The sequence below is a fragment of the Bradyrhizobium sp. cir1 genome, assembly GCF_014198245.1.
Lineage (GTDB): Bacteria > Pseudomonadota > Alphaproteobacteria > Rhizobiales > Xanthobacteraceae > Bradyrhizobium.
Genome location: NZ_JACIHE010000002.1, coordinates 447,093 through 554,819 on the forward strand (window position 1 = coordinate 447,093; position 107,727 = coordinate 554,819).

The following is a 107,727-nucleotide window of genomic DNA, read 5'->3' on the forward strand; positions in this document are numbered from 1 at the left end:
ATCGCCTCGCAGTTCGCGCCGGCGCCTGCGGCGGCGGCCGACGCGGCCTGAGCGCTCCGGGATGAGCACCGGCGCATCCCGTCTGGCAGACATCGAGCGGGCGTCCGAGGGCGGCTCGCGCTATCGCTTGCGCGATCTCTTCACCCCGCTCGACACGCTGCTGGTCTCCGGCGGCGATCCGCGCCTGACGCTCGATCCGGACCACCGCGTCAACGCCTATGGCTGCGCGGCCTCGCCGGAGCCGGAGATCTGGAATCTTGCCTCCTCGACCGCGTCCACAATCTCGCAGGGAGCTTACGACCGCGCCGCGCTGGCGCGCGAAGAGTTGATGCACAAGTGCCTGTTCGACGAGGTCGAGGTCGCCTTCGACGCGCGCTGCGAGGACATGCGCGAGGAGCTGCGCGGGTATCTCCAGCTATCGCCGCGCGTCGATATCGTGTTCTCGCCGTCAGGCACCGACTCCCAGCTCCATGCCCTGTTCCTGGCGCGCGCGGTGCTCGGCGCGCCGCCGGTGACGATCGTGGTCGGCGCCGATCAGACCGGAAGCGGGACGAGCCATACCGCGGCCGGCCGCCATTTCAGCACCATGACGGCGAGCGGTCTTGGGGTGCGCAAGGACGGCGCGGTGGCGGGGCTTGCCGGCGACAGCATCGCGGTGCCGCTGCTTGACGCGGCGCCCGACATCGCGATGCGCGCGGATGCGGATGCCGCGGTCATGCGTGCAATCGAGAACAGCTTCGCGCAAGGCCGGTGCGTTCTTTTGCACATCATGGATTCGTCAAAACTCGGCTGGCGCGCGCCGAGTGCTGCCTGCCTCGATGAGATCGCGCGGCGCTGGCCGCGCAAGGTTCAGGTGGTCGTCGATGCCTGCCAGGCGCGTCTGGGCCGCCACCGGCTGCGTTCCTATCTCGATCGCGGTTTCATGGTGCTGATGACAGGCTCGAAATTCTTCGGCGGCCCCGCCTTCAGCGGCGCGCTGCTGGTGCCGAAGGGCCTGGCGCGGTCGATCGACAGGACTGGCGCGATCACGCCCGGCATCCTCGACTATGCCGGCCGCTGCGACTGGCCGATGGCCTGGACGGCACTGCGCTCGCGCTTCGAGCGCCGGCCGAATTTCGGTCAATGGCTGCGCTGGGAGGCGGCGCTTGCGGAGATCGGCAGCTACTATGCCGTGCCCGGCGCATTCCGCGCCGGGGCGATGGCCGAACTCGCTTCCGGCATCGACAGCATGATCGCGCTGTCGCCCTCGCTTCGCCCCGTTCAGAACCCATCCGAGACGGACGGCGTCGACGACGAGGAATTCGCGCGAAGCACGATCTTTCCGTTCACGTTGCAGCGTGGCGGCGAGCCGGTCTCCATCGCCGAGACCAGCGCAGTGCATCGCGCTCTGGCGCGCGACATGAACGATGAGATCGGCGGCAGTGCGGCAGACCGGCAGGTGGCCGCACAGCGCTCTCTCGTCGGCCAGCCGGTGCGGCTGGAGCGGGACGGAAAGCCGCAAGGATTGCTGCGGCTGTGCGTCGGCGCGCGGCTCGTCACCGAAGCCTGGTCGGCTGACGCCGCTCAAGCGCAAAAGAATTTGCAGCATACACTCGATCGCATCGCCCATGTGCTGGTGAAGATCGAGCTGCTGCTCGACCGTGCGGCGACTGCGCCGGGAAAGCCTGTGCTCGAGACCTAAGATGCTGACTCCTGTTTCCGCGCCGAACGGCATGACCACACCGAACTATTCCGACCGCATCGGCTTTGCGCAATTGACGCGCCGGGCCTTCGAGGGCGGCGATCTGCATCCGCTGCGCGAGAAGCTCCTGGCGCGGATCGCAGAGGGGACCGCGGAGGCGGGCGAGGGCCTAGATCTGTCGCTGATTGCCCAGCTTCTCGGCGAGAAGGAGGCCGGGCTGGTGATCCAGACCGAGGTGCTCGCCTTCCATCAATTGTTTCGCACGCCTTGCGCGGCTGCCAAGCCACGCATGCGCGTGCTCGCGCTCGCGGCGGACATCGACATGGGCGGCAATACGCCGATCGAATTCCTGCTCGAAGGCTCCGACATCGAGCTCTTGACGCTCTACGTGGTCAAGGGCGTCGGCCTGCCCAAGACATTGCCCGAGCACGACGTCGCCATCGTGGTCGCCTCCGATTCCGAGGAATGCCGCGAGGCGCTCGCCGTCATCGAACAGGCCGCGCCGCGCTGGCCGCGGCCACTGCTCAATCGCCCCGAGCTCATCGGCAATCTCGATCGCGACAAGCTCTATCGGTTGCTGGCTGATATCCCCGGTCTCGAGATTCCCGTGACCGCCCACGCGACGCGCGCGCAATTGTCGGAGCTTTCGGAAGGCGAGATCGCCTGCGCGGAGATTACGAGCGAATTGCACTTTCCGATGATCGTGCGGCCGCGCGGCACGCACGCCGGCGTCGGGCTCGCGAAGATCGACGATGCTGCGGCGCTCAAAGCCTATCTGGCCGAGCGGCAGGAGCAGAACTTCTTCGTCGCGCGTTTCGTCAACTACGCGAGCCTCGACGGGCTCTTTCGCAAGATCCGGCTCACCATGGTCGACGGCAAGCCTTATGCCTGTCACATGGCGATCGCCGATCGTTGGGACATCTGGTACCTCAACGCCTACATGGCGTTCAGCGAGGAGAAGCGCGCTGAAGAGGCCGTCTTCATGCAAGATTTCGATCACGCTTTCGCGGCGCGCCACAAGAATGCGCTCGACGAGATGAGCCGGCGCATCGGCCTCGACTATTTCATCGTCGACTGCGCCGAGAACCGGAACGGCGAGCTGCTGGTGTTCGAGGCCGACAACACCGCCGTCGTGCACAACATGGATCCGCCGGCCGTGTTTCCATACAAGCCGCCGCAGATGCGCAAGATCTTCGCTGCGTTCACGGCGATGCTGTCGCGGCATGCAAGAGCGGGCGAGGGAACTGCAGCATGAACGAGATCATCCGCAACACGCAAGCCTCCGTCACGCACACCTCGCTCGATCCGCAGGACTGGAGCGAATTCCGCGCGCTCGCCCATCGCATGCTCGACGAGGCGATCGACGGCATCGCCAACGTCCGCGCGCGCCCGGTGTGGCAGCCGATCCCCGATGAGGTCCGCGCGGCCATCAAGTCCGACGTGCCGCGCGAGGCAAGCGATCTCGCCGGGGTCTATCGCGAGTTCGCCGCGCATGTCGCGCCTTACGCGACCGGCAACGTTCATCCGGGCTTCCTGGGCTGGGTGCACGGCGGCGGCACGGCTGTGGGCATGGTCGCGGAGATGCTCGCGGCAGGTCTCAACGCCAATCTCGGCGGGCGCGACCACATGCCGATCGAGGTCGAACGCCAGATCGTCGACTGGATGCGCCGTCTGTTCGGTTTCCCGGAGGAAGCGAGCGGCATCTTCGTCACGGGCACGTCGATGGCCAATCTGATGGCGGTGCTGGTGGCGCGCAACGCTGCGCTCGGCACGCTGGCGCGGCAGCACGGCATCGGCAATGACGGTGCGCTGCTCACGGCCTACACGTCGCGGGCCGCGCATGGCTGTGTCTCCAGGGCGATGGACATCGCCGGGCTCGGCACCGATGCGCTGCGTAAGATCGACGTCGACGCCGATCATCGCATCGACGTCGCCGCGCTGCGAGCGCAGATCGCCGCCGACCGGGAGGTCGGCTTCAAGCCGTTCCTCGTCGTCGCCTCCGCGGGCACGGTCGATATCGGCGCGATCGACGATCTCAAGGCCATCGCCGCGCTGTGCCGCGAGGAGGGCATCTGGTTTCACGTCGACGGCGCTTTCGGCGCGCTGGCAATTCTCTCGCCCGAACTCGCGCCATTGCTCGGCGGCATCGAGCTTGCCGATTCCATTGCGCTCGACTTCCACAAATGGGGACAAGTGCCCTACGACGCCGGCTTCCTGCTGGTGCGCGACGGCGAGCAGCACCGGCAGGCCTTTGCCCAGCCGGCGGCGTATCTGAGCCGCGAGGCGAGGGGGCTTGCGGCGGGCGCGGTCTGGCCCTGCGATCTCGGCCCCGATCTGTCGCGCGGCTTCCGGGCGCTGAAGACCTGGTTCACGCTCAAGACGTTTGGCACCGACCGGCTGGGTGCGGTGATCGCGCGAAGCTGCGCGCTCGCCAAATATCTGGAGGCGCGCGTGCTGGCCGAACCGCGGCTGGAATTGCTGGCGCCGGTGAATCTCAACATCGTCTGCTTCCGCTACCGTAGCGGCGATGCGGTCAATCGCGAGATCGTTGCCGACATCCAGGAGTCCGGCATCGCCGCGCCCTCGGGCACGATGCTGGACGGCAAGTTCGCGATCCGTGCGGCGATCGTCAATCACCGCACCGAGGAGACGGATATCGATGCGCTTGTTGCGGCCGTGCTGGAGTTCGGCGGACGGCGGAGCGGCGGAATGATCGAGGTCGAGGCGCCGCCGCTCGCGGCGCATTAGCATCGCTGCATGGCTGAAACGACAACGGCCCCGGAGGCGATCCGGGGCCGTTGTCGTTCGTGCGGCTTGGTCGTTCGTGCGAACGCCTGTATCAGGCGGCGGTGCTGACGTCGTCCTTGTCCGTTGCCGCCTTGGGATGCGTTGCCTCGAACTGGCTGCGCAGCTTCTCCTCATAGGCGATCAGCTTGCGGGCATCCTTCAGCGCGCGATAGAGATCGCCGTTCATGATGTTGTTGTTGATGTCTTCGATGATCGGCCAGGCGCTCGGCACCGCGGTAACGATGTCGCGCACCAGGCTGAAATAGGTGCCGTGCTGGGTCTGCGGGTCCGGCGAGATGTACATGAGCTGGACCGCCAGATAGACGAGCTTGGCCGGCGTGTCGGCGGTCTCGGGCGTGAGGATGTCGCGCTCGCGCAGGATCGGCACGTTCTCGCCATCGATCAGGAGGCGCGCACGCTGGTCCGTGTTGGTGATCACGGAGTTGCCGACGATGATGCGCTCGTGCGGTTTGAGCTCGACCTTGAGAGCCATGCCTGTTCTCCATCAATCCTTTTGCAGCAAGCGGTCGGTGCGCCCCTTCTATATGGCGACGATCGGCGGCGATTTGGGGCGATCGTCGCGCAACATGGTTAACGGGGGGTAAACGAATGCGCGTGCGGCCGAAAGTTCAGTGATTTGAGCGTGGTAGCGGCATTTTGCTCGCCTCCGCGGTTGCTTTGGGAGGAGGCTCGCGTGCCAACGCAGAGAAAGCGGGGGTTTCATTTCACGGATTGTTAGAGGCTTGGACGCAGGTTCCGGCGGTCGTCTGATCAATCATGGTCAGATGGGACGCGTAGCTACCAGAAAGGTAACAGTATGTCCGTCGTTCTCTCCGCATCGGTTCGCCAGAACCTGCTCTCCCTCCAGTCCACCGCCGACCTGCTCGCCACCACCCAGTCCCGTCTTTCGACTGGCCGCAAGGTGAACTCGGCTCTCGACAATCCCACCAACTTCTTCACCGCGCAGGGCCTCGACAACCGCGCCAGCGACATCGGCAACCTGCTCGATGGCATCGGCAACGGCGTTCAGGTGCTGCAGGCCGCCAACACTGGTATCACCTCGCTGCAGAAGCTGGTCGACAGCGCCAAGTCGATTGCCAACCAGGTGCTGCAGAGCCCGACGGGCTATTCCGCCAAGTCGAGCGTGACGTCGGCTGCGATCACCGGTGCGACTGCCGACAATCTGATCGGTACGGGCTACACCAACGCCACGGTCACCGGCACCACCGTCGTCAACGACAACACCGCAACCGCCGCCAACATCACGGCCGCCACCAAGCTGGTCGGTACGGCCGGCACTGCTTCCGACAACCTCGGCACGGCCATTACCAACGGTTCGGTTCTGACCGTCAACGGCAAGACCATCACCTTCTCGACCGCGCAGACCACCTCGACCACCGACGCTTCCGGCAATGTCACGATCGGCATCGGCTCGGGCAGCACCTTGGCGGTGAGCGATGTGCTCTCGGCCATCGACGGCATCACGGGTGCGGGGACTGCATCTTCGGTTTCCGCTGGTAAGCTCGTGCTCAGCACCGGCACTGCCTCGGACCTGACGATCGCGGGAAGCGGTAACGTGCTCACCGCCCTCGGCTTGACGGCCGGCACCACCGCCCGTACTCCGCCCGCCATCTCGGGCAAGACCTTGACGATCGCCGCGACCGGTGGCGGTACTGCGACCAACATCACGTTCGGCACCGGTGCCGGTCAGATCTCGACCCTGAACGGGCTGAACTCGGCGCTGGCGGCCAACAATCTGCAGGCCTCTATCGACTCGGCCGGCAAGATCACCATCACGACGACGAACGATGCGGCTTCCGCGACGATCGGCACGATCGGCGGCACTGCGGCAGGCTCCGGCCTGGCCTTCAACGGCCTGACTGCGGCGGCTCCGGTTGCTGACCCGACCTCGCAGGCCCAGCGTTCCAGCCTGGTTGCGCAGTACAACAACGTGCTCGCGCAGATCAACACGACCGCCCAGGATGCGTCGTTCAATGGCGTCAACCTGCTGAACGGCGACACGCTGAAGCTGACGTTCAACGAAACCGGCAAGTCGACGCTGAGCATCACCGGTGTGACGTTCAACACCGCCGGTCTCGGCATCTCGTCCCTGACCTCGGGCACCGACTTCCTGGACAACGCTTCGGCCAACAAGGTTCTGACCACGCTCAATGCCGCCAGCAGCACGCTGCGGTCGGAAGCGTCGACGCTGGGTTCGAACCTCTCGGTCGTGCAGATCCGCCAGGACTTCAACAAGAACCTGATCAACGTTCTGCAGACCGGCTCGTCCAGCCTGACGCTGGCCGACACCAACGAGGAAGCGGCCAACAGCCAGGCGCTGTCGACCCGCCAGTCGATCGCGGTCTCGGCGCTGTCGCTGGCCAACCAGTCGCAGCAGAGCGTGTTGCAGCTTCTGCGCTGATACGCGACGAAAATCGCCACTCAAGGCATCGCGGCGGGGCTTTTGCCCCGCCGCTTTTTTTGTTGCGCGCTCGCACGAGGCCGGGGGAACCGGCGCGGGTTAACGCCTCGTTAACCTTGCTGCTTAAGCCGCCATTAACCTTAATTTAAAGGAGACCCCCTAAGACTGGACGAAAGTGCATTCCCCGATCGGCGAGCACCGATTCGTACAGCGTCGCGCAAGAGGAAGATCCGCCAATGTCCAACATCGTTCTCTCGGCATCAGTTCGCCAGAACCTGTTGTCGCTGCAGTCGACAGCCGACCTGCTCGCCACCACGCAGCAGCGCCTCGCGAGCGGCAAGAAGGTCAATACGGCGCTGGACAACCCGACCAACTTCTTCACCGCCCAGGGTCTCGACAATCGCGCCAACGACATCAGCAATCTTCTCGACGGCATCAGCAACGGCGTGCAGGTTCTGCAGGCCGCCAATACCGGCATCACCTCGTTGCAGAAGCTGGTCGACAGCGCCAAGTCGATCGCCAGCCAGGTGCTGCAAAGCCCGACGGGTTATTCGCCCAAGTCCAACGTGACGGCGGCCGCGATCACCGGTGCAACCGCCAACAACCTGCTGGGCACCGCATACACCAACAACACCGTCACCGGCAGCACCGTTACCAACGACAACACCGCCACTGCCGCCAACATCACGGCCGCGACCAAGTTGGTTGGCACGGCGGGCACGTCGTCCGACAACCTCGGCACGACCATCACCAACGGTTCGGTTCTGACCGTCAACGGCAAGACGATCACATTCTCGACCGCGCAAACCACCTCGACCACAGATTCATTCGGCAACGTCACGATCGGCATCGGCACCGGCAGCGCTCTCACGGTGCAGACCGTGTTGAACGCGATCGATGGCATCACGGGGACGGGTACGGCGTCGACCGTCAACGGTAGCGGTCAGCTCGTGCTCAGCACCGGCACGAGCCAGGATCTGGTGATCTCCGGTTCAGGCAACGTGCTCACGGCGCTCGGCCTCACCGCCGGCACCACCGCCCGCGTCCAGCCTCCGCTCAGCGGCAAGACGTTGACGATCGGCGCGACCGGCAGCGGCACCCCCGTCAGCATCACCTTCGGCGCCGGCACCGGGCAGATTTCCACGCTCAATCAGCTCAATGCCGCGCTGGCGCCGAACAATCTGCAGGCAACGATCGACCCGACGGGGCGTCTCAACATCGTAACCAGCAACGATGCTGCTTCGTTGACGATCGGCGCAATCGGCGGCACGGCCGCGGCGAGCGGTCAACCCTTCTATGGTCTGATCGCGCAAGCGCCCGTCGCGGACGCGAATTCGCAGGCGACACGCGCCAACCTCGTCGCGCAGTACAACAACGTGCTCGCACAGATCAACACCACCGCGCAAGACTCCTCGTTCAACGGCGTCAACCTGCTGAACGGCGATACGCTCAAGCTCGTGTTCAATGAGACGGGGCGTTCGACGTTGACCATTCAGGGCGTGACTCTCAACGACGCCGGTCTCAGCCTTGCGCCCTTGAACCAGGGCGTCGATTTCCTGGACTCGAATTCGGCGAACGCCATTCTGACTTCGCTCAACGCGGCCAGCACCACTCTGCGCGCGGAAGCGTCGACGCTCGGTTCGAACCTGTCGATCGTGCAGATCCGACAGGACTTCAGCAAGAACCTGATCAATGTGCTGCAGACCGGCTCCTCGAGCCTGACGCTTGCTGACACCAACGAGGAAGCGGCCAACAGCCAGGCGCTCTCGACCCGACAGTCGATCGCCGTGTCCGCGCTGTCGCTCGCCAACCAGTCGCAGCAGAGCGTGCTTCAGCTCCTGCGCTAAAGGTGGGGTCGACGAAAACGACCGATGATGCAACGGCGAAGCTGAAAGCTTCGCCGTTTGTTTTGAGCGAGTTCGCTAACGCTCGATTAGTCGAGATCGGCGCAGGCTCCGATGCATCGTTTACAGTGCGCGCTCTCGGATTTATCCTTGAAGCGACGATGAGCTCCGGGCCCCGTAATTGTTCGGAGACTGTCTGCACTCTCACGTAAGCAAATCTTAAACGGTGCTGCCTAGTGTCGGAATGAATCCTTAAGCCTGCATAACGGGCAAGGAAACTTCCAGGGTGATAAATGTCGAGTTCTGCTGCTTCGGCTTATGCGCGCGTCGCAACGACCACTGCGTCCCCCCGCGACATCGAGGCGCAAACGCTGCTGAAGGCCGCCAACAAGCTGCAAGATGCGATCAACAGCGACGACCCCTTCGGGGAGCAGACGATGCAGGCCCTGATGTTCAACCGCAAGCTCTGGACCATTTTCCTGAGCGAGGCGATGCGAGACACCAATCCGCAGCCGATCGATGTGCGGCAGAAGATCGCAAATATCAGCGTGTTCGTGCTGAGTCAGACCGCTGCGCTCCAGGCTAGCCCGCAGCTCGATCATTTCCGTCCGTTGATCGAGATCAACAGGAATATTGCCGCCGGTCTGTCCGGGCGGCCGTAGACGGAGATCTGTCGTGGCCGACGTCATGAGCATCCTGTCGAGCTCGTACAAGTCGGCCGGCATGTCGATTCCAAGCCATACCAAATACGTTCCGGTCGATGCCTCGCTCTATCAGGGCACATGGACGGGCAAATATCCCGACGGAAAGACGTTCTCGCTCAGCATCTCGCAGATCGATGGCTTCCGCGCGCAGGTCCACTATCAAAGTGGCAGCACGTCTCAGTATCAGCAGGTGCTGATCAAGGACTCGGCGTTTCGGTTCGGCAACACCAAGTTCTTTCTGACGGGTAACGGCAAGGCCCAGATCAAGAACGTCGTTACCGACCCCGCGACCGGGTCGACCTACATCGACACCGCGCAAGCGACGCGGACCACTTGATCAGGCGCTGAGGTCCGTGTTGAGCGGACGCGTGGGTTCGGACTTCAAGTCCAGTGCATGGAAATAAGCACGCCGTCGCAGCATGGCCTCGTCGGGAAACTGATTGACCACCGCGTCCGTCCTGTCATTGACGACCTGAAAGACGAAGGATGCGGCTGCCTGGTCGAACACGACCTGGCGCGAGACGTTGTCGCTGCTGTGCAGATCATTGCGCACGATCGCGCTCGCATCGCTCGCGGCGACCGTCTGGCTCACCGGAAGATCGGTTTGCACGGCTTCATTCGCCGCCGCATTCGACGTCGTTATGATCTGCACGGGGGCCGGGATCCCCACCGGCCTGATGCTGAAATCTGTACTCATGGCAGCCTCCTGGTTGCCTTACTTGAGTCAAATCCCAACCCCTCTAATAACGCAACCTTGGAACACCAGGACTGAAGACCCGGTAAGCAAACGTGCCTAATTGCGCGACGATATCGCCGCGCGGTTTTTCGTAAAATTGTCGTTTGTTTTGCGCGCTCAGAGCGAGCGGCTGACCGCGAGCGGGGTGATGTGGCGCGGGCCGGGAGCAGCGCGACGCCCGGCGGCGGTATAGGTGTTTGGCACGTTGCGCTTCTGGATCTCGGCATTGACGCCGCGCACGACGCTCTCGGAGACCGCATGCGCGGTCGCCAGCACCGTGAGGTTGACCTGGAGCATCGCGCGGAACGCGTCGTGGTGGCGATGCAGCGTTGAGAGCAGCTCGGGCGCGGATTTCGCGAGCTGGGCCTGGTTCGCCTTGAGCTGGCTGACGGCGCCGACGTAGTTGCGTGACAGATCCTGCTTCCTGCTCTCGAGGGTCATGGCCTCGCGGACCTTTCCGGCGCGCACCAGCTCGGTCTCGCGCTCGATCAGGCTGAGCAGGGCGCTCATCGCGTCCATCAGGTCTTCGGCGAGCTTGCGCGCCTCGGCATTGCCGGGCGCGGAGTGCGGGCGCTGCGCTTGCATCGGCCGACGTGAGGCGTTGAACTGGTTCATCTCGTTGGACCTTATGCCGTACGAAGCGTGGTTTTCGCCTGCTGGATGATGAGGGTGCGATAGACGTCGCGGGCGACACCGACGCCGCCGGCATTGGCGAAGTTCTTGGAATATTGCTCGGTCAGCATCGAGCGCCACACGCCGGTGCCGGGCGTGCTGCCGAACGGGCCATCGCCCTTCAGGCCCGAGGTCATCTGCGAGAACATGCTGTTGAGGAACATCGCTTCGAAGTCGGTGGCGGTCTTCTGCGCCTTGGCCTGTTGCTGCGGCGCGACCTTTTGCAGCGCGGCCGCGAGCTCGAAGTCGGGCCGGCCGTTGCGGCTCTCGACCGAGAAGGTCGGGGAGTACGTCGTGAGGTGCGGGGTGTTGATTGCGCTCGTCTGCATCACATCACCTCGATGTCGGCTTCGATCGCGCCGGCGGCCTTGATCGCCTGCAGGATGCTGATCATGTCGCGGGGGCCGATGCCGAGGCCGTTGAGGCCATCGACGAGTTGCTGGAGCGAGACGCCGTTCTTGACGAGGGCCAGCTTCTTGCCGTCCTCGGTGACGGTGACGCTGCTGCGCGGCGCGACCACGGTGCGGCCGCGCGACAGCGGGTTGGGCTGGCTGACCTGTGGGCTCTCGGAGATCGTGACGGTGAGGTTGCCCTGCGCAACCGCGACGGTGGCAACGCGGACGTCGCGGCCCATCACGATGATGCCGCTGCGTTCGTCGATGATGATCTTGGCGGCGAGATCGGGATCGACCTGGAGCTGCTCGATCTCGGTGAGGAAGGCGACGACGTTGCCCTTGAACTCCGGCGGGACCGAGAGCTGCACCGTCGAGGGATCGATCGGCTCGGCAGTCTTGACGCCGAGATAGTCGTTGACCGCCGCCGCGATGCGTTTGGCGGTGGTGAAGTCGGCGTTGCGCAGCGCCAGGCGGACGTTCGGCAGGCGGTTGAGCGCGAACTCGATCTCGCGCTCGATGATGGCGCCGTTGGCGATGCGGCCGACGGTCGGCACGCCGCGCACGATCTTGGCCGCCTCGCCCTCGGCCTGGAAGCCCGAGATCGCGAGTGAGCCTTGTGCGACCGCGTAGACGTTGCCGTCGGCGCCGAGGAGGGGGGTGACGAGCAGGGTGCCGCCCTGCAGGTTCTTGGCGTCGCCGAGCGCGGACACGGTGACGTCCATGCGCGTGCCCTGGGTGGCGAAGGCCGGCAGGTTGCCCGTCACCATCACGGCAGCAACGTTGCCGGTGCGGATGGTGGCGCCGCGGATGTTGACGCCCATGCGCTCGAGCATCGCCTGCAGCGACTGCTTGGTGAAGGGGATGTTGTTGAGCGTGTCGCCGGTGCCGTTGAGGCCGACGACGAGGCCGTAGCCGATGAGCTGGTTCTGCCGCACGCCTTCGATATTGGCGAGGTCCTTGATGCGCGAGGTCGCAGCCGCCGACGTGACCGACAACGCCAGCGCTGACAGCGCGGCGCAGGCCACCCCAACAATCCTCACCCAACGAACGCTTGGCATCCTCTGCTCCCCAAGGCTTCCAAAAGAGCCTCCTCAAATCGACAAGACCTGCACGACACTCCCATGACGAGCTGGTCCGGCGCTTTCCTTGCGAGTGCTGTGCCAACGTGGAGCAGAGGGGTAGGCGGTTGAATAGGTTGAATAAATCTGTTTCGACCGGTGTCAGCGGCCGTTCGCCTTCAGGAGCGAAACTGCCGCCTGTCGGCAGATTTTGCCGGGCCGTTTACGGGCCGTTAACCATAAAACAGCGAAGGTTGGGCATCGATCACCCGGATTGCTTCCGATGCGCATCTACGGACCGAACGGCACCACGCTTGGAACGCCGGCCAGCCAGGCCAGGCGGACCGGCTCCGGCACCTTCGTGCTGCCCGACACCTCGTCGGCGCAGGAGACGCGCAGCGCTGCCGCACCGAAGGCCGCCGCCAACATCGACGCACTGCTCGCGCTGCAAGGCGTCGAGGAGGATCCCGTCGAGCGCCGCAAGCGCTCGGTCGCCCGCGGCAAGACCGCGCTCGACGTGCTCGACGAGCTCAAGATGGGGCTGTTGTCCGGCAACCTCGATGCATCGACCGTGATGCGACTGCGCGATGCTGCGGCGAACCTGAAATCGTCCTCGGGCGATCCCGGACTGGACTCTGTGCTCTCGGAAATCGAGCTGCGCGTCGAGGTCGAACTGGCGAAGGCCGGGCAGGCGTAGTCAGGCATCGCGCGCTGTCATCGCCCGCTTGGTGCGCAATTGCGCACAGGGGCGGGCGATCCAGTATTCCAGAGACAGTTGTTGTTGAAGCGATGGGCCGCGGCGTACTGGATGCCCCGCCTTCGCGGGGCATGACACCAACGTTGGGTTGGCAAGCTACGCTCTCGCTTTTGCCTACGCCGCTTCCTCCTTCTGTTGCGCGTCGTAGCGGCGCTGGGCGGCGAGCACGTCTTTCAGATTCTGTTCGGCCCAATCGCGCAGGGGATCGACGGCGGCGGCGAGCGTCAAGCCGAGCTGCGTGATCGAATACTCCACCGTCACAGGTACGGTTGCGATGGCGCGGCGCTTGATCAGCCCGTCGCGTTCGAGCGACTTGAGAACCTGGCTCAGCATCTTCTGCGAAATGCCTTCAATCGTGCGGCGCAACTGATTGAAGCGCATCGGCTCTCCGCGCAGCAGCAACAGGATCAGCACCGCCCATTTGTCGCCGACGCGGTCGAGGATCTGGCGCGTGGGGCAATTCGCTGCATAGACGTCGGGCTTCATCTTGGGGTCCTCGATCCATTCCGGTCGCCTGCGCGCCGGTTCGTTGTGCCGGTTACTCCAGCGTAATCAGGTAAGCACAAAGTGCTCTCTTAACACCAGCATCCTTTGCGATATCTAGTCACCGTTAGTTACCACATAAGCAAAGGAGCCTTCCAATGAAAATCGCAGTCGCCGGCGCCTCGGGCCGGGCCGGGTCGGAGATCACCAAGGAACTGTCGCGCCGCGGCCATAGCGTGACCGCCATCGCCCGGAACCCGGAGAAGATCGCGGCCCTGTCGAACGTCACACCGACCAAGGGGGACGTGCTCGACCAGGCGGGCCTTGCCAAGCTGTGGGCTGGGCATGACGTCGCCGTGAGTTCCGTCCACTTCCTGGCCAGCGATCCGCAGAAGCTGATCGGCGCGGCCAAGGCGTCCGGGGTGGGCCGTTACCTCGTCGTCGGCGGCGCCGGCAGCCTCGAAGTCGCCCCCGGCGTGAAGCTGGTCACAACTCCCGGTTTTCCGGCCCAATACAAGGCCGAGGCGGAGGCGGGCTCCGCCTTTCTCGACCTGCTGCGGCAGGAAAAGGACCTGAACTGGACCTTCATCTCGCCGTCGGCGCTGTTCATCGAGGGGGAACGCACGGGCAAGTTCCGGCTCGGCACCGACCAGCTTCTCGCAGATGCGAACGGCAAGAGCTGGATCAGTTTCGCCGACTACGCCATTGCGCTGGCCGATGAGATCGAGAAGCCGGCCCATCTGAAGCAGCGTTTTACGGTCGGTTACTAGGCCTTCGGCTGCCCCCGGGCTCTTGCGGATAAACCTTCCTGTGCAAGGGTTTGGGGGCGGTAACCGAGTGATTAAGGAAATATTGTCTGTCACAGGAGGCCGCTATATAACGCCCCGCTCAACGGACCCCGTTCCGTTTGCGAGTCGTTGCTTAGACAGATAGGCCGCCCTTGGAAAAGTTGAAAAACTACCGACCGACCGAAAAAGAGCCTTTCATGAACGACCGGCAGAAGGAGTACTTCCGTTTGAAGCTCCTTGCCTGGAAGGATGAGATCCTCAAAGAGTCCAAGCTCACCCTGCAGGCTCTGCAGGAGGAGAACGTGAACCACCCCGATCTCGCCGATCGGGCATCGTCCGAAACCGACCGCGCCATCGAACTCCGCGCCCGCGACCGCCAGCGCAAGTTGATCGCCAAGATCGACGCCGCGCTCCAGCGTATCGAGGACAACACCTACGGCTATTGCGAGGATACCGGCGAGCCAATTTCGTTGAAGCGGCTCGAAGCCCGGCCCATCGCGACGCTCTCGGTGGAAGCGCAGGAGCGCCACGAGAAACGCGAGAAGGTTTATCGCGACGAATAAGGTCCGAGCCGCAGCGATGCGGCTCTTTGTTTTTGGACGCAAGGCGCCATTTCGCGCCGTACTCGGTATTTTGCCTGTCGCTTGCCACCGCGGCCATCGACGCGCGAGCGCAATCGCGAAAAGTGAATCGCGATCAATGGGCTAGACTCGATTCCTCCGAGCTCACGTGAGTTCGGATGAGAAACAGCCTTCACTTCAGGTGCGGGAGATTTTGCGAGTCGCATCAACGAGATCGACTCGGGAGCTGAGACGCTGATCCAGATGCATCAAGCATCGCAGCAATCAGGCTTCTCGCGACGCCACGCGGCGCGCGTCCCCATAAAGCCTCGACCAGCTCAATATTTCCTTAAACGCCGGGAGCAGGCCGTAGGCCGCATCCGTCAGCTCGTACTCGACCCTCAAGGGTTTCTCCGCGAAGACGGTGCGTGACACCAATCCGTCCTGCTCGAGCTCGCGCAGTTGCGTGGTCAGCATGTGCTGGGTGATGCCACCGATCGACCGCCGCAACGCGCCGAAGCGAACCGCGCCGTTCATCAGGGCGAACAGGATCTCCAGCTTCCACTTGCCGCCGAGGGCATGGATGGCCCGCTTGAAGTCGGCGAGCAAAGTGGGGTCGGGGCTGCAATCGCAATCGCCGTCGCAAGGGTTGGTCAGGTTTTCCATACCGGTCTCGAAATTCATTCTACTTGTCCGCAAGCACATAGTGACCAGATGCGGCCTTGAGCAGGGCCTTTGTGGAACCAATTTGCCGGCCCATGCAGCGAGGGGAATTTGGCAATGAGCACTGTTCTGGTCACCGGCGGGTCGGGCTTCGTCGGCATCCATGTCATCCTGCAACTTCTGGCCGCCGGCCACGCGGTGCGGACGACGGTGCGCCGGCCGGACCGGCGTGACGACGTGCTGGCCATGCTGCGCGAGGGTGGGGCGGCTTCGCCCGAGAGCGTATCCTTCCTCACGGCCGACCTCGTCCGGGATGAGGGGTGGCGCGAGGCGGCTGCGGGTTGCGACTACGTGCTCCATGTCGCCTCGCCCCTGTCGACCAGTGTTCCCAAGGATGAGAACGAGATGATCATCCCGGCCCGGGACGGAACGCTCCGGGTGCTCCGGGCCGCGCGCGAGGCCGGCGTCAAACGGGTGGTCATCACCTCGTCGCTGGGCGCGATCGGCTACGGCCATCCGCCGCGCGAGCAACCGTTCGACGAGACCGACTGGACCAATCTCGGCGGCGTCGACGTGCAGCCCTACATCAAGTCCAAGACGTTGGCCGAGCGGGCGGCCTGGGATTTCGTCGCGCGCGAGGGCGGCGGGCTGGAATTGTCGGTGGTCAATCCCGCCGGTATCTTCGGCCCCGTGCTGGGGCCGGACTTCTCCGGCTCGATCGAGATCGTCAAATCGCTGCTCGACGGTGCGATGCCGGCGGTGCCGCGGGTCTATTTCGGCGTGGTCGACGTGCGCGACGTGGCCGATCTCCATCTGCGGGCGATGACGGCGCCGCGGGCCAAAGGCGAGCGCTTCATCGCCGTCTCCGGGCAGACGATGTCGATCCTCGACATCGGCAGGGTGCTGCGGCGGGAACTGGGGCCGGCCGCCCGCCGGGTTCCGCGGCTCCAGGCTCCGGACTGGCTGGTGCGGCTCGCCGCGAACCGGATTCCGCTGCTGCGCGCGGTCGTGCCGATGCTCGGACGTGTCAGGTATTCCACCAGCGCCAAGGCGCGCTCGCTGCTTGGCTGGCAGCCCCGCTCCAACGATGAGGCGATCCTCGTGACTGCCGAGAGCCTGATCCGGCTTGGCCTCGTCAAGCCGTGAGGCCGCCCGACGCCCGCGCTTGTCAGGCCGGAGCGGGGATGCTGAAGTGCTGTCCTCGATTTGCGTAGCGTGGGAGGCGGCGCCGATGGACAAGATTCTCGAAGCCGCAAAGGCGATCGCGCTGGCGCGCCGTAACCATGCGCCGCTTGCCGCGCTCGAGGTTCCACCGGCCGACGAGGCCGAGGGCTACCAGGTGCAGCGCGCATTGCACGATCTGCTGCTGCCGCATGTCGGGGCGCTCGTCGGCTACAAGATCGGCTGCACCAGCCAGGTGATGCAGGAGTACATCGGCATCCCTCATCCGTGCGGTGGGGGTGTGTTCCAGAAGGGCGTGCATGAGAGCGGTGCGAAGCTCCTGGCCTCCAAATATGTCCGCGTCGGCGTCGAATGCGAGATCGCGGTGCGGCTCAAGCGTGAGCTCGCCGCCGGCGAGGCGCCGTTCACGGCCGAATGGGTCGGGGAGGCGGTCGAGTCCTACCATCCCGCGATCGAGATCGTCGACGACCGCTACGTAAAATGGGAGACGATGGGCGCGCCGACGCTGATCGCCGACGACTTCTTCGCCGCCGGCTGCGTGCTGGGGCCGTCCGTGCCGCGCTCATCGGTGCCGGACCTGAAAGCGGTCAAGGGCCGCGCCATCATCAATGGCGAGGAGGTCAGCCACGGCACCGGCGCCGACGTGCTCGGCCATCCCCACAACGCCCTCGCCTGGCTCGCCAATCATCTCGCCGCGGAGGGCAAGGCGCTGCATGCGGGGCAGCTGGTTCTCACCGGAAGCCTCGTGAAGACGCTGTGGCTGAAGGCCGGCGACAAGGTGCGGATGGAGCTGGACGGGCTGGGCGTGGTGGAGGCGGAGTTTAAGTGATCTCCCTCCGTCGTCATTGCGAGGAGCACTTGCGACGAAGCAATCCAGGCTGCCACTACGGAAAGATTCTGGATTGAGATTGCTTCGCTGCGCTGACGGAGATTGGGGCAAGGGCGTCGCTCCTTCAATGAACATCCCCGATCGCGGACACGATTGCGCATGCTCGCGGCATCTTCCGCCCGAGTTTTGCAATCGTCGCGCCATCCTGAAGATCAAGAAGGCGCAGGGAAGGCCGGGCGCCGGCTGGCACCCGCAATCCCGTGTGCGGATAAAACGCGCACGGGTGGACCACAGGTGACGCCGGGACATCCCGGCCTTCCCTGCGCGGATGGTTTTAACGGTGTCCTTCGTGCTCTCCCCGGGGAGCGATGCACTATTGCCCCCGTCGCCTTGCGGATGATCGATGCGCGTGCCGGTTGGCCGCACATCACCACATGACTTGACGCACAGACCCCGGGCGTCAGGACCACACGACTTCTCCGTCCGCGCGCATCCTCGCTGGGCCCTCCACGGCTGGCGTGCGCTCACCGTCGAGGCCATGCGAAGACGCTGTCAGCGCCGTGTCGTATCGCGCCTGTCGCCGCTCACGGTTTCCCGCCCTGCAGCCAACCTCGCGCGCCGACGCCGTCGCGGCCACCGCATTCCATTCCGCGTTCCGTGACGATCGCGATACGCCCCTCTTGTGGAATGGAACAAAACAGGAACATAATGAGATGGCCGGAGCCTGTCAACAGAAATTTCTGAAATCCGAAAATTCTGAAATTGAAAATTGGTAACTAATATGGTACCAAAAATCGAAATAGCTGAGTATCGTATCGGCGACCGCAGCCCGTTTCGGGATTGGCATGACGGGCTCGACGCGCAGGCGGCCGCTGCCGTTTCCGTTGCAATTGGACGGCTTGCCGATGGAAACACCTCGAACGTGAAGCCGATCGGCGAGGGCGCTGCTGAATTGAAGATCAATCGTGGCCCCGGTTACCGGGTCTATTTCGGATGGGACGGCAGCGTGCTGGTGATCCTGCTGGGTGGCGGCACCAAGCAGCGGCAGCAGACCGATATCAGTGTCGCGCTTCGCCGGTGGCGCGATTACAAGGTGCGCAAGCGGAAATGAGGGAAGGCGGATGCCATTGACCCATAGTTTTCAAGAGACCATTCGCGCGCGGGCCGGGCGCGATCCCGCCTTTCGCGAGGCCTTGTTTCAGGAGGCGATGCAGGGGCTTTTGCAGGGGGATGTCGACTACGGCCGCACCGCGCTGAGGACCTACATCAACGCCACCATCGGTTTCGAGCGCTTGAGCGAAGTGCTTGACCGTCCGCCAAAGAGCCTGATGCGGATGTTCGGACCGCGCGGCAATCCGACGGCCGAGAACCTGATGGCGGTGATCCATGCGCTTCAAAAGGAGACCGGCGTGCATCTGGAGATACGCGCCGTCGCGGATGCGGCGTGATGAGACAGCCACTCTCTCCACCGTCATTGCGAGGAGCTCTTCGCGACGAAGCAATCCAGAGTCGTTCCGCGGAGAGATCCTGGATTGCTTCGCTTCCGCCTTCGTTCTTCGAGCTTCGGCGGACAAGGCGCTCGCAATGACGGAGTGTGAGACAACAGCGTTGCTAAAATGTCGCGAGCCTCTCTCGCGATGTGCAATTTCTGAGTTTCAGACGGGACGCATCTTGCGCCCGCCGGCGATCGGGTATATGAGCCCCGTCCCATTCAACCTGCGCGTTCAACAATGAGGAGACCAGCTGTGAGTACTTTGTGGCGATCGACACGTTCCGTGCCGACGCTCTCAGTGCGTCCGGCTGACAGTCATCCAATCATGTTGAACGACAATGGCACATTCGTTGATTCAGCGCCGGCAGGAGGCCGAGCGCGCGCGGGTTGAAGCCTACGAGCTTTCGCTGCGGCACGTGTCGCAGCGGACGCGCCCTCCACCGGATTTCGAGACCGCGATCTACGAGGCCAGGCGTGGCTTCGAGGCCGACGTTGTGCGCGACGCCCAGGCCTGGAAGCCGCAGATGAAGACTCGCGATGCCGCGCGTCTTCGTCTTGCCGCGGCTCGCTATCTCTTCGCGCGCTATCCTGTTGCGGAACATCTGGAGCAGATCTGGATCGACGCCGCGGGACTGGACGCCGACGAGATCGCGTTGCGCAAGCGCTGGTACGTGGTGGCGGCCGGTGGCGGTTCGCTGCACGGCGCAGGTGCGAACGCGTGGCTGTCCCGCAAGGAACTCCATGCGTTCCTCAATCCGCTGGGACGTCTCGGCTTCGAGGCTGCGATCTGGCAGGCGATCGCGCGATCCTACGCGAACGATCCCGGCGTTGCGCTGCGGATCGCGCGCACCAGGATCACACAGACGCCCCGCGCCGAGCACGGCTTCTGGCGCGAGGTGGTGCGCTTCTTCTGCGCGCATCCCACCACGGTCGAGGAGATGGACGACCTCCACGATTACCTCGCCGCTTGCTACCGGCGGGATCCAGCGTTCAGCCTCAAGGGGCGCACGCTGACTTCGCTTGGTCGGCAGATGCGCGAGTGGCATCGCGATCTCGAAGCGGTCGCTCGCATTGAGGCTGCACGCCGTCGTGCCGAGGCTGCGCGGAACCGTGCGCGTGGGCTGGTGGCGGTCCCCGTCGACGACGCGTGGCGAGGTGCTGCGATCGCCGACTGGTCGTGGACCTTGTCGTTCAAGGATCGTAGCAGGCGCGAGGAGTATGTCGTCATCCAGCTGCGGACCGCCGCCGATCTTGTGGCTGAGACGCGCGCTATGCGCCACTGCGTCGCGACCTACGCAGCAAAGTGCATCGCGGGCCACGCGTCGATCTGGTCGCTACGCCGCCGCGCCAGCGGTCGTACCGAGCGGCTGCTGACCATCGAACTCGATCCTCGTTGTCGGGCGGTTCAGGTTCGCGGGTTTGCAAACCGCGCGCCGCACGCCGGGGAGCGCAAGGTCCTGGAGCGGTGGGGGCAAGCCCGCGGGATCGCGCTCCTCTAACAGAGACCTGCGCCGCTACCGCGGCGCAGGCAAAACACATGCGGCCCTTGCCAGGGGAGCTAGCAAGGGCCGCGTAGTACACCGTCGTTCGCGCCTAGGTTCGCGAACACGATGTGGGAGCTCTTAAAGAAGCTTAGAAGGGCAGCAGCACGTCCATGACCTGCTGGCCGTAGCGCGGCTGCTGCACGTCCATGATCTGGCCGCGGCCGCCGTAAGCGATGCGGGCCTGCGCGATCTTGGAGGAATCGATGGTGTTGTCGCTCTGGATGTCCTCGGGGCGGACGATGCCGGCGACCACGAGCTCGCGGATCTCGTAGTTGACGCGGATCTCCTGCTTGCCCTCGACCACGAGGTTGCCGTTCGGCAGCACCTGGGTCACGACAGCCGCGACGTTAGTCTGCAAGGCTTCCGTACGGTTGACCGAGCCCTTGCCGTCGGCTGACGAGGACGAGTCGGTGGTGAGAAGGCGACCGGGCAGGATCTTCAGCGGCTGCGTGACCGTCTTGCTGCCGATAAAATCGGTAATCCCCGAATCTTCCGAGGCGGTGCGGCTGCGCTGGGTCTCGTTGGAGAGGTTGGCCTTGTCGGTGATGTTCACGGTCACGGTGAGGAGATCGCCGATCTGGTGGGCGCGCTGGTCCTTGAAGAAGGCGCGGCTGCCGTTGCGCCACAGCGAGTTCGGATTGTAGGAGGCGACTTCCGGCTTCGGCATCGGCATCTGCACCGGTTTGTAGCCGGGCTGCGTCGTCGGATTGTCGATCGCGGACAATTTCGGTTGCTCGCCGATCTGCGACAGGCGGTCGATCGAGGAGCAGCCGCCCAGCGCGCAAGAGGCCAGCAGCAGGGCAGAGATCGCGATGCGACGGAGACGGGAAGCCGAACTGAACGGGGACATGACTTACTCTGACTTGGCTGGAGCTTGCGAGACGCGGGCTTGCGGGATCTGGGCTTGTGCGACCTGAGCTTGAGTCGCTTGGGCCGGCGACGCGGGGGCCTGGACCAGGCTCCGGACGAGGGCTGCCGTGTCGACGGGCGCGGGCGCTTCGTCGCGCTTGAGCGAGGAGGTCTGCTCGACCGCCGGCGCCATCGGCGCGGACTGGCTGGCGCCCTGAATCGTCACTTGGCCGCGGCCGGTGACGACACCGGTCAGCGTGCGCTTGGATTGCAGGTTGAGCACGGAGACGGTGTCGCCCTCGGCGCCGCTCTCGATCGCCTTGCCGCGCGTGGTGAGGTAGAGGCCCGGCACCTCGTAGATGATGGTGACGCTCTGGTCGCGCTGCACGAAGTCGGGCTTGACGATGTCGGCGACGCGGATCGGCGTGCCCGCCCGCATCGGCCGGCGCAGCTGCATGCCGATGGTGCGATCGCGCGAGGCGGGCTCGCCGGTGACCTCGGCCTTGGGTCGGCGCTCGAGTGAGATGTCCGAGGCTTTCAGCATGTCGGAGCGGTCGATGTCGCGGGTCAGCACGGCGACTTCCACGGTCTCGATTGCGGTGCCGGTAAAGCGCAGCTTGGTCGGCGTCGGGTTGCTGTCGTTGGTGATCTCGAAGGCGACGTCGAAACGGCTGCTGCGTGCATCGTAGCGGGTTGCGACCGGCTGCAGCGCACCGGTGTTGGAGGCGTCGAGCCGCATGTCGGAGACGCCGCGGTCGAAGGTGACGGTGATGTTGGCGGCATCGCCAAGGCCGAAGCGGCGCTCGAGCGCGGACGCCACCGCGTTTTCGAGGTCCTTGTTGGCGAGGGTGCGGGCAAGGCGGGTGACCTGGACTTCCTTGATGTCGCCGGTCATCACGCCGATCACTTGCTTTGCGCGCAGCACGCCCAGGACCTGCGCGACCGGCAGCGCACCGGTGGTGCCGAGGTCGGGCGAGCGGTAGACCGGAATCAGCGCGGCCGAACCGGCATTGTCGATGAGGTCGCCGACCCGAACCACATCCGAAGTCACGGTGACGTTCGCGCGCAGCGTCGGCGCGGCGATGCCGTCGTCGGCGGCCTCTGCCGGCATTGCCAGCAGCAGGAGAGCTGAGATCGTGGCAAGGGTGGTGCGGATCATCGTCATCACCTCAGCGGAACAGCGCCGTGGTCGATTGCATCATCTGGTCGGCGGCGCTGATGACCTTGGCGTTCATCTCGTAGGCGCGCTGGGCTGCGATCAGGTCGCTCATCTCCGAGACGACGTCGACATTGGCCTGCTCCAGGCTGCCTTGCGTGACCTTGCCGTAGCCTTCGGTGTTGGCGGTGCCGTCCTGCGGCGGGCCCGAGGACGGCGTCTCGGTGAACTGGTTGCTGCCGACCGGCTGCAGGCCGGCCTTGTTGATGAAGCGGGTCACGTTGATCGTGCCGATGATCGAGGAGGTCGACGAGCCCGGCAACGTGACCGAGACCTGGCCCTGCTCGTTCACGGTGATGCCCGAGGCGTTTTGCGGGATGGTGATGGTCGGCTGCACCGGGTTGCCCTGGGCGGTGACGACACGGCCCTGATTGTCCATCTGGAAGGTGCCGTCGCGGGTGTACTGATAGGTGCCGTCCGGCATCAGGATCTTGAAGAAGCCTTCGCCCGAGATCGCGAGGTCGAGGTCGTTGCCGGTCTGCGACAGCGTGCCCTGCGTCATGCTGCGCGGGGTGCCGACGGTCTTGACGCCGCCGCCGATGTCGACGCCAACAGGCAGGATGGTGCCCTGGTCCGAGGCCTGCGCGCCGACGCGGCGCACGTGCTCGTAGATCAGGTCCTGGAACGCTGCGGTCTGCTTCTTGAAGCCGGTGGTGCGGAGGTTGGCGATGTTGTTGGAGATCACCTGAACGTTGAGTTCCTGTGCCGCCATTCCGGTCGCTGCGGTGTGAAGCGCCTGCATGTCAGTTCTCTCCTAATCAGGCCGGAACGTCGGCGAGCTTCTCGATCGCCGATTTGTGGAGATCGCTTTGCTGCTGCAGCAGGTTGGCGATGGCGGTATAGCTGCGCATGACTTCGACCATGCGGGTCATCTCGCCGACCGAGTTCACGTTCGACTTCTCGATGTAGCCCTGGCGCACGGTCGACTTGGTGTCGGCCTGCTGGTTCGCGGAGCCTGCGGCATAGAGGTTGGCGCCGAGCCTGGTCAGGTTGGCCGGATCGTCGAACGAGGCCATGCGGATCTTGCCGCGGATCGAGTCGGTCCTGGCCGTGCCCTCGAGCACCGTGATGGTGCCGTCGGGCGCGATGTTGACGTCGTGGTCGGTCGGCTGGAAGGTGATCGGGCCGCCGGTGCCCAGCACCAGGTTGCCGTCGGAGGTGACGAGCTGGCCGGTGCTGTTGAGCGAGAACTTGCCGTCGCGGGTGTAGCGCTCGGCGCCGTTGGCCTGCACCGCGAAGAACGCGTTGCCGTCGATCGCCATGTCGAGCGGGTTGTTGGTCGGCTCCATCGGCCCCTGGCCGACGTCGCGGAAGGTGCCGCGGTCCTGCACATAGGAGACCCGGCGGTCGGAGCCGACGAAATTGTCCTCACGCGCGTTCGAGTTGAGGTACTCCTCGAACAGCGAATGGTCGGCCTTGAAGCCGTTGGTGTTGGCATTGGCGACGTTGTTGGCGATGACATCCATCTGCCGTTCCAGCGTCATTTGCCGTGACAAGCCGATCAGAAGCGCGTTCTGCATCGGAGGATCTCCCCTGAGTGAGATCTGCCACCTCGCTCTCCCAAGCGCCTTGGCGGACCCCGTGAACGAGACCGCCTGGTTCTCCCAAACCGTTCGGTCTCGGCCCTCTCTCAGCGAAAGCCATGCCAACCTGAAAAATTATGAAATTTCAATGTGTTGTGTATTTTTCGAGGGCGCGGGGAGGCGGCAGAAAGGTTCTGTTAGCCATGTTTGCCCGGCAGATTTTTCCTAGCTGGGGCCCAATCGAAAGAAACCGTTAACCATTATTACCGTAGCGTTTGCGTGCAAGGGGAGCGCATTGCGCTGGGACATTCGTATCGCGTCACTGTCTGCCAGGGGGCTTCGCTCTTTCGATTCCTTTAAGAGATGAGCGAGCCTAAGCGACCATGGCAGAGAATGAAGCGGAAGGCGGCGCAGGCGCTGAGGGCGCAGAAGCCGCTCCCCCGAGGAACAAGCTCAAGCTCATCATCATGGCCGTCGGCCTGCTCGCCATCCTCGGCGCCGGTGCCGCGACCTGGTTCTTCTTCTTCCGTCACGGCGACGACGAGCATCATGCCGAGGTGGCGCCTCCGCCGAAGCCGCCGGCCTTCGTCGACGTGCCCGACATCATGGTCAACCTCGCCGGCGCGCCGGGCGAGCGCGTGCAATATCTGAAGCTGAAGATCGTGCTGGAGCTGAAGGAAGAGAAGCAGGTCGAGGCGATCAAGCCGACCATGCCGCGCGTCACCGACATCTTCCAGACCTATGTGCGCGAACTGCGCTCCTCCGACCTCAACGGCTCCGCCGGCATCTTCCGTCTCAAGGAAGAGCTGACCAAGCGCGTCAACGCGGCGGTCGCGCCGATCCAGGTCAGCGCAGTGCTGTTCAAGGAAGTCGTGATCCAGTGATGATGCTGCGGAAGGCAACAGGCTAGCGTCATGGCCGGCAACGAGCAAATGGACCAGGATGCGATTGCCGCCCAATGGGAGGCATCGCTCGATTCCGAGGATCCCGCGGAGGCCGCGAAGGCCGCTGCCGAAAACGAACTATCGGAGACCATGGCCCTGCAATGGGCGGCCATGGTCGAGGACGGCAGCCGCGACCTCGGCAACGGCAAGAATTCCGGCGAGCGGGTGCTGTCGCAGGAGGAGATCGACAATCTCCTCGGCTTCACCGTCGGCGACGTCACGCTCGACGATCATTCCGGCATTCGCGCGATCATCGATTCGGCGATGGTCTCCTACGAGCGTCTGCCGATGCTCGAAATCGTCTTCGACCGCCTGGTGCGGCTGTTGACGACGTCCTTGCGCAATTTCACCTCCGACAACGTCGAAGTCTCGCTCGACCGCATCACCTCGGTGCGCTTCGGCGACTACATGAACTCGATCCCGCTGCCCGCCGTGCTCTCGGTGTTCAAGGCCGAGGAGTGGGAAAACTTCGGCATGGCGACGGTCGATTCCAACCTGATCTACTCGATGATCGATGTGCTGCTCGGCGGCCGCCGCGGCACCAGCCAGCTCCGCATCGAGGGCCGGCCCTACACCACGATCGAGACCGAGCTGGTCAAGCGCCTGGTCGAGGTGGTGCTGGCCGATGCCGAGCAGGCGTTCCGGCCGCTGTCGCCGGTGACCTTCACGATCGACCGGCTCGAGACCAATCCGCGTTTCGCCGCGATCAGCCGTCCCGCCAACGCCGCGATCCTGGTGCGCCTGCGCATCGACATGGAAGACCGCGGCGGTAACATCGAGCTCTTGCTGCCTTACGCGACCATCGAACCCATCAGGGGCGTGCTGCTCCAGATGTTCATGGGCGAAAAGTTCGGCCGCGACCCCATCTGGGAAGGCCATTTCGCCACCGAGATCGTGCAGGCCGAGATCGCCGTCGATGCCGTGCTCTACGAGGCCGACATTCCGCTCAAGCAGCTGATGCGGCTCAAGGTCGGCGACACGCTGCCGCTCGACATGCGCGCCGACGCCAACGTGACCGTGCGCTGCGGCGACGTCACGCTGACCGAGGGGCGGATGGGCCGGGTCGGCGACCGTGTCGCGATCCGCGTGACGAAACCCCTGCGCAAGCCAAGTACGACACTTGCGATGTTCGAGAAGGTTGACGAGCAGAACAAGATGATGGAGGCCCCATGAACCACTCCCTGGGAATGGCGATCGAGACGCTGGTGGCTATCCTGCTGATGCTCACGATCGGCTACTGTATCCTGCTGAACAAGCGGCTGACGCGGCTGAAGGCGGACGAGCATTCGCTCAAGGCGGTCATCGCCGAGCTGATTACCGCGACCGAGATCGCCGAGCGCGCGATCGGCGGGCTGAAGCTCGCCGTGCGCGACGTCAACGAGAACCTCGGCAGCCAGCTCGCGGCGGCGACCCAGATGTCGGACCAGCTCTACAAGCAGCTCGGCGAAGCCGACAACGTGGTGCGGCGCCTGTCCAAGATCGCGATCGCCGCGCGCCCCGTGACCAATCCGGAAACCGCTGCCGCACCCGTCGCAAAACCCTCGTCGGCGAAGGCGGTGGCGGCTGCGGCCGAAGCCTTCTCCGAGCGCCGTCGATCCAACGGCCTTGCCGCATGAAGTCAGGGTATGAAGTCCTTTCGTAACATCCGCGTCATTCCGGTCGTCCTGATCGCCGTCGCAGGTCTCGCCACGCTCAAGGTCGCGGGCCTCGTGATCAATGGGGGCTATGTCTTCGACTATCAGCCGAAACAGGTCAAAAAGTCCTGGGCACAGGAGAATCTGAACTTCCCGACCGGTCGCGAGGACCCTGATATCACCGGCTCGACCCATGGCGCGCCGAAGGAGGCGCCCAAGCCCACCGCGCCCGAGACCAAGCCCGAAGGTCCCGTGGTCAAGGTCGAGGAAGGCCAGCCGCAGGTCTCGGCATCGGAGCGCGCGATCCTCGAGCGCCTGCAGGCGCGCCGCCAGGAGATCGAGGCCCGCCAGCGCGAGATCGACATTCGCGAGAGCCTGCTCAAATCCGCCGAGAAGCGCATCGAGAACAAGGTCGAGGAGATGAAGGCGGTGGAAACCCGCATCTCGGCGACCCAGGCCGAGCAGAAGGCCGCCGAAGCCCAGCGCATGAAGGGCCTCGTCACCATGTATGAGGGCATGAAGCCGAAGGACGCCGCGCGGGTGTTCGACCGGCTGGAGATGGGTGTGCTGATCGAGATCGCCTCGGCGATTGCGCCGCGAAAGATGTCGGACATCCTCGGACTGATGTCGCCGGAGGCCGCCGAGCGCCTCACGGTCGAGATGGCCCGCCGCGCCAATGGCGGTGGCGACCAATCCGCGTCGGCCGGCGATCTGCCCAAGATCGACGGCAAGCCGACGCAAAAGCCGAATTGAGGGCTCATACTTAAGAAGTCCTTAATTGGCAAAACCTACATTCGAGGGCATCGGCCGGCACCAGTTGCCGGCGTGAACCGCCGAACCGGAAGACATGCCGCAAATGGCGCGAGAGGCTGCCGCTGGATTTGTGTCGCGAGCCCGCGCCTTGGCGCTGGGGCTATCGCAGCATGTCCGTAAGGCGCCGGTGCTGGCAACCTGCCTGCTGATCGGCCTCGCGGCGCCCGGCCGGGCGGCCGAAGCTGTCAGGGGTGAGGCGAGTTTTTCGGTCGGCGGCGGCTTTGCCCGCCTCGTCATCAAGCTCGGCGAGGATGTTCCGTCCGAGGTGACGACGGCCGGCTCCATCCTCATCATCCGCTTCGACCGTCCCGTCGAGGTTCCCGTCGACCGCGTGCCGGAAGGCGCGCCCGATTACGTCAACTCCGCCCGCCGCGATCCTGACGGAAACGCCATCCGCCTGTCGCTGGCGCGGCGCGTCACCGTCAACACCATGAATGCCGGCGAGCGCACCTTCATCGACCTCCTGCCGGAGGGCTGGAAGGGGCCGCCGCCGAGCCTGCCCATGGACGTGGTCAAGGAGCTCGCTGAGCGCGCGCGTATCGCGGAGCGGGCGCTGCGCGCCCAGCGCGCCGCGGCCGAGACCAAGAAGCGACCGCAGATCCGCGTCCGCGCCTCGGTGCAGCCGACCTTCGTGCGCTTCGTGTTCGAGATGCCTGACGGCGTCGGCGTGTCGTCCGTGCTCAATGAGCAGAAGCTCACGCTGATGTTCAACGCCAACCTCAATTTCGATCTCGCGGACGCGGTCGTCGCCGCGCCGCCGAACGTCGCCTCGATCAAGCAGAAGGCCGACATCGACCAGACCAGCGTCGAGATCGCGCTGATCGGCGATTCCGACGTGCACTCCTTCCGCGACGACAAGAACTACGTCGTCGACGTCTCCTTCCAGCCGGACAAGGGCAAGACGGCCATGACGCCGGAGGCGGCGATCGCGCAGGCCAGGCCTGCGGGCCACGCACCGGCGCCTGCGCCTGAAAAGCCGGCGGCCGAGACGCCGAAGGAGGTCCGTCGCGAGATTACGCCGCCGACATCGGAGACGATCGCGCGCGAAGCCAAGATCGACGTGAAGCCCGAGGTGAAGCCGGAAGCGCCCGCCGGGGAAGCGCCGAAACCGGCGCCGGCGGTCGAAGCTGCGCACGCGGCGGAAGCGCCCAAGGAAGCCGCGAAGCCGGCGCCCGTTGCCGAAGCTCCGGCTACGCCTGCCAAGCCCGCAATGGCCGAGGCGCCCAAGGAGGCCGTGACGGAAGCTGCGAAGGAGCCGGTCAAGGAAGCCACGAAGGCTGCGCCTGCCGAGGTGCCGGCAGCGCCGCAGCCCACTGTCGCCAGCGTCGATGCGCGCCGCGACAGCGACGGCCTGCGTGTCACGTTCCCGCTTCAGGTCTCGACCCCTGCGGCGGCGTTCCGCCGCGGCGACACCATCTGGCTGGTGTTCGATACACCGAAGCCGATCGACGTCGAGGCGATCCGCACCAAGGGCGGCGCGATGATCGGGGAGGTCGGCCGCATTCCGCTCGACAAGGGACAGGCGGTGCGCATCCGTCTCACCCGGCCGCTGGTCTACTCGCTGACGAGCGAGGAGGTCGGCAAGGAGACCAACTGGCTGCTGACGCTCGCCGACAAGATCCAGGCGACGCCGCTGCCGCTGATGATGTCGCGCAACATCACCGATCCCGCCCTCGCCAACATCGCGATCCCCTTTGCAAATCCGGGCCAGCTGCACAAGCTGACCGATCCCGATGCCGGCGACACGCTCTATGTCGTCACCGCGCAGCGGCCGGTCCGCGGCTTCATCAAGCGGCAGGATCTCGTCGATCTCTCGCTGCTGGAATCCGCGCACGGCATCGCGATCCGGCCGAACTCGGACGAGGTCGGCGTCGAGGTCGGGGCCGACAAGGTCATTCTCGGCAAGAAGGGCGGGCTGACGCTATCGCCGGTCGACATCTCCGCCGAACGCGCGCCGACCGCGGTGCGCCCGATCTTCAGCCCCGAAGGCTGGCGCAAGGGTCAGTCGGAGAATTTCTGGACGCGGCAGAGCGATCTTGTGATGGCGATTTCCGCCGTCGATCCGGCGATGCGCTCGCTGCCGCGGCTCGACCTCGCGCAGTTCTACATGTCGCGCGCGATGTATCACGAAGCCAAGGCCGTGACTGAATTGATGCTGGCCGATCCTCTCAACAAGGAGGAGAGCGGCGCTCTGATCATGCATGCGATCGCGAGCATCCTGATCGGCCGGCCGGCGCAGGGCCTGAAGGACCTCGCCAATCCCGTGATCGGCAACAGCCATGACTCCCAGCTCTGGAAGGCGCTCGCCTATGCGCGCCAGGGCAAATGGGCGGACGCGCGCGAGAAGTTCAAGAACGTCGAATTCGCCATCGCCTCGCTGCCGCTCGACATCCAGCGCATCGTGACCATGGACGCGATGCGGGCTTCGCTCGAAGTGAAGGACTATGCCGGCGCCTCCAAGCGCCGCAGCGAGCTCGAGGTCGTCGGCGTCTCGCCCGAGGCGGAGCCCGGCTTTGCGGTGTTGCGCGGCCGGCTCGCCGAGGCGCTCGGCCACGACAAGGATGCGCTCGACGACTACAAATTTGCGGTCGCCTCGAACGATCGCCTGGCTGCGGCCGAGGCCAAGCAGCTCGAGGTCGCGCTGCGCCAGAAGCGCGACGAGATCGGCAAGGAAGACGCGCTGCGCGAGCTCGAGACGCTGTCGATGACCTGGCGCGGCGATGCGATCGAGGTCAAGACGCTGCAGATGCTGTCGCAGCTGTACGCCGCGAACGGACGCTACCGTGACGCGCTCACGGCGGCACGCACCGCGACGAGGCTGCAGCCGAACGCCGAGGCCTCGCGCCAGGCGCAGGACCTCGCCTCCGAGCTGTTCACGCAGATCTTCTTAGGTCCCAAGGGCGACGAGCTGCCGGTGGTCGAGGCGCTCGGCATGTTCTACGAGTTTCGCGAGCTGACGCCGATCGGCCGGCGCGGCGACGAGCTGATCCGGCGTCTGGCCGACCGTCTCGCCTCGATCGACCTGCTCGACCAGGCCGCCGAGCTCTTGCAGTACCAGGTCGACCACCGCCTTGAAGGCGCCGCCCGCGCCCAGGTTGCCGCGCGCCTGTCCATGATCTATCTCGCCAACCGCAGGCCCGACAAGGCGATCTCGGCGCTGCGCGCGAGCCGCATCAGCGATCTCTCCGGTGAGCTCAGGCAGCAGCGCCTGCTGCTGGAAGCGCGCGCGCAGAGCGACGTCGGCCGTCACGATCTCGCGCTCGACATCATCTCCAACGTCTCCGGGCGCGAGGTGCTCCGCCTGCGCTCCGACATCTTCTGGGCGGCGCGGCGCTGGCGCGAGTCCGCCGAGCAGATCGAGCTGTATTACGGCGAGCGCTTCCGCGACTTCAAGCCGCTCAACGCGGTGGAGAAGAGCGACATCATCCGCGCCGCCGTCGGCTACGCGCTCGCCGACGACTCGATCGGCCTGTCGCGCTTCCGCGAGAAATACGCGCCGCTGATGAGCGAGGGCGCCGACCGTCTGGCCTTCGACATCGCCAGCAAGCCGGCCGCAGCCTCCAGCGCCGAATTCGCCGAGATTGCGAAGCTCGCCGCCAGCGTCGACACGCTCGACGGCTTCCTGCGCGAGATGAAGCAGCGCTTCCCCGACGCCACGGCCCGTGCGCCGGCCTCGCCGCAGGCCAGGGACGACAGCGACCACACCGGCTCGCTGCCCACGATCCCGGCCGTGCGGCAAATCAAGATGACGCGCTAGGAACCCTGCTACCTCTGGACTTCTCGACAGGCGCCGCGCGAGGCGGCAACCTGAAGCATCTTCATGCCGGGAGAGGGACGATATGAGCAAGCCTGCCAAGACCGAAGCCGAACTCATCGCCATGGCGCGGGCCGAATTGAAGGCCCATGTCGACGGGCCCGACGGTCTGGTCATCTCAATCGTCCGTGATGGCGACAGCTGGGAGTTCCGCGCCGACGCCGATCAGGCGACGCGGGACAAGCCGGGCTTCCCCGAAAGCGTCGCCATGCTGGTCCAGATCGGCGACCACCTCAGCAAGCAGTATGACGTGAAGGGGTAGGGGCGCTCTGCGTGGTCCCATCGTGGGTGCCACGTTCATAGTGTCATCGCCCGGCTTGACCGGGCGATCCAGTACTCCGTGACGGCCGTAATTGAATCGAGAAGCCGCGGCGTACTGGATGCCCCGCCTTCGCGGGGCATGACGGAGGTGGCCACTACCCCCCGTAGCTCTGCACCAAACTTCCCGCCACCAGCGACCAGCCGTCGACCAGCACGAAGAAGATCAGCTTGAACGGCAGCGAGATCGTCGCGGGCGGCAGCATCATCATGCCCATCGACATCAGCACCGAGGCGACGACGAGGTCGATGATCAGGAAGGGCAGGAACAGCAGGAAGCCGATCTCGAAGGCGCGCTTCAGCTCGGAGATCATGAAGGCGGGGATGAGGATGCGCAGTGCGAGGTCGTCGGGGGTGGCGGGCGGCGGCTCGCCCGAGAGGTCCAGGAACAGCTTGAGGTCCTTCTCGCGCACGTTCTTCTGCATGAAGCCGCGCAAGGGGACGGAGGCGCGCTGGAGCGCGTCCTCGACACTGACCTGGTTGGCGACGAGCGGACGGATGCCGTCGTCGTAGGATTTCTGCAGCACCGGGCCCATCACGAAGAAGGTGAGGAACATTGCGAGCGCAATGATCACCGAATTTGGCGGCGCGGTCGCCGTGCCCATCGCGGTGCGCAGCAGCGACAGCACGACCACGATGCGCGTGAACGATGTCATCATGATCAGGATCGACGGCGCGATCGAGAGCACCGTGAGCAGCGCAATCAGCTGGATCGCGCGCTCGGTGACGCCGCCGCCCTGGCCGCCGAGATTGATGCTGATGTCCTGCGCGTGCGCAGGCATCGCGAGCGAAGCCGCACCGAACAGGACAGAAAGGAAAAGAACTCTACGCGGGAGGGCCGGCAGCCTCACGAAGACGGCTTCGGACGGCCGAGCAGCGAGGCCATCTCGTCTTCGAGATTTTCAAAGCTGGTCTTCTCCGCGGCAGGTTTTGCGGGCGGGGCCGGGGGCGCCGGCGGCTCGCTGCGTGCAACGCGCGGAGGAGCGACCGGCGGCTCCGGCGCAACCGGAGGGGCGACCGGTTCGCCGGCCGGGCGGCGCAGGGCAGCCTCCAGCCGCTGCGCCATTTCGGCGAGATTCTGTTCGGCGCTCGAGGGCGCAGCGGCGGCGGGCGCCGGCGGCGGAACGGGCGGGGCCTGCGGCACCGGCGGAGGCGGCGGTGCGGCTGCGCGCTCGGCGCGCACCGGTGGCATCTTCGCCGGTTCGCTCTGGCGCGGCGGACGCGGCATCAGCGGCGGCTCGCTGCGGGCAATGCGCGGCGGCAGCGGTTCGGGCCGAGGCTCGCGCTCGGGACGCGGCGCCAGCGGCTCCGGCGGAAAGCCGGGCAGGGCCGGCTCGCCGCGGCGTTCGGCCAAGGCGGGCGCGGGCCGGCGCACTTCGTCGGCGAACGACGGCCGCGCGGGCCGCGGCGGCGGTTCGGGCATTTGCGGCTCGGGATGATCGAGCAGTTCGGGCCGTGGTGCTTCATCGGCCCAAGCGCCGGCATCGGGCATGGGGGCAAGGCGCGGCGGTTCGGCGGCGTTGGGACGCTGCGGGAGTTGGTCGCGGCCGGGCGCGGCGCGCACGATGTTGGGCTCGACGACGATGTCGGTCGGGCCGCCGATCATCAGGAGATGCTCGACATTGTCGCGCCGGACCAGCACCAGGCGGCGCCGGCCATCGACCGCGGCGGCATCGATCACCGCGAGCCGCGGCATCCGGCCGCGCTGGGTGTTGGCGCCGATCCGGTTGCCGGCGAATCGGCGAACCAGCCATGCAGCGACGCCGATCAACGCCAGAACGACGATGAACGCGACGATGAAGGTGATAGGGCTGCCTTGCATACTTGTCCCCGACAAATGGCGCTTTTCTCGCGCCCGTGGTCAGCTGCGCCAACCACCGGCGTACGATGCCCCAAACTGCGATCTCTTAACGTTCCACGGCAAGTTTTGCCGTCCCCAACTCTTAATAACCTATGAATCGCTCGATCCAAAACGACTTCTTGGCCCGTGCGTGTGCCGCCAAGCGGTTGGGTTAATGCCGCTTTTTGATGCGTAGAATCACGGGATCGCAAGGTCGTGTCCCGCCCGGGGACATGTCCCGGCGGTACTCTTAACCACCTGTTAACCATACAGGCGGCAAATTCTGCCTAGCTTCGGACACAAGTCCGACGGCGGAAGGAGCCGCAACGATGTCCATCAACGACCTCCCGGTGCTGTCGGCGCTTCGCACCAAGATGCAGTGGCATCAGGAGCGCCAGCGCGTCCTGTCCGAGAACGTCTCCAACTCCGATACACCCAAATTCCGGCCGCGCGACCTGGTCGAGCCGAAGCTCGACAAATCAGGCACGGTCACGGGCTCGATGGGCCCGCTGGCCATGACCGTTACCAGCGCCTCGCACATGAAACCATCAGGCGCGGCCTCCGGGTTCGACCAGAACAGGAATGCCGGCTTTGAGACACGCCCGGCGGGCAATGCCGTCAATCTCGAAGAGGAGATGATGAAGGCGGCCAGCAACCAGATGGACTATGCGGCGGCGACCTCGCTCTATTCGAAGAGCCTGCATCTGCTCAAGACCGCGATCGGCAAGGGCTAGGGCATGATCCGGGAACAGCAGAGCTAGCGGAGGCCGATCATGGCGAATGACAGCAGCGACTTTGCCCGTTCGATGGCGATCGCGACCTCCGGCCTGCGCGCGCAGGCCGGGCGCATGCGGGTGATCTCGGAAAACATCGCGAACGCGGATTCGACCTCGCAGAGCGCCGGCGGCGATCCCTACCGGCGCAAGGTTCCGACCTTCTCCTCCGCGCTCGACCGCACGCTCGACGCGCAGGTCGTCACCCTCGGCAAGATCAAGCCCGACCAGTCCGATTTCCGCGTCAGACACGAGCCGAACAATCCGGCGGCGGATGCAACCGGCAACGTCAAATATCCCAACGTGAACTCGGTGGTCGAGATGACCGACATGCGCGATGCGCAGCGGTCCTACGAGGCCAATCTCAACATCATCAGTGCGACGCGCCGGATGATCCAGCGCACGCTCGACATCCTCAAGAGCTGAACAGGACATTTGAGCCATGGCATCACCGACAATCGCCGCCAACGCCTATGCCAACCTTGCCCGGGTGCTGGAGAACAGCGGTGCCGGCAAGGGCAGCGAGCCGAGCGGGCAGTCCTTCGCCTCGCTGCTGAAAGACGCCGTCGGCAGCGTGATGGAGTCCGGCCGCAAGTCCGACGCACAGACGGTGGCGATGGCCGCCGGCAAGGCCAATGTGATGGACGTGGTGACGGCGGTCGCCGACACCGACGTCGCCGTCTCAACGCTGGTCTCGGTCCGCGACCGCGTGATCTCGGCGTACGAAGACATCATGAAGATGCAGATCTGATTTTTCGCGCTGGCGCTCGCCCCGATCGTCATTGCGAGCGCAGCGAAGCAATCCAGAATTTCTCCGCGGCGGCAGTCTGGATTGCTTCGCTTCGCTCGCAATGACGGGGGAGAGGGCGTTCGTTCCTCGCCGCGGTGGCGAGGATGAAGATTGAATAGGGAATTCTGCAAATGACCGGACCCGAGACCCTCGACGTCGCGCGTGACGCGATCTGGACCATCGTGATCGTGTCCTCGCCGCTGATGGTGGTCGGGCTCGTGGTCGGCGTGATCGTGTCGCTGTTCCAGGCACTGACGCAGATCCAGGAGCAGACGTTGATCTACGTGCCGAAGATCCTCGCCATCTTCGCCACGATGCTATTGGCGCTGCCATTCATGGCCGACTCGCTCCATGCCCACATGATGCGGATCTCGTCGCGAATCATCGGTGGCTGAGGCACTATGCGTCGTGCGGTGGATTTGACATTCGCCCTGGGGGCTCCGCGAGTCGCGTTGGCGAATGTCAAATCCAATAGCCGCACGACTATTGATATTTGCGAATGCCTCTTTGGCTCCAACATTCGCAAAAGTGCTTGCCGCGATGGCATGCGAATGTTGGAGCCGAGGCATTCGGCTATGCGCATCGACGTCTCGCTGCTGCCGGCGCTCGCCGCCTCCTTCATGCTCGCCTTCGCCCGGGTCGGTGCGATGGTGATGCTGCTGCCAGGGCTCGGCGAGACCAACATCCCGACACGGATCAAGCTGTCGATCGCACTGCTGCTCACGCTGATCATCCTGCCGCTGCATCGCAATGCCTACCAGGTCGACATGGGCTCGCTGGCGCCGCTGCTGGTGCTGATGCTGCATGAGATCGTGATCGGCATCGTGCTGGGCGCGACTGCGCGCGTGACGCTGGCGGCGCTGCAGGTCGCGGGTTCCGTCATCGCGCAGCAGATGGGGCTCGGCTTCGTCACCTCGGTCGATCCGACGCAGGGCCAGCAGGGCGTGCTGGTCGGCAACTTCCTGACCATGCTCGGGGCGACGCTGCTGTTCGCCACCGACAGCCACCACCTGGTTATCGCGGCGCTGAACGACAGCTATGCGATCTTCTCGCCGGGGGAGACGGTGTCGAGCGGAGATGTCGCTTCCCTCGCGACGCGTGCCTTCGCCGCCGCGTTTCGGCTTGGCCTGCAACTCTCGGGGCCGTTTTTGGTGTTTGGCCTCGTCTTCAACATCGGGCTAGGCGTGCTGGCGCGGCTGATGCCGCAGATGCAGGTCTATTTTGTCGGCGTGCCGCTCTCGATCTTCGCGGGCTTCCTGGTGCTCGCCGTGGTGCTCACAGCGATGATGGGTACGTTTCTCGATTATTTCATCGGTGTGATGCACCAGATGATGCCGCTCAAGTGAGGGATCGATGGCGGAAGACAACGATCCAGAAAGTCAAACAGAAGACCCGACACAAAAACGTCTCGACGATGCGCTCGAACGCGGCGACGTTGCGAAAAGCCAGGAGATCAACACCTGGTTCATGATCGCGGGCGCCACGCTCGTGGTCTCGACCTTCTCGGGCTCGGTCGGCAGCGGGCTGGTGACGCCGATGCGCAACCTGCTGGCCAATTCCTGGATGATCAAGATCGACGGCGGGAATCTGCTCAAGTTGATGCAGCAGATCGAATTCGCCGTGCTTGCTGCGATCGGCGTGCCTCTCCTGATGCTGGTGCTGGCGGCGATCGCCGGCAACATGCTGCAGCACCGCCTGGTGTGGTCGACCGAATCCCTGAAACCCAAATTCAGCAAGATCTCGCCCGGCGCCGGCTTCAAGCGCATCTTCGGCAAGCAGGCGGCGGCGAACTTCCTCAAGGGCCTCGGCAAGCTGATCGCGCTCGGCGTGGTCATGACCATGATCCTGTGGCCGGAACGGCACCGCATGGAGGCGATGGTCAGGCTCGATCCGGCCGCCATGCTCGGCGCCAGCACCAGCATGACCGTCCACCTGCTCGGCGCGGTGGTCGCGGCGCTCGCGATCGTCGCCATCGCCGACTATTTCTTCCAGTACCGCAGCTGGTTCCAGCGGCAGAAGATGTCGCTCCAGGAGATCAAGGAAGAGTTCAAGCAGTCCGAAGGCGACCCGCACATCAAGGGCAAGATCAGGCAACTGCGGCAGCAGCGCGCCAAGAAGCGCATGATGGCGGCGGTTCCCAAGGCCTCGGTGATCATCACCAACCCGACCCACTATTCGGTGGCGCTGTCCTACGAGCGCGGCATGTCGGCGCCGATCTGCGTCGCCAAGGGCGTCGACAACCTCGCTTTCAAGATCCGGGAGATCGCGCGCGAGCACGACATCCCGATCGTCGAGAACGTGCCGCTGGCCCGTGCGCTCTATGCCACCGTCGACATCGACCAGGAAATCCCGACCGAGCATTACCATGCGGTCGCCGAGGTGATCGGCTACGTCATGCGGCTGAAGCGCGGATTCGGCGCCGGACGGGGATAAAATGCCCGGAAAGTACCGGAAATGGCCGTAATCTGGGAATCAGCGTACCTTTCGCCCTTGCTGCCCTTGCACCTCAGGGTCCGATTCAGGCAGGGAGGACCCGGCGCGCGCCTCAGCGCGTTGATTCTCTGCCGACAGGCTGCGCCAGCTCGAGATGACTGCTGAGACCGACCACGACCTCACACGCGAGCCCGTTGCGGCGCACGAGCCGTCGCCGCGCTCGGGCAGCATTGCGCTGGTGCTGCTGGTGGCCGCGGCCCTGGTCGCGGTCGCCGTCGGGCTGATGACGCTCGGGCGCGCGCAGGCGCAGCCCTATATCCTCGGCATCCTCGCCGTGCTGGCGATGGTCGGTCTGTTCAACCTGTTCGCCTTCGCCGCCGGCATCATCCGCTTCGCCGACCGTAATCTCGATGATCCCATCATTGGCCGCATCTCCGATCACGCCTTCGACGGGCTCGCCGTCACCGATGCGCGCGGGCACGTGGTCTATTCCAACGCGGCCTATCTGACGCTGACCGGCGCGAGCGGCCCGCAGGACGTGCGCCCCGTGGAGCGCGTCTTCATCGGCAATCCCGACGTCTCCGAAGCCGTGTTCCGCCTGCTCAAGGCCGCCCGCGAGGGCAAGCGCCAGCAGGAGGAGGTGCGCATCTCCGGGCATGACGGCAGCCAGGGCCGCTGGCTGCGCATGCGCGTGCGCCCGCTCGGCACCGGCAAGCGCGAGGCGAAATACGCGGTGTGGTCGATCGCCGACATCACCCGCGACCGCGAGCGCCAGGAGGACGTGTTCCAGGAGCTCCAGCACGCGATCGAATATCTCGACCACGCGCCGTGCGGCTTCTTCTCGGTCAATCCGGCCGGCGAGCTCGCTTATGTCAACGCGACGCTGGCGAACTGGCTCGACTATGACCTCGCCGAGATCGGCTCGGGCGGCCTGAAGCTGACCGACATCGTCTCCGGCGACGGCGCCTCGCTTTTGACCGCGATCGTGGCGGTGCCGGGCGAGGTCAAGACCGAGGTCTTCGACATCGACCTGCGCATGCGCACCGGCAAGACCATGCCGGTGCGGCTCTATCACAAGCTCGCCTTCGGCGCCGACGGCGCGCCGGGGCCGTCGCGTACCCTCGTCATCAGCCGCGCCCGCGACGAGCGCAGCGATCCCGACCGCGCCGCCGAAGTCCGCTTCATGCGCTTCTTCGACCACACGCCGATGGCGATCGCGACCGTGGACCGCGCCGGCAACGTCGTGCGCGCCAATGCGCGCTATGCCAAGCTCGGGCAGGCGCTCGGGCTCGACAGCGCCTCCAAGTCGATCTTCCGCGCGGTCAATTCGCGCGACCGCCACCTCCTGATCGCGGCCATCAATCAGGCCGCTGAAGGTCAGGCCGACATCGCCCCGGTCGAGGTGGCGCTGGAAGGAACCAAGGAACGCTGGGGCCAGTTCTTCGTCACGCCGGTGGATGCAGCCGAGAACGAGGCGGAAGCCGCCATCGTGCACATGCTCGAGACAACCGAGCGGCGCGCGCTGGAGAACCAGATCAACCAGTCGCAGAAGATGGAGACGGTCGGCCAGCTCGCCGGCGGCATCGCCCACGACTTCAACAACGTGCTTTCCGCCATCATGATGGCGAACGATTTCCTACTGAACGCGCACAAGCCGACCGATCCGTCGTTCCAGGACATCATGCAGATCAAGCAGAACGCAACGCGCGCCGCGACCCTGGTGCGGCAGCTGCTGGCGTTCTCGCGGCGTCAGACGCTGCGGCCGCAGGTGCTCGATCTCGGCGATGCGCTCTCCGATCTCACCATGCTGCTGCGCCGGCTGATCGGCGAGAAGGTCAAGCTCGACCTGATCCACGGCCGCGACCTCTGGCCGGTCAAGGTCGACGTCTCCCAGTTCGAGCAGGTGATCGTCAACCTCGCGGTGAATGCGCGCGACGCCATGCCCGACGGCGGCAAGCTGATCATCCGCACCGCCAACGTCACCACGGAAGACGCGGGCAAGCTCGCCTACAAGGGCATGCCGGCGGCGGACTATGTCCGGATCGAGGTCGCCGACACCGGCACCGGCATTCCCGCCGACATCCGCGACAAGATTTTCGAACCGTTTTTCTCGACGAAAGAGGTGGGCAAGGGCACCGGCCTCGGGCTCTCCACCGTCTACGGCATCGTCAAGCAGACCGGCGGCTTCATCTACGTCGATTCCGAGCAGGGACAGGGCACCTCGTTCCACATCTTCCTGCCGCGCCACCATGCCGAGCCGGAGGTGCAGGTCGAGCAGCCCGCAGCGGTGGTCAGCGCGACCAATGGCGCCGCGAAGGAAGCCGCGCCGGCAGAGGCGAAGCCGCGCACCGATCTCACCGGGCAGGGCACCATCCTGCTGGTCGAGGACGAGGAGGGCCTGCGCGCCCTCAACGCCCGCGGCCTGCGCTCGCGCGGCTATACCGTGGTCGAGGCCGAGAACGGCGTCGAGGCGATGGAGGTGCTGGAGGAGCAGAGCGGGGCGATCGATCTCGTCGTCTCCGACGTCGTGATGCCGGAGATGGACGGCCCGACGCTGCTCAAGGCGATGCGCGAGCAGAACCCCGACATCAAGTTCATCTTCGTCTCCGGCTACGCCGAGGACGCTTTCGAGAAGAGCCTGCCCGAGGGCCAGCAGTTCGACTTCCTGCCAAAGCCGTTCACCCTCAGCCAGCTCGTGGCGGCGGTGAAGGAGACGATGACGAAGCAGGGGTGAGGGTTGTGCCCTCGCCACGTTCTCCGTCATTGCGAGCGTAGCGAAGCAATCCAGACTGCCTCCGCCGAAAGACCTCTGGATTGCTTCGTCGCAAGGGCTCCCCGCAATGACAGTGGATGAGGGAAAAAGCTGAAATCCCGCCTTTAACCCGCCGGTAACCGGCGACCACGGTTCCCCGGCGCCCCCCGGCCAAACCCCCGTCAAATATGGGCTTTTGCCACATCCCCGCGACTGAGGGCCGCAGCCATGGGGTCCGAAACCGGCTTCACTTTTCGGGAAGTCTGCCCATCTTAGGGGGCACGTCCCCATGCCGGGGATTTGGGAAACGCACATGAATTTCTCGCAACGATCCCGCACTTTCTTCAAGACGATCGCCGTGGTGCTGGCGCTTGCGCTGCCGACTGCGCTGGCGATCTCGTCCGCCGACGCGCGTGTCGGCGGCGGCATGTCGTCGGGTTCGCGCGGCTCGCGCACCTATTCGGCTCCGCCGTCGACCACGACCGCGCCGGGCTCGACCTCGCAGTTCAACCGGACCTACACCCAGCCGGGTGCGGGCATGAACTCGGCTGCGACCGCGCCGGCGCGCGGCGGCCTGTTCGGCCGCGCCGGTGGCTTCATGGGCGGCCTTGCGGCCGGCTTCCTCGGCGCAGGCCTGCTCGGCATGCTGTTCGGCGGCGGTCTGTTCGGCGGCCTCGGCGGCCTGTCGTCGATCATTGGCCTGATCATCCAGATCGCGCTCGTGGTGTTGGTGGTGCGGCTCGCGATGTCCTGGTGGCAGCGCCGCCATACCCCGCAGACGGCCTATGCCAATGCTGATGCCGGTCCGGGACCGCAGACGAACTATCGCAGCGGCCTCGGCGGCGGTCTTGGTGGTGGCCTCGGCGGCTTCGGCTTCGGCGCCAACAACACTCCGCTCGAGATCAAGCCTGATGACTATGAGGCGTTCGAGCGCCTGCTCGGCGAGATCCAGACCGCCTGGTCGAACGAAGACGTGGCCAAGCTGCACACGCTCGCGACACCGGAAATGGTCTCCTATTTCGAGCAGGACCTGGCCCAGAACCGCGCGCGCAACGCCGTCAACAAGGTCACCAACGTCAAGCTGCTGCAGGGCGACCTCGCCGAAGCCTGGCGCGAAGGCGAGACCGACTACGCCACGGTGGCGCTGCGCTTCGCCCTCACCGACAAGACGGTGGACCGCAACACCGGCGCGATCGTTGCCGGCAGCGACCAGCCGGGCGAGGCCACCGAGGTCTGGACCTTCGCCCGTCGCCCGAACGGCGGCTGGGAATTGTCGGCGATCCAGCAGACCAACTGATCGCAGACGAGATGAGAAACCAGGGCGTCGTGCTTCGGCACGGCGCCCTTTTCTTTTGGGCGTCTCGCAGCGCGGCATCGGAATAAGCGGGCGCGCCTCGGGTTGAAGTCAGGCGGAACGAAAAACACTCCTGGGAGGACAAGATGATCCGTATCGAGAGATCCGTGACGATTTCAGGGCTCGCGCTCACGCTGGCCTTGCTCGCGGCGCCATCCGTGCACGCTCAGTCAACTGACATGACGTTCTTCGTGACCTCCAGCGGCCCGGGCAAGGGCGCCGATCTCGGCGGCCTGGAGGGAGCCGATGCGCAGTGCGCGAGGCTCGCCCAGGCCGCCGGCGCCGGTACCAAGACCTGGCGCGCCTATCTGTCGACGCAGGCTGCCGACGGCAAGCCGGCCGTCAACGCCCGCGATCGCATCGGCAAGGGACCGTGGCAGAACGCCAAGGGCGCGGTCATCGCCAAGGACGTTGCCGACCTGCATAGTTCCGCCAACAACCTCACCAAGCAGACGGCGCTGAGCGAGAAGGGCGAAGGGATCAATGGTATTGGCGACTCGCCGAACCGGCATGACGTCCTGACGGGATCGCAGGCAGATGGTACCGCCTTTGCTGGTCCGGACGATCGAACTTGCAAGAACTGGACGTCGAGCACACAAGGCGCCGCGATGGTCGGTCATCTCGATCGCCGTGGCCTGCGCGACGACGAGCCGTCCAAGTCCTGGAACAGCTCCCACCCCTCGCGCGGTCCCGACGGTGGTTGCTCGCAGGCCGATCTGAAGAGCACCGGCGGCGACGGCCTGCTGTATTGTTTCGCGGCGAATTGAATAAGCGCGCGAAGCTCTCTCCACTCGTCATTGCGAGCGTAGCGAAGCAATCCAGTATCCCTCCTCGGAAACACTCTGGATTGCTTCCGCCTTCGCCAAGGCTTCGGCGGACAAGTCGCTGCGCTCGCAATGACGGAGTGTTTGGCGAGAGCCGTTCCGTCCAACCCTCACGGAACCTTCGGGCGCATGCTACATTGGTCCGATCGCCCCCACATTCACGGACCCCTCCCCCCCATGAAATACGAGCTCTACTACTGGCCCGAGATCCAGGGCCGCGGCGAATATGTGCGGCTGGCGCTGGAGGAGGCGGGGGCGGCTTATGTCGACGTCGCGCGGGGCGCACGCGGCACGGCTGCGATGATGAAGATGATGGAAGCGCAGAAGGGCACGCCGCCCTTTGCGCCGCCGTTCCTCAAAGCCGGCAAGCTGGTGATCGGCCAGACCGCCAACATCCTGTTCTATCTCGGCGCCCGCCACGCGCTTGCGCCGAAGACGGAAGCAGGACGGCTCTGGGTGCACCAGCTCCAGCTCACGATCACCGATCTCGTGGTCGAGATCCACGACACCCATCATCCGCTCGGGCCTTCGATGTACTACGAGGACCAGAAGGCGCCGGCGAAGAAGCGCACGGCCGAGTTCTGGGACGAGCGCGTGCCGAAATATCTCGGCTATTTCGAGCAGCTGCTCGCCGGCAATGGCGGCGCTTACGTCACCGGCCGCCGGCTCACTTACGTCGATCTCTCGCTGTTCCAGATCGTCGATGGCCTCCGCTACGCCTTCCCCAGGCGCATGAAGGCGTTCGAGAAGGATGTCCCGGGTCTCGTCGGCCTGCATGATCGGATTGCCGCGCGGCCGAACATCAAGGCTTATCTTGCCAGCGAGCGCCGGATTCCATTCAACGAGCAGGGCATCTTTCGTCGCTATCGCGAACTGGACAATTAGCCGGTCCGGAAAACGTCCGCCTGTCGCACGGGCGCGTATGTGCGCTCACCACACGCCGGGCACCAGGCGATAGCGCACCCGCGCGGCATAGTCGGTATAGCCCGGCAGGCCCTCGCGCAGCGTGCGCTCCTCGATGCCGATGCGGACAGCGAACAGGGCGAGGAACAGCGGCGCCATCGCCAGTCCCCACCACGAGCCCAGCGCCAGCGGCAGGCCGGCGAAGAACAGGATCATGCCGCTGTACATGGGGTGGCGCACATGCGCGTAGGGCCCGGTCGAGATCACGTGCTGCGCACGCTCGGCTTGCAGCTTCACCACGGGCGCTGCGAACGAGTTCTCCCGGAATACCCACATCGTGAACAGCATGCAGAGCAGGAACAGCACGAAGCCGAGAACCAGCAAGGCAAGCGGCATGTCAGAGGCAAGCCAGCGCCGGTCCAGTCCCATCACGACCAGCCAGACCAGCATCGCCGCCATGAGGGCGGCGACGAAGGCCTTGTCGGCCGGCGGCTGGTCTTTCTGGATGACCGGACGCAGACGCTCCGCCAGCAGTGCCGGATCGAGCCGGTAGAGCCACCAGCCGCAGAGCGGACCGAGCAGGGCGGAGCTGATGAGGAACATCCAGGCCGACGGCCAATGCAGCGTGCCGGCAGCCGCGAACAGCAGCGCGCCCATCGCGACGGTGAAGATCATGTTCTGCAGCAAGAGGCGGACGATCATGCGCAACTCTCAGACCCGAGCGCGCACGAGTGTGATCCCGCTATCCGGCGAAGATGCGGCCGGATACGCAGAAAGCCCGATCGACCGGATCGGGCGATTTATCTCCGAGAGGGCTGATCAGGCGAGCTGATCGATCCGTGTGCCCTGACCCGGCGGCAGCGGCGCGGGCGGCTGCGGCTTGTAGGTCGGATCAGTGTCCTCGGTCTTGGTCTGGTCGTCCTGCTGCTTGGTCGTGTCGTAGTTGGGTACCACGATCGCGATCGGCGGCGGCGCCACGGTGGAAACCTTCATCCACAAATCCTCACGCATGGAAACAATTCAGCCTGCCCCGACAGGAGCGAAATTTCCTTCAAGGCAATCGTTAAAATGCGAGAGGTTGGGGGCGGTAGAGGAGGCGCTTTAGTGAGACGCGGGTCTCTCCTCGTCATTGCGAGGAGCCCTTGCGACGAAGCAATCCAGACTATCACCGCGGAGGGATTCTGGATTGCTTCGCTACGCTCGCAATGACGGAGGGTGTGGCAGACGGAGTCGCGATGCATTGCGCCGCGGAGCGCGTGGCTAGAGTGACGGCGCAGTGCCCGCCTATTCGTCCTTGCCGCGCGTGATCGCGATCGACGCATCCGTCTTGGTGCGGGTGCATTCCATGTTGAGGCGGCGGTAGCGCATGCTGATCTTGTCGCCGCGCAAGAGACCCATCCGCTTCAGGCAGCGTGTCGCGCCCGTCGAGGTGTCGTCCTTGGTCACGGTGAAGACGATCGCCGCCATCGATCCCACCAGCGCATAGAACTCCGGCGTCGGCTTGCGATCGCCCTTGGCATAGAGCTCGATCGAATATTTGTCGCCGCGGCACCCCACCGACAGCTCCCTGGCGGCCGGGTGCGTCAGGTACACGATATTGGCGGCCCGGAAATTCACCTTGAGGCGGTCGATCTGGTTCGCCAACTCCTTGGCGCTGTCGTCACAGCGGTCGGCGCGCGCAGGCGAGGCGAGAGCCACAAGTCCGTTGATGGCGGCGGCGACCAGGATCGCGCCGCGGACGTTCAGTTTGAAAATCATGATGAAAAGCCCCTGAGGGCGCGCATTCAACCTTCGTCGCGCGCGGAGTGCAAGGGGTGCATCCAGGCCTTTCGGGGACAATGATGGCCCACGCATCTCCGCGGAAAAGGGCCGTCTTGTCGCCGATTCGAGATACCCCGGCCGCGCCAGAACGCCTTCCCTTTGCGGCAAAAAAGCTTAGAACGCTTCTATGCTAGAGGCCCGCCAGGGCTCCAAAACCCCGAGATTCGCCCCATGAACGCTCCCACCGCCTTTCCCGACCAGTCAAAACCCGTTCCGCCCTACAAGCACACCCCGCTGTTCCCGCTGGGCAAGGACGAGACGCCCTACAAGAAGATCTCGTCCGAGGGTATCAGGGTCGAGAAGGTCCTCGGCAAGGACATGCTGGTGGTGTCGCGCGAGGCGCTGCGGGCGCTGTCGGAGGCGGCTTTTGGCGACATCAACCATTATCTCCGCCCCGGCCATCTGAGGCAGCTCCGCTCGATCCTGGAGGACAGTGAGGCGAGCCCGAACGACAAGTTCGTGGCGCTGGACTTTTTGAAGAACGCCAACATCGCCGCCGGCGGCGTGCTGCCGATGTGCCAGGACACCGGCACCGCGATCATCATGGGCAAGAAGGGCTGCAACGTCATCACCGACGGCGACGACGAGGCAGCGCTGTCGGAAGGCGCGCGTGATGCTTACTTGCGCCGCAATCTGCGCTACTCGCAGGTCGCGCCGCTCTCGATGTATGAAGAGAAGAACACCGCCAACAACATGCCGGCGCAGTGCGAGATCTACGCCGAGGGCGACGACGCCTACAAATTCATGTTCATGGCGAAGGGCGGCGGCTCCGCCAACAAGAGCTTTCTGTTCCAGGCCACGCCCTCGGTGCTGACCAAGGACCGGCTGCTCGCCTTCCTGAAGGAGAAGATCCTCACGCTCGGCACGGCGGCGTGTCCGCCTTACCACCTCGCCATCGTGATCGGCGGCACCTCGGCTGAGCTCTGCATGAAGACGGTGAAGCTCGCCTCCGCGCGCTATCTCGATGCGCTGCCGACCCACGGCTCGCCCGACGGCAACGCCTTCCGCGACGTCGAGATGGAGAAGGAAATCCACAAGATGACGCAGTCGCTCGGCGTCGGCGCGCAGTTCGGCGGGAAATATTTCTGCCACGACGTGCGCGTGATCCGCATGCCGCGTCACGGCGCTTCGCTCCCGATCGGGCTTGGCGTGTCCTGCTCGGCCGACCGCCAGGTGCTCGGCAAGATCACCAAGGACGGCGTCTATATCGAGGAGCTCGAGCACAATCCGGCGCAGTACCTGCCGCAGGTCGAGCAGTCGCTTGGCGGCGAGGTCGTCAAGATCGACCTCAACCAGCCGATGAAGGACATCCTGGCGACGTTCTCGAAATATCCCATCAAGACGCGCGTCTCGATGACGGGCACCATGATCGTCGCGCGCGATAGCGCGCATGCCAAGTTGCGCGAGCGGCTGGAGAAGGGTGAGCCGCTGCCTGACTATTTCACGAACCATCCGGTTTATTACGCCGGTCCCGCCAAGACGCCCGAGGGCTATGCCTCCGGCGCGTTCGGTCCGACCACCGCGGGCCGCATGGATTCCTTCGTCGATCAGTTCCAGGCCGCCGGCGGCTCGATGGTGATGGTGGCCAAGGGCAATCGCGCGCCGGCCGTGCGCGAGGCCTGCAAGAAATACGGCGGCTTCTATCTCGGCTCGATCGGCGGCGCCGCGGCGAACCTCGCCGAGCATTGCATCAAGAAGGTCGAGGTGCTCGAATATCCCGAGCTCGGCATGGAAGCGATCTGGCGCATCGAAGTCGTCGACTTCCCGGCGTTCATCATCATCGACGACAAGGGCAACGACTTCTTCAAGGAGTTGAATCTGGGCTAGCTCTTCACCTCTCCCCGCTTGCGGCGGGGTGATCGCCTTTGAAGCAGTCGCTCCGCGGCGCATCCTTCGAGACGCCCGCCGTCGGCGGGCCCTCAGGATGAGGGCAGAGTACGCGGTTGCGGTTTCTTGGCGACGCCGACGTAGCTCAGCCTCATCCTGAGGAGACCGCGACGCGGTCGTCTCGAAGGACGAGGCGCTTGCTCAGCCGTAGCCCAGGAAGCATCTGCGATGCCCTGCCGCTTGCGGGGCGAGGGGATCAGACGGCTAACTGCAATTCGTGACTTGGTTGGAGCACAGCGAGCGCCACCAGCCGCGCACGCCGTCATGGCTCTCGACGAGGCCCCAGAAGCCGCTGCACGCGAGCACGCGCCTCGGTCCGCCGTCGCCGTCGATCGGGCCGCCGAGCTCGCGCTGGGCCGGCATCCATTTCGCGTCGACGAAGGGCGCCTGAAACAGCCCGCCTGCGCGCGTGGCGCCATTGGCGAAGTTCGCACCGACCTTGTTGGAAGCGACCCAGCCGCGTCCGGCATAGGGCTTTGGCGCGCTGCGCGGATACCGCTTCTCGTCCTCGTAATCCTTGCCCGGCGGCTTGGCGCCCTCGATCAGGAACCAGCCGTCCCTGAAGCCGATGATGCGGAATTCAGTGAGCCAGCCGCCGTCCGGTGTGTTCTCGGCGCCGCCTAACTTCAACCGGTAGGGCGGCGGCAGCGTGCCGAGCACGCGCGCTTTCACTGACGGTTCAGCGCGCACATTGAGGCCGTTCGGATCCTTGTCGATGGACCAGGCGCCGAGATCGCAGGGCTCGGTGCCATCAGGGAGGCCGGCGCGCTTTGCGGCGAGATCGGCGTGCAGCTTGGCGAAATCGGTGTCGTCGTTGTCAGCATCCGGCTCGGTGCGCGGCTTCAACTCGGCCGAGATCGCGCGCGTCGCATCCGCCGTCAGCGTGACGACGAGGGCTTGGCGTGCGGCGAACACGCTCGCCGGTGTCTTCTGATCGTTCGAGGTCGCCAGATAGACGGCGAGATATCCCGTCGAACCATCGGTTCGATAGGCGAGGCCTGCGACATAGCCCGCCGGCACCATGGCGAGCGCGCTTGCGCGCCACGCCGGTTCGGTGTCATCCGCGCGCGCAGCCTGAGTTGCGACACACAGGATCGTTGCCGCGATGAGACGGAGCGCGCGCATGGATGCAGCGCGCGCTTATGCCCGCGCGCCCGAGAACGGGAAGCTGCCCATCGGGCCGATGCCCATCTCGCCGCTGATGCTGTCGCCGGAGACCGTGCCGGTGAATTCGAGCGTGAGCGGCATCGGTTTGTCGATCGAAACTTTCCAGGAGACGTTATCGCCAGAGACGGTGCCATCGAAAATTTCGGTGGTATTACCTTCCGCACTCTGCGTACCCGTGAGCGTGCCGCCCGCGGCCTTCAGGCTCAGCGTCGTCTGGCGCTCGCCCATCGGTGTCGTCGTGGTCAGAGTCCAGTTGCCGTCCACGGCCATTCGCGTCTCCCAAATTTCTGGCGGGCCGCGACGATCCGCAACCCGTCCCGCACGAGCCTATAGCCCAACTCGCAGTTCCTGCCTAACGCTCCGATAGGGCATTTAGGCGCGGGCGGCAGCGCGCCGGCGGCTGGTGACGATGAGCCTGAGAACCACATACTGCACGGCAAAAGCCAGGATCTTGGCGCCGCCCGCGACCACCGTGATGTAGAACGCCCACAGCTTCAGATCGCCTGTGGAGGCGACCACGATCATGCCGGCACCGATCACGAACATCAGTACCGCCCAGGCATAACCCGCAGCTGTCACATATTCCGGAACGGTCTCGACGACGATCGGCGGCATGTAGCGCAGCATCCAGCCACGCTTGAGCATGATGGCGCCGATCGCGAAATGCGCGATCGACGGCTTTGCCAGCATGAAGCGGGGATCGTTGGTCAGCAGCGTGACCGTGCCCAGCACGATGACGAGCGCAAGGCTCGCATAGGTCATGTAGTTGAGCTGCTGTCCCTTGACGCGGGCATAGATCACTTGCGCGATCGCGCCGGCAATCGCCACCGACGTTGCCAGCACGACATTGTCGGTGACGAGATAGATGACCAGGAAGACGATGGCGGAGAGGAAGTCGGAGGCGAGGCGGGCGAATACGTCCTTCATCGTCGATTCCTGTTCAGCGAGCGTTGGGCAGAGCGCGGGCCGGCGCAACGTACTTGATCTGGCGATATTCTGGATACCATTTTGTGAAGTAGATCGCGCAGTTGCGGGCGGCGAAGGCGACCGCGAGGCTCGACCAGAGCGGCAGGCCGGGGATGTAGAGCAGCACGAGATTGGCTGCCGCCATTAACAGCGCGGCTGCGGTCCATGCGGCGGTGATGATGTAATTGGCGCGGAGAAAGCCGGGCATCGCCGCGGTCTCGGCCGGGACTGACTCAAGCGCATATTGCAGCGTGAAGGGATGGCGAACCAGCATCGAGCCCAGCGAGATGACGAAGATGCCGACATCGACCGACAGCTTGACGCCGAGCGTGCCGAGCTGCGGATCGATCAGCGCGAGGTAAAGGCCGATTGCGGCGAACACGATCGCCGAGCCTGCGGCCAGGACCTTCACCGAACGGCCGCGTGCGACATCGATCGCGACGGTGGCGAGGCAGATGGCCGAGGCCGCAAACACGCTGATCACGGCCGACGTCACCAGCATCAGGAAGGTGTAGGCGCCGTAGGGCGCGAGGATCAGGAAAATCGCCATGGGCCGTCTCGGTCGAATCGATCTTTACAATGGAAAGATTGCTACTTCCGGACGGGGCCCAGGTCAAGCGAAATCTTTACAGTGTCAAAATGACGTAGGCGACCTCCAAAACATGAAGGGCCGCAACGACTTGGTCCAATGCCTCCTCGGCCAGCTCCGCCCAGGGGAGGAGCGGCAGCGCGGCGGTCAACAGACCGAGGCAGAGCAAGATGCCGCCGTTGAACACGGTATGGCGGCTTCGCCGCAGCCGGATCATCTGGAATGCGAGCGCAACACCGATCAGCGCGAGGAGGGCCAGGCAAACTGCGGTGATCGAGGGCGTGTGCATGGAAGACTCCTTTTTCGTCATTTCGGGTTCGCGCCAAGTGGCGCGCCCCGGAATGACGAGAGCTACGCCGCGCCCACCCAATTGCCGTGGAAGCCGTCCGGTACGCGGTGGCCGAGCTGCACCAATGCGGCGGGGCCGGCTTCGATGTCGGTGGCATTGAACACGGCGAGGTCGCTGCGGTTCTCGCGCGCGCGCCAGACCACCGCGAGCAGCCAGCCGTCGCCTTCGACTGCGTCCTTGGATCGCTCGACGAAGACAGGCTCAGAGATGGTGTCGCCGGCCGGCAGCAGATAATGGCCGAGCCGCCTGCCGTTGCCGTCGACATGGACGATGCCGGACAGCGCGCCGAACATCGGCAGTTTCGGATTGGCGCAGGCGTACCAGCCGTGACGGCTCTTCAGCCCGGCGCGGCGATCGTCGATGCGCGGGAATTCGCCGGTGAGGTCGTCCAGATACGTCTGCTGGAAGCGGTCGGTATTCCCTGAGAGATCGAACGTCCAGCGGCAATGGCGGGCGCGCGACTTCTCCGGATCCGTCGGCCGGCCGTCCGGATGCGGAAACAGCGGCGCTTCCTCGAATTGCATGACGTCGGCGACGATGCTGTCGCCGTCCTCCCACGCATTCATGACGTGGAAAACGTAGCAGGCCTCGGCACGAAACCAGACGATGTCCTTCGCCGTGCCGCTGCGCTTCATCACCCCGACATAGGCGCCCTTGTCCGGCTCCCAGGCATAGGGCGGCCGTCCGCTCATCGCGCGCTCCATGCTGCCGGTGATGGGCAGGATCGGAAACAGCACATGGTTCGCGGTAACGATGAAGTCGTGCACCATGCTGGCATAGGGCGCCTCGAAGCGCTCGAAGCGCGTCGTCCTACCTGACGCATCGATCGATCCGTAGGAGAGGGCAGGCGTCAGCGGCCCGGCGGCGTTGTAGCCGAAGAACACGAGCTCGCCAGTCAGGGGATCGATCTTCGGATGCGCGGTAAAACTGCCGGCAACGCGGCCCTGATAGTTGTGATAGCCGAGCGTGGCGAGTGAGCCCGGCTCGATCTCGGTCGGCAGATGCGCTTCTTCCAGCGCCAGCAGCTTGCCGGCATGGAAGATGATGTTGGTGTTGGCGACGCCGCCGTCGGTCAGGTTTGCCGGCGCATCCGCCAGCTTGCGGCCGAAGCCGCCGAACAGCGCGCGGCCGGCATCGTGCTCGGCCAGCCATTTCGGCGTACGGATCCAGCGGTTGCGGTAGCTGGCGCGGCCGTTATCGAGATGAAAGGCGTGCAGCATGCCGTCGCCGACGAACCAGTGTGAGCCGGGCGAATCGAACTGCGGATTGGGGCCGTTGCGATAGAGCGTGCCGTTCAGCTCGCGCGGCAATTCGCCGACGATCTTGAGGAAAGGCGCGTCCGCTTCGAAGGGGATCGGCGCGATGTTGTTGCGGCGCTCGGTGATGGCGTTTTGCTGCACAGCCTATCCCTCCCTATCTTTACATCGTAAAGATCGGATAGAGCCAATCGCGGCTTTCGTCAAGTGAAATCTTTACACTGTCAATATTGCGTCATATAGCTTGCAAATGGCCAAGACCGACACCAAGGGCGAAACGGCGCGAAGCTCGCGTGCCTCCAGCAGAACGACATCCACCGCGGCGTCGCGTCCGGCGCGCCGCGCGACGAGCGCGAAGACCGAGACGCCGTACCATCACGGCGCCCTGCGCGAAGCGCTGCTCCAGGCCGCCGAACGCGTGCTCGAGCGCGACGGGCTCGCCGGCCTGACCTTGCGCGCAGTGGCGCGCGAGGCGGGCGTCTCGCATGCCGCGCCCACCCATCATTTCGGCGATCTTACCGGTCTTCTCAGCGAGCTTGCGGCCGTCGGCTTCCGCCAGTTCAATGCGGCGATGGCGTCAGCCTGTGACACCGCCACCACGCCGCTCGAACGCGCGCTGGCGCGGCCGAAGGCCTATGTCGCCTATGCGCAGGTCCATCCCGGCATGTACGGCATCATGTTCCGCACCGAACGGCTGGATTATTCCAGACCGTCGCTGCACGAGGCGGCGGAGGCCTCCTTCGCAGGGCTTGCCAACGCCATCGGCATGATGCGGCAGGAGCAGATCAGCGGCGATGCGCTGACGCTCAACCAGGGCGCCGCGATCGCGCGGGCCTGGTCGATGGTGCACGGCTTCACCACGCTGCTGCTCGACGGGCGGCTGAAGGATATTTTGGAGCGGCTGCCCGAGGGAACGACGGCCGAGCGGCTGCTCGAGGCGATGCTGACGGCTCCCATCACCACGAAACTTCCTATGTAGCGGCCATCTGCGCAAAAGCGCGATGAGATTTGGATGAATCGTCATCGCGCTTTAGGTTGTTGTGATTTTTTCGGAAAACCGCTTCGCACTTTTCCGGATCATGCTTTAGCGCATCGTCGCGAGCTCGACGGCGCGGCCGCGCGTGCCGACGATCTTCACCTCGTCCTTGCCGCAGGTGAAACTGCGCGCGTCATCTTCCGCGGCCCTGCGTGCGAGCTCGTTGGCGTTCGGGTTGGCGACGGCATCGACATAGGCGACGTGGCAGACCGGGCCCGGCGGCAGCCGGGTCACGACCAGCATGTCCTTGGTGTTCGGCCGTCCCTGCTGGTCGGGATCGGCGCTGTCGGCGATGTGCCAGCGCTGGATGATCGCGAACGGCTTTGTGCCGGCAGCGCGCCATTCCACGGTGGTCTCCGACGAATTGAACGGAGCGAACCACATTTTGGCTGCCGGTTCCTCCGCTGCGGCCTTGCGATTGCGCCCGACCGAGACGATCTCGCGAAGATCGTCCTCGGCAATCAGCACCATGAGGCCGTCCTTGCCCGGACAGATGCGTGTCGTGCTGCCATCGAGCTCGCTGGGCTTGCCGACCTGCCGGCAGTTCTTCGGCGCCGTGGAGCTATAGGTGCTGCCCACGGATTGGGCGTTCGCACCATCGAGGACGGCGTCCATCAGCAATACGGCGAGGCACGCGGAGGTGATGCGGATCATGATGAGGCCTCGATGCAGCGGGAACTCCGTACCATCAGACGTCTTCATTGTGGGCAAGGTTCAAACAGGTCCGCGAGAGACCTGACAGCGGCGCGGAATCGTTCTAGAAGAGCGACTTCGCTTGGGCTCTTCCGGCCTCGTTCGCGTCCTCGTTTTCCTGATCATGCCAGCCACCTCGAACAAACCCTATCGCGTCGGCCGCTCCAAGACCGGACTCGGCCTCTTCGCCACCAAACCGATCAAGAAGGGAACCCGGATCATCCGTTATTTCGGACCGATCCTGGATTCGCGGATTCCCGAGCAGGACGAGATCGAGAACAAATACCTGTTCGAGCTCAACGGCCGCTGGACCATCGACGGCTCGGTACGCAAGAACCTCGCACGCTACATCAACCATTCCTGCCGGCCCAATGCGGAATCGGACGTCCGCCCGCGTGAGCGCAAGGTCTTCATCCGCGCCATCAGGAACATCGAGCCGGGCGACGAGATCAACTACGATTACGGCACCGACTATTTCAAAGCCTACCTGAAGCCGATCGGCTGCAAATGCGTCTCCTGCGAGGCCAAGCGCAAGAAGCTGCGTGCCGAGGCCCGGGCCGAACGCACCAAGGTGAAGGCGCGTGGCGAGCGCAAGGCAGCCAAGAAGGCAGGCCCCAAGGCCGCCAAAAAGAAAAAGCTGAACGGCCACGCGTTCGGCAAGGCGAACGGCCGCGCGCGGGCGTAACGAAGCTCACTCGTCTAGCTCAGGTGTCATGCCCCGGCTTGACCGGGGCATCCCAGTACGCCGCAGCACCTCCGCATACGACTACGGCCTCCGGAATACTGGGTCGCCCGGCTGAACCGGGCGACGACAGCAAGTATGCGGCCTCACGCCGCCACTACACGCCCGCTCTTCCGCAATCCCAGAAATTGCAGCTCGGCAAACACGCCGGTGGCGATCGCCTGCGCGACGACCATAAGCTCGCCGGCGAGGTTCGGCGACACCGCGCCCGAAAGCAGCAGCGCGATGCTGCCGACCGTCCAGGTCGCGTTGCCGATCACGACCAGCAGGATGAGCGGTTTCGCCACCGTGGGCCGCGAGGCGAGCCAGCCGACCAGGGCGGTGTAGGCGATCAGGAACAGGCCGGTCTCGCGCAGCAGCGCTTCGGGCAGGTTGAACAGCGTCGCGAATGTGCCGGCGCCGAAGGTGAAGCCGAGAGCGGCGACGCCGCTGAAGATGGCATCGGCGAGCAGCGCGCGGCGCAGAAAGGTGGAAGCATCGATCATCAGGGCTCTCCATGGTAGGGGTGGGCTCGGGGTGGAAGCTCAGTGCCGTCCGCGCCACCAGGCGCGGAGCAGGCGGGCGAGGCGGAACGGACAGAGGCTGCTGCCGACGCCGCGCTCAAAGGCCGTGACCTGTGCGACCACGTAATCGCCGGTCGAATGCACCAGCGGCTCCGGCATGTTGAGGCTGCGCGCCAGCATCCGCGTTGCGAAGGCCATGGCCCAGGGAACAAGGTGGTCTGCGACGGTCCGGTAGAGCAGCAGCGCGATCATGGTCATCTCCTGTTGCAGCCGAAGATGCGCCGGCCCGCGGGCCAATTCGATTACCTTGCTGGTAATGGAAGGGCCGAAATCTGCGTGATAGGTTTCTGGTCATGAACGCACATGCATCCACGGCACAGGCCGAACGCAGCCAGCCGGTCCATATCGGCGACCATCTGCGCGAATGGCGGCAGCGCCGCCGCATGAGCCAGCTCGATCTCGCAGGCGAGGCCGAGATCTCGGCACGGCATCTGAGTTTTGTCGAAACCGGCCGCGCGGCGCCCTCGCGCGACATGGTGCTGAGGCTCGCCGAGCGTCTCGACGTACCCTTGCGCGAACGCAACGTGCTGCTGGTCGCCGCCGGCTACGCGCCGGCGTTCCCACAGCGTCCGCTGGAGGATCCCGCCTTGAAATCAGCCCGCCAGGCGATCGACCTCGTTCTCAAAGCACACGAGCCCAATCCGGCGCTTGCGGTGGACAGGCACTGGAACCTGGTCTCCGCCAACCGTATGGTGGCGCCGTTGCTCGACGGCATCCCGCAGCATCTGCTCGGCCAGCCCTTCAACGTGCTCAGGCTCGCGTTCCATCCGGAGGCGCTGGCGCCGCGTACGGTCAATCTCGCGGAATGGTGCGGGCATCTCCTGGAGCGGCTGCATCGGCAATGCGAGGCGACGGCCGACCCTGAGCTGATCAAGCTCTACAACGACCTCAAGAGCTATCCTATCCCTGCGCGCGCGGCCCCGCTGTCGAGCGACAATGTCGCGATCCCCTTCAAGCTGCGCCATGGCGGAGAGATACTAAGTTTCTTCTCCACCACCATGGTGTTCGGCACGCCCGTGGATATCACGCTGTCGGAGCTGGCGCTGGAGACGTTCTTCCCGGCCGACGAGCGTACTGCGGATCGGCTGAAGCAGATCGCGGCAGCCATGACGTAGCCCATCATCTGGCGCCCTTGCCTCGGGGCGGGTTCGGCTTATCTTTGGACGAACCTTGCACCGCCCGAAGGAGGCGCCTGACATGAGCACGCTCAAACCGCTCCAGATCGACGTCGTCTCCGACGTGGTGTGTCCCTGGTGCTATATCGGCAAGCACCGGATCGAGAGCGCGCTGGCGCTGGTGCCCGACGTGCCCGTGAAGCTCAATTTCCGTCCCTTCTTCCTCAATCCCTGGGTGCCGCGCGAGGGCATCAGCCGCGAGGCCTATCTCACCCAGAAGTTCGGCTCGGTCGAGGCTTATAAAGGCATTGCCGGGCGCGTCGTCGCGGCCGCGAGCGAGGAGGGGCTCGTCTACAAGCCGGAGCTCGTGGCGCGCCAGCCCAACACGACCGACTGCCATCGCCTGATCCTGTGGGCCGAGGCGATCGGCAAGGCGCCCGAAATGAAGCAGCGCCTGATGGAGCTGTATTTCCGTGACGGCGGCGATCTCACCGATGTGAACGTGCTGGTGCAGGCGGCCGCCGATGTCGGCCTCGATGCCGACGACGTGCGCAAGCGCCTTGCCACCGACGAGGACGTCGCGCGCGTCTCGGCGGACGCGCAGGAGGCGGCCGAGAAGGGCATCTCCGGCGTGCCGACTTACGTGTTCGCGCAGAAATACGCCGTCTCCGGCGCGCAGGATCCGAACCTGCTCGCCCGCGCCATCCGTCAGGTCTCCGCGGAGATCAACGCGCAGGCGGCGGAGTAGCTTCTTATTTTCGAAGCAGACGGACTGCGCGGCGTGCCGCCGCGTAGGCGGCGCCATGCGCCGCGAGCGCCCCGTGAATGAGTACCACGACGGGATCGTGCCGCCGCAGCGGGATCAGCACGTCACCGATCGCGAAGCGTCCGCGCCAGATCGGGTTGATCATGGGATGGTCGGCGCTTGCCGTGGAATCCGCGCTGGCGATGGCGGGATCGGCGCAGAGGTGGCGGGTGAGATCGAGCGTGAGCTGGACGCCCGGCGAATATTTCGCGAAGCGCTCGTCGATGCCGAGCTTGAAGAAGAAGGCGCGGTCCTGGTGCCGCAGCACGATGCCGGCGGCGACCGGCGTCATGCCGGCGCGAAGCGTGACGATCTCGCACTGCGCGGTCTCTGCCAGCGCCGGTACGGCGCGGCGGATGAAGGTCGCATCGCCCGCGTGCTGAACCAGCGCGGTGCCGCGCTTGCCTTTCCAGCCGCTGGCTTCGAGCTGCAGGAATGCTTCGAGCGCCGGCCCGATCTCGTGGGGGCTGCGCGCAACCTCGAACACGACGGGGCCGTGCTCTTCGAGACGATGGCGCTGGCGGCGCAGCTCCTTGAGCCTTTTGGCGCCGAGCGCGTCGCGCAACAGAGTTTCGCCATCCTGCGTCGCATCGAGGCTGGCGCGGATGTAGGAGGAGAGGATTCGCGGCTTCAGGCCGTCGCGCGTCAAGATCTGGTTGAGAGATGCCATCGCCGCGCCGTCGAGCGCGACGTCATTCAGCACGAGCGCATGCGCGCCGGCCTCGTGCGCCTGCTGCAACAGACGCGTGGCGGCCTCGAGCGGAGCGTCGCGGTCGAGCAGCGGGCTGCACAGCGTGCCATAGGGATGTGCGCTCACCAGCGCGGGCAGGGGAATCTTCCAGGCGCACCAGAGCGAGATCACCGGCATCAACCCGATCAGCCGGGTCGAAGATCCGTCGAATGCGGCCAGCGCCGAGGCATCCGTGCGGCCGCGCGCGGTTGCGCTGACGGCCTGCTCCCAGGCGGGCAGGTAATATCCGTTGGGCTCGATCGCGCGCTGCGCGAGCGCGCGCCATTGGCCGGTGTCGACCGCCGCAAGCGGGACGCGCGCGCGCGCCGTCGCGACATCCCTTGCCGATGCCGGATTGATCGCAGCCTGATGCGCGATGTCGACCACGTCCCGTCGTCCCCGTTCACGCGAGCTGAGCCCGTGTTATCGGTCATGCTTAGCGCAAAGATTGGAAAATACCGTTGGGACGCCGCTTCAATTCGAGCGATAGCGTTAACACCTCATTCAGCATCCTGCCGCCTTCATGGAATGCCGGCTAATCCCCCGGCACGAAGTGATCGTGGGCGCTCGCGCGTTCGCCGCTGGCGGTGTCGGTGATGGCGATTTCGATGTCGCGGGAGGTCTTCGGCAGGTCGCTGGAACCGACCTGCACCGACAGCCTGACCTCGCGCGTCTGATCCTGCCCGACCTCGATGACGGGCTTGGCGCCGGGGCCGGCCTCGATGCCGGCGACGCGAACGGTCGCGCCCGGAAGACCGGAGACTTGAAGCGCAAACGATCGCTGCGCGCCCTTGTTGAGGAGGCGGACGGTGTAATCGTTGCGCACCCCGCCATCCGAGAGCTGGACAAACAGCGGATTGCGCTCGTGCAGCACGTTGACGTCCATCGTCGCGCGGGTGGCGAGGGTGTAGAGCATGAAGCTGCCGACGATGGCGATGGCTGCGGCATAGATCAGCGTGCGTGGACGGATGATGCGGTAGATCGGTGCCTTGCCCTCGCGCCGGCGCTGCATGTTGAAGTCGGTGTCGTAGCCGATCAGGCCTTTGGGCCGGCCGATCTCGCGCATCACGTTGTCGCAGGCGTCGATGCAGAGGCCGCATTGGATGCAGCCGAGCTGGATGCCGTTGCGGATGTCGACGCCGGTCGGGCAAACATTGATACATTGGTGGCAATCGACGCAGTCCCCGGCGGGATCACCGTGGGCACGCGCCGCATCCGCCTTCTTCACCGACATGCGCGGCTCGCCGCGGTCGCGGCGATAGGTGACGTTGAGCGCCCATTCGTCGGTCAGCGCCGCCTGGATGCGCGGCCACGGACACATGTAGATGCACATCTGCTCGCGGGCGTGACCGGCAAAGACATAGGTCGTGGCAGTGAGGATGCCGATCCAGAGATAGGCGATGAACGGGGCCTGGAAGGTGGCGAGCTCCTTCACCAGCGTCGGCGCGTCGGAAAAATAGAGCACCCAGGCACCGCCGGTCCACCAGGCGATCATGATCCAGAGAAAGTGTTTCAGCGCGACTTTTCGGATGTGGTCGAAGGTCCAGTAGCGCTTGTCGCCCTGCATGCGCTCGCGCCGGTCGCCCTCGACCCAGCGCTCCACCGCGTAGAACAGGTCGGTCCACACCGTCTGCGGGCACATGTAGCCGCACCACAGCCGGCCGGCGACCGCATTCATCAGGAACAGCGTCATGGCCGCGATGATCAGCAGGCCGGTGAAGTAGTAGACCTCCTGCGGCCACAGCTCGATGAAGAAGAAGTAGAAGCGCCGATGCGGAAGATCGACCAGCACGGCCTGGTCAGGCAGGCCGGGCCCGCGGTTCCAACGCACGAACGGCAGGAGATAGTAGGTTCCGAGCGTGACGCACAGGATCGCCCATTTGATGCGGCGAAACGGGCCGTGGACGGATTGTGGATAGACCTTCCTGCGTTTCTCGTAGAGAGGTCCCTCGATATAGGTGTCGTCGGTCATCCCGCGCGTCCCCGCGTTTGCGTCTGCGATGTCCTATGCCGGTGCGCAGAAGAGCCGGTACAAGGTCTCCAGCACCGAGCGGACCTCCTGGCTTGCGATGCTGTAGTATATGGTCTGGCCCTCCCGCCTGGGTTTGACCAGGCTCAATGCGCGCATCTTTCCGAGATGCTGCGATAGCGCGGCTGACGACAGGCCCGCGATGTCGGCGAGTTCGCCGACGGACTTTTCGCCGTCCAGCATGTTGCAGAGAACCAGGAGCCGTTTGGGATTGCCCATGGCCGTGAGGAGGCGGGAGGCCTCTTCGGCCTTCTCCTCCAGAGCGAGCAATTCCTGATTCCGGGGCTTGCGCTTCATAAAGATATATTAGTATATTCGAAAATAAGAAACAACTGAAATAGTGCATTCGGCGCCCGCGAGGGTGTTCTCGATCAGGAGAGGCTGATGGTCTCGACATCATTTACGCCGATCGCTTCCCTCGTTGGCGGTGCGATGATCGGCGCCGCCGCCGTTCTGCTGATGTGGGCTACGGGGCGGATTGCCGGCGTCAGCGGCATCGCGGCGCGGCTGTTTCCGCCCTATGAGGACCGCGAATTCGCCGGGCGCCTCGCCTTCGTCGCCGGTCTCGTCGTCGCGCCCGTGCTGGTGCGGCTCGTCACCGGAAGCCTGCCGGCGCAGACGATCGCGGCAGGGCCGGTTGTCCTGGTCGTCGGCGGATTGCTCACGGGTTTCGGTTCGGTGTGGGGCAGTGGCTGCACCTCCGGCCACGGCGTTTGCGGCTTGTCGCGGCTGTCCGTGCGCTCGCTGGTCGCGACTATGACCTTCATGGCGGCCGGCATGGCGACCGTCTTCGTGATGCGGCACTGGAGTTGATGTGATGTCAATCCTGGTTCAATTCGCGATCGGCCTGATCTTCGGCATCGGCCTCATCGTCTCCGGCATGTCGAACCCGGCCAAGGTGCTGAACTTCCTGGATGTCGGCGGCATTCCGGCGGGGACATGGGATGCGAGCCTCGCCTTCGTGATGGCGGGCGCGGTGGCCGTGACCTTCATCGGCTTCAGCCGCGTCCTGAAGCTCGCGCGTCCGTTCTTCGCCGATCGATTTTATCTGCCGACACGACGCGACATCGATCCCAGGATCGTCGCAGGGCCCGCGATCTTCGGCATCGGTTGGGGACTGGCGGGCTTCTGTCCGGGTCCGGCGCTGACCGCGCTCGGATTCGGCTCGGTCTCCGCCGTTATCTTCGTTGCGGCGATGTGCGCCGGCATGGTGCTTGCCCGCTTCGTCGCTCACCTGCCGTCATTGTCTCGCTTCGTCACGCCGGCCGATCCGCTCGAAACTTGAAGTCACCGTAGAGAGTAAGTCATGGACAAGAACTATCCTGAGATCACCAGGCAAATCTCCGCCAACATGAAGAAGCTGCGGAGCGACATCCCCGACACCATGAAGGGATTTGCCACGCTGGCCCAGGCCGCCACGCGCGACGGAGCGCTGGACAAGAAGACCAAGGAGCTGATCGCGCTGGCGCTCGGGGTCACCGCGCATTGCGACGGCTGCATCGGCTTTCACACCGAGGCGCTCGTCAAACTCGGCGCAACACGCGAGGAGGTCGAGGAGACGCTCGGCATGGCCGTCTATATGGGAGGCGGGCCGTCGCTGATGTACGCCGCCGATGCAATCGCGGCCTACGAGCAGTTCCAGCACCAATCCGTCGCCGCCTGACGGCGCGTGGCCTCATAGAAATGGGACCGGACGAGCATGCTCGTCCGGTCCGATCTGTCATAGCTTCATCGACTACCAGCGGTCGTCGACACCGACGCCAACGCTGACGCCGGGCGCGCGAATGCCCACGCCGGCACGCGGACCATCGTCCCAGTCGCGATAGATGCGGCGCTCATAGTAGCGATCGCGCGGCATCCTGGCGTAGGAGTCGCGCACGATCACGCGCGCGCCGCCGCGGGTGCGATAGCAATTGCCGGCGTCATCGCATACGAGCCGGACCTCCTGAATGAGATCGGGGCTGGCGTATTCGCCGGTCGTGTAGATGTCGGCGGCCTTCGCGCCGCCCGCAGCAGCGAGAGCCCCGATGCCGGCCAGCAGTGCAATCGTAAACGTCCTCATCCTGTCCTCCTCGGATACTGCCCTCGGCGGTAACAAGAAGGGGAGGCGGGGATCGTTCCGGCCGAAATGCGGGATTTTCCCGGAACTGGCCTTGGTTTGCCGCAATGTTCCCCGCGTGGAGACCCCATCGATCCGGCGCTGCAATGCTGACTGCTTCGAGTTGGTTGCTGAATGTTCCGATGTCACGCCGGAAAGATGAGGCACGTCGTCGTACCGTGGGCGAGCAGCCGGCCCTTGGCATCTGTCACGCGTCCATCGGCTGTCCCAACGCGGCGGCCGCAGTTCAGGACCTTGCCTTCAACCCTGATCTGGCCGGTTTCCGGTGTGATGGGCCGCAGCAGCGAGATCTTGAATTCGAGCGTCGTCTGGCTGATCCCCTTGTCGAGCATCGACTGGACGGCCAGTCCCATGCTGCTGTCGAGCAGGGTGGCGGTCAGTCCGCCATGCACCGTTCCAGCCGGGTTGAGATGTGCATCGGTTGGCGTCAGTGTGATGACGACGCGGCCGCTCTCTGCCTCCACCACGTCATAGCCGAGCGTCTTTGCAATCGTGTTGAGAGGCAGCGTCCCGTCCGCAAGGCCCTGGACAAATTCGAGCCCGCTCATCTGCTTCTGCCGTTCGGAGCTGACCGTCCCGTAAGTCCTGGCTGTCATGCTGTTCCCCTTGCTCAACGTTTCCCAAACGGCAGCGCGGCGGCTTTCCTCCGGAATGCCGACGGTGGTCGACCATAAAGCCGTGTGAATGCCGTGCTCATCCGCCGCGTGCTCGAGAAGCCGGATCGCTCTGCCACCGAGGCGATCGGAAGATCGCCCGCATCGAGCAGACGTTTGGCGCGCTGCACGCGTAGCGACTGCGCCACTTGCAGCGGCGATGCATCGAGATGCTGGGCGAACAAGCGCGCCAGGTGACGCGGGCCGAGTCCCAATCGTTCGGCCAGACTTTCCACGCTGCCCCGATCGAGCTCGCCGTCCTCGATGAGAGACAGCGCACGTTCGACGGTCGTCCGGGTGCCCTTCCATGCGGGACAGAATGGAGCCGTTTCGGGGCGGCATCGCAGACAGGGGCGAAAGCCAGCATGTTCGGCCGCGGCTGCACTGCGATAGAAGACGACATTGCGGGCGAGCGGCGTCCGCGCCGGGCAGACCGGACGACAATAGACGCCAGTGGTCTTGACCGCGACGAAGACCAAGCCGTCAACCGTTGCATCTCGGCGGCGAAGGGCTTCGTAATGTGCGTCGAAGTCGAGCATGAAGTCGCTATAGCGGCCGCACTTTCGCAACGCGAGTCCGATGCGAGGACCATGTCTGAAAACGACCGAAGCAGCCGCGCGCACATCGTGTGGATTTGCGAACCTTACAGCGGACGCGTCGTCGATGACCCGTCAGATCGGCTCGTAAGTCTCGGTCCCACAAATATCGTCGGCTTCGGCGCGCCGGCGATCGACGACCTTTCCGCCATTGATGGTCACGATATAGGTCTGCGCGCCGAGCGGCGTGCCGGCTGCGGAGGTGAGCTGCGCGCGGACGCAGGCTGTCCAGCCAGGTCCTCGCACCTCGTGATGGGGCGGGGCGACATGAACCTCACGTGGATAGGATGTGGTGAGAAACACCACGTCGATCTGCTCGCGCACCACGCGCTTGACGTCGGGGGGCGGCTCCGGTGGAGGCTGCTCGGCTTCCTTGATGCGCATAAATTCGGGCACCGGCGCCCGGCTGTCGGCAAAGCCGCAGGCACCGAGCGCGAGCGCGCCGGCCAGCAGCGCCGCATTGGCAATGATCCGCAACATCCGTGAAGGTCCCCCGCGGCCCAACAGATAGGCACGAATGCGATCCGGCGAAGTCCGCCCTGATCAAGATTTGCTGAAGGGGCGGAACACGCGGGATTTGCTATTACGGGATTGCAGGCTAGTTTGTATCCCAGGCGAGGGGGATTGCACCAATGAGGATTTTGGTCATAGCGGCTGCGGTGTTGGCGCTGGCGTGCGGCTCGGCTGAGGCGCAGGGTCGGCGCCAGCCCAATGACGGCGCCAAGCCGGCGGACAACAAGCCGAAGGTCGACGAGAAAGCCTACAAGGCCGCGCTCGAGCGAATTCCCGAGCCGAAGGAAAAGTACGATCCGTGGGGCGGGGCCCGCCCGAGCGAACCTGCCAAGAAGCCGAAATAGGGGGAGGCGGGCGTTTGCGGACCTGCCTGAGCGTTTCGGCCGGGCTTGTCGCACTCCTGTTGCTTGCAGTGCGGCCGTGCTCGGCCTGGGAGAGTTGGGGCGGCGATGCCGGCGGCTCGCGCTTCTCGCCATTGCGAGAGATCACGCCCGACAATGTCGGCCAACTCGTTCGTGCCTTCGAATATCACACCGGCGATCTCACTGTGCGCCCGCCCGAATTGATGCGGCGAACAAAATTCCAGGCGACACCGCTGTTCGTCGAGGACAGTCTGATCTTCTGCACGCCTTTCAACGAGGTGATCGCGCTCGATCCCGGCACGGGTGCGCAGAAATGGCGCTTTGATCCGAAGATCGCGACCAATCAGCGTCCCGCCAATCGCTATGTCTGCCGCGGTGTCACGTACTGGGTCGATGACCAGGCGCCTGCGAATGCCGCTTGCCGATCGCGGATATTCATGGGCACGAACGACGTCCGCCTGATTGCGCTCGACGCGAGGACCGGCATTCCCTGTGCCGGTTTCGGCAAGGGCGGCGAGGTGAGGCTCGATATCGGAACAGTGCTGGAATGGCTCGGCGAGTTCCAGATCACCTCGCCACCAGCGGTCGGCCGCGGTGTCGTAGTGGTCGGCTCCGCGATCGGCGACAACCGCCGTGTCGACGCGCCGAGCGGCATGGTGCGCGCATTCGATGCGCGTAGCGGCGAGCCGCGCTGGACCTTCGAGCCGCTCAAGCGCGACGGAATCGAGGCCGGCCACGCCAATGTCTGGGCGCCGATGTCGGTCGACGAGACGCGCGGGCTCGTGTTCCTGCCCACGACCTCGCCGTCACCGGACTTTTGGGGCGGCAAACGACCGGGCAACAACGAGCACGCCAATTCGGTGGTCGCGCTGCGCGTCGAGACCGGCGAGCTCGCATGGGCATTCCAGACGGTGCATCACGACGTCTGGGATTACGATCTTCCGGCGCAGCCGACCCTCGCACGTATCGACACTGGTGACGGGCAGCGCGATGTCGTGATCCAGCCGACCAAGCAAGGTTTTGTCTTCGTGCTCGACCGCGACACCGGCAAGCCGGTGTGGCCGGTCGAGGAACGCGCGGTGCCGCAAGGCGGTGCGGAAGGTGAGAAGCTATCGCCGACGCAGCCGTTTCCGACCCATGTGCCGGCGCTGACGTCGCAAACCATCTCGACCGATGATGCGCTCTCGCTGTTACCCGGCTTCTTGCGCCGTTCGTCGTGCGAGCGGCAGTTCGCAGAGGCGCGCAACGAGGGCCTGTTCACACCGCCTTCCGTGCAGGGCACATTGGAGTTTCCCTTCACCGGCGGGGGCGTAAGCTGGGGCAGCGCGGCCTTCGATCCGGTCCACCAGATCCTCTACGCCAACACCAGCCGCGCCGTGCATCTCATCAAGCTGATCCCGCGCGCGGAAGCCGCCGGTTTCAATCCACCGCCCGGTCATGATTTCGGCCAGCAGCGCGGCGCGCCGTTCGCGATGTCGCGCGCGATGGTGACGTCGCCGCTCGGCTTTCTCTGCAACAAGCCGCCCTGGGGCGAGATGGTCGCGGTCGATCTGAGGGGCGGAAAAATCCTCTGGCGCTCGACGGTCGGCACCACCGAGGATCTGGCGCCGCTCGGCGTGCCACTGCCCTGGGGCACACCGCTCGTCAACGGGCTCGCGGTCACCGCGGGCGGCTTGGTCTTCACCGGCGCGATGGATGCCTATTTGCGTGCGTTCGATGGGCGCAGTGGACGAGAGCTGTGGCAGGGTCGGCTGCCGGTGCCGGGCGTCGCCAATCCCATGACCTATCTCTGGAAGGGCGAGCAATATGTCGCGATCGGCGCCGGCGGCCATTCCGAGGCCGGCACATCGATCGGCGACAGCGTCGTTGCGTTCCGCCTGGCGCGGCCGGGCGAGGCGCCTTCGCTCCGGTCGCGCACGGTCGATCGTCCGGGCGGACGATTTCTTGCGGCTGCGTCGGCGATCACGCTTGCGACCTTCACGCTCGTGATCGTCGGCATGCGCTGGCGTCGCCGCCATCGTAGCAGGCAATCATGATCGTGTTGTGCATGTGATGCGAACACTCGTTCACATCGCATGTGCTATTGCACGAAAGCGAGGCCGATGCGTTTGTCGCTGCGCCACACGGGGCGGCAATTCCGCACGAAATTGTCGCATGCGATCGAGAGTCTGAACGATTGCGGCAATGTGACGGGGCTATCGAGGTCGATTGCCGCGCCGCTTGCCGACATGTTTCGCACCGTGCACGCGATGCCGCCGTCTTCGAAGGTGATCGTTCCGCCCTTGAAAACACGGTAACGCTGTGCTGCGCGCTTTTCGATCATGGCGTTATTCCATAGTGACGATTGTGAAATAGTGCATAGAAATTACGTTGAACTAAACTCAATAGTGGCGCTACTTGCATGGCGCTTCAGACTTCGTTTACGACGTTGAAGCGGTGAGTCACGTCCCGCCGACTTTCCTCACGATCCTTTCCTTTATGGCGTTACGCGCCGATGGAGATACTGATGAAGACCTCGCTTTCGATTCTATTCGCCGCAGCGCTCTCGCTGACTTCCATGCCCGCCCACGCCGTCAAGTGGGACCTCTCGACCATGAGCTGCAAGCAGTTCCTCGAAAGCGGCGAAGACAATATCGCGGTCGTGCTGACCTGGATGGACGGCTGGTACAAGGGCGACGAAGACAATGCGATCATCGACACCGACGTGTTCATCGCGAACGCCAAGAAGTTCGGTGCCTATTGCGGAAAGAATCCGACCGTCAGCGTCGTCACCGCGGCTGACGAAATTCTCGGCAAATAATTCTTGAAAGTGGTCCGACTGAAGCGCGGATGAAATCGCGCTTCGGCGTCTCGCTTCGATGCGATCGTGATGGAGGGCCGCGCTGCGCCTTGCGCTCACGCGGCTCTCTTCTTTTGGGACGATCTCAGCCCGGCAGCATCGCGAACGCGCTCGACACCATCGCCACCGGCTTGTTGTCGGCGGCCGACAGCAGCGTGACGCGACCGAAGCTCATGGTGCGTCCGAGCCGCACCACGCGGGCGTCCGCGAGCACGTCCGACGACGAGGCCGCGCGCATGAAATGCGTGGTCTGGTCGACCGTGGTCATCGGACGGTAGCCGCGATTGGCGGCAAGGATGGCGATCACCATCGCGGTGTCGGCGAGGGCCATCAGCGCCTGGCCGCAGACCACCCCGCCGCTCCGGCACAACCGCTCCGAGAACGCCATGCGCAGCAGTGCGCCCGGCTGCCAGTCGGGCTCATCCGCCGGCGGCACATGCTCGATGCGCTCGACCGAGAGGTTGAGATCCTGGACCCAGGGCGCGAAGACCTCGCCGAGGATGCGTCGGGCATCGTTGATGCCGAACTCGGCTTCTGGCTGCGATGGCATTGCTGTCGTGTCCTCCATTGTTGCCGGATGTTTCGGCCATTCTGCCCGCATCGGCGCGGCAAAGTCACCAGGCTGGTACCGATCCCGTCGGCTTGAAAATGCCCGACTTCGCCCGATATGATGCCGTGGTTGGGTTACGGGTGGGCGATGTTGCGTCGGTATGTCCTTGTCTTTTGTCTGGTTGCGCTCGGTCTTGCGCTGAACGGGTGCACCCGGTGCGGCCCGATCTGGGACGACTGGCTGCACGCGCCGAAATCGTGCCGATCGTAGCGGTCCCTGCGGCCCCCAGCGGCCGCACTGGGATGACAAGGCACGGCGATCCGCGCCTCCATGAAATGATCTGAGGAGTCCAAGATGAAGCTTTTCCGTTTGGCCGCGGTGCTGGCCGTGCTGGCGGGACCGGCCTATGCGCAAATGCCCAATCTCAATTTGCTGCAGGACGGTCCGGGCAAGACCCCGGAGGAGAAGGCCGCGGAAGCCGAGCGTGACAAGGCCTACAAGGAAACGCTGAAGAAGATTCCGGACGCCAAGGCGTCCAACGATCCCTGGGGCGGCATGCGCTCCGATCCGCCAAAGCAGCAGCCGGCGGCGCCGAAGGCGGCCGCCACCGGCGCGCCGAAGAAGACCAAGACCGGCACGGCTGCGAACTGAGCCTTTCGGCCGGGGGGCGGCGGGCGCCTTCCGGCCGGGACTCCTCCTTGCCTGGCCACTCCCTACATTGAGCGCAGGTATTGCGTAGAGGAGGACAGGTCATGGCCGATCGTCCGCGGGATCTCGCCGAGCGGATGGCGCGCCGGCGCAAGGCCGGTGACGACAAGCCGGGCGGGCGCTCCGGCGACGGCTATCTGCGCGAGACCTTCACGCTGCCGCGTGCGGCGGCGCGGGCGAGGGCGGAGGCCTTCTTCGCCCGCTATCCCAAGGCCGGCTATATGAGCGCGGTCGAGACCTGGCGCGAGCTGCCCGGCGGCGACATCGAATTCACCATGCGGCGGCTGCCCAGCGCCGATTGAGGAACACGCGTCCCGCGTCTAATCGAGCGTCTCGGCGACGATGCGGATGCGGAACACCGGCTCCTTGGCCTCGTCCAGGAGCTCCATGTGCCATTCGGAATTTTCCTGGAGCTTGCGGGCGATCCCGGCGGCCATGTCGGCGCAGACGCTGGTCATCTCCTTCCAGGCAGAATCGCGATCGGAAAATTCCGTCGCCTGGTCCGCACAGCCGGAATAGCAGCCGTTGCGAATTCGGAAGAAGTAGAGCGGCATGGCTGACACCGGTCGCCTGACGGCCCCGCCCCCAAGGCCGTGGCCGGTCAGTGCAATCCCAAACTCCCGGCAGATCAATTCCGGACGTCTACGGGTATATGCGGCTCCGTTCAGGGGATGCCGCGCCGCACAAGGATGCCCGGCTCGATCAGGCCGTCTTGCGCCCGATGGCCTTCAGTTCCCGATCGATGCGCAGCTGCACCCGCCGGATCGCCAACAGGTCGATCTTGGTCTCGGTCTTGCCGGACTTGACCTGCTCCCCGATGCGGAACTGCCACTGCCAGACCCCGGGAATCGCCGTCTTGGCGACGGTGAACTCGACGCCCCTGTGATTCATGGCCACCTCCCACGATTCACCATCCACTGCACAATATGTTCGCCGTCATGATATTCCAGACACAAGCAAAATCGGCGGTAAGCCTTGGAGGGGTCACGGAAATCTCGAAAGCGCACGCCATCGGCCGGCCCAGGAACTCTGTTCATGGCCGGAGAACCACGGAGCCAGTTCAATACCGAGCTAGTTCAATGCTGATGCTGCCGAAGACTCTTGATCCAGATCAGCCTCCGGATTCGAAAAAGCGCGGCGCTGAACGGCAAGCGATCAGGCGCATCTCGGTGCGCGGGGCGGCACGTGCATTGCTTGGCCGCATGACGGCAAGCAACAAGGGCGCATCATGCTCGGCATTCCCCGCCGCTACAGTCATTTCGTCTTCGGCGTCATCCAGTCCGGATTGACCTCGCTGATCGCGGCGGGAATCGCCAGCTTTCCCGCTGACGGCGCCATGCTGTTCGTTCGGCACTGGATAGTGTCGTGGCTGATCGCATGGGCCGCGATGCTGCCCATGGTGCTGCTGGCAGCGCCCGCGATCCGTGCCTTCTCGCTGCGCTTGACGCGGGAGGAGCGCGGCGCGTGAACGGCCGGCCCGCATGAAAAAACCCCGCTTGGGGAGAGCCAAGCGGGGAGAAGGTTATTGGAGGCTGAGGTGCTGGGCTGCAACACCATAAGCCTGATAACCCTATCCGGCTGAGCTTACGGCAGCCTGACAGGCTCGCGATTAGGATCCGCACCCGACATCGCGGCGCACAGGGCCCGCAAACAGAAAACCCCGCTCGGGGAGAGCGGGGTCGTCGACTGGGTATGGAGGCCCGGTGTTGGTCCACCGGGCTCATCGACACTAGGCGCGTTGGCTTACAGAGGCCTGACGGCGAAAGCGAAAGCAGCGCTGAGCAGGCCGCAGACTGGCCCCGCACCGGTCCCAATTTGGCCACCCGATCGCACAACTCAGGCCACAGCCGCAGGCAAGATTCCGCGTGGTCCGGTGCTGCCATGGGGGAACGTGGCACGCCGGCAACGGGGTGGCATCATGGATAACGTAGAGCGGTCTTTCGCCGCCGCGACAGCGGCTGGCTTCGTCGTGTTGGTGATCGGCATCGCGCTGCTGGCGCTGCTGTAGGGGATCACGGAGCGCAAGGCAGACGGTGGCCGGCTCGGGGCCAGCATGGTCCCGCGCGCGGGGCGAGGGCGCCATGATCGCCCCCAGGTTCTGCAAAAGCTGCAAAACAACCCCATGCACAGTAGGCGGCCGTGCGATTCTTTCGCGTAATCAATGCCTTAATGGTAGTATTTAAATACCTCTAGCGCAACCTCTGGGGCCGCTATCCTCGCCGAAACTGAAGCGGTGTTTCAGCCGGCGCGCGATCGTTCCGCCTGCATGACCTTCGCCTTCCAGTCGGCAGCCGGTCCTGGGCGCTTACTGAACCTTGATCGCGTCCAGCGGGAGGCGGAGCTCGGCGGCCCGCTCTTCGCGATCCTTCTTGCGGAACTCGTTTTCCTTGCGCTCGAACTTGATCATCTCTTCATGCGCCGCTTCCAGCAGATGGTTGCGCCTGGTGGCATCGTGCTGCGTGTTTTCCGTCATGACCGAGCTCCCCATTGTTGCGGTCCAACCCCAGAGAAGGCCGGAGAGCACCGAAAGGTTTCGCAGGATTGCGGAAGCATGACGGCACGCGGCGGCTGCGTCTTTGACACGCGTCATGTTCTCGCGCCGCTCCATCTTCGCAGAGCCGGCGATTATTTCGGAGGTCGCAGCCCGGCGGATTCGATCCAGTCGTGCAGATGACACGCCACGTCGGCCTGACGCGCCTTCTTGAGGAGCGTGTCCCGCTCGGGGCCGGGCGGAAGTCTCGAGGCCTGCTCCCGGACCTGCTTCACCCACGCGGAGAGCCTGTCCTGAAGCGTAGGCTGTTGCTTGAAACGTCGCCGCTTGAACATGGCGCGCTCCTTTCCATGCGAGGAAGGCGGGAGCGCAAATCAGCGTTCTCATCACCGATAGTGGCCAAGGTCCGTGCGGTGATGACTCATGAAACCAGACCGTCGGATCCGCGTCGGTCCATTTCTGTACGCAGCGTCAGTCGATCCGGAGATTTTACCTGGGAGACGTGGCGGCAGGACGTGCGGGCAGGCCAGTGGAGCCGGTCCGATCAAGGAAATCGCCGCCGAGGCGACGGCGCGCATCCCGCTTCGTCGCTAACGAAGACGCCTTTGGCGAACGCTGGTTCTCTGGCCCGGGTCTTCCATCGGAAATGGCTCATACGATTTGCGGCCCAGGAAGGTGTCGGGCTTGGGCAGCTTGAGCACTTCGGCAGCTTCAGCCAGCAGATCGCGCATGCGGGCGTTTTGCTCGGTGATCTCGGCAGCGAGATTGCGCACGAGCAAGATGTGGGTGTGTCCGGCCATGGCGGCGCTCCCTCGCTATGCAGGCGGGAGCGCTCTTGGTCTCTCAGCCACCGACGCCTACGGACAGAGCCTTGGCCGGTGATGCGGGTAAGCTACCCCAAGGCTGCCTGGTTCAATATTGAACTTAAGACCCTGCCGGCCCCTGGATGTGATTGTCCCTCTGCGGGTTGAGGAGATCTGAAGAGGGCGACGAGTGAAAGAGGCCGCCCATCGAGGCGGCCTCTTAACTCTGGTCGCTTAGAAAAAGAAATCGGGAAGATGCGACACACCAAGCGGTGCAATGTGCTCGACCTGGTCGAGTGCATGCTGAGGCAGTGTCACATCGGCCTGTGACGCGACCTCCGGTCCGGTCGAAACTGGGGGCAATGCAGTTGGGAGATGGGCCAGTGCCTGGTCCGGCGCATGGTCAAAGACTTGCGACGGAAGTGTCGACGGTTTTGCCATTTGATACTCCTGCACGATACCAACCGGGAAAACTCAGCGCCCATTGGCAGACAGGACCCAAAATCGGGTGCTGTCCCAACTAGGACGCCCGCGAGGGCAGGTTAGGACATTAGTCGATCAGGAAAAAGTGGCAATTTCCCCCTTGATCCCCGGGCGTGAGTGAATTTAATAGGCCCTGCCGGGGCTGGCATTTCATCACGATTTTCGTTTCGACCGGCAGGGGCTATCGCGAGATGGCCCCTTTTGATTTCAGAACCAGGAAAAGCGGATTATCCAATCCCGCGCGCGACTTTGTCATGTGGAATGAACGGGCCGGTGGGCACCCGGCGCCGCGCGTTGCCGTCATCGTCATGACTATGGCTGGCTCAAAGAGCCAGCTTCGCGCCGCTCCTGATCGTGCATCTCGCATGTACGTCGAACGCGCGTTATCTGTTGCCGAGAAATATGCCCATCTCTTCGATCACGAAAATCCGGCGGACTCCGTCGTGATCACAGACGACTTCGTGTCATCTGGTCGCGTCAGCGGTGCGAAGAGCATTGCTGTTTCGCAGCTGAAAACAGGCAATTTCCATGGAGGGGACGCGCCTGCAGGCGAATTCGGCCGCCGGACGCTACCAGGGTGAGCTAGCCTGCCTGCCTGGCATCCTATGAAATAAGAGAGGCCGCCAGCTGAGGCGGCCTCTCGCAACTTTAGCGCTTCATGCGTCCCGGAGCGTAACCAGAAGCACCTGGAGAGCCGGTCAATGCTCTATTGGTCTGCATCTGATGTCCCGGGGAATAACCGGATGCGCCTGTCGTACCAGTGACGGGACCATTGTTCTGAAACGAGTGGCCGGGCGAAAAGCTGGACGCGCCGCCACCAAAACCCCCTCCCGGTCCGCGCGCGTGAGCCGCCGATGTCACAGCGACCAACGCAGCCGCGATTACGAGCACTTTCTTCATTTGAGCCACCCCTGAGTTCTCCTTGATCCCGCCGCCTGACGATTCGGCGGCTATCTCAGACCGGGAAAAAGTAGAAGTCGGACGGCGTGTTCAAAATAAGTCGCCGCAATGTCCAAGAATTGAAATTGGGGCACCTCAAGATTCAAATTGGGCCACGAGAGCTCAGATACGGACAGCCTCCCAAAATCAGGTGCTGTCCCAATTAGGACCCCCGGTCTGGCGGATTAGGACACTCTGCTTTGAGGGGCACCTGGGGAACGCTCGGCTTAGCCGGTCCTCGCTTTCGTGACCGGCCATTCAAAATTGATTCCAATATCGTGGCAAGGAATGTGTAGACGGCCAGTAACGCGCCGTCGCTCATCAGGACACATCGCGTTTGCGCGACTTCAGCCAGCCGACGATTGCCGGCGGAAGGCCAAATCCGATGATGACCGGGATGATGGCCCAATTTCGAGTGAGATAACCTTGCAAGACAAGGATCTGGGCCAGGCCGGCCGATAGCACGAACCCGGCAAGCGCTGCGATCCATTGCGCTGGCGTGAAGTCGAGACCTTTGTTGATTTGCAAGCTCACCCAGACACCCGCAGGAGCTCCTAGTTCCGGCCGAAATCCTACTTAGGACACTCCGAAAATCAACTTGGGACACCGGGCTCAAATACGGACAGTACCCAAAATCGGGTGCTGGCCGAAATAGGCCACTCGCAGATGCGAAACGGGCCACTGTGATGGGTTACCCGATTACGGGCCGTCCGGTATCGTATGGGGCATGCACTCGCTCGAATCGATCGTCTCATGGCTGGGACCCATCTTTGGGTTGCTGGGTGGCGCCATGAACTTGCTTCGCCAGGACCCTGCCGAAGTAACGGCAGGCGGAATAAAATGGCGCCGCCACGCTGCTGAATGGCTAACGAGCCACGCATGGGCCAGATGGCTCGAACCATTATTTATCTTCGTTGGAGGTATAGGGGTCGGCATATGGTTATTGCCACTCATCCCCCAGGCTCCAACCACTGATGCCATATTCCAACAGGCGCACACGATGTATGCGGGACGCCTAGGAAAGCCCACGGCTGAAGCGATGCACGTCACGTTGCGTGATAAACAAGGCCATGGAGTGATCCAAGGATTGTTTGATAGCGCGTGGTTAGTGTGGCTCGACAATCCCGGGAAGCTTTATGCAATTCCATTAGAGGATAACGGGCGAAAATTTGTAGACAAGGACGATACATTTTCCATGGATACGACTTGGGCGTATTCAAGTGCCGAAACAAGAAAGCGGCCGTCATTTAAGGGTATGCCGACAACGTGCTTGCTTCCGGCCGGAGGTTTTGCGGTGAGCTGGGACAAGCAACCTAATGAATGGAAATGGGCGGGATGTGGTAAATGGTACTGCGAACTCCACGGAGAGAATGTCCTTTTTCAGGATTTTGAAAATGGACGCATGATTGGACCCATGCGATTCGGTTACGGTGATGTCGGCTCTCAGATATTCATCTTATTCAAGGATGGGTCGCACTCTTCGGTGAGGTCCGATCAAGCCAGTCCCCAAATATGGAATTGTATTCCCTGACAATAGTGGGCGCTAAATGCGCCCACCCTGAATTACCGTGAACTTACGCCGCCGATCCGGAGGCGTTTCCGTTGGCAACGCAGGCGCTACAGCAAGCGCAGCATCGACAAGCTGCCCAATGGTCCAAGTGCGATCCGCAAGGCCAAGCGCTCTCGCTGGCGTCGTGCGTAGGGCTTCATGGACGCGGCACAGATTGTAGTGCGCGACGTAAAGCGCGACCGCAGCAACGTGGTTGTCCAGCTTCTTGCTAAAGCCGTTGGTCAACCGCGTGAACCGACGCGACGCCATGCGCAGCGTAAGGTTCTGGCGCTCGACGTAGCTGGTTGAGACGTATTGTTCGGGATCACCTGATATTACGTCACGGCTTACAGCTACTACAGCGGCCGGCGAGTAGCGGCCCTGCGCTTCCTTTACCAGATGCGTCACGGAGTAGGCCTTTACGATCACGCCATGCGAGGCCTCCGGGCCGAAGGCATCGCGGATCGCTACGCGGTAGGGGTGGAAGCCGTCTGTTGAAATCTCCGGCTGGCCAATCACGCGGCCGCGGAGGTCGTGCAGGAAATCCATGGTGCTTTCGGCATTCCGCTTGCCGACGCCCCAGCTGATGATAGCCTTCTGCGTCCCGGCCATGCCGATGAAAACGTACTGATCGCCCTTGGCGTTGATCTCGTGACGCTGCACGTTCTTTTGTTTCTTGCCGACGAAGCTCCACAGCTCGTCAAGCTCAATGCGTTCGGTGCGCACGCCAACCATGATCCGGTCGTGCAATTCCATGCAGCCCATGCCGACACGCAGGGCCAGGTTGGCGACGGTGCCACGGTTGACGCCAGTGAGGCGGGAAGCGGTACGGACGCCGACGCCTTGACAGCGCAGCAGCACCATATTGGGTTGGCCTGCCAAGCGCTCCTCAAAGCCCTCACCGATCACGCGATTGAGGACCTAGTCGATAGGGCAACCGGCTTTGACGACGTTCGCAAGCGCGACGCCATCATGCGAATGCTGGAGGAGTATGTAACCAAGGATCGGTTGCCTTGGGTCCAGATGTTCGACACCGATTTTTATAGGCAAGTATTCCGGCTAAACAAATGGGCCTTTGATCCAGAAAAGACGGCTCGGCCTAGCGTGCTCGGCCACTGGACCAATAATATCTATGATCGGTTGGCCCCAGGTATCAGACCAACCTTACACGCCAAGGTTAGGCGCAATGCCGCTGGTAGGCCCACGGAGAAGCTCACGCAGTACCTCACGCCAGAAGAAGGCAAGCCACGGCTGAAAGAGATGCTGGAGGGTGTGAAGGCAATCATGCGCCTGTCGCAGGACAAGCACGACTTTTGGGAGAAGATGGATATCGCCTACCCAAAACTAAACGACGCCAACTTACTTCTCCCGTTCGAAGAACTGCCAAGATTGGGAAAGCCAAAATGAAAGAGGGCCGCCAACTGAGGCGGCCTCCCGACGTTATTTACCCTTCATTACCTTTACGGTGCATTGACTGCTGTAAGCATGCCAAACACCTGTCTTGAGGCAGATATCGTAGGACGCTTTGCAATCGGCGTGGGTCTGACCAGCGCGTTGTCGCGCTTCGCATATAGATCGGGTTGCCTCGCAGCTACTGCTTGAGCAAAGGGCTGAGCAAGCGCAGGTTCAGTCGCGCTGAAAGCGGAAATGGCAAACACAACCACCGTTAAAAAAATCCTCACGTCAAATCCCCCTAGTTGAAATAGGGGATAGTTCCCGATGCGGCGTTCCAGTGCAAGCGAGCGCCAAATTCAAATCAGGCCACTCCCAAAATCAACTTAGGCCACTAGGGGGTTAAAACAGGCCAGCGCCCAAAATCGCAAAAGAACATATTGCGAACCTGGAACAAATAGGGTACATTGTTTTTATCGCCGGCCCGCCTCTCAATCGTTTGTCCCCCTAGCGAATCCTCGCCATAAGGAGCACGACCCAATGTCCGCAACTGCCCTGCGTATCGTCGAAGGATCTTCCATGGACAAGAGTAAAGCTCTGGCCGCCGCGCTCTCCCAGATCGAGCGGCAGTTCGGCAAGGGCTCGGTGATGAAGCTGGGCAAGAACGACCGCTCCATGGACATCGAGGCGGTGTCGTCAGGCTCGCTCGGGCTCGATATCGCGCTCGGCATCGGCGGCCTGCCCAAGGGGCGCATCGTCGAGATCTACGGGCCGGAATCCTCGGGCAAGACCACGCTGGCGCTGCATACGGTGGCGGAAGCCCAGAAGAAGGGCGGCATCTGTGCCTTCATCGATGCCGAGCACGCGCTCGATCCGGTCTATGCCCGCAAGCTGGGCGTCAACATCGACGAGCTCCTGATCTCGCAGCCCGACACCGGCGAGCAGGCGCTGGAGATCTGCGACACGCTGGTGCGTTCGGGGGCGGTGGACGTGATGGTGATCGACTCGGTCGCGGCGCTGGTGCCGAAGGCCGAGCTCGAGGGCGAGATGGGCGATGCGCTGCCGGGGCTTCAAGCGCGGTTGATGAGCCAGGCGCTGCGCAAGCTGACGGCCTCCATCAACAAATCCAACACCATGGTGATCTTCATCAACCAGATCCGCATGAAGATCGGTGTGATGTACGGTTCGCCCGAAACCACCACCGGCGGCAATGCGCTGAAATTCTACGCCTCCGTCCGCCTCGACATCCGCCGCATCGGCGCGATCAAGGAGCGCGACGAAGTGGTCGGCAACACCACCCGCGTCAAGGTGGTGAAGAACAAGCTGGCGCCGCCCTTCAAGCAGGTCGAGTTCGACATCATGTACGGCGAGGGCGTCTCCAAGATGGGCGAGATCCTCGATCTCGGCGTCAAGGCCGGCATCGTCGAGAAGTCCGGCGCCTGGTTCTCCTATGACAGCCAGCGCCTCGGCCAGGGCCGCGAGAACTCGAAAGCGTTTTTGAAGGCCAACCCCGACATCACCGCCAAGATCGAGACCGCAATCCGCCAGAACTCCGGCCTGATCGCCGAGCAGATTCTGGCCGGCACCCCCGAGCGCGACGCCGACGGCGAGGAGCCGGCGGAAGAGTAAGCCCTAACGCGAGAGACTTTCGCGAGGAGCGGGCACTGAGGACGTTGAGTTGCCGACGTCTTCGGTGCCCGTTTCTTTTTGCGTTGTCGTGATCGGGTGGTGTGATGAAGCGTCTGATCCTGACCAGTGCGGCCGGCGCTGATCTCGCCAAATCGAAGCTGGCCGAGATCGTCGTTCTGTTCTTTTTTCGTTTCACGTGGGGGCCGTTGCCTTCGTCCGACTATTTCGCAGCCTATTTCGGGGCGCAGTCAGGGACGCTCAGGCCGGGCGATCACTGGTCGGATTGGGGTACAAAATGGCCCCCCAAGTTCAAGGAACTCAGGAAGCTACCCTTTGCCGATTTTTGCGAACGCTATGACGAGATCGAACTTTGGTTCGACCCGAGCCCAGACGATCAACTGCAGCTGATCTGGTTGCTCGACTATCTTGCCTCATACTCTGAGCTGCTGAAAAAACTCAGACTGCGTCTGCTTGCATTCGATCTCTTCGATGTGAGAGACCAAGTCTCCGAAGCGTCCGCGTCGCATATTCCTATGGTGGATGTTCAGGCCCGTGAACTTAGGACTGCCAGAATGGCCTGGCAGGCCTATCGCGCGCCGACGCCCGAGGCCTGCGCCAATCTACTTTGCAGCGATCTGAGCGCCTTGTTGATGCTGCGACCGGCATTGCAAGAGCTGTTGGCAGAGCTACCGTCATCCTCGACGGGTCTTGGTGCGACCGAGATGCGATTCCTGGAACTGCTTTCCAGAGGATTTGCAAATACGAATGCCCTGTTTCATCTGCGCTCGCAGCGGCGCACATACGTGTTCGGCGAATTTGATTTGGGTTCGCTGTTGGAGGGGCTCGCGCTTGGCCCCAAGCCCGCCGTAGCCGGTTTGGGCGATGAACTGCGTACAATCGACCACGGTAATCTAAGGGCTCGGCATGAGGTCTATCTCCGCAGCCGATTGTCGCTGACAGAGTTCGGGAAGGCTGTCCTGGCCCATCAGGAGGATTTCAGCCGATACAATCCGATCGACCGCTGGTGGGGCGGCACGCATCTGACCAACGATCGGCTCTGGCGGTACGGCGCTGTCTTGACGAAGCCCTGAGGTCACGGGATGACGCGACTTGTTTTGACAACAGACTCGTCTGCTGCCGGCACTCTCGCACGCGCCGACCGTGGCGATCTCGCGATTGCGATCGAACGTCGGCTGGTCTGGGGACCGTTGCCGTCCGACGCCCAGCTCGAGGCATTCTTCGCGCCGCGCAGCACGCAGCCACCCGGCCTGCATTGGCTGGACGATACGCCAGCCTGGCGTATCGAGAAATCGGGAGTTCGCGGGCAGGGATTGATCGAGCTGCTGTCGGAATGCGACACGGCTGAATTGTGGATGGGACCAGAACCAAATGCGCAATTGATTCTGTTCTGGCTGCTCGACCACTGCAGCAGCGAAAGAGCGGCGATCGACAAACTCGTGATGCGTCACCTCGACATTGCCGTCGGCGGTATCGAGCCGGAGCATCTCGCTAAGCTAGATCCGCCTGTTATCAAGCCCGCGCAAGGTCACTTGGAACTGACTGGCCGCGTATGGCAGGCCTATCGCGCGCCGACACCGCAGGCTTGGTTCGACCTCCTCAAAGCCGATTTGAGTCTGTTTCCGCAAGCGCAGCGTTGCGTCGCGGATCTCCTCGAAGAACTTCCGAGCGTCACCACCGGCCTTGGAGCCACAGAGATGAGGATATTGGAGCTGATCGCGCCGGGTGAAGTACCGCCTTTCGACGTCTTCCCGGGACATCAGAAACGCGACGAACGTCGCGTCTTCGACTACTGGGAAGTCGGCGCGCTGCTTGATGGTCTTGCGCGATGCGAGAGGCCGGCGGTCACTGGACTGGACGAAGGCCCGTTTTCCCTGGAGATGCATGACGATTCAAGCCGCCTCCAGCGGTACAAGCAATCCCGCTTGTCGCTCACCGAGTTCGGCAAAGCGGTGCTTGGCGGCGATGAAAACTTTTGCCGCCACAACCGAGTCGATCGCTGGTGGGGCGGCACCCACCTGACCAACGACCGGCTGTGGCAGTGGGACCCCGAGGCCTTCTCACTCATCGCGCCTGATTAGTGCGTACCTCTTCGCTCAGAGTGTTCTTGTATTGCGTATCATTTCGAGAGGCAATCGTGTCACATTTGATCCTGGCAACGAACGATCGTGCGGAGGATACACTTCGCCGGTCCGGCGTTGCGAACGTCGCGCTCGGGTTCTATCCGCGTTTTGTCTGGAGGAAATTGCCTTCGGACGAGCAACTTTTGATGGGGCTGGAGCGCCGATCGGAAAAGCACTGCAATCCCGGCGATCATTGGCTCGATGACGCTTGTCCCGGCTCGCTCGACGGTTTCGGCACGCGTGATATCGGTTTCTTCGAGCTGTGCGCGAAGTTCGACTCGATTGAAATATGGGTTGATCCTCGGCCCAACGATCAGCTGGTGCTCGTCTGGCTGCTGGACCTGCTTCGCCCTCACAAGCAGATCACGACCAAGCTGAGCCTTGTGCATGCGGATGACATCGTTGCGAACTATGCGCCGGAGCATGTCGCAAAATGGAAGCTGCCGGCCTTCAAGGTGGCCGAGAACCATCTGGTGACGGCAAGCCGTGCCTGGCGGGCCTATCGGGCTGAAACGCCGGAATCCTGTTTCGATCTGCTGATGACGGATCTGACCATCCTGCCGAGACTTCGATCGGCGCTGATTGCCGTGCTTGAAGAGCTTCCGGACAGCGTGACGGGACTCGGTGCCAGCGAAATGGATTTGCTGGATTTTGTCAACGAAGGGCACACCGACCCCAGGCGCGTCTGCGAGGCGAGGTGGCTTCGCGACGTGTTCGATGAAGACGACGCGCTCGATGCCTTGCTCGAACTGGGGGCGTATTCGGCGCCGCCAGTCTTGTTGGGCGATCCAGCGTTCGACAATGAGGACCGCTATTTCGGCAGGAGCGAGTGGAAGCTCACGCTGACTGAACTCGGGCGTTCACTCCTGGCTCGAGAAGACGACATGTGGCGCCACAACCCGATCAAACGTTGGTGGGGTGGGACTGAACTCACCAACGAACGGCTCTGGCGATGGGATCGCGAGACGCGCTCGCTGGTCAAACCCTGATACGCGTTCAGAATGCAGTGTCGTAGGGTGGGTTAGCCGACCGGGCTGCGCGAAGCGCAGTCCGCTCGGCGTAACCCACCACTGTTTGTATCCGTAGAGACAGAAGAGGTGGGTTACGCCGGCGGACTGTGCTTCGCACAGCCGCCCGCTAACCCACCCTACGAGACCTCTGTCGCGTCTTACTCCGCGGCCTCCGCGTAATCGCTCACCGGCGGGCACGAGCACACCAGGTTGCGGTCGCCATAGACGTTGTCGACGCGGCCGACCGGGCACCAGTATTTGTCGGTGCGCGAGACGCCGTCGGGGAAGCAGCCTTCGGCGCGGGTGTAGGCGCGCTTCCAATCGTCGTCCGCGATGTCGTGCACGGTGTGCGGGGCGAGGCGCAAGGGCGATGCCTCGATCTTGAAGCGGCCGGCCTCGACCTCGGCGATCTCCTTGCGGATCGCGATCATGGCGTCGCAGAAGCGGTCCAGCTCGGCCTTCGATTCCGATTCGGTCGGTTCGATCATCAGCGTGGCCGGCACCGGGAAGCTCATGGTCGGGGCATGGAAGCCGTAATCGATCAGGCGTTTTGCGATGTCGTCGACGGTCACGCCGCTCGTCGTCTTGAGCGGACGGGGATCGACGATGCACTCATGCGCGACGCGGCCCCTGGCGTTCTTGTAGAGCACCGGGAAGTGCGCATCGAGCCTTGCTGCGATGTAGTTGGCGTTGAGGATCGCGATCTCGGTCGCGCGCTTCAGGCCTTCGCCGCCCATCATCAAGATGTAGATGTAGGAGATGGTCAGGATCGAAGCCGAGCCGAACGGCGCGGCCGAGACCGGGCCGACTGCCGCGTCAGCCTGCGTCGCCGGGTGACCGGGCAGGAACGGGGCAAGATGCGCCTTGACGCCGATCGGGCCCATGCCGGGACCTCCGCCGCCATGCGGGATGCAGAAGGTCTTGTGCAGGTTGAGATGGCTGACGTCGGCGCCGTAATCGCCGGGCCTGCTAAGGCCGACCTGCGCGTTGAGATTGGCGCCGTCGAGATACACCTGGCCGCCATGGCCGTGCACGATGTCGCAGATCTCGCTGATGTGCTCCTCGAACACGCCATGCGTCGAGGGATAGGTGATCATGACAGCGGCGAGATCGTTCGAGTGCTTATCAGCCTTGGCGCGGAGGTCATTGACGTCGACGTCGCCGTTCTTCTCGCAGGCGACCACCACCACGTCCATGCCGACCATCGCGGCCGAGGCCGGGTTGGTGCCGTGGGCGGAGGAGGGGATCAGGCAGATCTTGCGATGGCTCTGCCCACGCGCCGTATGATAGCCGCGGATCGCGAGCAAGCCGGCATATTCGCCTTGCGCGCCCGAGTTCGGCTGCAGCGAGATCGCGTCATAGCCGGTGATGTCGCACAGCCACTTCTCCAGCCGCGCGAACAGCGCGTGATAGCCCTTGGCCTGCTCGCGCGGCGCAAAGGGATGCAAGCTGCCGAATTCCGGCCAGGTCAGCGGCATCATCTCGGTGGTCGCGTTCAGCTTCATGGTGCAGGATCCCAGCGGGATCATGGCGCGGTCGAGCGCGAGGTCGCGATCGCTGAGCTTGCGCATGTAGCGCAGCATCTCGGTCTCCGAGCGATGCGCGTGAAACACGGGATGCGTCAGGAAGGCCGTGGTGCGTTTCAGCGCCTCCGGCAGCGCCTCGCGGGTGGTCGCGTCGATCTCGGCGTAGGAAAGCTGGCCGCCGAACGCGCGCCAGACGGCCTCGACTGTCGCGGGCGTCGTGGTCTCGTCGAGCGCGATGCGCAGCGCATTGCCGCCAATGCCGAGATTGATCTTTTCGCTAGCCGCGCGCGCGACGATCTCGTCGCGCTTGCTGCCGGCATCGACGCTCACCGTGTCGAAGAAGTTTTCGGCCTGCGGCGCAAAGCCGAGCTTGCGCAGGCCGGCCGCGAGCACGGCGGTGCGGCGGTGCACGGTCCGCGCGATCTGCGAGAGTCCTTCGGGGCCGTGATAGACGGCATACATCGAAGCGATCACGGCGAGCAGCACCTGCGCGGTGCAGATGTTGGAGGTCGCCTTCTCGCGGCGGATATGCTGCTCGCGGGTCTGCAGCGCAAGGCGGTAGGCCGGCATCCCGCGCGAATCCACGGAGAGGCCGACGATGCGGCCGGGCAGCGAGCGCTTCAGTGCATCGCGCACCGCCATATAGGCCGCGTGCGGCCCGCCATAGCCCATCGGCACGCCGAAGCGCTGTGCCGAGCCGATGGCGATGTCGGCACCTAACTCGCCGGGCGAGGCGAGCAGCGTCAGCGCGAGCGGATCGGCGGCAACGATGGCGAGCGCGCCCTTGGCCTTCAGCGCCGCGATCGCGGGCCGGAGGTCGCGCAACGCGCCTGAGGAGCCGGGGTATTGCAGCAGCGCCCCGAGCACGTCGCTCTTATCGAGATCGGTGAGGGGATCGCCGACGACCAAGCTCCAGCCGAGCGGCTCGGCACGGGTGCGCATTACCGCCAGCGTCTGCGGATGCACGTCCTTGTCGACGAAGAAGGCCTTTGCCTTCACCTGCGAGTGGCGCTCGGCGAGCGCCATCGCTTCCGCCGCTGCGGTCGCTTCATCGAGCAGCGAGGCGTTGGCGACGTCGAGCCCGGTGAGGTCGCAGATCATGGTCTGGAAGTTGAACAGCGCCTCCAGCCGGCCCTGGCTGATCTCGGGCTGGTAGGGCGTATAGGCCGTGTACCAGGCCGGGTTTTCCAGGATGTTGCGCTGGATCACCGCGGGCAGGATGGTGCCCGAATAGCCCTGGCCAATCAGCGAAGTGAGGACCTGGTTCTGGGCGGCGAACTCGGCCATATGCGCGATCGCCTCGGTTTCGCTCAGGGGCTTGCCGAGATCCAGCGGAGATGCCTGCCGGATCGAGGCCGGCAGCGTCTCCGCCATCAGCGCGTCTACGCTTTTCGCGCCGACGGCCCCCAGCATTGCGGTGACATCGCGCACCGAGGGGCCGATGTGGCGGCGAACGAAGGCGGCGGTGTCGCCATTGGATTTGCGGTGCGCGGTCATCATGGGTCCTCGCTAGGAGTTGCTGTCATGCCCCGCGAAGGCGGGGCATCCAGTAAACGCAGGCGTTTCGGCTAGGGCCGATGGGCCGCGGCGTACTGGATCACCCGCCTTCGCGGGTGATGACACTGAGAATGAGGTTAGAGCTCTCGTCATCTCACGCCGTATGTGCCTTGTAGGCGGCTTCATCCATGAGGCCGCCGAGCTCGCTTTTGTCGGCAATCTTGATCTTGAAGAACCAGGCCGCGCCTTGCGCGTCCGAATTGACCAGCGCCGGCTCGGCGGCCAGCGCCTCGTTGGTTTCGAGCACTTCGCCCGTAACAGGTGCGTAGACGTCGGAGGCCGCCTTCACGGACTCGACCACCGCTGCGGCCTCCGCCTTCTTCAAGGCGCGGCCGACCTTGGGCAATTCGACGAACACGACGTCGCCGAGCTGCTGCTGCGCGTAGTCGGTGATGCCGACCGTGGCGGTGTCGCCGTCGATGGCGAGCCATTCATGGTCGGAGGTGTACAGCATCGTGGTCATTGTCGAGTCCTCAGCGTTTGTAGGTGTTTTTCACGAAGGGCATGGCGGCGACCGCGAGCGGCAGGCGCTGGCCGCGCACCTCGGCGAAGAGTTTTGTGCCGAGCGCGCTCAGGTTCACAGGCACGTAGCCCATCGCGACCGGCGCGCTCAGGCTCGGGCCGAACCCGCCCGAGGTGACCTTTCCGACCGGCTCGCCGCCCGCGCTGTCGGCAAACAGCGGCGCGCCCTCGCGCACCGGTGCGCGGCCCTCGGCGCGCAGGCCGACGCGGCGGCGGGATGCGCCGCCATCGAAGTGAGCAAGGATCTTCCCGGCGCCGGGAAAACCGCCGGCACGAGCGCCGCCAGCGCGGCGGCTCTTCTGCACCGACCATTCCAGCGCGGCCTCGACCGGCGTGGTGGCGGTGTCGATGTCGTGGCCGTAGAGGCAGAGCCCGGCCTCCAGCCGCAGGCTGTCGCGGGCCCCCAGGCCGATCGGCAGCACGTCAGGGTTGTCGAGCAGCATCCTGGCGAGGCGTTCGGCATCGCTGGCGGGAACCGAGATCTCGAATCCGTCCTCGCCGGTGTAGCCGGAGCGCGAGACGAAGCACTTGATGCCGGCGACCTCATGCGGGCCGGCGTCCATGAACGTCATGGAGGGGGCCTCTGCACAGAGTTTCGCCAGCACCGCTTCGGCCTTCGGGCCCTGCAGTGCGACCAGCGCGCGGTCGGCCAGCGAATCGATCAGGCAATCGTCGGACAGATTCGCGCGCAGATGCGCCTCGTCCTGTTCCTTGCAGGCGGCGTTGACGACCAGGAACAGGTGATCGCCGAAATTGGCGACCATCAGGTCGTCCAGAATGCCGCCATCGGCATTGGTGAACTGGGCGTAGCGCTGCCGTCCCGGCGCAATCGCCACGATATCCTGCGGCACCAGCCGTTCCAGCGCGCGGGCGGCGTCCTCGACCTTGCCCGACTTCGGCCGAAGCGCGATCTGGCCCATATGGGAGACGTCGAACAGGCCGGCGGCGGCCCGGGTATGAAGGTGCTCCTTCAGCACGCCCGCGGGGTACTGCACCGGCATGTCATAGCCCGCGAACGGCACCATCTTGCCGCCCAGGGACACATGGAGGCTGTGGAGGGGCGTACGTTTCAGGGAGTCTTGGTGGTGCGCTAGCATCTAAGGGGCCCTCGGCGGTTCCCCGGGGAGGATTCCCCGATGGACACCAGTCGAAGCCCCATCTGTCGCTGTGCCTGAGAGTATTATCCCGTCGGCGGACGCAGTCCGGGTCTTAAGCCCGTCGGCGCCTCTTTCCAGATGCTGTCAAAGCCACGCGGTCCTTTTGCCTGAGAGTTTCCGGGGCGGTTGCTCCTTCGGCGCCGGCTGCCTAAAGCCGGTCTCTCCCGACGTGGCCGTACGATACAGATGGGTACAGACCACACGGCAGCCAAGCCTGTCAACGCGACACTAGCGGCTTTCAACCGGATTGAGCGCCTGCGGCAACCCTCTGATCTCCTTGCACAGTTTCTGGACAGCGAAGCTGGCCTTGTCTAAAAGCGCTTTGGCCCGCAGATATCAGCCTGAATGACTGGTTTGGATGGCGTATTGCGGGTCCAAGCACACCCGATTGGATGAACATGAGCGGCGTCAACGAGATCAGGTCGACCTTTCTGAACTTCTTTGCCGAGAACGGCCACGAGATCGTGCCGTCCTCGCCACTGGTGCCGCGCAACGACCCGACGTTGATGTTCACCAACGCCGGCATGGTGCAGTTCAAGAACGTTTTTACCGGCGTCGAGAAGCGGCCGTACCAGCGCGCGACCACCTCGCAGAAATGCGTGCGCGCCGGCGGCAAGCACAACGACCTCGACAATGTCGGCTACACCGCGCGCCATCTCACCTTCTTCGAGATGCTCGGCAATTTCTCGTTCGGCGATTACTTCAAGGAGCGCGCGATCGAGCTTGCCTGGAAGCTGATCACCAAGGAATTCGGTCTGAAGAAGGACAAGCTGCTCGTCACCGTCTACCACACCGACGACGAGGCGCACGGGCTCTGGAAGAAGATCGCCGGCTTCTCCGACGACCGCATCATCCGCATCCCGACCTCGGACAATTTCTGGGCGATGGGCGACACCGGGCCGTGCGGCCCGTGCTCGGAGATCTTCATCGATCGCGGCGAGCACATCTGGGGCGGGCCTCCGGGCTCGCCGGAGGAGGACGGCGACCGCTTCCTCGAATTCTGGAATCTCGTGTTCATGCAGTACGAGCAGGTGACGAAGGAGGAGCGTGTGGATCTGCCGCGCCCCTCGATCGACACCGGCATGGGCCTGGAGCGCATGGCCTGCATCCTCCAGGGCGTCGAGAGCGTGTTCGAGACCGACCTGTTCCGCCACCTGATCGACGCGACCTCGTCCGCGCTCGGCAGCGGGCCGCAGGAGCAGACGGTCGCCTCGTTCCGCGTCATCGCCGACCATTTGCGCTCCTCCGCCTTCCTCGTCACCGACGGCGTGCTGCCCTCGAACGAGGGCCGCGGCTATGTGCTGCGCCGGATCATGCGCCGCGCGATGCGCCATGCGCAGCTCCTGGGGGCCAAGGAGCCCTTGATGCATCGCCTCGTCCCGGCCCTGGTGCGCGAGATGGGCCAGGCCTATCCCGACCTGATGCGCGCCGAGAAGCTGATCGAGGAAACGCTGCGGCTGGAAGAGACCCGCTTCCGCAAGACGCTTGTGCGCGGCCTTGCGATTCTCGACGAGAAGAGCGCGTCCCTGAAGAAGGGCGACATGTTCGACGGCGACGTCGCTTTCACGCTGTACGACACCTACGGCTTCCCGCTCGACCTGACGCAGGACGCGCTGAAGTCGCGCGGCATCGGCGTCGACCAGTCCGCCTTCACCGACGCGATGGAGCGCCAGAAGGCCAAGGCGCGCGAGTCGTGGAAGGGGTCCGGAGAAGCTGCCTCCGAAGCAATCTGGTTCCCGCTGCGCGAAAAGCTCGGGGCCACCGAATTCCTGGGCTACGAGACCGAGAGTGCCGAGGGCGTCGTCTCTGCGCTGGTCAAGGACGGCCAGGAGGTCGCCGGCCTCAAGGCCGGCGAGACGGGCGCCATCGTGCTGAACCAGACGCCGTTCTATGCGGAGTCCGGCGGCCAGGTCGGCGACACCGGCGTGCTGACGGGTGAGGGCGGCATCAAGTTCCGCGTCACCGACACGCAGAAGAAGCTCGGCGATTTCTTCGTCCACGTCGGCACTGTGGAGAGCGGCGAGCTCAAGCTCGGCACTGCGCTGCAGCTCGAGGTCGACCATTCGCGCCGTTCGTCGATCCGCGCGCATCACTCCGCGACACATCTCATCCACGAGGCGCTGCGCCAGGTGCTCGGCGACCACATTGCCCAGCGCGGCTCGATGGTCGCGCCGGACCGCCTGCGCTTCGACTTCGTGCATCCGAAGCCGATCACGGCGGAAGAGCTTGCCCGCGTCGAGGACATCGCCAACGACGTGGTGCTGGAGAACGACGAGGTCACCACGCGCGTCATGGGCGTCGACGAGGCGCGGGAAGCGGGGGCGCGTGCGCTGTTCGGCGAGAAATATGGCGACGAGGTCCGCGTCGTCTCCATGGGCAGGACCGCGCGCGAGCGCGGCGCCAACACGCTCGGCTGGTCGGTCGAGCTCTGCGGCGGCACCCATGTGAAGCGCACCGGCGACATCGGCCTGATCACGCTCACGAGCGAGAGCGCGGTCGCCTCGGGCGTGCGCCGTATCGAGGCGTTAACGGGCAACTACGCGCGAAAACACGCCAACGAGACCATGGCGCTGGCGAAGACCGCGGCGAACGAGCTGCGCACCTCGATCGACGACGTGCCGGCGCGCATCACCGCGCTGATGGAGGAGCGCAAGAAGCTCGAGCGCGAGCTCTCCGACGCCCGCAAGAAGCTGGCGATGGGCGGCGGCGCGGCCGCCGGTAACGGCGCAGCGAGCGGCGTGCGTGAGGTCGGCGACGTCAAGCTGATGGCGCGCGCGGTCGAGGGCATCGAGATGAAGGATCTCAAGGGCCTTGCCGACGACGGCAAGAAGCAGATCGGTTCGGGCGTCGTCGCGATCGTCGGCGTCACCGGGGACGGCAAGGCTGGTGTCGTGGTCGGCGTCACGCCGGACCTCACCGCGCGCTTTAACGCCGTGAACCTCGTCCGCGTCGCCTCCGAGGCGCTCGGCGGCAAGGGCGGCGGCGGCCGGCCCGACATGGCGCAGGCCGGTGGCCCCGATGGCGCCAACGCGACCGCGGCGCTCGCGGCGATCGAAAAAGCGATGGCAGGCGCGTAAGTCATCATGCGCCTCGTTCCGCGAGGACGTGGGCTTGGCGATCCCGACTTACGGGATCGCCTCTACGAATTGCTGGAGCACGATCCCTTGGCCTATTCGGTCGGGTCGCGCTTCATCCAGCTGATCATCGCCGTCATCGTGCTCAACGTGACTGCGATGGTCCTCGCCTCGGTGCCGGAGCTCGACGCGCGGTTCGACACGCTGTTCAGCGCGATCGCCGTCCTCGCCGTCATCGTGTTCGCGCTCGAATATCTGGCGCGGCTGTGGACGGTGGCGGGGCATACCCAGCGCAACGGCTCCGCGCTGTCCGACCGGCTGTCTTATGCCTTCTCCGCGCTCGGCATCATCGACCTCATGGCGTTCCTGCCGGCCGCGATCGTGCTCGCCACCGGCCGGCACGCGACGCTGGCCGGGCTCGGCGTGCTGCCGTTCTTCAAGCTGATCCGCTATTCGCCGGCGATGCGCTCGCTGCTCGCCGCCGTGCATGCCGAGCGGCGCGCGCTGATCGGCTGCATTGTCATCCTGATCGGTGCGGTCCTGACCTTTGCCTCGCTGCTCTATGCCATCGAGCGCGACGTGCAGCCGGACAAGCTCGGCACCATCCCGCAGGCGATGTGGTGGGCGATCGTGACGCTCGGCACCGTCGGCTATGGCGACGTCGTGCCGGTGACGCCGCTCGGCAAGTTCATCTCCACCTTCGCCATTATCAGCGGCTTCGCGATGATCGCGCTGCCGGTCGCGATCATCTCCACCGCGTTCGCCGAGGAAGTGAAGCGGCGCGATTTCGTCGTCACCTGGGGCATGCTGGCGCGGGTGCCGCTGTTCTCGCATCTGTCGGCGTCCGAGATCGCCGACATCATGCGCCTCCTGCGCGCGCGTACCATCGAGCAGGGCGAGGTTTTGGTGCGGCGGGGCGACGCCGCCTCATCGATGTATTTCATCACCGCCGGCGAGGTCGAGATCGCGCTGCCGAGCCAGCATGTGCGGCTCACTGACGGCACCTTCTTCGGCGAGATCGCGCTTCTGCACAAAACGAAACGCAGCGGCACGGTGACGGCGACGCGCAAGACGCGGCTGCTCGTGCTCGACGCCCAGGACTTTCACGCCTTGATCGAGCGCATGCCGACGCTGGCCGAGCACGTCCATACCACCGCCAAGGCGCGGCTCGCCGACAGCGGCGATCTCGCGGCGGCAGAGCTGGCGCAGGCCGAACAGGAAGCGGGGCCGCCCGTGTAGCCGCTACTTGGGATCGAGGAAGGGCGCGACGACTTCGCGCGTCTCCTTGCTGGGCACGACAGGCACGATCTCGAAGGTCATGCCGTTGCCCTGGCAGTTCAAGACCCATTCCTGCAGCAGGCGGGCGTCGTCGCACTCCATCAGCTGGAAGCAGCGGTCGAAATTCGGCTCGATCCAGCTGCCGTGATACTTCAGCCCTTCCGGAAACTTGACGCCCTCGTCGCGCACCCGCCGGTAGACCGGAATGGGATCGCGGTCTTTGAAGCGTTCGATCACCATGAAGAGCATCGGGAAGACCTCCGTGTGCTGAGTGCGCGGCCTGGTCAACAACTCTAGCACGTGCCGTGAGGTCAGTGCGGCTCAAAGCCCGACAGAAGCTTGCGCGTCTCAGCATCGATCCGGCCGCCGCGCGCAGCAATCTCCTCACGCGGCGATTGGAACGTATAGCCGAGATGGGCGCCGTCGCGCCACGGATAGAACGCGCCGCACCAATAGTCGGTGCTAATTTGGTGACAGCGAAAGGTGAGGGGCTCCGTTCCGGAGGACGCGTCCGAAGTGACGTAGACGTCGCCTGACTGCGGCGTAGCCTTGAGGGAGTCCTGGTAGGTCGAGCGGGCTCCCCCGAACTCACCTGGGATCACCTCGTCCGGCGCAAACACGTAAATGTTCAGCGGGAAGTCGAGCTTGTCATCTCCCCCGCGCCTGGCCGTTTCATGAGCATCGCAATAGGTCCTGGCCCAGTCCGCGACCGGGCCGGTGCAGAGTGGCGGTGTCACCAGGCCGAAGCTGCGCAATCGAAGCCATATCTTCGTGGCCTTGACCGGACGTTTGCCATCATCGTTCACACCACAGAACTCTCGCAGGCTGACACCCTGCTCGAGATAGTAGGCATCCTGGCCGGAAGTCCTGCCGAGATAGATGTTCCAGAAGGATGCGGCAGGAATTGAGAGAGCGGCGTTGGCGATCGTCACGTGGAACGTCGTGCTGCGGCAAGCCTCGGAAGCGGGCCGCCTCTTCCAGTCATGCCACCAGGACTCGACGACGATCAGGGCCGGCACGATCGCAAATCCCAAAATGCCGATCGCCAGAACGTAGCGAAGCCGGAGCCCGCAAGCTGCGAACAGCAGGGTGCAGCCGCGGACGACAACGCCGGTTGCGAAGCTGCTGGTCACGAGCGCCCAGAATGCCACACCGATTCCGCCGCCCGGGCCCTCATTGTAGTTGAGGCGGGACGACACGATCCAATGCTCGGTCCACAGTGCAGCGAGCATGCCGCCGAAGATGCACGTCGTGGCGAGCCACCAGCGCCACGTCGGCATCAGTGCGGGCACCGCGTACGGGATCAGGGCGAGGGCGGTCAGGACGAGAATGAGGTTGGCCGTCACGGAGTCGTTCCCGGGGTCTCGGAACAACTCTTAGATGTGGTTTGTGAGAGCGCGGTAAAGAGGCCGATCTAGTTGTGTCGGCCTGTCGATAGGATGTGTTTACCAACCGGCTGAACGGCGGCCTCAGCTCTTCTTCAAGAAAACGTAATCAGCCGAGTAGGGCGCGCTCTTGAAGTCGCCGGCCTTGTCGCAAGAACCCTCGAGCTTGCCGCCATGGGTGTTGATGCGCTGGACGGTGGTGACGGGCGTCAGGGTGCCACTGCCGCGGCGGGAGGCAACCTCCAGCTTCAGCCAGGGGATATCGGCGGCCGTCGCACCCGGTGCGTTGCCGATGGCCTTGCCGACCACGGCGCTGCCGTCGGCGAGCTCCCAGTTCGGCCCGGCGTAGTGCCGGCCAACGGTCTTGCCTTCGGAGAGCAGGGTGGCGACCGGCTCGCGGAAGGCCCAGGCGAGCTTGCCGTCGGCGGCGGTCTTGCACTCATAGACCTGCGCGCCCTCGGCGTGGACGCTGAGCACGACGCTTTCGCCGGGGGCGGCGATCGCGTCGGGAAGTGGGTCTGCGGCGACAGCGGGCCCGGCCATTGCGGCGAGCAGGAACAGGCAGGGGGCGGCAAGCTTCATGAACATGATGGTCTCCGCAAAAGCTCTCAAAAAAGAAACGGGCCGCGCCCAAAGGCGCGGCCCGTGATGATGTCTGGCCCAGTCGGGCGGAATTGCGGTCGGCTTACGCCGCCAGCGCCTTGCCCAGGTTCTCGGCGACCTTGTCGAGGAAGCCGGTGGTCGAGAGCCAGCGCTGGTCGGCCCCGACCAGGAGCGCGAGGTCCTTGGTCATGTAGCCGGCCTCGACGGTGTCGACGCAGACCTTCTCCAGCGTGTTCGCGAACTTGGCCAGCTCGGCATTGTTGTCGAGCTTGGCGCGGTGCGACAGGCCACGGGTCCAGGCGAAGATCGACGCGATCGAGTTGGTCGAGGTCTCCTTGCCCTTCTGGTGCTCGCGGTAGTGGCGCGTCACCGTGCCGTGGGCGGCTTCGGCTTCCACGGTCTTGCCGTCGGGGGTGAGCAGCACCGAGGTCATCAGGCCGAGCGAGCCGTAGCCCTGCGCGACCGTGTCGGACTGCACGTCGCCGTCGTAGTTCTTACAGGCCCAGACATAGCCGCCGGACCATTTCAGCGCCGAGGCCACCATGTCGTCGATCAGGCGGTGCTCGTAGGTCAGGCCCTTGGCCTCGAATTCCTTCTTGAACTCGCGGTCGTAGATGTCCTGGAAGATGTCCTTGAAGCGGCCGTCATAGACCTTCAGAATCGTATTCTTGGTCGAGAGATAAACCGGGTAGTTGCGCAGCAGGCCGTAGTTCAGCGAGGCGCGGGCGAAGTCGATGATGGAATCGTCGAGATTGTACATTCCCATCGCGACGCCGGCATCGGGGGCCTTGAACACATCCTTCTCGATGACGGTGCCGTCCTCGCCGACGAACTTCATCGACAGGGTGCCCTTGCCGGGGAACTTGAAATCGGTGGCGCGATACTGGTCGCCAAAGGCGTGGCGGCCGATGATGATCGGCTTGGTCCAGCCGGGAACCAGGCGCGGCACGTTCTTGCAGATGATCGGCTCACGGAAGATCACGCCGCCGAGGATGTTGCGGATGGTGCCGTTCGGCGACTTCCACATCTGCTTGAGGTTGAACTCCTTCACCCGGGCCTCGTCCGGGGTGATGGTGGCGCACTTGACGCCGACGCCGACCTTCTTGATCGCCTCGGCGGCGTCGATGGTCACCTGATCGTTGGTGTGGTCGCGGTGCTCCATGCCCAGGTCGAAATACATCAGCTCGACATCCAGGAACGGGTTGATCAGCTTGTCCTTGATGTACTGCCAGATGATCCGGGTCATCTCGTCGCCATCGAGCTCGACGACGGGATTGGATACCTTGATTTTTGCCATGATCGGGGAAGCCCTCTTGGGAACGGCGCCGTCGGCGCCAAAGTGAATATCGCCGCCTCTTAGCACCTGATAGCAGCGGGCGAAAGCCAAGGGATTATGCACTTTTAGCTCATCCAGCTTCCCCAGATGGGGAGCGGCGCCCGGGGGCTGGGGTGAGGCTCCAGAAGAGATTCAAAAGTCGAATCCAACCCGTTATTTCCCTTGAGAATTTCGTCAGGACAGGCAAACGACAGGCGGGCAGCGCCGGCCGGCCCAAGACCCACTCGAAAAGGCCGGCTTGAATCAATTCCTAAAGCGGCCCCGCCAAGGCCTTGAGAGACAGTGTGAAAGCGAAGCGAGATGTCAGGGACTGACAGAAGCAAGGCGGGCCTTTCCCTCGACGGTCCCATCGTCATCCTGGTCGAGCCGCAGCTGGGGGAAAATATCGGCATGGCCGCGCGCGCCATGGGCAATTTCGCGCTTGGCGCCTTGCGCATCGTCAACCCCCGGGACGGCTGGCCCAACACCGCCGCCCAGCGTGCCGCGGCCGGCGCCGACCACATTCTGGAAAAGGTCGAATTGTTCGACACGGTGGAGCAGGCGGTCGCCGACCTCGACCTGCTGTTCGCCACCACCGCTCGCCCCCACGACCAGGCCAAGCCCGTGGTCGGGCCGGAGGCGGCAGCCAGCGAGATCGCCGGGCACGTCGCGACCGGCGGCAAGGCCGGTATCCTGTTCGGCCGCGAGCGCTGGGGCCTGACCAACGAGGAGGTCGGGCTCTCCAACCGCATCATCACCTTCCCGGTCAATCCGGGATTTGCCTCGCTCAACCTCGCCCAGGCCGTGCTGCTGATCGGCTATGAATGGTTCAAGCTGATGACATCAGGCGAACTGCCGCACGCCATGCCGGAGCGCTCCGAGCGCGCCTCGCAGCACCAGATGCAGGCCTTCTTCGACAATCTCGTGCGCGAGCTCGACAAGGTCGAGTTCCTGCGCCCGGCCGAGAAGCGCGACACCATGCTGGTGAACCTGCGCAACATCTTCAGCCGGATGGAGCCGACCAAGCAGGACATGCACACCCTCCATGGCGTCGTCATGGCGATCGCGGAGGGGCGCAAGGGTCCGGCCAAGGGCGGCGTGCTCGACGGCGAGCAGGCCACGCGCCTGCGCGCGCTGCTGGCCGAGCACGGGCAGGGCGGTGGCGTGCCCGACAGCGGCTCGACCGTGCGCGGCCTCGCCCGCCTGCTCCGCCGCAACCCGACCGACGCCGAGCGCCTGCTCTGGCAGGCCCTGACCCGCGACCGCCGCTTCGCAGGCGGGTTCAAGCGCCAGACCCCGGTCGGCCGCCACATCCCGGACTTCGTCTCCTTCCCGCACCGGATCGCGATCGAGCTGGTCAACCCGGGCGAGGGGGAGGCCATCGCCGCCGACCGCGCGGGGCGGCGGACCTGGCTCGAGGCGCGGGACTATCGGGTGCTCGACATTCGCGCGGCGGATGTGGAGCGCGATCTCGAGGCGGAGCTGGTGCGGCTGCAGGGGATGATGGAGCAGAGCGCGTAGGTCACGTCACGCACAGGTTTCGTAGGGTGGGCAAAGCGAAGCGTGCCCACCATTTTGATCAACGAGGCTGAGACGGAGATGGTGGGCACGGCGCTGCGCGCCTTTGCCCACCGAGAGACCGTCATCGTCGCCCGAGTTGCGCCCTCGTCCCGCAACCAAGGGCTGTGCAGACGCGCAATCGGTTGCTATGAAGTCCCCGCGAATTGAAATGGGGACTGCATGTTTGGAATGATGAGCCGCGCTCTGGCTGGCGCGGCGACTGCTTTGACGGTTCTTGCGATTGCGTTTCCCACGATTGCAGATCCCGCCACGGACTGGAAGTGCAACGCGATCACGGAAGTCCCGACCGACGAGCGAATCCAAGCCTGCACGTCCGTGCTGGACTCCGGGAAGTTTGGCGAGCGGGGCACGATCAGCGCTTACTTCAATCGTGCCGGGGCCTACTCCAAGAAGGGCGCGTTCGAACTCGCCGTTGCCGATTACAGCGAGCTGATCAGGCTCTATCCCCGGAACATGTATGCTTATTACAACCGTGCATACTCGTACTATCAATTGGGAGAGATTGACCGCGCGATTGCTGACTACGGCGAGGTCATCAAGGCGAACCCTAAAGATCAGCGAGCTTACTACAGTCGCGCGGTAACATACGCGAAGAAAGGCGATTTCGATCTCGCTATTGCCGACTACACCAGAGCGATTGAACTGAAGCTTGATCCGTCTGCCGCCACTGCCGGGGCGTACTATTCCGGCGGCGATCTGGCCCCAACGGCTCCCGGCCCGTCCTCGCAATTCAATCCCTTACACTTGGCTGCTTATCTGGCCCGCGGCGTCGCCAAAAGCAAACAAGGCAACATCGACGGCGCAATCTCGGACTACGAGAGCGCGCTCGCGCTTAATCCAGGGTACCCACCTGCGTACGTCTATCGTGCGGGCGCATATCGGGCAAAGCATGATCTCGCGCGCGCAATGGATGATTGCGACCGCGCGGTGGCATTCGGACCCAAGGACCCCAACGCGTATATATGCCGCAGCGTCACCGCTCTGGCGCTTGGCGATCCGCGGCGCGCAGTTGCCGCATGCGATCTCGCGATCGAGCGCGCCCCGAAAGCGGCAGGGCTCTATCGTTACCGCGCTGTGGCACACCTCCAGGCGGGTTCGCCCGCGGGGGCGATCGCCGATCTCGATCGGTCCCTGGAGCTCGAGCCCAGAGATCCCTATAGCGCGATCTGGCGCGAAATCGCGGGCCAGCGCGGCAATGTGCCGACTACGCTCTCGGATGCGACCGCCAAGCTGGACATGACCAAGTGGCCAGCCCCGGTGATCCGGTTGCTCCTGGGAACGACGACGGCCGACGAGGTGCTGCACGCGGCCGACGATCCCGATCCGATCAAGAAGAAGGGCCAAATCTGCGAGGCGAACTTTTTCACTGCTGAACTCGCCTTGCAGCGTGGCGTGAAGGAGGAGGCGCAGCGGCTTTTCGGGCTTGCGCTTGCTGATTGCCCGCCGACTTTCGTGGAAGCACAGGCGGCTGCGGCCGAGCTCAAGGCGCTGGGTGTCAATCCCTGATGGGACATCAGTGTTCTTCGTAGGGACGCAGAGAGAACCCGTGGATTGGTCCGGCGGACTGCGCTTTGCGCCGCCGCCGGCTATTAGGGTGGCAAAGCCAAGCGTGCCCACTATGTCGCTCGGCGGAGCTGAGGCAGGAATGATAGGCATGGCGCTGCGCCTTTGCCCACCCTGCGAGCTAAGTTGTAATCCCATTCGATAATCATTATTGATTGCATTAGGGAGGCCGTCTTTTCACTTGCACGTCGTCCGCACGCTAGGTCCGAGCATGCCGAAAACACGCATCATGTATATCGAGGCCAAATCCAGTTCGCTGAACGGACTCGCGCGGATCGGCCGCGTCACTTTTTCGAAGACGGGCAAGTCTATCAGCTATGGCGGACGCACGTTCCAAAGTCTGAAAGGTAGCGGCTTCAAGGCAAACTACTTTGACGTTGAAACCGGAGAAAGGTTTTGGATTTCAGGCCCTCGAAAAGATGGCAAGGATCGCCTCTATCCTGACAGCTCTGCGCCAGTCGAAATCGATCCCGATGTTGCAGAAGAATACTGGCGCGAGATCAGGGGAGAGCTGTTTCGCCATGCCGCCGAGAATTAAATGAGCTATCCGTCAAGGGTCGTCCTTCGACTGCCGCTATCGAATGAAGATCTGTTGTCTGGCTTTGTCGAGCAGTGCCTTCGCGATCGCGTTACTCTTATTGCGGTCGTTGGAGAAGGTACCGCGCGGATAGAGGACATCATCGACGAACTCGTCGTAGGCGACGGGACGGATGACAGACGCTTTGTTGTGACCACCTCGCACGCGAACGAGACGGTGGAAGAGGTGTTGGAGTTTGCCGGCTTTTGGAATGACGAGCGAGATCAGCGCGTCCAGATCGTAAATCTATAGGCAGCAACGATCTCCCCTATGCGTTAAGGAGCGGCGTAGCCCGGATGAGCGAAGCGATATCCGGGGAAAGGTCCCGCATGTCGCTGCGCTCATGCGGGCTACGCCGTGCGGACGGAGCACGCTTCGACCCGCATCAGGCCACGCCCGCGATCGGGGCCTTTCGGGCTGCTCTGTTGCAGCCTGCGCAAGGCCGCGAGGTTGGTCTCGACCGAGGCGAGGCAGCAGCGCGATTTGCCGCCCGACTTCGCCTCGTAGAGCGCGGCATCGGCGACGGCGAGCAATTCGGCGACTTCGGCGCCATGATCCGGCGACATCGCAATGCCGACGCTGGCTCCGACACTGGCGCGCACCTCGCCGCCGAGTTCATAGCGGGCGGCAACTTCGGCGATGAGGCGGTGTCCCGTCTCCTGCGCCATCTCGGCAGTGACGCCGTCGAGGAGCACGACGAATTCGTCGCCGCCCATCCGCGCGACTACCGTGCCGTCAGGCAATACCCGGCGCACGCGCGCGGCCACCGCTTTCAGCACTTCGTCGCCCGCCGCGTGTCCGAACGTGTCGTTGATCGGCTTGAAATTGTCGAGATCGAAGAACATCACCGCGAACTGGCCTTCGGCGCGCGCGGCGAGCCTCGTGCCGAGCGCCTCGACGAAGCCGGCCCGATTGAGCAGGCCAGTGAGCGCGTCGTGATGGGCGCGGTGGCTGTTCTCGCGCTCGGCGCGCATGGTTGCGATCAGCATCCGGTTGAGGCGGAACGCGGCGGCCGTCATTGCGGCGAGATACATCGGCACCTGCAGGAACACGACGTAGAGCATCGGCTCGTGCGTGAGGGCCACGCCGGGAACGATGGGGCCGAGGCTGCAAAGGATCATGGTCCCGGCAAGCCGCGGCGCGCCAAAATTGCGGAAGCAGATGCCGCCGACCATTGCGGCCGCCGACAGGCACGCCAGCATCGCAACGACCCAATCGCCGCTGACGATGCTCGCGATCGCGCCAAAGCCGACGCTGCAGCTCCAGGCGACGGCCAGCACGAGGTGCAGGTCCGTCGGAGTCTTGCGGTGGGCGCGGGCCGCACGGTGCGCGATGATCAGCACGACAAGGCGGGCAGTGCAGATCGCGAGTTCGGCGATGAGCCAGGCGACGAACAGCGCCGTCGGCTGTCGCATCGCGATCACCGCCGCCACCGCTATGGTGTTGACGGCGCCGGCGGCAAATACCGGCAGAGATCCGTGCAACTGGGCAATCAGCGCGGCACGGATGTCGTCGGGCGCCCCCGGCCCGGCATCGGCCAGCCAGCGCGTCACGCGCCAGCTCGGCGCGCTATAGACTTCCGTCCCCGGTTGCATGTGCGGAGCATCCCCTTCGAGACGGTTAAAGGACGACCGCACCTAACGGGCTGTTAAGGTGGAAGCCGATTGTCTCGGCCGTGCTTGACGCAAGGTAAATCGGCGCTGCCGGGGCTGTGGCCGTGCAGGTAGGTGCGGTTTGGTGCAGGCCGGTGTGCGGCGAGGGGAGAGGCGGGTTGGGGTGACGTCGTAGCCCGGATGAGCCAACGGGTCGGCGCAAAGCGCCGCCCGATGACAGGCTCCGCGATATCCGGGGCAAGGTCCCGCATGTCGCCGCGCTCATGCGGGCTACCAGTCTCGTAGGGTGGGCAAAGCGACTTGTCCGCCATAGCTCGAAGAGCGGCGGCGGAAGCGTGCCCACCATCTCGACCAACAAAGCTGAGCGAGTTTGGTGGGCACGGCGCTTTGCGCCTTTGCCCACCCTATGAGATCTACGACACGGGGTGGGAGGGGATCACACCGCCTCGAGCTGATCCGCCGCGCGCTTCTTCTTCGCCTTGGCCTGGCCGAGCAGGGGGCCGGCCGTCAGCGCGGCCGTATCGGCCACACCCGGATCGCGCGAGATCATCGCCGCGACGATGGCGCCGTCGATGATGAGGCCGAGCTGATGCGCCAGCACCGCGGGCTCGCTGGAGCCGAGCTCGCCGGCGAGCTTCTCGATGTGGCCGAGCACGATCTTCTTGTGCTTCAGCGCGATGTTGCGGAATTGTTTTGCGTCCTTGTCGTGCTCGCCGACGGCGTTGATGAAGGGACAGCCGTAGAAGCGCTCTTCCGCAAACCAGCTCTTCAGCGCCGGGAAGATGCGCGTCAGTTTTGTTTGCGCGTCGCCGCCGCCCTGTTCCATCGCGCCGATGAACCATTCGCGCCACTGCTTGCCTTCGCTCTCCAGCACCGCGTTGACGAGATTGGTCTTGGAGCCGAACAGCTTGTAGAGCGTGGTCTTCGCCGTGCCGGCTTCCTCGATGATCGCGTCGATGCCGGTGGCGTTGATGCCGTTCTTGCAGAACAGGTGCGTCGCGGCGCTCAAGAGGCGCCCGCGCGCGGATTCGTCCTCGCCAGCGGCGGCGTGCGGCGAATTCTTTTTCGATGACGTCTTTGCCATGGACTCAAACTTACCCGCAGCCGCGCCGCATCAGCAAGCCGCATCTGTTCGGCGCTGAAAAGATTCGCAAAGGCTGGCCCATCTGCATCGCCTTTAAGCACGCGGCGGCTGATCAATCCGCAGGCAGCGAGGCTTAAGCGGCTCCAATGCTTCGCCTTTTGTTTTCGGCCGGCTCTGGCACGCTCCATGCAAGGAAACAGACCGTTCGGTATCCTACCGATTTCCACTTCTGCCAGGGAGAAGATTGATGACTGCCGTCGTTCAAAAGACAGTGCTGACGGGGTGCCTCGCGCCCATCGACAAGAACGGGCTCGAGCAACTGATCGCCAACGGCAAGGCGAATCCGAAGGTCATCAAGACCTTGAAGTGCAAGACGGTGGCGGAAGGCAAATTCCGCCACGCCAACTACATCCGCAACCTGCAGCCCTACATCGTCGACGAGCCGCCGGGGCTCTTGGGCGACGACACCGCGCCCAACCCGTCGGAGGCCTCGCTGGCCGCGCTTGGCTCCTGCCTTGCGGTCGGCCTGCACGCCAACGCCGTGCATCGCGGCTGGATCGTCAACAAGCTCGAGCTCGAGCTCGAGGGCGACCTCAACATCACCGCGGTCTGGGGCACCGGCGATGTCTCCGACAAGCCGGTCGGCTTCACCGACGTCCGCGTCAAGGTCGACATGGAGTGCGAGGGGATCTCGCAGGACGAGATCAACGCGCTGGTGGCCCATGTGAAGAAATGGTCGCCGGTCGCCAACACCTTCACCCGCCCGGTCAATCTCGAGGTCGGCATCTAGCAGACATCAACCAGGACAAGGTGCGGGAGACGATCATGGGTTCACTGGCTTTATCGCGGGCCGACGTTTTGGATCAGCCCGCACCGTCCATTGCAGGGGAGGTGGCGCGGATTGCGCGGGAGCAGCTCGCGCCGCTCGCCGCCGGAATCGACGACGGCTCGGTCTATCCGGCCGAGGTGCTGCGCGCGTTCGGCGCGGTCGGCGCCTGGGGCAGCCACATGCCCCAGGAAGGTCCTGCGGACTTGCGCTGCGCGATCGAGTCGATGGCTGTCATCGGCGAGGTCTGCGGCGCCACCGCCTTCATGGCCTGGTGCCAGAACACGCTGGTCTGGTACGCGGCCAACTCGACCAATCTGAAGCTGGCGAGGCGTTTTGGCGATGCCTTCTCGACCGGGCGCGTGCTCGGCGGCACCGGCCTCTCCAATCCGATGAAAAGCTTCTTCGGCATCGAGAAGCTCAAGCTGAAAGGGCGCAAGGTCGAGGGCGGCTACATCGTGCGCGGCGCGCTGCCCTGGGTCTCCAATCTCGGCCCGGATCATTTCTTTGGCACGATCTTCGAGCGCGAGGACGATCAGGGCATCGCAAGTGGCGAGCCCGGCACCGTGATGTTCCTCGCCGACTGCTCGGACCCCGCAATCACGCTGACGCCGTGCAAGCCGTTCCTCGCGATGGACGGCACCGGCACTTACGGCGTGCAATTCCGCGACGTCTTCGTGCCGGACGAACTGATCCTCGCCGATCCCGCCGCACCCTTCGTCAAGAAGATCCGCGCCGGCTTCATCCTGCTCCAGGCCGGCATGGCGCTCGGCGTCATCAGAGACTGCATCAACATCATGGACGAGGTCGATAACCCGCTGGGCCATATCAACCGCTATTTGCCGCAGCAGCCGGTGCATTTCCGCGATCTCGCCGCCGAGCTCGAGGCCGAGACCATGGCGCTGGCGCGCGATCCCTACAACGAGGAGGAGACCTACTGGCGCAAGGTGATCGCGCTGCGGCTTCGCGCGGGCGAGGCCAGCGTGGCGGCGGCGCATGCGGCGATGCTGCATTGTGGCGCGCGCGGCTACCTTAGGAGCCACCGCGCGCAGCGGCGCCTGCGCGAGGCCTATTTCGTCGCTATCGTCACGCCGGCCACCAAGCAGCTGCGCAAGATGCTCGCCGATGCCTGAGTTCTACGAGTCCACCTGAAGACCCCCCAACCTCAACGGAGAGGCTGCCATGACTGACGTCCTGATCACTGCCGTCGAACTTGCCGATCTCTTGAAAACCGAGCCGTGTGTCGTGATCGACACCCGCAATCCCGACGCCTACGCCGCCGGGCACCTGTCGGGCGCCGTGAACGTGCACGAGATCTTCACGTTCCTGGCGACCTCGACACCGGAGGGCATGGCCGAGCTGAAGACAAAATTCGCCGACGCGTTCGGCGGCGCCGGCCTCTCCGGCAAGGAGACCGCTGTGATCTACGAGCAGTCGATGAACTCCGGCTTCGGCCAGTCCTGCCGCGGCTATTACCTGCTCACCATGCTCGGCTATCCCAAGGTGAAGGTGCTGCATGGCGGCTTCGATGCCTGGTCGGCGGCGGGCTTCCCGGTGACCAAGGACGTGCCGACGCCGGTGAAGGCTTCGTTCGCGATCGTGCCTGAAGCGGGCGAGATCCTGATCGATGCCAAGACCATGCTCGGCGCGGTCGGCAAGCCCGGCGTCGCCATCCTCGACGTGCGCGATGTCGATGAGTGGATTGGCGACAGCTCTTCGCCGTACGGCAAGGATTTCTGCCCGCGCAAGGGCCGCATTCCCGGTGCCGTCTGGCTGGAATGGTACCGCATGATGAAGCCGACCGCCGAAGGTCCGCGCTTCAAGTCCAAGGACGAGATTCTGGCCGAATGCGCCACCGTCGGCATCTCGACCACCACGCCGGTCTATCTCTACTGCTTCAAGGGCGCGCGGGCCTCGAACACCTTCCTCGCTCTGAAGAACGCCGGCGTGAAGGACGTGCGGATGTATTTCGGCTCCTGGAACGAATGGTCGCGCGATCCCTCGCTGCCGATCGAGCAGGGATTGCCGATTGCAACCGGTGTGACGACCAAGGCGGCGTGAGCGCGCGCGATCACATGGCCCGCGGACGAGGCGCGATTCCCAGTGCCTTGATCCGCGAGGCCAGCGTGGTCGGTTTGATATCGAGCATCTCGGCCGCGCCGCCGGGGCCGAAGACTTTTCCGGCGCAGGCCTCGAGCGCGGCCAGGATGTTGGCGCGCTCGTGGTCGCGCATCTCCGACGACGTCATCACAGCGGGGCGCGCGTCGGCCTTTTGGCGGGCGGCGCCGGCCGGAGCTGATGCGCCGGGGACATCAGGAAGATCGATGCGCAGGCGGCCGTTTTGCGACAGGATGGCGGCGCGCTCGATCACGTTCTGCAATTCGCGGACATTGCCGGGCCAGTCGTAGCGGGTCAGCCGCCGCGCATCGCCCTCCGACAGCCGCAAGCTCGACTTCAGCGCCTTGCTCTCGCGCGTCAGAAAATGCTGGGCGAGCAGGGGAATGTCCTCGCGCCGTTCACGCAAGGGGACGGTCTCGATCGGGAACACGTTGAGGCGGAAATACAGGTCCTCGCGAAAGCGGCCGCGCTGCACCTCCTGCTTGAGGTCGCGGTTGGTCGCGGCGATGACGCGGACGTCGACGGCGCGGGTGCGCTCCTGGCCGACGCGTTCGAAATGGCCCTCCTGCAACACGCGCAGCAGCTTGCCCTGCAGTTCGAGCGGGATCTCGCCGACCTCGTCGAGGAACAGCGTGCCGCCGTCGGCGAGCTCGAAGCGGCCGATGCGGTCGCGCGTCGCGCCGGTGAAGGCGCCGCGGACATGGCCGAAGAACTCGCTCTCGAACAATTCGCGCGGGATCGCGGCGCAGTTGACGCGGATCAGCGGCCGGTTGCTGCGGGTGGAGTCCTCGTGGATGGCGCGCGCGATCAGCTCCTTGCCGGTGCCGGATTCGCCGGTGATCATCACCGCCGCCGTGGTCGGTGCCACCAGCTTGACCTGGCGCAGTGTCTTCTGGATCGCCTCGCTTTGACCGATGATGCCGCGCGGATTGGTCTCGATGCGGATTTCCTCCTGGAGATAGGCGTTCTCCAGCTCGAGCCGCTCGCGCAGGCGGTCGACCTCGGTGAGCGCGGCGTGCAGCTTCTCGTCGGCCTCGCGGCGCTGGCTGACGTCGCGAAACACGACGACGGCGCCGACCACGACGCCGCGATCTCGGATCGGCGTGGAAGTGTATTCGACCCAGGCCGGCGAGCCGTCCTTGCGCCAAAACACCTCGCCGTCGACCTGGTGCACGGCGCCGTCGCGGAACGCCGCGTAGATCGGGCAATCATGGTTGTGATAGTGCCGGCCGTCGTGATGGGTGTGGTGGACGATCGGGTGGATCTCCTTGCCGACCAGCTCCTCGGCAGTCCAGCCGAGCATGCGCTCGGCCGCGGGATTGACGAAGGTGGTCTTTCCTTCCGCGTTGACGCCATAGATGCCTTCACCGGCGGCGCGCAGGATCAGCTGGTTCTCGCGCTCGATGTCCTGGAATACGCGCTCGACCCGCTGCCAGGTCGAAATGCCGCCGCGCATGTGGTCCTCGGCAGCCGCATCGACATTGCGGCGGCGGCGCGCTTCGAGATCGGTCAGGGTCAGCAGCAGCAGCGAGCGGCCGTCATGCGGCAGCAGGCAGCCGGCATATTCGAGCTGGAGATTTTGCCCCGTCGCATGGCGGGGAGTGAGGGCCGTGGTCCAGTAGGCGCCCTTGTGCAGCACGGCCTGGGTGAAGACGGTGAGGGCCGGAAGCTCGCCGGCGTGAAGCGTGCTGGCCCTGGTCTGCCGCAGCAGGGCGCGGTCGTAGCCGAGTAGGGCGCAGGCGGCGGGATTGGCATCGACGATCTGGTCGCTGAAGGGGTCGACCAGCAGTGTCGCCTCGACCGAGGATTCGAACGCCGCGATGCGCGGATCGATGGCCTCGGCGGTATCGTCGTGGGCAAGCATCGGCGTCGTTGCCATTACGAAATCTCGTTATTTGACTACGAATTCTCGTGTATCACGAGTTTTCGTAGCGGCCAAGTGGGACCGAAAGTGCTGCGTCATCAATGCACTGGCCGGTCGAAGGGGCGTGGCATGCTCCTTGCGTAATTGCTCCTCGCAATGACGCGCAGGAGGGCCGATGTCCACGTTCGACAATCCGTTTGATTCCGATCGCAACCTTCAAGCCGGCTGTGGCTGCGGCCAGCATCGTTCTGCGGCTGAGCACGAGCAGGCCGCGGCGCTGCGCTGCGAGCCCGTCGAGAGCGAGGAGAAGCGCTACGAGGGCGTCGTCGCTTCCGCCGCGATGCGCGCGATGTTTCCGCAGGACGTGGCGCGGCGGGCGTTCCTGAAGTCGGTCGGCGCATCGACGGCGCTGGCGGCACTCTCGCAGTTCTTCCCGCTCAAGACGGCGACCGAAGTCTTCGCGCAAACCGGCACGCCGGAGAAGAAGGACCTCAAGGTCGGCTTCATCCCGATCACCTGCGCGACGCCGATCATCATGGCGGCGCCGATGGGCTTCTATTCCAAGCACGGCCTCAACGTCGAAGTGGTGAAGACCGCCGGCTGGGCCGTGATCCGCGACAAGACCATCAACAAGGAATACGACGCCGCGCACATGCTGGCGCCGATGCCGATCGCGATCTCGCTCGGCCTCGGTGCCAACGCTATCCCGTTCGCGGTGCCCGCGATCGAGAACATCAACGGGCAGGGCATCGTGCTGGCGACCAAGCACAAGGACAAGCGGGACCCAAAGGACTGGAAGGGCCTGAAATTCGCGATTCCCTTCGACTATTCCATGCACAACTATTTGCTGCGCTATTATCTCGCGGAAGCCGGCCTCGACCCCGACACCGACGTGCAACTGCGCTCGGTGCCGCCGCCGGAGATGGTCGCGAATTTGCGCGCCGACAACATCGACGGCTTCCTCGCGCCCGACAACATCTGCCAGCGCGCGATCTATGACGGCGTCGGCTTCATGCATCTGCTCTCGAAGGAGATCTGGGACGGCCATCCCTGCTGCAGCTTTGCTGCCAGCAAGGAGTTCATCACATCAGCGCCGAACAGCTTTGCCGCGCTGACGCGCGCCATCGTCGATGCCACCGCCTACGCGTCGAAGGCGGAGAACCGCAAGCAGATCGCGGAGGCCATCGCGCCGGCCAACTACATCAACGCGCCGGTCACGGTGCTGGAGCAGGTGCTCACCGGCACTTATGCCGACGGCCTCGGCGGGGTGAAGACCGACGCCAAGCGCGTCGATTTCGATCCGTTCCCCTGGCAGTCCTTTGCGGTGTGGATGCTGACCCAGATGAAACGCTGGGGTCAGATCAAGGGCGATGTCGACTACAAGGCGGTGGCCGAGCAGGTGTATCTCGCCACCGACACCAAGAAGCTGATGACCGAGATGGGCCTGTCGCCGCCGACGAGCAGCTACAAGTCGTTTGCGGTGATGGGCAAGACGTTCGACCCGACGAAGCCTGAGGATTACGTCGCGAGCTTCAAGATCAGGAAGGCGTCGTGATGGACTCGGCTCGTGCTTTCTTCGCCTCTCCCCGCGTGCGGGGAGAGGCCGACGCGCTCCGGGCGATGCGAAGCATCGTCCCGAGCGCGGCGGGTGAGGGGGACTCTCCGCGAGTCCAACTCTCACCTCCCTCGCGGAGAGCCTCCCTCACTCCGACCCTCTCCCCGCAAGCGGGGAGAGGGAGATGAAGACATCCTCCCTCCGTCTCCGCGCCGGCCTCGTCTCGATCGCGCTGCTCGCTGCCTTCCTCGGCATCTGGCATCTCGCCACGCGCTCCACCGCGCCGGTCGCGACGATGAGCCCGGAATACGCCAAGCTGATGGGCCTGACCGCGACGCAGGGCAAATCCGCGATGCCCGGGCCGCTCGATGTCGGCGCGAAGCTTTGGGAGCACCTGAAGCGGCCGTTCTACGACAACGGGCCGAACGACAAGGGCCTCGGCATCCAGCTCGCTTATTCCATCGCGCGCGTCGGCACCGGCTATCTGCTGGCGGTGCTGGTTGCCATTCCGCTCGGCTTCCTGATCGGCATGTCGCCGCTGCTCAGCAAAGCGCTCGATCCGTTCATCCAGGTCTTGAAGCCGATCTCACCCCTGGCCTGGATGCCGCTCGCGCTCTACACCATCAAGGATTCCTCGGTCTCCGCCATCTTTGTGATCTTCATCTGCTCGATCTGGCCGATGCTGCTCAACACCGTGTTCGGCGTCGCCAGCGTTCGTAAGGAATGGATCAACGTCGCGCGCACGCTGGAGGTCGGCACCATCAGGCGTGCCTTCACCGTGATCCTGCCCGCAGCGGCGCCGACGATCCTGACCGGCATGCGCATCTCGATCGGCATCGCCTGGCTCGTGATCGTCGCGGCCGAAATGCTCGTCGGCGGCACCGGCATCGGCTACTTCGTCTGGAACGAGTGGAACAACCTTTCGATCACCAATGTCATCATCGCGATCCTGCTGATCGGGATCGTCGGCATGCTGCTCGACCAGATCCTCGCGCGCTTCACGCGCATGGTCACCTTTCCGGAGTAGGGCGATGACCGACAAATTCGTCTCCATCGAAGGCATCGCCAAGCGCTATCCTGGTGGAGGCGGTGCGACGACCACCATCTTCGAGAACCTCTGGCTCTCGATGGCGCGCGGCGAGTTTTGTTGCGTGATCGGCCATTCCGGCTGCGGCAAGACCACGGTGCTCAACATCCTCGCCGGCCTCGATGCGCCGAGCGAGGGCGCCGTCATCGTCGACGGGCAGGCGATCTCGGGCACCAGCCTCGACCGCGCCGTGATCTTCCAGAGCCATGCGCTCTTGCCCTGGCGCACCGTGCTCGGCAACGTCGCCTATGCCGTGAGCTCGAAATGGCGCAGCTGGGACCGCGCCAAGGTCAAGGCGCACGCGCAGAAATTCATCGATCTCGTCGGGCTCACCGGCTCCGAGCACAAGCGCCCGTCAGAACTCTCCGGCGGCATGAAGCAGCGCGTCGGCATCGCGCGGGCGCTATCGATCACGCCAAAAATGATGCTGATGGACGAGCCGTTCTCGGCGCTGGACGCGCTGACGCGCGGCACGCTGCAGGACGAGGTCCGGCGGATTTGTCTGGAGACTGGGCAGACCGCGTTCATGATCACCCATGACGTCGACGAGGCGATCTATCTCGCCGACAAGATTTTCCTGATGACCAACGGTCCCGGCGCGGTGCTGGCCGAGGTCGTCGAGAATCCGCTGCCGAGGGATCGTGGCCGCACCGACCTGCACCGCCATCCGCTCTATTACGCGCTGCGCAACCACATCATCGATTTCCTGGTGACGCGCAGCAAGACGTTCACCACTGAAAGGCCGGATCACGATCCGCGCAACGTGCCGGTGGTGCGCATCGGCAAGCCTGGCCTCTCGATCGCATCCAGCGGCGAAGAGCAACGACAGACCTGGACACCCGGGACCAGTCCTGGACTAACCGCCTAACGAGGAGACCCTGAGATGAAACGCGAAGACCTCACCGAGAAGCTGCTCGACATCAAGCGCGAGAAGGGCTGGAGCTGGAAACACATCTGCGAGAAGATCGGCGGTTATTCCGAGGTGCTGATCGTCGGCGCGATCATGGGCCAGATGAAGCTGACGAAGCCCCAGGCGGCGAACGCCGGCGAACTGTTCGGCCTCTCGAAGGCCGAGACCGCCATGCTCAACGAGGTGCCGATGCGCGGCACCGGCACGCCGATGCCGCCGACCGATCCCTTGATCTACCGCTTCTACGAGATGGTGATGGTGAACGGCCCGGCCTGGAAGGCGCTGATCGAGGAAGAGTTCGGCGACGGCATCATGTCGGCGATCGACTTCGACATGGCGATCGAGCGCGTCGCCAATCCGAAGGGCGACCGCGTCAAGATCACCATGAGCGGAAAATTCCTGCCGTACAAATATTACGGCGCCAGCGGCAACGTGCCGGAATACGGCTTCAAGGAGGGCTGACGGGGACGAGTGGGGAATTGCGAATAGCGCACGGCTTCTTGCCGCGCGCTATTCGCTCCTCAGTGTTCGCTATAGGATCGCACCCGGAGTATAGCTGGCCGCTACGGGGTTGGCCTTGGCTAGCGCATCCACCTGCTCGGCGAAGTGATCGACCTGAGCGCCGGCATC

General features: G+C 64.4%; 119 protein-coding genes and 1 riboswitch (2 of these 120 running past the window's edge). Of the genes, 66 read left to right on the forward strand and 53 right to left on the reverse strand.

Annotation, left to right across the window (positions count from 1 at the left end):
• The 4 genes in view from GGD63_RS06525 to GGD63_RS06540 are tightly spaced (at most 10 nt apart) and all read left to right on the forward strand, a layout consistent with a single transcriptional unit that may run on beyond the window.
• Positions 1–51, forward strand: partial view of a hypothetical protein gene (locus GGD63_RS06525; protein ID WP_183240125.1) — the final stretch only. Its footprint begins 732 nt before the window's first position; the window shows 51 of its 783 coding nt (coding positions 733–783); its start codon lies off the left edge, out of view; its stop codon occupies positions 49–51.
• 10 nt (positions 52–61) lie between these two features.
• Positions 62–1,681, forward strand: coding sequence for a hypothetical protein (locus GGD63_RS06530; RefSeq protein ID WP_183240127.1), 1,620 nt, complete (start codon positions 62–64; stop codon positions 1,679–1,681).
• Between the two features lies 1 nt (position 1,682).
• On the forward strand, positions 1,683–2,936 hold the full coding sequence (locus GGD63_RS06535; protein WP_183240128.1) for a RimK family alpha-L-glutamate ligase: 1,254 nt from the start codon (positions 1,683–1,685) through the stop codon (positions 2,934–2,936).
• Positions 2,933–4,429, forward strand: a complete 1,497-nt coding sequence (locus tag GGD63_RS06540; RefSeq protein WP_183240130.1) for an aspartate aminotransferase family protein — start codon at positions 2,933–2,935, stop codon at positions 4,427–4,429. Before GGD63_RS06535 ends, GGD63_RS06540 begins: the two co-directional genes overlap by 4 nt.
• Before the next feature lie 91 nt (positions 4,430–4,520).
• Here the strand turns inward: GGD63_RS06540 and flbT are convergent, their stop codons facing one another.
• Positions 4,521–4,961 (reverse strand): flagellar biosynthesis repressor FlbT, encoded by a 441-nt coding sequence (gene flbT, locus GGD63_RS06545; RefSeq protein ID WP_183240132.1) that lies wholly within the window; start codon positions 4,959–4,961, stop codon positions 4,521–4,523.
• Positions 4,962–5,285: 324 nt separating this feature from the next.
• Between flbT and GGD63_RS06550 the strand changes: the two genes are divergently transcribed.
• The 4 genes from GGD63_RS06550 (at position 5,286) to GGD63_RS06565 (ending at position 9,775) form a co-directional block, all read left to right on the forward strand.
• Positions 5,286–6,890 (forward strand): flagellin, encoded by a 1,605-nt coding sequence (locus GGD63_RS06550; protein WP_183240134.1) that lies wholly within the window; start codon positions 5,286–5,288, stop codon positions 6,888–6,890.
• 236 nt (positions 6,891–7,126) lie between these two features.
• The gene (locus tag GGD63_RS06555; protein ID WP_183240135.1) at positions 7,127–8,737 is read left to right on the forward strand and encodes a flagellin; all 1,611 of its coding nucleotides are present in this window, start codon (positions 7,127–7,129) and stop codon (positions 8,735–8,737) included.
• Positions 8,738–9,027: 290 nt separating this feature from the next.
• The gene (gene flaF, locus GGD63_RS06560) at positions 9,028–9,396 is read left to right on the forward strand and encodes a flagellar biosynthesis regulator FlaF (protein WP_183240137.1); all 369 of its coding nucleotides are present in this window, start codon (positions 9,028–9,030) and stop codon (positions 9,394–9,396) included.
• A gap of 13 nt (positions 9,397–9,409) precedes the next feature.
• Positions 9,410–9,775 carry a hypothetical protein gene (locus tag GGD63_RS06565; protein ID WP_183240139.1) on the forward strand — a complete coding sequence of 122 codons (366 nt, stop codon included), beginning with the start codon at positions 9,410–9,412 and terminating at the stop codon, positions 9,773–9,775.
• Here GGD63_RS06565 and GGD63_RS06570 read toward each other — a convergent pair whose 3' ends face one another.
• The 4 genes from GGD63_RS06570 to GGD63_RS06585 form a co-directional block, all read right to left on the reverse strand.
• Positions 9,776–10,135, reverse strand: a complete 360-nt coding sequence (locus GGD63_RS06570) for a hypothetical protein (protein ID WP_183240141.1) — start codon at positions 10,133–10,135, stop codon at positions 9,776–9,778.
• A gap of 156 nt (positions 10,136–10,291) precedes the next feature.
• Positions 10,292–10,789, reverse strand: a complete 498-nt coding sequence (locus GGD63_RS06575) for a hypothetical protein (RefSeq protein WP_183240142.1) — start codon at positions 10,787–10,789, stop codon at positions 10,292–10,294.
• Between the two features lie 11 nt (positions 10,790–10,800).
• The gene (flgJ, locus tag GGD63_RS06580) at positions 10,801–11,175 is read right to left on the reverse strand and encodes a flagellar assembly peptidoglycan hydrolase FlgJ (protein WP_183240144.1); all 375 of its coding nucleotides are present in this window, start codon (positions 11,173–11,175) and stop codon (positions 10,801–10,803) included.
• A complete protein-coding gene (locus tag GGD63_RS06585) occupies positions 11,175–12,299 on the reverse strand; it encodes a flagellar basal body P-ring protein FlgI (RefSeq protein WP_183240146.1) in 1,125 nt (374 codons plus the stop codon). Before GGD63_RS06585 ends, flgJ begins: the two co-directional genes overlap by 1 nt.
• Before the next feature lie 283 nt (positions 12,300–12,582).
• Here GGD63_RS06585 and GGD63_RS06590 point away from each other — a divergent pair, with 283 nt between their 5' ends.
• The gene (locus GGD63_RS06590; protein ID WP_130368993.1) at positions 12,583–12,996 is read left to right on the forward strand and encodes a flagellar assembly protein FliX; all 414 of its coding nucleotides are present in this window, start codon (positions 12,583–12,585) and stop codon (positions 12,994–12,996) included.
• A gap of 174 nt (positions 12,997–13,170) precedes the next feature.
• On the opposite strand, the gene GGD63_RS06595 is transcribed toward GGD63_RS06590, so the two are convergent.
• Positions 13,171–13,542, reverse strand: coding sequence for a helix-turn-helix domain-containing protein (locus GGD63_RS06595; RefSeq protein ID WP_183240148.1), 372 nt, complete (start codon positions 13,540–13,542; stop codon positions 13,171–13,173).
• Between the two features lie 155 nt (positions 13,543–13,697).
• Between GGD63_RS06595 and GGD63_RS06600 the strand changes: the two genes are divergently transcribed.
• Positions 13,698–14,309, forward strand: a complete 612-nt coding sequence (locus GGD63_RS06600; protein WP_183240150.1) for an NAD(P)-dependent oxidoreductase — start codon at positions 13,698–13,700, stop codon at positions 14,307–14,309.
• A gap of 215 nt (positions 14,310–14,524) precedes the next feature.
• Positions 14,525–14,890 (forward strand): RNA polymerase-binding protein DksA, encoded by a 366-nt coding sequence (gene dksA, locus GGD63_RS06605; RefSeq protein ID WP_008554760.1) that lies wholly within the window; start codon positions 14,525–14,527, stop codon positions 14,888–14,890.
• 282 nt (positions 14,891–15,172) lie between these two features.
• On the opposite strand, the gene GGD63_RS06610 is transcribed toward dksA, so the two are convergent.
• Positions 15,173–15,571, reverse strand: a complete 399-nt coding sequence (locus tag GGD63_RS06610; RefSeq protein WP_183240152.1) for a helix-turn-helix domain-containing protein — start codon at positions 15,569–15,571, stop codon at positions 15,173–15,175.
• Positions 15,572–15,667: 96 nt separating this feature from the next.
• Between GGD63_RS06610 and GGD63_RS06615 the strand changes: the two genes are divergently transcribed.
• From GGD63_RS06615 to GGD63_RS06635, 5 genes are all read left to right on the forward strand, one after another.
• On the forward strand, positions 15,668–16,696 hold the full coding sequence (locus tag GGD63_RS06615; RefSeq protein WP_183240154.1) for an aldehyde reductase: 1,029 nt from the start codon (positions 15,668–15,670) through the stop codon (positions 16,694–16,696).
• A gap of 85 nt (positions 16,697–16,781) precedes the next feature.
• Positions 16,782–17,561 (forward strand): 2-keto-4-pentenoate hydratase, encoded by a 780-nt coding sequence (locus tag GGD63_RS06620; protein ID WP_183240156.1) that lies wholly within the window; start codon positions 16,782–16,784, stop codon positions 17,559–17,561.
• Positions 17,562–18,342: 781 nt separating this feature from the next.
• Positions 18,343–18,672, forward strand: a complete 330-nt coding sequence (locus GGD63_RS06625) for a type II toxin-antitoxin system RelE/ParE family toxin (RefSeq protein WP_210315664.1) — start codon at positions 18,343–18,345, stop codon at positions 18,670–18,672.
• 10 nt (positions 18,673–18,682) lie between these two features.
• A complete protein-coding gene (locus tag GGD63_RS06630) occupies positions 18,683–19,009 on the forward strand; it encodes a DNA-binding protein (protein WP_183240158.1) in 327 nt (108 codons plus the stop codon).
• Between the two features lie 382 nt (positions 19,010–19,391).
• On the forward strand, positions 19,392–20,552 hold the full coding sequence (locus tag GGD63_RS06635; RefSeq protein WP_183240159.1) for a PcfJ domain-containing protein: 1,161 nt from the start codon (positions 19,392–19,394) through the stop codon (positions 20,550–20,552).
• 133 nt (positions 20,553–20,685) lie between these two features.
• Here the strand turns inward: GGD63_RS06635 and flgH are convergent, their stop codons facing one another.
• Genes flgH through flgF form a run of 4 tightly spaced genes read right to left on the reverse strand, consistent with a single transcriptional unit; the run spans position 20,686 to position 24,182 of the window.
• Positions 20,686–21,447, reverse strand: a complete 762-nt coding sequence (gene flgH / locus GGD63_RS06640) for a flagellar basal body L-ring protein FlgH (RefSeq protein ID WP_183240161.1) — start codon at positions 21,445–21,447, stop codon at positions 20,686–20,688.
• A gap of 3 nt (positions 21,448–21,450) precedes the next feature.
• The gene (gene flgA, locus GGD63_RS06645; protein WP_183240163.1) at positions 21,451–22,605 is read right to left on the reverse strand and encodes a flagellar basal body P-ring formation chaperone FlgA; all 1,155 of its coding nucleotides are present in this window, start codon (positions 22,603–22,605) and stop codon (positions 21,451–21,453) included.
• Positions 22,606–22,615: 10 nt separating this feature from the next.
• Positions 22,616–23,404, reverse strand: a complete 789-nt coding sequence (flgG, locus tag GGD63_RS06650) for a flagellar basal-body rod protein FlgG (protein ID WP_183240165.1) — start codon at positions 23,402–23,404, stop codon at positions 22,616–22,618.
• A gap of 16 nt (positions 23,405–23,420) precedes the next feature.
• Positions 23,421–24,182 carry a flagellar basal-body rod protein FlgF gene (gene flgF / locus GGD63_RS06655; RefSeq protein ID WP_183240167.1) on the reverse strand — a complete coding sequence of 254 codons (762 nt, stop codon included), beginning with the start codon at positions 24,180–24,182 and terminating at the stop codon, positions 23,421–23,423.
• Between the two features lie 386 nt (positions 24,183–24,568).
• Between flgF and fliL the strand changes: the two genes are divergently transcribed.
• The 6 genes from fliL to GGD63_RS06685 all read left to right on the forward strand — a co-directional run bounded on the left by fliL (position 24,569) and on the right by GGD63_RS06685 (position 31,652).
• Entirely contained in the window at positions 24,569–25,069 is a 501-nt protein-coding gene (fliL, locus tag GGD63_RS06660) for a flagellar basal body-associated protein FliL (protein ID WP_183240169.1), read from the forward strand.
• Between the two features lie 30 nt (positions 25,070–25,099).
• Positions 25,100–26,302, forward strand: a complete 1,203-nt coding sequence (gene fliM / locus GGD63_RS06665) for a flagellar motor switch protein FliM (RefSeq protein WP_183240170.1) — start codon at positions 25,100–25,102, stop codon at positions 26,300–26,302.
• Positions 26,299–26,745 carry a DUF6468 domain-containing protein gene (locus GGD63_RS06670; RefSeq protein ID WP_183240172.1) on the forward strand — a complete coding sequence of 149 codons (447 nt, stop codon included), beginning with the start codon at positions 26,299–26,301 and terminating at the stop codon, positions 26,743–26,745. Before fliM ends, GGD63_RS06670 begins: the two co-directional genes overlap by 4 nt.
• Before the next feature lie 9 nt (positions 26,746–26,754).
• Positions 26,755–27,516 (forward strand): MotE family protein, encoded by a 762-nt coding sequence (locus tag GGD63_RS06675; RefSeq protein WP_183240174.1) that lies wholly within the window; start codon positions 26,755–26,757, stop codon positions 27,514–27,516.
• Between the two features lie 103 nt (positions 27,517–27,619).
• Positions 27,620–31,333: a tetratricopeptide repeat protein gene (locus GGD63_RS06680; protein WP_183240176.1), complete on the forward strand. Its 3,714-nt coding sequence runs from the start codon at positions 27,620–27,622 to the stop codon at positions 31,331–31,333.
• An 82-nt stretch (positions 31,334–31,415) separates the two neighbouring features.
• A complete protein-coding gene (locus GGD63_RS06685; protein WP_183240178.1) occupies positions 31,416–31,652 on the forward strand; it encodes a hypothetical protein in 237 nt (78 codons plus the stop codon).
• A gap of 154 nt (positions 31,653–31,806) precedes the next feature.
• Here GGD63_RS06685 and fliP read toward each other — a convergent pair whose 3' ends face one another.
• Both fliP and GGD63_RS06695 read right to left on the reverse strand, forming a co-directional pair.
• Positions 31,807–32,559, reverse strand: a complete 753-nt coding sequence (gene fliP, locus GGD63_RS06690; protein WP_183240179.1) for a flagellar type III secretion system pore protein FliP — start codon at positions 32,557–32,559, stop codon at positions 31,807–31,809.
• Positions 32,556–33,530 (reverse strand): flagellar biosynthetic protein FliO, encoded by a 975-nt coding sequence (locus tag GGD63_RS06695; RefSeq protein ID WP_183240181.1) that lies wholly within the window; start codon positions 33,528–33,530, stop codon positions 32,556–32,558. Before GGD63_RS06695 ends, fliP begins: the two co-directional genes overlap by 4 nt.
• Positions 33,531–33,877: 347 nt before the next feature.
• On the opposite strand from GGD63_RS06695, the gene flgB reads away from it, so the two are divergent.
• The 10 genes from flgB to GGD63_RS06745 all read left to right on the forward strand — a co-directional run bounded on the left by flgB (position 33,878) and on the right by GGD63_RS06745 (position 43,359).
• Positions 33,878–34,282 (forward strand): flagellar basal body rod protein FlgB, encoded by a 405-nt coding sequence (gene flgB, locus GGD63_RS06700; protein ID WP_183240183.1) that lies wholly within the window; start codon positions 33,878–33,880, stop codon positions 34,280–34,282.
• A gap of 39 nt (positions 34,283–34,321) precedes the next feature.
• Positions 34,322–34,747 carry a flagellar basal body rod protein FlgC gene (gene flgC, locus GGD63_RS06705; protein WP_183240185.1) on the forward strand — a complete coding sequence of 142 codons (426 nt, stop codon included), beginning with the start codon at positions 34,322–34,324 and terminating at the stop codon, positions 34,745–34,747.
• Between the two features lie 16 nt (positions 34,748–34,763).
• Positions 34,764–35,072 (forward strand): flagellar hook-basal body complex protein FliE, encoded by a 309-nt coding sequence (gene fliE / locus GGD63_RS06710; RefSeq protein ID WP_183240186.1) that lies wholly within the window; start codon positions 34,764–34,766, stop codon positions 35,070–35,072.
• Between the two features lie 170 nt (positions 35,073–35,242).
• Complete coding sequence (gene fliQ, locus GGD63_RS06715; protein WP_028180904.1) at positions 35,243–35,506, forward strand: flagellar biosynthesis protein FliQ; 264 nt, start codon at positions 35,243–35,245, stop codon at positions 35,504–35,506.
• 180 nt (positions 35,507–35,686) lie between these two features.
• The gene (gene fliR, locus GGD63_RS06720) at positions 35,687–36,457 is read left to right on the forward strand and encodes a flagellar biosynthetic protein FliR (RefSeq protein WP_183240188.1); all 771 of its coding nucleotides are present in this window, start codon (positions 35,687–35,689) and stop codon (positions 36,455–36,457) included.
• Between the two features lie 7 nt (positions 36,458–36,464).
• Positions 36,465–37,544, forward strand: a complete 1,080-nt coding sequence (gene flhB, locus GGD63_RS06725; RefSeq protein ID WP_183240190.1) for a flagellar biosynthesis protein FlhB — start codon at positions 36,465–36,467, stop codon at positions 37,542–37,544.
• A gap of 154 nt (positions 37,545–37,698) precedes the next feature.
• The gene (gene cckA / locus GGD63_RS06730; protein ID WP_183240192.1) at positions 37,699–40,278 is read left to right on the forward strand and encodes a cell cycle histidine kinase CckA; all 2,580 of its coding nucleotides are present in this window, start codon (positions 37,699–37,701) and stop codon (positions 40,276–40,278) included.
• A 307-nt stretch (positions 40,279–40,585) separates the two neighbouring features.
• Positions 40,586–41,593, forward strand: coding sequence for a Tim44 domain-containing protein (locus GGD63_RS06735; protein ID WP_183240194.1), 1,008 nt, complete (start codon positions 40,586–40,588; stop codon positions 41,591–41,593).
• Between the two features lie 143 nt (positions 41,594–41,736).
• A complete protein-coding gene (locus GGD63_RS06740) occupies positions 41,737–42,417 on the forward strand; it encodes a lectin (protein WP_183240196.1) in 681 nt (226 codons plus the stop codon).
• Positions 42,418–42,651: 234 nt separating this feature from the next.
• Positions 42,652–43,359, forward strand: coding sequence for a glutathione S-transferase (locus tag GGD63_RS06745; RefSeq protein ID WP_183240197.1), 708 nt, complete (start codon positions 42,652–42,654; stop codon positions 43,357–43,359).
• 45 nt (positions 43,360–43,404) lie between these two features.
• Here GGD63_RS06745 and GGD63_RS06750 read toward each other — a convergent pair whose 3' ends face one another.
• The 3 genes from GGD63_RS06750 to GGD63_RS06760 all read right to left on the reverse strand — a co-directional run bounded on the left by GGD63_RS06750 (position 43,405) and on the right by GGD63_RS06760 (position 45,135).
• Positions 43,405–44,079 carry an isoprenylcysteine carboxylmethyltransferase family protein gene (locus GGD63_RS06750; RefSeq protein WP_183240199.1) on the reverse strand — a complete coding sequence of 225 codons (675 nt, stop codon included), beginning with the start codon at positions 44,077–44,079 and terminating at the stop codon, positions 43,405–43,407.
• 117 nt (positions 44,080–44,196) lie between these two features.
• On the reverse strand, positions 44,197–44,370 hold the full coding sequence (locus tag GGD63_RS06755; RefSeq protein WP_183240201.1) for a hypothetical protein: 174 nt from the start codon (positions 44,368–44,370) through the stop codon (positions 44,197–44,199).
• A 291-nt stretch (positions 44,371–44,661) separates the two neighbouring features.
• Positions 44,662–45,135, reverse strand: coding sequence for a hypothetical protein (locus tag GGD63_RS06760; protein WP_183240203.1), 474 nt, complete (start codon positions 45,133–45,135; stop codon positions 44,662–44,664).
• Between the two features lie 234 nt (positions 45,136–45,369).
• On the opposite strand from GGD63_RS06760, the gene GGD63_RS06765 reads away from it, so the two are divergent.
• Complete coding sequence (locus GGD63_RS06765) at positions 45,370–47,025, forward strand: fumarate hydratase (RefSeq protein ID WP_183240204.1); 1,656 nt, start codon at positions 45,370–45,372, stop codon at positions 47,023–47,025.
• A gap of 264 nt (positions 47,026–47,289) precedes the next feature.
• On the opposite strand, the gene GGD63_RS06770 is transcribed toward GGD63_RS06765, so the two are convergent.
• The 6 genes from GGD63_RS06770 to GGD63_RS06795 form a co-directional block, all read right to left on the reverse strand.
• Positions 47,290–48,210 (reverse strand): SH3 domain-containing protein, encoded by a 921-nt coding sequence (locus tag GGD63_RS06770; RefSeq protein WP_183240206.1) that lies wholly within the window; start codon positions 48,208–48,210, stop codon positions 47,290–47,292.
• 15 nt (positions 48,211–48,225) lie between these two features.
• Positions 48,226–48,522: a hypothetical protein gene (locus tag GGD63_RS06775; RefSeq protein WP_183240208.1), complete on the reverse strand. Its 297-nt coding sequence runs from the start codon at positions 48,520–48,522 to the stop codon at positions 48,226–48,228.
• A 102-nt stretch (positions 48,523–48,624) separates the two neighbouring features.
• On the reverse strand, positions 48,625–49,179 hold the full coding sequence (locus GGD63_RS06780; RefSeq protein WP_183240210.1) for an inner membrane-spanning protein YciB: 555 nt from the start codon (positions 49,177–49,179) through the stop codon (positions 48,625–48,627).
• 13 nt (positions 49,180–49,192) lie between these two features.
• Complete coding sequence (locus tag GGD63_RS06785) at positions 49,193–49,768, reverse strand: hypothetical protein (protein WP_183240211.1); 576 nt, start codon at positions 49,766–49,768, stop codon at positions 49,193–49,195.
• Positions 49,769–49,844: 76 nt separating this feature from the next.
• Positions 49,845–50,096 carry a hypothetical protein gene (locus tag GGD63_RS06790; protein WP_183240213.1) on the reverse strand — a complete coding sequence of 84 codons (252 nt, stop codon included), beginning with the start codon at positions 50,094–50,096 and terminating at the stop codon, positions 49,845–49,847.
• A gap of 62 nt (positions 50,097–50,158) precedes the next feature.
• Positions 50,159–51,556 carry a carotenoid oxygenase family protein gene (locus tag GGD63_RS06795; protein ID WP_183240215.1) on the reverse strand — a complete coding sequence of 466 codons (1,398 nt, stop codon included), beginning with the start codon at positions 51,554–51,556 and terminating at the stop codon, positions 50,159–50,161.
• Between the two features lie 106 nt (positions 51,557–51,662).
• Between GGD63_RS06795 and GGD63_RS06800 the strand changes: the two genes are divergently transcribed.
• Positions 51,663–52,391: a TetR/AcrR family transcriptional regulator gene (locus GGD63_RS06800; RefSeq protein WP_183240217.1), complete on the forward strand. Its 729-nt coding sequence runs from the start codon at positions 51,663–51,665 to the stop codon at positions 52,389–52,391.
• A 105-nt stretch (positions 52,392–52,496) separates the two neighbouring features.
• On the opposite strand, the gene GGD63_RS06805 is transcribed toward GGD63_RS06800, so the two are convergent.
• Positions 52,497–53,102, reverse strand: a complete 606-nt coding sequence (locus GGD63_RS06805; protein ID WP_183240218.1) for a hypothetical protein — start codon at positions 53,100–53,102, stop codon at positions 52,497–52,499.
• Between the two features lie 163 nt (positions 53,103–53,265).
• On the opposite strand from GGD63_RS06805, the gene GGD63_RS06810 reads away from it, so the two are divergent.
• Entirely contained in the window at positions 53,266–53,826 is a 561-nt protein-coding gene (locus GGD63_RS06810) for an SET domain-containing protein (RefSeq protein ID WP_183240220.1), read from the forward strand.
• A 143-nt stretch (positions 53,827–53,969) separates the two neighbouring features.
• Here GGD63_RS06810 and GGD63_RS06815 read toward each other — a convergent pair whose 3' ends face one another.
• Together GGD63_RS06815 and GGD63_RS06820 are read right to left on the reverse strand one after the other, a co-directional pair.
• Complete coding sequence (locus tag GGD63_RS06815; protein WP_183240222.1) at positions 53,970–54,368, reverse strand: hypothetical protein; 399 nt, start codon at positions 54,366–54,368, stop codon at positions 53,970–53,972.
• A 39-nt stretch (positions 54,369–54,407) separates the two neighbouring features.
• On the reverse strand, positions 54,408–54,638 hold the full coding sequence (locus GGD63_RS06820; RefSeq protein WP_183240223.1) for a hypothetical protein: 231 nt from the start codon (positions 54,636–54,638) through the stop codon (positions 54,408–54,410).
• Positions 54,639–54,739: 101 nt separating this feature from the next.
• Between GGD63_RS06820 and GGD63_RS06825 the strand changes: the two genes are divergently transcribed.
• The gene (locus GGD63_RS06825) at positions 54,740–55,561 is read left to right on the forward strand and encodes a helix-turn-helix domain-containing protein (RefSeq protein ID WP_183240225.1); all 822 of its coding nucleotides are present in this window, start codon (positions 54,740–54,742) and stop codon (positions 55,559–55,561) included.
• Between the two features lie 82 nt (positions 55,562–55,643).
• Positions 55,644–56,309 carry a DsbA family oxidoreductase gene (locus GGD63_RS06830; protein ID WP_183240227.1) on the forward strand — a complete coding sequence of 222 codons (666 nt, stop codon included), beginning with the start codon at positions 55,644–55,646 and terminating at the stop codon, positions 56,307–56,309.
• A gap of 4 nt (positions 56,310–56,313) precedes the next feature.
• Here the strand turns inward: GGD63_RS06830 and GGD63_RS06835 are convergent, their stop codons facing one another.
• The 3 genes from GGD63_RS06835 to GGD63_RS06845 all read right to left on the reverse strand — a co-directional run bounded on the left by GGD63_RS06835 (position 56,314) and on the right by GGD63_RS06845 (position 59,422).
• A complete protein-coding gene (locus GGD63_RS06835; RefSeq protein WP_183240228.1) occupies positions 56,314–57,483 on the reverse strand; it encodes a GNAT family N-acetyltransferase in 1,170 nt (389 codons plus the stop codon).
• Between the two features lie 148 nt (positions 57,484–57,631).
• Complete coding sequence (gene ccoG, locus GGD63_RS06840) at positions 57,632–59,068, reverse strand: cytochrome c oxidase accessory protein CcoG (RefSeq protein ID WP_183240229.1); 1,437 nt, start codon at positions 59,066–59,068, stop codon at positions 57,632–57,634.
• Between the two features lie 33 nt (positions 59,069–59,101).
• Positions 59,102–59,422: a helix-turn-helix transcriptional regulator gene (locus GGD63_RS06845; protein WP_183240231.1), complete on the reverse strand. Its 321-nt coding sequence runs from the start codon at positions 59,420–59,422 to the stop codon at positions 59,102–59,104.
• 87 nt (positions 59,423–59,509) lie between these two features.
• Between GGD63_RS06845 and GGD63_RS06850 the strand changes: the two genes are divergently transcribed.
• From GGD63_RS06850 to GGD63_RS06860, 3 genes are read left to right on the forward strand one after another with little or no spacing between them, the layout of a single operon-like run.
• Positions 59,510–59,938, forward strand: coding sequence for a YeeE/YedE family protein (locus GGD63_RS06850; RefSeq protein WP_183240232.1), 429 nt, complete (start codon positions 59,510–59,512; stop codon positions 59,936–59,938).
• 4 nt (positions 59,939–59,942) lie between these two features.
• Positions 59,943–60,410 carry a YeeE/YedE family protein gene (locus GGD63_RS06855; RefSeq protein ID WP_183240234.1) on the forward strand — a complete coding sequence of 156 codons (468 nt, stop codon included), beginning with the start codon at positions 59,943–59,945 and terminating at the stop codon, positions 60,408–60,410.
• A 21-nt stretch (positions 60,411–60,431) separates the two neighbouring features.
• On the forward strand, positions 60,432–60,788 hold the full coding sequence (locus tag GGD63_RS06860) for a carboxymuconolactone decarboxylase family protein (protein WP_183240236.1): 357 nt from the start codon (positions 60,432–60,434) through the stop codon (positions 60,786–60,788).
• 72 nt (positions 60,789–60,860) lie between these two features.
• On the opposite strand, the gene GGD63_RS06865 is transcribed toward GGD63_RS06860, so the two are convergent.
• The 4 genes from GGD63_RS06865 to GGD63_RS06880 all read right to left on the reverse strand — a co-directional run bounded on the left by GGD63_RS06865 (position 60,861) and on the right by GGD63_RS06880 (position 62,973).
• Positions 60,861–61,187: a hypothetical protein gene (locus GGD63_RS06865; RefSeq protein ID WP_183240238.1), complete on the reverse strand. Its 327-nt coding sequence runs from the start codon at positions 61,185–61,187 to the stop codon at positions 60,861–60,863.
• A gap of 182 nt (positions 61,188–61,369) precedes the next feature.
• Positions 61,370–61,840 (reverse strand): PaaI family thioesterase, encoded by a 471-nt coding sequence (locus tag GGD63_RS06870; RefSeq protein WP_183240239.1) that lies wholly within the window; start codon positions 61,838–61,840, stop codon positions 61,370–61,372.
• 14 nt (positions 61,841–61,854) lie between these two features.
• The gene (locus tag GGD63_RS06875) at positions 61,855–62,436 is read right to left on the reverse strand and encodes a bifunctional transcriptional activator/DNA repair enzyme AdaA (protein ID WP_183240241.1); all 582 of its coding nucleotides are present in this window, start codon (positions 62,434–62,436) and stop codon (positions 61,855–61,857) included.
• 132 nt (positions 62,437–62,568) lie between these two features.
• On the reverse strand, positions 62,569–62,973 hold the full coding sequence (locus GGD63_RS06880; protein WP_183240243.1) for a hypothetical protein: 405 nt from the start codon (positions 62,971–62,973) through the stop codon (positions 62,569–62,571).
• A 152-nt stretch (positions 62,974–63,125) separates the two neighbouring features.
• On the opposite strand from GGD63_RS06880, the gene GGD63_RS06885 reads away from it, so the two are divergent.
• Positions 63,126–63,350, forward strand: a complete 225-nt coding sequence (locus GGD63_RS06885; protein ID WP_183240245.1) for a hypothetical protein — start codon at positions 63,126–63,128, stop codon at positions 63,348–63,350.
• A 14-nt stretch (positions 63,351–63,364) separates the two neighbouring features.
• Entirely contained in the window at positions 63,365–65,404 is a 2,040-nt protein-coding gene (locus GGD63_RS06890; protein ID WP_409334044.1) for a pyrroloquinoline quinone-dependent dehydrogenase, read from the forward strand.
• A 44-nt stretch (positions 65,405–65,448) separates the two neighbouring features.
• On the opposite strand, the gene GGD63_RS06895 is transcribed toward GGD63_RS06890, so the two are convergent.
• Complete coding sequence (locus GGD63_RS06895) at positions 65,449–65,691, reverse strand: PilZ domain-containing protein (protein ID WP_183240247.1); 243 nt, start codon at positions 65,689–65,691, stop codon at positions 65,449–65,451.
• 183 nt (positions 65,692–65,874) lie between these two features.
• Between GGD63_RS06895 and GGD63_RS06900 the strand changes: the two genes are divergently transcribed.
• A complete protein-coding gene (locus GGD63_RS06900) occupies positions 65,875–66,168 on the forward strand; it encodes an HdeA family protein (RefSeq protein WP_183240249.1) in 294 nt (97 codons plus the stop codon).
• Positions 66,169–66,292: 124 nt separating this feature from the next.
• Here GGD63_RS06900 and GGD63_RS06905 read toward each other — a convergent pair whose 3' ends face one another.
• Positions 66,293–66,757, reverse strand: a complete 465-nt coding sequence (locus GGD63_RS06905; RefSeq protein WP_183240251.1) for a PaaI family thioesterase — start codon at positions 66,755–66,757, stop codon at positions 66,293–66,295.
• A gap of 354 nt (positions 66,758–67,111) precedes the next feature.
• Here GGD63_RS06905 and GGD63_RS06910 point away from each other — a divergent pair, with 354 nt between their 5' ends.
• Positions 67,112–67,408, forward strand: a complete 297-nt coding sequence (locus GGD63_RS06910; protein WP_183240253.1) for a hypothetical protein — start codon at positions 67,112–67,114, stop codon at positions 67,406–67,408.
• Positions 67,409–67,509: 101 nt separating this feature from the next.
• Positions 67,510–67,767, forward strand: a complete 258-nt coding sequence (locus GGD63_RS06915) for a hypothetical protein (protein WP_183240254.1) — start codon at positions 67,510–67,512, stop codon at positions 67,765–67,767.
• An 18-nt stretch (positions 67,768–67,785) separates the two neighbouring features.
• Here the strand turns inward: GGD63_RS06915 and GGD63_RS06920 are convergent, their stop codons facing one another.
• Positions 67,786–68,019 (reverse strand): DUF6894 family protein, encoded by a 234-nt coding sequence (locus GGD63_RS06920; protein WP_183240256.1) that lies wholly within the window; start codon positions 68,017–68,019, stop codon positions 67,786–67,788.
• A 148-nt stretch (positions 68,020–68,167) separates the two neighbouring features.
• Positions 68,168–68,356 (reverse strand): hypothetical protein, encoded by a 189-nt coding sequence (locus GGD63_RS06925; protein WP_026311954.1) that lies wholly within the window; start codon positions 68,354–68,356, stop codon positions 68,168–68,170.
• Between the two features lie 337 nt (positions 68,357–68,693).
• On the opposite strand from GGD63_RS06925, the gene GGD63_RS06930 reads away from it, so the two are divergent.
• Positions 68,694–68,933: a DUF2798 domain-containing protein gene (locus tag GGD63_RS06930; protein WP_183240258.1), complete on the forward strand. Its 240-nt coding sequence runs from the start codon at positions 68,694–68,696 to the stop codon at positions 68,931–68,933.
• An 837-nt stretch (positions 68,934–69,770) separates the two neighbouring features.
• Here GGD63_RS06930 and GGD63_RS06935 read toward each other — a convergent pair.
• From GGD63_RS06935 to GGD63_RS06950, 4 genes are all read right to left on the reverse strand, one after another.
• On the reverse strand, positions 69,771–69,938 hold the full coding sequence (locus GGD63_RS06935; RefSeq protein WP_183240260.1) for a hypothetical protein: 168 nt from the start codon (positions 69,936–69,938) through the stop codon (positions 69,771–69,773).
• Positions 69,939–70,090: 152 nt separating this feature from the next.
• Complete coding sequence (locus GGD63_RS06940; RefSeq protein ID WP_183240261.1) at positions 70,091–70,291, reverse strand: hypothetical protein; 201 nt, start codon at positions 70,289–70,291, stop codon at positions 70,091–70,093.
• 255 nt (positions 70,292–70,546) lie between these two features.
• Positions 70,547–70,756, reverse strand: a complete 210-nt coding sequence (locus tag GGD63_RS06945) for a hypothetical protein (RefSeq protein WP_183240263.1) — start codon at positions 70,754–70,756, stop codon at positions 70,547–70,549.
• Positions 70,757–70,993: 237 nt separating this feature from the next.
• Positions 70,994–71,200, reverse strand: a complete 207-nt coding sequence (locus GGD63_RS06950) for a hypothetical protein (RefSeq protein WP_183240265.1) — start codon at positions 71,198–71,200, stop codon at positions 70,994–70,996.
• Positions 71,201–71,355: 155 nt separating this feature from the next.
• Here GGD63_RS06950 and GGD63_RS06955 point away from each other — a divergent pair, with 155 nt between their 5' ends.
• Complete coding sequence (locus GGD63_RS06955; protein WP_183240266.1) at positions 71,356–71,823, forward strand: hypothetical protein; 468 nt, start codon at positions 71,356–71,358, stop codon at positions 71,821–71,823.
• A gap of 679 nt (positions 71,824–72,502) precedes the next feature.
• On the opposite strand, the gene GGD63_RS06960 is transcribed toward GGD63_RS06955, so the two are convergent.
• Positions 72,503–72,715 carry a hypothetical protein gene (locus GGD63_RS06960; RefSeq protein WP_183240268.1) on the reverse strand — a complete coding sequence of 71 codons (213 nt, stop codon included), beginning with the start codon at positions 72,713–72,715 and terminating at the stop codon, positions 72,503–72,505.
• Between the two features lie 256 nt (positions 72,716–72,971).
• Here GGD63_RS06960 and GGD63_RS06965 point away from each other — a divergent pair, with 256 nt between their 5' ends.
• On the forward strand, positions 72,972–73,712 hold the full coding sequence (locus GGD63_RS06965) for a hypothetical protein (protein ID WP_183240270.1): 741 nt from the start codon (positions 72,972–72,974) through the stop codon (positions 73,710–73,712).
• A gap of 12 nt (positions 73,713–73,724) precedes the next feature.
• Here GGD63_RS06965 and GGD63_RS06970 read toward each other — a convergent pair whose 3' ends face one another.
• On the reverse strand, positions 73,725–74,486 hold the full coding sequence (locus GGD63_RS06970; protein ID WP_246785377.1) for a transposase: 762 nt from the start codon (positions 74,484–74,486) through the stop codon (positions 73,725–73,727).
• Between GGD63_RS06970 and GGD63_RS40760 the strand changes: the two genes are divergently transcribed.
• The 5 genes from GGD63_RS40760 (at position 74,475) to GGD63_RS06995 (ending at position 79,881) form a co-directional block, all read left to right on the forward strand.
• Positions 74,475–75,137, forward strand: coding sequence for a P63C domain-containing protein (locus GGD63_RS40760; protein WP_312013101.1), 663 nt, complete (start codon positions 74,475–74,477; stop codon positions 75,135–75,137). The two genes, GGD63_RS06970 and GGD63_RS40760, sit on opposite strands and share 12 nt — an antisense overlap.
• A gap of 525 nt (positions 75,138–75,662) precedes the next feature.
• Positions 75,663–76,751 carry a recombinase RecA gene (gene recA, locus GGD63_RS06980; RefSeq protein ID WP_183240275.1) on the forward strand — a complete coding sequence of 363 codons (1,089 nt, stop codon included), beginning with the start codon at positions 75,663–75,665 and terminating at the stop codon, positions 76,749–76,751.
• A 104-nt stretch (positions 76,752–76,855) separates the two neighbouring features.
• A complete protein-coding gene (locus GGD63_RS06985) occupies positions 76,856–77,842 on the forward strand; it encodes a hypothetical protein (RefSeq protein ID WP_183240277.1) in 987 nt (328 codons plus the stop codon).
• Positions 77,843–77,851: 9 nt separating this feature from the next.
• Positions 77,852–78,850 carry a hypothetical protein gene (locus tag GGD63_RS06990; RefSeq protein WP_183240279.1) on the forward strand — a complete coding sequence of 333 codons (999 nt, stop codon included), beginning with the start codon at positions 77,852–77,854 and terminating at the stop codon, positions 78,848–78,850.
• A gap of 56 nt (positions 78,851–78,906) precedes the next feature.
• On the forward strand, positions 78,907–79,881 hold the full coding sequence (locus GGD63_RS06995) for a hypothetical protein (protein ID WP_312013102.1): 975 nt from the start codon (positions 78,907–78,909) through the stop codon (positions 79,879–79,881).
• A gap of 179 nt (positions 79,882–80,060) precedes the next feature.
• On the opposite strand, the gene gcvP is transcribed toward GGD63_RS06995, so the two are convergent.
• The 3 genes from gcvP to gcvT all read right to left on the reverse strand — a co-directional run bounded on the left by gcvP (position 80,061) and on the right by gcvT (position 84,604).
• Positions 80,061–82,925 carry an aminomethyl-transferring glycine dehydrogenase gene (gene gcvP / locus GGD63_RS07000; protein WP_183240767.1) on the reverse strand — a complete coding sequence of 955 codons (2,865 nt, stop codon included), beginning with the start codon at positions 82,923–82,925 and terminating at the stop codon, positions 80,061–80,063.
• 154 nt (positions 82,926–83,079) lie between these two features.
• Positions 83,080–83,448, reverse strand: a complete 369-nt coding sequence (gcvH, locus tag GGD63_RS07005; RefSeq protein WP_183240281.1) for a glycine cleavage system protein GcvH — start codon at positions 83,446–83,448, stop codon at positions 83,080–83,082.
• Positions 83,449–83,458: 10 nt separating this feature from the next.
• On the reverse strand, positions 83,459–84,604 hold the full coding sequence (gcvT, locus tag GGD63_RS07010) for a glycine cleavage system aminomethyltransferase GcvT (RefSeq protein WP_183240282.1): 1,146 nt from the start codon (positions 84,602–84,604) through the stop codon (positions 83,459–83,461).
• Between the two features lie 146 nt (positions 84,605–84,750).
• A riboswitch (glycine riboswitch) is annotated at positions 84,751–84,841 on the reverse strand.
• Positions 84,842–85,062: 221 nt separating this feature from the next.
• On the opposite strand from gcvT, the gene alaS reads away from it, so the two are divergent.
• Both alaS and GGD63_RS07020 read left to right on the forward strand, forming a co-directional pair.
• Positions 85,063–87,741 carry an alanine--tRNA ligase gene (alaS, locus tag GGD63_RS07015; protein ID WP_183240284.1) on the forward strand — a complete coding sequence of 893 codons (2,679 nt, stop codon included), beginning with the start codon at positions 85,063–85,065 and terminating at the stop codon, positions 87,739–87,741.
• Positions 87,742–87,747: 6 nt separating this feature from the next.
• Positions 87,748–88,977, forward strand: a complete 1,230-nt coding sequence (locus GGD63_RS07020) for a cyclic nucleotide-gated ion channel (protein ID WP_183240286.1) — start codon at positions 87,748–87,750, stop codon at positions 88,975–88,977.
• A gap of 3 nt (positions 88,978–88,980) precedes the next feature.
• Here GGD63_RS07020 and GGD63_RS07025 read toward each other — a convergent pair whose 3' ends face one another.
• The 4 genes from GGD63_RS07025 to GGD63_RS07040 all read right to left on the reverse strand — a co-directional run bounded on the left by GGD63_RS07025 (position 88,981) and on the right by GGD63_RS07040 (position 92,301).
• Entirely contained in the window at positions 88,981–89,265 is a 285-nt protein-coding gene (locus tag GGD63_RS07025; protein WP_183240287.1) for a DUF3303 domain-containing protein, read from the reverse strand.
• A gap of 62 nt (positions 89,266–89,327) precedes the next feature.
• The gene (locus tag GGD63_RS07030; RefSeq protein WP_183240289.1) at positions 89,328–90,362 is read right to left on the reverse strand and encodes a hypothetical protein; all 1,035 of its coding nucleotides are present in this window, start codon (positions 90,360–90,362) and stop codon (positions 89,328–89,330) included.
• 123 nt (positions 90,363–90,485) lie between these two features.
• The gene (locus tag GGD63_RS07035) at positions 90,486–90,989 is read right to left on the reverse strand and encodes a DUF3455 domain-containing protein (protein ID WP_183240291.1); all 504 of its coding nucleotides are present in this window, start codon (positions 90,987–90,989) and stop codon (positions 90,486–90,488) included.
• A 97-nt stretch (positions 90,990–91,086) separates the two neighbouring features.
• A complete protein-coding gene (locus tag GGD63_RS07040) occupies positions 91,087–92,301 on the reverse strand; it encodes an NADP-dependent isocitrate dehydrogenase (protein ID WP_183240293.1) in 1,215 nt (404 codons plus the stop codon).
• A gap of 339 nt (positions 92,302–92,640) precedes the next feature.
• On the opposite strand from GGD63_RS07040, the gene GGD63_RS07045 reads away from it, so the two are divergent.
• From GGD63_RS07045 to GGD63_RS07060, 4 genes are all read left to right on the forward strand, one after another.
• Entirely contained in the window at positions 92,641–93,840 is a 1,200-nt protein-coding gene (locus GGD63_RS07045) for a TrmJ/YjtD family RNA methyltransferase (protein ID WP_183240294.1), read from the forward strand.
• Positions 93,841–94,059: 219 nt separating this feature from the next.
• Positions 94,060–95,406 carry a tetratricopeptide repeat protein gene (locus GGD63_RS07050; protein WP_183240296.1) on the forward strand — a complete coding sequence of 449 codons (1,347 nt, stop codon included), beginning with the start codon at positions 94,060–94,062 and terminating at the stop codon, positions 95,404–95,406.
• Between the two features lie 286 nt (positions 95,407–95,692).
• A complete protein-coding gene (locus tag GGD63_RS07055) occupies positions 95,693–96,001 on the forward strand; it encodes a 1-deoxy-D-xylulose-5-phosphate synthase (RefSeq protein WP_246785378.1) in 309 nt (102 codons plus the stop codon).
• Positions 96,002–96,292 (forward strand): hypothetical protein, encoded by a 291-nt coding sequence (locus GGD63_RS07060; RefSeq protein ID WP_183240299.1) that lies wholly within the window; start codon positions 96,002–96,004, stop codon positions 96,290–96,292. It begins immediately after the preceding gene.
• 98 nt (positions 96,293–96,390) lie between these two features.
• On the opposite strand, the gene GGD63_RS07065 is transcribed toward GGD63_RS07060, so the two are convergent.
• Positions 96,391–97,635: a GGDEF domain-containing protein gene (locus GGD63_RS07065; RefSeq protein ID WP_183240301.1), complete on the reverse strand. Its 1,245-nt coding sequence runs from the start codon at positions 97,633–97,635 to the stop codon at positions 96,391–96,393.
• Between the two features lie 454 nt (positions 97,636–98,089).
• On the reverse strand, positions 98,090–98,737 hold the full coding sequence (locus GGD63_RS07070) for a TetR/AcrR family transcriptional regulator (RefSeq protein WP_183240303.1): 648 nt from the start codon (positions 98,735–98,737) through the stop codon (positions 98,090–98,092).
• A gap of 247 nt (positions 98,738–98,984) precedes the next feature.
• Here GGD63_RS07070 and GGD63_RS07075 point away from each other — a divergent pair, with 247 nt between their 5' ends.
• Genes GGD63_RS07075 through GGD63_RS07085 form a run of 3 tightly spaced genes read left to right on the forward strand, consistent with a single transcriptional unit; the run spans position 98,985 to position 101,624 of the window.
• Complete coding sequence (locus tag GGD63_RS07075; RefSeq protein WP_183240305.1) at positions 98,985–99,527, forward strand: OsmC family protein; 543 nt, start codon at positions 98,985–98,987, stop codon at positions 99,525–99,527.
• Between the two features lie 35 nt (positions 99,528–99,562).
• Entirely contained in the window at positions 99,563–100,696 is a 1,134-nt protein-coding gene (locus GGD63_RS07080; protein WP_183240306.1) for an acyl-CoA dehydrogenase family protein, read from the forward strand.
• A gap of 49 nt (positions 100,697–100,745) precedes the next feature.
• Positions 100,746–101,624, forward strand: a complete 879-nt coding sequence (locus GGD63_RS07085) for a sulfurtransferase (RefSeq protein WP_183240308.1) — start codon at positions 100,746–100,748, stop codon at positions 101,622–101,624.
• A 10-nt stretch (positions 101,625–101,634) separates the two neighbouring features.
• On the opposite strand, the gene GGD63_RS07090 is transcribed toward GGD63_RS07085, so the two are convergent.
• On the reverse strand, positions 101,635–103,560 hold the full coding sequence (locus GGD63_RS07090) for a sigma 54-interacting transcriptional regulator (RefSeq protein ID WP_183240310.1): 1,926 nt from the start codon (positions 103,558–103,560) through the stop codon (positions 101,635–101,637).
• A 160-nt stretch (positions 103,561–103,720) separates the two neighbouring features.
• On the opposite strand from GGD63_RS07090, the gene GGD63_RS07095 reads away from it, so the two are divergent.
• The 4 genes from GGD63_RS07095 to cynS all read left to right on the forward strand — a co-directional run bounded on the left by GGD63_RS07095 (position 103,721) and on the right by cynS (position 107,559).
• The gene (locus tag GGD63_RS07095) at positions 103,721–105,100 is read left to right on the forward strand and encodes a CmpA/NrtA family ABC transporter substrate-binding protein (RefSeq protein WP_183240311.1); all 1,380 of its coding nucleotides are present in this window, start codon (positions 103,721–103,723) and stop codon (positions 105,098–105,100) included.
• Between the two features lie 184 nt (positions 105,101–105,284).
• Positions 105,285–106,127, forward strand: a complete 843-nt coding sequence (ntrB, locus tag GGD63_RS07100; RefSeq protein WP_183240313.1) for a nitrate ABC transporter permease — start codon at positions 105,285–105,287, stop codon at positions 106,125–106,127.
• 4 nt (positions 106,128–106,131) lie between these two features.
• A complete protein-coding gene (locus GGD63_RS07105; protein WP_183240315.1) occupies positions 106,132–107,055 on the forward strand; it encodes an ABC transporter ATP-binding protein in 924 nt (307 codons plus the stop codon).
• A 15-nt stretch (positions 107,056–107,070) separates the two neighbouring features.
• Positions 107,071–107,559 (forward strand): cyanase, encoded by a 489-nt coding sequence (gene cynS / locus GGD63_RS07110; protein WP_183240316.1) that lies wholly within the window; start codon positions 107,071–107,073, stop codon positions 107,557–107,559.
• A gap of 69 nt (positions 107,560–107,628) precedes the next feature.
• On the opposite strand, the gene purB is transcribed toward cynS, so the two are convergent.
• Positions 107,629–107,727, reverse strand: the 3' portion of a protein-coding gene (gene purB / locus GGD63_RS07115) for an adenylosuccinate lyase (protein ID WP_183240318.1). It continues 1,344 nt past the right edge of the window; 99 of the gene's 1,443 nt are visible here — the last part of the coding sequence; its start codon lies beyond the right edge, outside the window; the stop codon is at positions 107,629–107,631.

What these genes read in the sequence shown, in the direction of transcription:
- GGD63_RS07025 (WP_183240287.1), bottom strand. Translation starts at nt 89,265, where the DNA reads ATGCTCTTCATGGTGATCGAACGCTTCAAAGACCGCGATCCCATTCCG.
- GGD63_RS06780 (WP_183240210.1), bottom strand. Translation starts at nt 49,179, where the DNA reads ATGAAGGACGTATTCGCCCGCCTCGCCTCCGACTTCCTCTCCGCCATC.
- GGD63_RS06820 (WP_183240223.1), bottom strand. Translation starts at nt 54,638, where the DNA reads ATGATCGCGCTGCTGCTCTACCGGACCGTCGCAGACCACCTTGTTCCC.
- fliM (WP_183240170.1), top strand. Translation starts at nt 25,100, where the DNA reads ATGGCCGGCAACGAGCAAATGGACCAGGATGCGATTGCCGCCCAATGG.
- GGD63_RS06555 (WP_183240135.1), top strand. Translation starts at nt 7,127, where the DNA reads ATGTCCAACATCGTTCTCTCGGCATCAGTTCGCCAGAACCTGTTGTCG.
- GGD63_RS06865 (WP_183240238.1), bottom strand. Translation starts at nt 61,187, where the DNA reads ATGAGGACGTTTACGATTGCACTGCTGGCCGGCATCGGGGCTCTCGCT.
- GGD63_RS06875 (WP_183240241.1), bottom strand. Translation starts at nt 62,436, where the DNA reads ATGCTCGACTTCGACGCACATTACGAAGCCCTTCGCCGCCGAGATGCA.
- GGD63_RS06930 (WP_183240258.1), top strand. Translation starts at nt 68,694, where the DNA reads ATGCTCGGCATTCCCCGCCGCTACAGTCATTTCGTCTTCGGCGTCATC.
- GGD63_RS06615 (WP_183240154.1), top strand. Translation starts at nt 15,668, where the DNA reads ATGAGCACTGTTCTGGTCACCGGCGGGTCGGGCTTCGTCGGCATCCAT.
- dksA (WP_008554760.1), top strand. Translation starts at nt 14,525, where the DNA reads ATGAACGACCGGCAGAAGGAGTACTTCCGTTTGAAGCTCCTTGCCTGG.
- GGD63_RS06805 (WP_183240218.1), bottom strand. Translation starts at nt 53,102, where the DNA reads ATGATCCGCATCACCTCCGCGTGCCTCGCCGTATTGCTGATGGACGCC.
- flbT (WP_183240132.1), bottom strand. Translation starts at nt 4,961, where the DNA reads ATGGCTCTCAAGGTCGAGCTCAAACCGCACGAGCGCATCATCGTCGGC.
- GGD63_RS06905 (WP_183240251.1), bottom strand. Translation starts at nt 66,757, where the DNA reads ATGCCATCGCAGCCAGAAGCCGAGTTCGGCATCAACGATGCCCGACGC.
- GGD63_RS07095 (WP_183240311.1), top strand. Translation starts at nt 103,721, where the DNA reads ATGTCCACGTTCGACAATCCGTTTGATTCCGATCGCAACCTTCAAGCC.
- GGD63_RS06765 (WP_183240204.1), top strand. Translation starts at nt 45,370, where the DNA reads ATGAACGCTCCCACCGCCTTTCCCGACCAGTCAAAACCCGTTCCGCCC.
- GGD63_RS06885 (WP_183240245.1), top strand. Translation starts at nt 63,126, where the DNA reads ATGAGGATTTTGGTCATAGCGGCTGCGGTGTTGGCGCTGGCGTGCGGC.
- gcvT (WP_183240282.1), bottom strand. Translation starts at nt 84,604, where the DNA reads ATGCTAGCGCACCACCAAGACTCCCTGAAACGTACGCCCCTCCACAGC.
- GGD63_RS06585 (WP_183240146.1), bottom strand. Translation starts at nt 12,299, where the DNA reads ATGCCAAGCGTTCGTTGGGTGAGGATTGTTGGGGTGGCCTGCGCCGCG.
- GGD63_RS06915 (WP_183240254.1), top strand. Translation starts at nt 67,510, where the DNA reads ATGGCCGATCGTCCGCGGGATCTCGCCGAGCGGATGGCGCGCCGGCGC.
- GGD63_RS06900 (WP_183240249.1), top strand. Translation starts at nt 65,875, where the DNA reads ATGAAGACCTCGCTTTCGATTCTATTCGCCGCAGCGCTCTCGCTGACT.
- GGD63_RS06695 (WP_183240181.1), bottom strand. Translation starts at nt 33,530, where the DNA reads ATGCAAGGCAGCCCTATCACCTTCATCGTCGCGTTCATCGTCGTTCTG.
- GGD63_RS06810 (WP_183240220.1), top strand. Translation starts at nt 53,266, where the DNA reads ATGCCAGCCACCTCGAACAAACCCTATCGCGTCGGCCGCTCCAAGACC.
- GGD63_RS06855 (WP_183240234.1), top strand. Translation starts at nt 59,943, where the DNA reads ATGTCAATCCTGGTTCAATTCGCGATCGGCCTGATCTTCGGCATCGGC.
- GGD63_RS06685 (WP_183240178.1), top strand. Translation starts at nt 31,416, where the DNA reads ATGAGCAAGCCTGCCAAGACCGAAGCCGAACTCATCGCCATGGCGCGG.
- fliR (WP_183240188.1), top strand. Translation starts at nt 35,687, where the DNA reads ATGCGCATCGACGTCTCGCTGCTGCCGGCGCTCGCCGCCTCCTTCATG.
- GGD63_RS06530 (WP_183240127.1), top strand. Translation starts at nt 62, where the DNA reads ATGAGCACCGGCGCATCCCGTCTGGCAGACATCGAGCGGGCGTCCGAG.
- gcvP (WP_183240767.1), bottom strand. Translation starts at nt 82,925, where the DNA reads ATGACCGCGCACCGCAAATCCAATGGCGACACCGCCGCCTTCGTTCGC.
- GGD63_RS07065 (WP_183240301.1), bottom strand. Translation starts at nt 97,635, where the DNA reads ATGCAACCGGGGACGGAAGTCTATAGCGCGCCGAGCTGGCGCGTGACG.
- GGD63_RS07085 (WP_183240308.1), top strand. Translation starts at nt 100,746, where the DNA reads ATGACTGACGTCCTGATCACTGCCGTCGAACTTGCCGATCTCTTGAAA.
- GGD63_RS06610 (WP_183240152.1), bottom strand. Translation starts at nt 15,571, where the DNA reads ATGAATTTCGAGACCGGTATGGAAAACCTGACCAACCCTTGCGACGGC.
- GGD63_RS07105 (WP_183240315.1), top strand. Translation starts at nt 106,132, where the DNA reads ATGACCGACAAATTCGTCTCCATCGAAGGCATCGCCAAGCGCTATCCT.
- GGD63_RS07060 (WP_183240299.1), top strand. Translation starts at nt 96,002, where the DNA reads ATGAGCTATCCGTCAAGGGTCGTCCTTCGACTGCCGCTATCGAATGAA.
- GGD63_RS06535 (WP_183240128.1), top strand. Translation starts at nt 1,683, where the DNA reads ATGCTGACTCCTGTTTCCGCGCCGAACGGCATGACCACACCGAACTAT.
- GGD63_RS06815 (WP_183240222.1), bottom strand. Translation starts at nt 54,368, where the DNA reads ATGATCGATGCTTCCACCTTTCTGCGCCGCGCGCTGCTCGCCGATGCC.
- GGD63_RS06740 (WP_183240196.1), top strand. Translation starts at nt 41,737, where the DNA reads ATGATCCGTATCGAGAGATCCGTGACGATTTCAGGGCTCGCGCTCACG.
- flgH (WP_183240161.1), bottom strand. Translation starts at nt 21,447, where the DNA reads ATGTCCCCGTTCAGTTCGGCTTCCCGTCTCCGTCGCATCGCGATCTCT.
- flgJ (WP_183240144.1), bottom strand. Translation starts at nt 11,175, where the DNA reads ATGCAGACGAGCGCAATCAACACCCCGCACCTCACGACGTACTCCCCG.
- GGD63_RS06880 (WP_183240243.1), bottom strand. Translation starts at nt 62,973, where the DNA reads ATGTTGCGGATCATTGCCAATGCGGCGCTGCTGGCCGGCGCGCTCGCG.
- GGD63_RS06965 (WP_183240270.1), top strand. Translation starts at nt 72,972, where the DNA reads ATGAACTTGCTTCGCCAGGACCCTGCCGAAGTAACGGCAGGCGGAATA.
- recA (WP_183240275.1), top strand. Translation starts at nt 75,663, where the DNA reads ATGTCCGCAACTGCCCTGCGTATCGTCGAAGGATCTTCCATGGACAAG.
- flgA (WP_183240163.1), bottom strand. Translation starts at nt 22,605, where the DNA reads ATGATCCGCACCACCCTTGCCACGATCTCAGCTCTCCTGCTGCTGGCA.
- GGD63_RS06970 (WP_246785377.1), bottom strand. Translation starts at nt 74,486, where the DNA reads ATGGAATTGCACGACCGGATCATGGTTGGCGTGCGCACCGAACGCATT.
- flhB (WP_183240190.1), top strand. Translation starts at nt 36,465, where the DNA reads ATGGCGGAAGACAACGATCCAGAAAGTCAAACAGAAGACCCGACACAA.
- GGD63_RS06860 (WP_183240236.1), top strand. Translation starts at nt 60,432, where the DNA reads ATGGACAAGAACTATCCTGAGATCACCAGGCAAATCTCCGCCAACATG.
- GGD63_RS06825 (WP_183240225.1), top strand. Translation starts at nt 54,740, where the DNA reads ATGAACGCACATGCATCCACGGCACAGGCCGAACGCAGCCAGCCGGTC.
- flgB (WP_183240183.1), top strand. Translation starts at nt 33,878, where the DNA reads ATGTCCATCAACGACCTCCCGGTGCTGTCGGCGCTTCGCACCAAGATG.
- GGD63_RS06830 (WP_183240227.1), top strand. Translation starts at nt 55,644, where the DNA reads ATGAGCACGCTCAAACCGCTCCAGATCGACGTCGTCTCCGACGTGGTG.
- flgC (WP_183240185.1), top strand. Translation starts at nt 34,322, where the DNA reads ATGGCGAATGACAGCAGCGACTTTGCCCGTTCGATGGCGATCGCGACC.
- GGD63_RS06850 (WP_183240232.1), top strand. Translation starts at nt 59,510, where the DNA reads ATGGTCTCGACATCATTTACGCCGATCGCTTCCCTCGTTGGCGGTGCG.
- cckA (WP_183240192.1), top strand. Translation starts at nt 37,699, where the DNA reads ATGACTGCTGAGACCGACCACGACCTCACACGCGAGCCCGTTGCGGCG.
- GGD63_RS06940 (WP_183240261.1), bottom strand. Translation starts at nt 70,291, where the DNA reads ATGTTCAAGCGGCGACGTTTCAAGCAACAGCCTACGCTTCAGGACAGG.
- GGD63_RS07075 (WP_183240305.1), top strand. Translation starts at nt 98,985, where the DNA reads ATGACTGCCGTCGTTCAAAAGACAGTGCTGACGGGGTGCCTCGCGCCC.
- GGD63_RS06745 (WP_183240197.1), top strand. Translation starts at nt 42,652, where the DNA reads ATGAAATACGAGCTCTACTACTGGCCCGAGATCCAGGGCCGCGGCGAA.
- ccoG (WP_183240229.1), bottom strand. Translation starts at nt 59,068, where the DNA reads ATGACCGACGACACCTATATCGAGGGACCTCTCTACGAGAAACGCAGG.
- GGD63_RS06895 (WP_183240247.1), bottom strand. Translation starts at nt 65,691, where the DNA reads ATGATCGAAAAGCGCGCAGCACAGCGTTACCGTGTTTTCAAGGGCGGA.
- GGD63_RS07020 (WP_183240286.1), top strand. Translation starts at nt 87,748, where the DNA reads ATGCGCCTCGTTCCGCGAGGACGTGGGCTTGGCGATCCCGACTTACGG.
- GGD63_RS06750 (WP_183240199.1), bottom strand. Translation starts at nt 44,079, where the DNA reads ATGATCGTCCGCCTCTTGCTGCAGAACATGATCTTCACCGTCGCGATG.
- GGD63_RS06675 (WP_183240174.1), top strand. Translation starts at nt 26,755, where the DNA reads ATGAAGTCCTTTCGTAACATCCGCGTCATTCCGGTCGTCCTGATCGCC.
- GGD63_RS06595 (WP_183240148.1), bottom strand. Translation starts at nt 13,542, where the DNA reads ATGAAGCCCGACGTCTATGCAGCGAATTGCCCCACGCGCCAGATCCTC.
- GGD63_RS07045 (WP_183240294.1), top strand. Translation starts at nt 92,641, where the DNA reads ATGTCAGGGACTGACAGAAGCAAGGCGGGCCTTTCCCTCGACGGTCCC.
- GGD63_RS06920 (WP_183240256.1), bottom strand. Translation starts at nt 68,019, where the DNA reads ATGCCGCTCTACTTCTTCCGAATTCGCAACGGCTGCTATTCCGGCTGT.
- GGD63_RS06950 (WP_183240265.1), bottom strand. Translation starts at nt 71,200, where the DNA reads ATGGCAAAACCGTCGACACTTCCGTCGCAAGTCTTTGACCATGCGCCG.
- GGD63_RS06760 (WP_183240203.1), bottom strand. Translation starts at nt 45,135, where the DNA reads ATGATTTTCAAACTGAACGTCCGCGGCGCGATCCTGGTCGCCGCCGCC.
- GGD63_RS06680 (WP_183240176.1), top strand. Translation starts at nt 27,620, where the DNA reads ATGGCGCGAGAGGCTGCCGCTGGATTTGTGTCGCGAGCCCGCGCCTTG.
- GGD63_RS06670 (WP_183240172.1), top strand. Translation starts at nt 26,299, where the DNA reads ATGAACCACTCCCTGGGAATGGCGATCGAGACGCTGGTGGCTATCCTG.
- GGD63_RS07080 (WP_183240306.1), top strand. Translation starts at nt 99,563, where the DNA reads ATGGGTTCACTGGCTTTATCGCGGGCCGACGTTTTGGATCAGCCCGCA.
- GGD63_RS06770 (WP_183240206.1), bottom strand. Translation starts at nt 48,210, where the DNA reads ATGCGCGCGCTCCGTCTCATCGCGGCAACGATCCTGTGTGTCGCAACT.
- GGD63_RS06935 (WP_183240260.1), bottom strand. Translation starts at nt 69,938, where the DNA reads ATGACGGAAAACACGCAGCACGATGCCACCAGGCGCAACCATCTGCTG.
- GGD63_RS06755 (WP_183240201.1), bottom strand. Translation starts at nt 44,370, where the DNA reads ATGAAGGTTTCCACCGTGGCGCCGCCGCCGATCGCGATCGTGGTACCC.
- GGD63_RS06630 (WP_183240158.1), top strand. Translation starts at nt 18,683, where the DNA reads ATGCCATTGACCCATAGTTTTCAAGAGACCATTCGCGCGCGGGCCGGG.
- flaF (WP_183240137.1), top strand. Translation starts at nt 9,028, where the DNA reads ATGTCGAGTTCTGCTGCTTCGGCTTATGCGCGCGTCGCAACGACCACT.
- GGD63_RS06570 (WP_183240141.1), bottom strand. Translation starts at nt 10,135, where the DNA reads ATGAGTACAGATTTCAGCATCAGGCCGGTGGGGATCCCGGCCCCCGTG.
- GGD63_RS07055 (WP_246785378.1), top strand. Translation starts at nt 95,693, where the DNA reads ATGTATATCGAGGCCAAATCCAGTTCGCTGAACGGACTCGCGCGGATC.
- GGD63_RS06845 (WP_183240231.1), bottom strand. Translation starts at nt 59,422, where the DNA reads ATGAAGCGCAAGCCCCGGAATCAGGAATTGCTCGCTCTGGAGGAGAAG.
- GGD63_RS06990 (WP_183240279.1), top strand. Translation starts at nt 77,852, where the DNA reads ATGACGCGACTTGTTTTGACAACAGACTCGTCTGCTGCCGGCACTCTC.
- alaS (WP_183240284.1), top strand. Translation starts at nt 85,063, where the DNA reads ATGAGCGGCGTCAACGAGATCAGGTCGACCTTTCTGAACTTCTTTGCC.
- flgF (WP_183240167.1), bottom strand. Translation starts at nt 24,182, where the DNA reads ATGCAGAACGCGCTTCTGATCGGCTTGTCACGGCAAATGACGCTGGAA.
- GGD63_RS07070 (WP_183240303.1), bottom strand. Translation starts at nt 98,737, where the DNA reads ATGGCAAAGACGTCATCGAAAAAGAATTCGCCGCACGCCGCCGCTGGC.
- GGD63_RS07090 (WP_183240310.1), bottom strand. Translation starts at nt 103,560, where the DNA reads ATGGCAACGACGCCGATGCTTGCCCACGACGATACCGCCGAGGCCATC.
- cynS (WP_183240316.1), top strand. Translation starts at nt 107,071, where the DNA reads ATGAAACGCGAAGACCTCACCGAGAAGCTGCTCGACATCAAGCGCGAG.
- ntrB (WP_183240313.1), top strand. Translation starts at nt 105,285, where the DNA reads ATGAAGACATCCTCCCTCCGTCTCCGCGCCGGCCTCGTCTCGATCGCG.
- GGD63_RS07035 (WP_183240291.1), bottom strand. Translation starts at nt 90,989, where the DNA reads ATGTTCATGAAGCTTGCCGCCCCCTGCCTGTTCCTGCTCGCCGCAATG.
- fliQ (WP_028180904.1), top strand. Translation starts at nt 35,243, where the DNA reads ATGACCGGACCCGAGACCCTCGACGTCGCGCGTGACGCGATCTGGACC.
- GGD63_RS06775 (WP_183240208.1), bottom strand. Translation starts at nt 48,522, where the DNA reads ATGGCCGTGGACGGCAACTGGACTCTGACCACGACGACACCGATGGGC.
- GGD63_RS06625 (WP_210315664.1), top strand. Translation starts at nt 18,343, where the DNA reads ATGGTACCAAAAATCGAAATAGCTGAGTATCGTATCGGCGACCGCAGC.
- gcvH (WP_183240281.1), bottom strand. Translation starts at nt 83,448, where the DNA reads ATGACCACGATGCTGTACACCTCCGACCATGAATGGCTCGCCATCGAC.
- GGD63_RS06590 (WP_130368993.1), top strand. Translation starts at nt 12,583, where the DNA reads ATGCGCATCTACGGACCGAACGGCACCACGCTTGGAACGCCGGCCAGC.
- GGD63_RS06985 (WP_183240277.1), top strand. Translation starts at nt 76,856, where the DNA reads ATGAAGCGTCTGATCCTGACCAGTGCGGCCGGCGCTGATCTCGCCAAA.
- GGD63_RS06910 (WP_183240253.1), top strand. Translation starts at nt 67,112, where the DNA reads ATGAAGCTTTTCCGTTTGGCCGCGGTGCTGGCCGTGCTGGCGGGACCG.
- GGD63_RS06620 (WP_183240156.1), top strand. Translation starts at nt 16,782, where the DNA reads ATGGACAAGATTCTCGAAGCCGCAAAGGCGATCGCGCTGGCGCGCCGT.
- GGD63_RS06635 (WP_183240159.1), top strand. Translation starts at nt 19,392, where the DNA reads ATGGCACATTCGTTGATTCAGCGCCGGCAGGAGGCCGAGCGCGCGCGG.
- GGD63_RS06540 (WP_183240130.1), top strand. Translation starts at nt 2,933, where the DNA reads ATGAACGAGATCATCCGCAACACGCAAGCCTCCGTCACGCACACCTCG.
- GGD63_RS06945 (WP_183240263.1), bottom strand. Translation starts at nt 70,756, where the DNA reads ATGGCCGGACACACCCACATCTTGCTCGTGCGCAATCTCGCTGCCGAG.
- GGD63_RS06870 (WP_183240239.1), bottom strand. Translation starts at nt 61,840, where the DNA reads ATGACAGCCAGGACTTACGGGACGGTCAGCTCCGAACGGCAGAAGCAG.
- flgG (WP_183240165.1), bottom strand. Translation starts at nt 23,404, where the DNA reads ATGCAGGCGCTTCACACCGCAGCGACCGGAATGGCGGCACAGGAACTC.
- GGD63_RS06550 (WP_183240134.1), top strand. Translation starts at nt 5,286, where the DNA reads ATGTCCGTCGTTCTCTCCGCATCGGTTCGCCAGAACCTGCTCTCCCTC.
- GGD63_RS06600 (WP_183240150.1), top strand. Translation starts at nt 13,698, where the DNA reads ATGAAAATCGCAGTCGCCGGCGCCTCGGGCCGGGCCGGGTCGGAGATC.
- GGD63_RS07050 (WP_183240296.1), top strand. Translation starts at nt 94,060, where the DNA reads ATGTTTGGAATGATGAGCCGCGCTCTGGCTGGCGCGGCGACTGCTTTG.
- GGD63_RS06735 (WP_183240194.1), top strand. Translation starts at nt 40,586, where the DNA reads ATGCCGGGGATTTGGGAAACGCACATGAATTTCTCGCAACGATCCCGC.
- GGD63_RS06575 (WP_183240142.1), bottom strand. Translation starts at nt 10,789, where the DNA reads ATGAACCAGTTCAACGCCTCACGTCGGCCGATGCAAGCGCAGCGCCCG.
- GGD63_RS07040 (WP_183240293.1), bottom strand. Translation starts at nt 92,301, where the DNA reads ATGGCAAAAATCAAGGTATCCAATCCCGTCGTCGAGCTCGATGGCGAC.
- fliE (WP_183240186.1), top strand. Translation starts at nt 34,764, where the DNA reads ATGGCATCACCGACAATCGCCGCCAACGCCTATGCCAACCTTGCCCGG.
- GGD63_RS06785 (WP_183240211.1), bottom strand. Translation starts at nt 49,768, where the DNA reads ATGGCGATTTTCCTGATCCTCGCGCCCTACGGCGCCTACACCTTCCTG.
- fliL (WP_183240169.1), top strand. Translation starts at nt 24,569, where the DNA reads ATGGCAGAGAATGAAGCGGAAGGCGGCGCAGGCGCTGAGGGCGCAGAA.
- GGD63_RS06925 (WP_026311954.1), bottom strand. Translation starts at nt 68,356, where the DNA reads ATGAATCACAGGGGCGTCGAGTTCACCGTCGCCAAGACGGCGATTCCC.
- GGD63_RS06800 (WP_183240217.1), top strand. Translation starts at nt 51,663, where the DNA reads ATGGCCAAGACCGACACCAAGGGCGAAACGGCGCGAAGCTCGCGTGCC.
- GGD63_RS06790 (WP_183240213.1), bottom strand. Translation starts at nt 50,096, where the DNA reads ATGCACACGCCCTCGATCACCGCAGTTTGCCTGGCCCTCCTCGCGCTG.